Raw genomic sequence first — 92175 nt, forward strand, 5'->3', positions numbered from 1 at the left:
CGAACCAGTCGGGGCTTTTTGCATAGCGGTCACGCGGGCGGCTTATTGGAACAGCGACTCGCTCGACAGGCCGTTTTTCTCGAGAATTTCCCGAAGGCGTTTGAGGCCTTCCACCTGGATCTGTCTCACCCGTTCCCGGGTCAGGCCGATCTCCAGGCCTACATCTTCCAGCGTGCTGCTCTCGTGGCCGCGCAAGCCGAAGCGGCGCACGACCACCTCGCGTTGCTTGTCGGTCAGTTCCGAGAGCCATTGATCAATGCTCTGCGACAGGTCGTCATCCTGCAGCAGTTCACAAGGATCGGTCGGACGATCATCCGTCAGGGTGTCCAGCAGGGTTTTATCCGAATCCGGACCCAGCGAGACATCGACCGAAGAAACCCGCTCGTTCAGGCCCAGCATGCGCTTGACCTCGCCCACCGGTTTTTCCAGCAGGTTGGCGATTTCTTCGGGTGAGGGTTCGTGGTCGAGCTTTTGCGTCAGCTCCCGCGCGGCACGCAGGTACACGTTGAGCTCCTTGACCACATGGATCGGCAACCGGATGGTCCGGGTCTGATTCATGATCGCGCGTTCGATGGTCTGACGGATCCACCAGGTCGCGTAGGTCGAGAAGCGGAAGCCGCGCTCGGGATCGAACTTTTCCACCGCGCGGATCAGTCCGAGGTTGCCCTCTTCGATGAGATCCAGCAGCGACAGCCCCCGATTGACGTAACGCCGGGCGATTTTGACCACCAGCCGCAGGTTACTTTCAATCATGCGCTTGCGCCCGGCAGGGTCGCCACTTTGCGACAAGCGCGCAAAATGAACTTCTTCTTCCGGGGAGAGCAATGGGGAAAAGCCGATTTCGTTGAGGTACAGCTGCGTGGCATCGAGTGCCCGAGTGTAATCGATGTACTTGTGTTGTTTAAGTGAAGCGGAGTGTTTGGATTTGGCACGAACGGAAGGTGGAGCAGCCCCTTCATCATTCGACATCGAATCCGAATCGATGCCGGTCTCCATCAGGAGAACCTCATCGTCGATGTCAAACTCCGGCACTTCTTTACTGAGAGCCATTGTTATAGTCCTTTGGTGAGTTCGACCCCAAGCTCAAGCGGCGCCTTTATCCTTGGCAACGCTGGAGCCTGTCCCCTCTACGTGAAGAAACAGGCTGGTCTGCAAATCAACGTCTTGGCAGGAACTGCAGCGGATCTACAGGTTTACCTTGTCGGCGAATCTCAAAATGCAGTTTCACCCGGTCTGTACCCGTTGACCCCATTTCGGCAATTGTCTGTCCGACCTTGACCTGCTGCCCCTCCCGTACCAACAGCCGACGGTTGTGTCCGTAAGCACTGACGTAGGTTTCGCTGTGTTTGATGATGACTAATTCGCCGTAGCCCCTTAAGCCACTCCCGGCGTAAACCACCGTCCCATCAGACGCAGCTAAAACAGGCTGTCCCAAATCTCCGGCGATATCAATTCCTTTATTCAAACTACCGTTTGAAGAGAATTTACCAATCAGAATGCCATTAGATGGCCATCCCCAGCCGGTCGGGGCCGGGCCCGGTGGAGGCAGTGGAGCGGGCGCGGGCTTGCTGGCGACGGACGGTACAACCGCCGTGGAGGCGGCCCCGGAACCCGTGGTTGTGGTGGTCGTCGTGCCATTTGCCTGACGCCGGATAACCGTGGTTTTGCTGGACGAAGACGCTGAAGAACCGGAGTTGCTGACGACCGCCGTCGGCGTTGAACCGGTGCGACCGTCGAAGCGAATCGTCTGACCCGGATGTATCGTGTATGGCGTAGGAATATTGTTCCGGGCGGCGAGGGCTTTGTAGTCCCAGCCGTAGCGAAAAGCGATGGAAAACAACGTATCGCCCGGACGGACTACATACTGCCCGGTCGTTACGACCGGACGTTGGGCCACCGAATTGTTGCGATCGACGACCCGGACGTTGTTCGATTTTGTGCTGGAGCAACCGACCAGCAAGGTGCTCAAGACAAGGCCAGTCACCAGGCGCTGAAAGCTCGTGTTACCCATACGCTGCGCAATGACTGTGAGACTCACCCGCCGCTCCCTTTGTGGTGGCTGAAAAATGTGGAGTGCCGATTCCGGCATGAAACTTCGCAAGTATAACGGGCGCAACCGGCTTTACCTTTATAGAAGCGCTATCGCACGGCGCACACGTTTGCCTGTAGACGATCCATCCTGTTTAAACATTCACTGCCGCTGTAAGACAGGCACGTTCGACAGGAATTCAGCATCCTGGAACAAATGCTCAGGCCAGCGGACCGTTGAGCAATGGCACGAAACGTACCGCCCCCAAAACGTGCCGGGAGAAGCCGTTTTCTTCGCGCACGATCAGCATCAATTGCTGCACTTCACCCGAGCCGACCGGGATTACCATCCGCCCGCCCGGTGCCAGTTGATCCAGCAAAGCCTGAGGCACATCGGTCGCCACCGCAGTGACAATGATGCCGTTGTACGGCGCCAGCGCCGGCCAGCCTTCCCAGCCATCACCCCAACGAAACACTACGTTGCGCAGGTTGAGCTCGACCAGGCGTTCCTTGGCCCGATCCTGCAGCACCTTGATGCGCTCCACCGAGAACACCCGCTCGACCAGTTGCGACAGCACCGCCGTCTGATAACCGGAACCGGTGCCGATCTCCAGTACCTTATCCAGCGGCCCGGCCTCCAGCAGCAGTTCGCTCATGCGCGCCACCATATAAGGCTGGGAAATGGTCTGGTTGTTGCCGATCGGCAGTGCGGTGTCCTCGTAGGCACGGTGTGCCAGCGCTTCATCGACAAACAGGTGTCGCGGGGTCCGACGGATCACTTCCAGCACGCTGGCGTTGGAAACACCCTCTTCGTACAGACGCTGGATCAGGCGCTCTCGGGTTCGCTGGGACGTCATCCCGATGCCGCTGCGCAGTCTGTCGTCTTGTTCACGAGCCATTAATTGAGGCCCTCCAGCCAGCCGTCGAGACTTCTGAAGGCATCATTGAAGGTGCGATCGAGCTGCAACGGAGTGATGGATACGTAACCCTGCATCACCGCATGGAAATCGGTACCCGGCCCGCCGTCTTCCGCGTCACCTGCCGCCGCGATCCAGTAACCGGCCTTGCCGCGCGGGTCCACGACTTTCATCGGTGCCGCCGCACGGGCGCGATGGCCGAGACGGGTCAGTTGAATGCCGCGAATGCGATCGATCGGCAGATTAGGAATGTTCACGTTCAACACCGTGCGCGGTGGCAGATCGAGCCTGGCGTGGGCTTCGACCAGTTTGCGCGCAAAGTAGGCCGCCGTAGGCAGGTTGTCGACCAGCCGCGAAACCAGCGAGAAGGCAAACGACGGGCGCTCGAGAAAGCGGCCCTCGAGGGCGGCTGCCACCGTTCCGGAATACAGCACGTCATCACCCAGGTTGGCGCCGAGGTTGATGCCCGAAACCACCATGTCCGGCACGCGTTCCAGCAAACCGTTGAGCCCCAGGTGGACGCAGTCGGTCGGCGTGCCATTGAGGCTGATAAAACCGTTGTCCAGGTATTGCGGGTGCAACGGACGGTCGAGTGTCAGCGAACTGCTGGCACCGCTCTTGTCCTGTTCCGGGGCGATAGCCACGCACTCGGTGTAATCCGCCAGCGCAGCATAAAGCGCGGCAAGACCGGGCGCAGTCACCCCATCATCGTTAGAAATCAGAATACGCATGGGCTGTCCGTCTGCCCCACCGGCACCAGATCAACGAGTTCGCGCACCAATACGGTGGCGAAGCATCCGGCCGGGAGGACGAATTCCAGTTGCAGAATGTCAGGCTCGGGATAATGCCACGTCAACCCGCCAATGGGCAGCCGCAGGATGCGACGTTCGTGGCTCATACCGGCATTAATCAACCAATCACGCAGATCCGCCTCGCGTGCGGCAATCCCCTGCTCCAGATCATGGACAACCCCTGCAGCCGGCGAGTCACCTTCGCCCCACTGCGGGCCGGTCGGGTGCAGGTCGAGAATCGCCAGACGCGGGTCACTGCACTCGGCTTCACCTGCCGGAAAAAAGCTGCGGCTGTCGGTGAACGCCAGCAGATCGCCGACCTGGGCACGTTGCCAGGTGCCATCGGCCACCCGCGCCGCGAGTACCTGATTGAACAGAAAACTGCGCGCGGTCGACAGCAGGCGCGAACGCACGTTGCGCTGCTCCGGCAGTGCCTTGCGCGCCGCCCACGAACGGGCATCGACGACATTGCCGCCATCATGGCCGAAACGCTGAGCGCCGAAGTAGTTCGGGATACCTTGTTTGGCGATCAGTTGCAGACGCTCGTCGATGGCGGCTTTGTCGCCATTGAACTGGGTCAGGCGCAAGGTGAAACCGTTGGCCGAATGCGCACCGCGTTGCAGCTTGCGCTTGTGTCGAGTGGTCTTGAGGATTTTCAGCGTATCGTTTTCCGCCGCCGACAGATCCGGATCAGCCTTGCCCGGCAGTTGCACGCTGAACCACTGACGGGTCAGCGCCTGACGATCTTTCAGGCCGGCATAGCTGACCGTACGCAATGGCACGCCGGCAGCCTTGGCGATGCGTCGTGCCGCTTCCTCGGTGTTCAGACCGCGCTTTTCCACCCAGATCCACAGGTGCTCACCATCACCGCTGAAGGGAATGTCGAGCACTTCATCGACCTGGAAATCTTCGGCGATGGCTTTCAGTACCGCGGTGCCAAGGGCGTCACCATAGGCCCGCGGGCCAAGCAGTTGCAGTTCGTTCATGCGCGCAGCAACAAGGCAACGGAATGCACGGCAATGCCTTCTTCGCGACCGACGAAGCCGAGCTTCTCGGTGGTGGTGGCTTTCACGTTCACTTGATCCAGTTCTACTTGCAGATCCGCGGCAATCAGCGCGCGCATCGATTCGATATGGGGGGCCATTTTGGGGGCCTGAGCAACGATGGTGTTGTCGACGTTGCCGACCTTCCAGCCTTTGGCGTGGATCAGGCTGACCACATGCCGCAGCAGCACACGACTGTCGGCGCCCTTGAATTGCGGGTCGGTGTCCGGGAAATGCTTGCCGATATCACCCAGCGCAGCCGCGCCGAGCAAGGCATCGCTCAAGGCGTGCAGCAGGACGTCACCGTCGGAGTGAGCGAGCAGCCCGAAGCCGTGTGCGATTCGCACGCCGCCCAGAGTAATGAAATCGCCTTCAGCGAAACGGTGCACATCATAGCCGTGGCCAATACGCATAAAAAAACGCCCCGAATTTTGTCAGGGCGTGATTCTACCTGCATTAACCCTTCAGAGCGCGCGCGTGATGCTGCAAGTGGTCGTCAATGAAGCTCGCAATGAAGAAATAGCTGTGGTCGTAGCCCGGTTGCAGGCGCAACGTCAGCGGATGACCCGCTTGTTTTGCCGCTTGTTGCAAGGCTTCGGGTTTGAGCTGGGTGGCGAGGAAGTCGTCGCGGTCACCCTGATCAACCAGCAATGGCAGTTTCTCGTCCGCGTCGGCGATCAGTGCACAGGCATCCCATTCGCGCCATTTCGAACGGTCTTCGCCCAGATAGCGGCTGAACGCTTTCTGACCCCACGGGCAATCCATCGGATTGTTGATCGGCGAAAACGCTGACACCGACTGGTAACGTCCCGGATTGCGCAACGCACAGACCAGTGCACCGTGACCGCCCATGGAGTGGCCGCTGATGCTGCGCTTGTCCGAGGCCGGGAAATGCGCTTCAACCAGTGAAGGCAATTCCTGCACGACATAGTCATGCATCCGATAGTGACGCGACCATGGTTCCTGCGTGGCATTCAGATAGAACCCGGCACCGAGACCGAAATCCCAGGCCCCGTCAGGATCCCCCGGTACATCCGGGCCACGCGGGCTGGTGTCCGGCGCCACGATGATCAGGCCGAGTTCGGCCGCCATGCGCATCGCGCCGGCTTTCTGCATGAAGTTCTCGTCCGTGCAGGTCAGGCCCGACAGCCAGTACAGCACCGGCAACTTGCCGCCCTGCTCTGCCTGCGGCGGCAGGTACACGGCGAACACCATGTCGCAGCCCAGCACCTCGGATCGATGCCGATAGCGTTTGTGCCAGCCGCCGAAACTTTTCTGACAGGAGATGTTTTCCAGACTCATGTAGGACTCCTACGCAACCACGGCTGCACACTGGCAACCGTGGCATCGCGATTGATCAGAAATGAATGACGGTACGGATGCTCTTGCCTTCGTGCATCAGGTCGAAGGCCTTGTTGATGTCTTCCAGGCCCATGGTGTGGGTGATGAAGGTGTCCAGCGGGATTTCGCCGCTCTGTGCCATGTCGACATAGCTTGGCAATTCGGTACGGCCACGCACGCCGCCGAACGCCGAACCGCGCCAGACGCGACCGGTCACCAACTGGAATGGACGGGTGGCGATTTCCTGGCCAGCACCGGCCACGCCGATGATCACCGACTCGCCCCAGCCTTTATGGCAGCACTCGAGGGCTGCGCGCATCAGTTGCACGTTGCCGATGCATTCGAAGGAGAAGTCGACGCCGCCATCGGTCATGTCGACGATCACTTCCTGGATCGGACGATCGAAGTCTTTCGGGTTCACACAGTCGGTGGCACCCAGTTGCCTGGCGATTTCGAACTTGGCCGGGTTGATGTCGATGGCGATGATGCGCGAAGCCTTGGCCTTCACTGCACCAATCACCGCCGACAGACCGATACCGCCGAGACCGAAGATGGCCACGGTGTCGCCCGGTTTGACCTTGGCGGTGTTGATCACCGCACCGATCCCGGTGGTCACGCCGCAACCGAGCAGGCAGACCTTTTCCAGCGGCGCATCCTTGGAGATCTTGGCCACGGAGATTTCCGGCAGCACGGTGTACTCGGAGAACGTCGAGGTACCCATGTAGTGGAAAATCGTTTGGCCCTTGTAGGAAAAGCGCGAAGTGCCGTCCGGCATCAGGCCCTTGCCCTGGGTGGTGCGAATGGCCTGACACAGGTTGGTCTTGCCCGACTTGCAGAACTTGCACTGACCGCATTCCGGGGTGTACAGCGGAATGACGTGGTCGCCGACGGCCACGGAAGTCACGCCTTCGCCGATCGCTTCAACGATGGCGCCACCCTCGTGGCCGAGGATCGACGGGAAGATACCTTCCGGGTCAGCACCGGACAGGGTGTAAGCGTCAGTGTGGCAAACCCCGGAAGCCACCACGCGCAGCAACACTTCACCGGCCTTGGGCATGGCGACATCGACTTCTACGATTTCCAGCGGCTTCTTGGCCTCGAAGGCAACGGCGGCGCGCGACTTGATCATGCTGACTCTCCAGTGAATCCATTGAATAAAAACCAGACAAGGAGTGTAGTCCAGCGCCGCTTGATGAATAATCCGGGCAAAAGCAAAACATTATTGCCATACAGGGATAATCCCGATGTCTGAAAACCGCTGGGAAGGCATCGACGAGTTCGTCGCCGTTGCCGAATGCAGCCAGTTCACCGCGGCTGCCGAGCGCCTGGGCGTTTCTTCCTCGCACATCAGTCGACAAATCGTACGACTGGAAGAGCGTTTGCAGACGCGACTGCTGTACCGCAGCACCCGGCGCGTCACACTGACCGAAGCCGGCCAGACCTTCCTGCAACATTGTCAACGCCTGCAGGACGGTCGCGAAGAAGCGTTGCGCGCAGTCGGCGACCTGACCAGCGAACCCAAAGGCATGCTGCGTATGACCTGCGCCGTGGCGTATGGCGAACGCTTCATCGTGCCGCTGGTGACCCGGTTCATGGGGCATTACCCGCAATTGCGCATCGACATTGAACTGACCAACCGCCAACTCGATCTGGTGCACGAAGGCCTGGACCTGGCGATCCGCCTCGGTCGTCTTCAGGATTCCCGGCTGGTGGCGACCCGACTGGCACCGCGGCGCATGTATTTGTGTGCGTCGCCCTCCTACCTGGAACGGTACGGGCGCCCACACAGCCTGTCGGAACTAGGGCGACACAATTGCCTGATCGGCAGCTCGGACATCTGGCAGCTTGAACAAAACGGGCGGGAATTTTCCCAACGGGTGCAGGGAAACTGGCGCTGCAACAGTGGGCAAGCAGTGCTGGATGCAGCCTTACAAGGCGTCGGATTGTGTCAGCTGCCGGACTATTACGTGCTGGAACATCTGCACAGCGGTGCGTTGATTTCTTTGTTGGAGGCGCATCAACCGCCGAATACGGCAGTGTGGGCGTTGTATCCACAGCAGCGGCACTTGTCGCCCAAGGTGCGCAAGCTGGTGGATTTTCTCAAGGAAGGTTTGGCCGAGCGGCCGGAGTACCGGATTTAACGACGATTGGCCCAGCGCTGGCGCAACCATTCGAGATCTTCGGGGCGGGTGACTTTCAGATTATCCGCGCGGCCTTCGATCAGGCGCGGCGCCAACCCGGCCCACTCCATCGCCGAAGCTTCATCGGTGATGACTGCATTCGCCACCAGACTGTCAGCCAAAGCCCGGTGTAAGGCACCGAGTCGGAACATCTGCGGCGTATAGGCTTGCCAGATCACGCTGCGATCCACGGTTTCCAACACTCGACCGTGTTTGTCGACCCGTTTCAGGGTGTCCTTCGCCGGCACGGCCAGCAAACCGCCGACCGGATCGTTTGCCAGTTCAGCGAGCAGTTTGTCGAGATCGTCACGGCTCAGATTGGGCCGTGCCGCATCGTGCACCAGCACCCAATCCTCATCGTCGGCACCTTGGGCATGCAGATGAAGCAAAGCATTGAGTACCGAGCCGGAACGTTCGGCTCCACCGTCGACCCGCTGAATTCGCGGATCGCTGGCGCTGGCCAGGTTCGGCCAGTAAGGGTCATCGACGGCAAGACTGACCACCAGCCCCTTGAGGCTCGGGTGATCGAGGAAACAGCCGAGGCTGTGTTCGAGAATTGTGCGCCCGCCCAGTTGCAGATATTGCTTGGGACGGTCCGCGGCCATACGGGCACCGATGCCCGCGGCAGGAATCACGGCCCAGAAGGCCGGCAGGGAATCGATCATTGGGCCAACTGGTAAAGGGTTTCGCCGTCCTTGACCATGCCCAGTTCGTGACGAGCCCGCTCTTCAACGGTCTCCATGCCTTTCTTCAACTCGCTGACTTCAGCGTCCATCACCCGGTTGCGCTCCAGCAAGGCTTCGTTCTCGGCGTGCTGTTCAGCAATCTGCTGATTCAGTTCGGCGACTTGCGCCAGACTGCCATTGCCCACCCACAGGCGGTACTGCAGACCGGCCAGCAGCAAGAGCAAGACGAGAAACAACCAGTAAGGACTGCGCATCGAATATCAGGTATCCAGTGAAAAAAGACAGCCACGTCAAAACTTTGAAGCATCTGATAGCACGAAGCCTGGAATATCCAGGCTTGTGCATATAAGGCATCAGATTAGTGGCAAATCCATCGCTGTCACGACTTTTCCGACACAATCCGGTGTCTTTCTATCATTTACTGCTCAGCCGCGAAACTCGCTGCGACCGTTGTACTTGGCCTTGCCATTCAACTGCTCTTCGATACGCAGCAGTTGGTTGTACTTGGAAACGCGGTCGGAACGGCACAGAGAGCCGGTCTTGATCTGGCCAGCCGAAGTACCCACGGCCAGGTCGGCGATGGTCGAATCTTCGGTTTCGCCCGAACGGTGCGAGATCACGGCGGTGTAACCGGCAGCCTTGGCCATCTGGATGGCTTCCAGGGTTTCGGTCAGGGTGCCGATCTGGTTGAACTTGATCAGGATCGAGTTGGCGATCTTCTTGTCGATGCCTTCTTTCAGGATCTTGGTGTTGGTCACGAACAGGTCGTCGCCAACCAGTTGGGTCTTGGCGCCGATCTTGTCGGTGAGGATCTTCCAGCCAGCCCAATCGGACTCGTCCAGACCGTCTTCGATCGAGATGATCGGGTAACGTTCAGTCAGACCTTTGAGGTAGTCGGCGAAACCTTCAGCGGTGAACACCTGGCCTTCGCCGGACAGGTTGTACTTGCCGTCTTCGAAGAACTCGCTGGCCGCGCAGTCCAGAGCCAGTGTCACGTCGGTGCCCAGCTTGTAACCAGCGTTGGCAACGGCTTCGGAAATCACTTTCAGCGCGTCTTCGTTGGAAGCCAGGTTCGGCGCGAAACCGCCTTCGTCACCCACGGCAGTGCTCAGGCCACGGGCCTTCAGAACGGCTTTCAGGTGATGGAAAATCTCGGTGCCCATGCGCAGGCCTTCCGAGAAAGACTTGGCGCCGACCGGCTGAACCATGAATTCCTGGATGTCGACGTTGTTGTCGGCATGTTCGCCACCGTTGATGATGTTCATCATCGGAACCGGCATCGAGTAAACGCCCGGGGTGCCGTTCAGGTTGGCGATGTGAGCGTACAGCGGCAGGTCCTGATCCTGTGCAGCTGCCTTGGCCGCAGCCAGGGAGACGGCGAGGATGGCGTTGGCGCCCAAGGTCGCTTTGTTATCAGTACCGTCCAGCTTGATCATCGCGTGATCCAGGGCTTTCTGGTCGCTTGGGTCGGTGCCCAGCAGCAGATCGCGGATCGGACCGTTGATGTTGGCTACCGCCTTGAGCACGCCCTTGCCCAGATAACGGCTCTTGTCGCCATCACGCAGCTCGAGCGCTTCACGCGAGCCAGTGGATGCACCGGACGGCGCGCAGGCGCTGCCGATGATGCCGTTGTCGAGAAGCACGTCCGCTTCCACGGTGGGATTGCCACGGGAGTCGAGAACTTCACGACCTTTGATGTCGACGATTTTTGCCATTGTTGTAAACACTCCAAAGTTGACGAAAACGACGCAGCTAGAGGAAATCTTTTTACCGTCGGCAAGTGTTGTGCAACGGGCAGCTTGCAGACGACAACGCTCATACCCGAGGGCATGAGCGACAAATCGTGCGGTACTTTACCGGAGAATTGAGGTTTACGCGGTTTCTACCGTCGGAAAACTCTTCACCAGTTCGTCCAGGGCTTTGAGCTGGGCCAGGAATGGCTCCAGTTTGTCCAGACGCAAGGCGCAAGGGCCGTCGCATTTGGCGTTGTCCGGATCCGGGTGCGCCTCAAGGAACAGGCCCGCCAGCGACTGGCTCATGCCAGCCTTGGCCAGGTCGGTGACCTGGGCGCGGCGACCGCCGGCGGAGTCGGAACGACCGCCCGGCATCTGCAGCGAATGGGTCACGTCGAAGAATACCGGGTACTCGAACTGCTTCATGATGCCGAAGCCGAGCATGTCGACCACGAGGTTGTTGTAGCCGAAGCTCGAACCGCGCTCGCAGAGGATCAACTGATCGTTACCCGCTTCCACGCACTTGTTCAGGATGTGTTTCATTTCCTGAGGTGCGAGGAACTGGGCTTTCTTGATGTTGATGACGGCATTGGTCTTGGCCATCGCGACAACCAGATCGGTCTGGCGCGACAGAAAGGCCGGCAGCTGGATGATGTCGCAGACCTCGGCGACGACTGCGGCCTGGTCAGGCTCGTGGACGTCGGTGATGATCGGCACGCCGAAGGCTTGTTTGATGTCCTGGAAGATGCGCATACCCTCTTCCAGGCCAGGACCGCGATAGGAGGTCACAGAAGAACGGTTGGCCTTGTCGAAACTGGCCTTGAACACGTAAGGGATACCTAGTTTTTCGGTGACCCTCACATACTCTTCGCAAACCTGCATGGCCATGTCACGGCTTTCCAGCACGTTCATGCCACCGAACAGCACCATGGGCTTGTCGTTGGCAATCTCGATGTCGCCGACGCGGATGATCTTCTGTGCCATCGGGGTTACGCCTTCTTCTGGTGTTGAGCCAATGCTGCTTTGACGAAGCCGCTGAACAGCGGATGGCCATCGCGTGGCGTCGAGGTGAACTCTGGGTGGAACTGGCAAGCGACGAACCATGGATGATCCGGTGCTTCGACCACTTCAACCAGCGCGGCATCGGAAGAACGACCGGAAATCTTCAGGCCGGCCTCGATGATCTGCGGCAGCAGGTTGTTGTTCACTTCGTAACGGTGACGGTGACGCTCGACAATCACATCCTTGCCGTAGCAGTCGTGCACCTTGGAGCCGGGTTCGAGCAGGCATTCCTGAGCGCCGAGGCGCATGGTGCCGCCCAGGTCGGACGCTTCGGTACGCACTTCAACGGCGCCGGTGGCGTCTTCCCACTCGGTGATCAGACCGACAACCGGATGGCCGCTGGCGCGATCGAACTCGGTGGAGTTGGCATCTTTCCAGCCCAGCACGTTACGGGCGAACTCGATGACCGCCACTTGCATGCCAAGGCAGATACCCAGGTACGGAACCTTGTTTTCGCGAGCGTACTGAACGGCAGTGATCTTGCCTTCCACGCCACGCAGACCGAAGCCGCCCGGAACGAGAATCGCGTCGACGCCTTCCAGCAGCGCGGTGCCCTGGTTCTCGATGTCTTCGGAATCGATATAGCGCAGGTTGACCTTGGTACGGTTGGTGATGCCGGCGTGACTCATCGCTTCGATCAGCGATTTGTAGGCGTCCAGCAGCTCCATGTACTTGCCGACCATCGCGATGGTGACTTCGTGCTCTGGATTGAGCTTGGCATCGACGACCTTTTCCCACTCGGACAGGTCGGCGCCGTTGCATTGCAGGCCGAAACGCTCGACGACGAAATCGTCCAGACCCTGAGCGTGCAGCACGGCCGGGATCTTGTAGATGGTATCGACGTCTTCCAGGGAGATCACCGCACGTTCTTCAACGTTGGTGAACAACGCGATCTTGCGACGCGACGACACATCCACCGGATGGTCGGAACGGCAGATCAGCACGTCTGGCTGCAGACCGATCGAACGCAGCTCTTTCACCGAGTGCTGGGTTGGCTTGGTCTTGGTTTCGCCAGCGGTGGCGATGTACGGAACCAGGGTCAGGTGCATCAGCATCGCGCGCTTGGAACCGACTTCCACACGCAACTGGCGAATGGCTTCGAGGAATGGTTGCGATTCGATGTCGCCAACGGTACCGCCGATTTCCACCAGGGCCACGTCGGCATCGCCGGCACCCTTGATGATGCGACGCTTGATTTCGTCAGTGATGTGCGGAATCACCTGGATGGTTGCACCCAGGTAGTCACCACGGCGCTCTTTGCGCAGCACGTGCTCGTAGACACGGCCGGTGGTGAAGTTGTTGTTCTGGGTCATGGTCGTGCGGATGAACCGCTCGTAGTGGCCCAGGTCCAGGTCGGTCTCGGCGCCGTCGTGGGTGACGAACACTTCACCGTGCTGGAACGGGCTCATGGTGCCCGGGTCGACGTTGATGTACGGATCCAGCTTCAGCATGGTGACCTTAAGCCCCCGCGCCTCCAGGATGGCCGCCAATGAAGCCGATGCAATGCCTTTCCCCAAAGAAGAAACAACACCGCCCGTGACGAATATGTAGCGCGTCATGAAAAACCCTAGAAGTCTGCGTTAAAGCGGTCCGAGCCGCCGGGGAAAGCGAAGGAAGGCCGAAGCCCCCGATCACCTGCATTAATCACAGTGCACCTTTCAAAAAAACCGCCGCGTTGGGACAGACCGGAAGTGAAAACACCGGTACGTTGCTCGCTACACATTTTTTGGAATCGCCCAGCAAAGACTGCTTGGTAATCGGCAACTCCTGCAATTCAGGCGAATCCACAGAAGTTGTATCAAGAAGGGAGCGTAGTCTACCGGAATGCCCCCTTCATCTCAAACCTTGATCTTCGTCCGAAGGCTGCCAATGCAATCGCCAGCCTTGCAGCGCATTGCCGTCGAGCCCCGGCAGGTTCGCCACGGCGAGCAATTCTTCATCGCGAAACAGCAGCGGCAATCTGCCACGCACGAAACCCGGCACCGCGCGCTCATTGAGCAGGCGCTTGAGATCGCGATGACCGCGCCCTGCCAGATCCATCACCTCGCCGCCCTGACGGTAGCGGATTTGCAGCGGCCCCACGGGAGTCTGGCCGATGAACGTGACACGCCCGTTATGGGGCAAGCGTAGCGCTGACGACAGGTCGTGCCAGCTGCCGCTGACCACCGGCGTACGCAACCATTGCCCGCTGAGCCACCACAGACGACCGACGCTTCGATGCAGCTCGCCATCCGCCAGACGCCAGACCGGAGCGGCATCGTTACCGGCATCGCGCAGGTCGATCCAACCCGACCAATGGTCGGTATCCGGCAGTCGGGTCAGCGGCTCAAGCCAGTGACTGAGAGCGTTTCGCTGACGGGCATCGGACAAGCCCGCGATCGCCGCAAACTCCAGTGATGGCAATCCTGACCACTCGAAACCACCGGGCATGCTCGCTTGAGCCAGATCGATTTGCGCCAGCTCATCGAGCAAGCCTTGCGCCTCACGCAGATGCGCCGCACTGCGGGCCATGCTGGCGTGAGCCTGAGGCCAGCGACCAGCCAGCAGCGGCATGACCTGGTGGCGCAGGTAGTTGCGCGAAAACTGTCGATCCTGATTCGACGGATCCTCGACCCAGAGCAGGCCATGGTCCTGTGCGTAGGCTTGCAGCTCTGAACGCGTGACGTCGAGCAACGGCCGAACCAGACTGCCCTGCCCCAGCGCTCGCGTGGCCGGCATTCCGGACAGCCCGCGCACACCGGCGCCACGCAGCAGGCGGAACAACAGCGTTTCGGCCTGATCGTCGCGGTGCTGGCCCGTCATCAAGACATCATTGATCCGAGTCGCCGAAGTGAATGCCGCATAACGAGCATCCCGCGCCGCACGCTCAAGGCTGGCGCCCTTTTGCACAGTCACGTGAACAATCTGCAATGGAATGCCCAAGGCATCACAGACAGCCTGGCAATGCGCCGGCCACGCATCGGCCGCGGCCTGAAGACCGTGATGAACATGGATTGCGCTTAGCGGCGGAAGGGATTCGGATTTAGCGAGAGTTGCCAGAAGGTGCAGCAGGACGGTGGAGTCGAGGCCGCCCGAGAAAGCGATACGCCAATGAGCCGCATCGAGCCAGGGCGTGAGACTGCGCAGAAGCCTGGAAGGCAAATCAATCGAGGGCTGACCCATTTATCTACCTTTTCACAAACCAAATGTGGGAGCGGGCTTGCTCGCGAAAGCGGTGAAACAGCCAACACAGTTGTTGAATGTTACATCGCATTCGCGGGCAAGCCCGCTCCCACAGTGTTTTGCATTGTCAGCCAAAACGGCGTTCGATCAGAGGCCGTAGCTCATCAGACGATCGTAACGACGCTTGAGCAGCGCTTCGTTGTCGAACTTCTTCAGCATCGCCAGTTGCGAGCTCAGCTCTGCGCGGATCGATGCGGCGGCCGCAGCCGGATCGCGGTGAGCGCCGCCCAGAGGCTCGCTGATCACTTTGTCGACAATGCCCAGGCCTTTCAGACGCTCGGCGGTGATACCCATCGCTTCAGCAGCATCCGGCGCCTTCTCTGCGGTTTTCCACAGAATCGAAGCGCAACCTTCCGGCGAGATCACCGCGTAAGTCGAGTACTGCAGCATGTTCAACTGGTCGCACACGCCGATCGCCAGTGCGCCGCCCGAACCACCTTCACCAATCACGGTGGCGATGATCGGGGTTTTCAGACGAGCCATGACGCGCAGGTTCCAGGCGATCGCTTCGCTCTGGTTGCGCTCTTCGGCGTCGATCCCTGGGTAGGCGCCCGGGGTGTCGATGAAGGTCAGGATCGGCATCTTGAAACGCTCGGCCATTTCCATCAGGCGGCAAGCCTTGCGGTAGCCTTCCGGACGCGGCATGCCGAAGTTGCGGCGTACCTTTTCACGCACTTCACGGCCCTTCTGGTGACCGATCACCATCACTGGCTGGTCTTCCAGACGTGCCACGCCGCCCACAATGGCTGCGTCGTCGGAGAAGTGACGGTCACCGTGCAGTTCGTCGAACTCGGTGAAGATGTGGTCGATGTAGTCCAGGGTGTAAGGACGTTTCGGGTGACGCGCCAGACGTGCGATCTGCCAGCTGGTCAGCTTGCCGAAGATGTCTTCGGTCAGCGTCTTGCTCTTGTCCTGCAGGCGGGAGATCTCATCGCCGATATTCAGCGAATTGTCATTACCGACCAAGCGCAACTCTTCGATCTTGGCTTGCAGGTCGGCGATCGGCTGTTCGAAATCTAGAAAATTCGGGTTCATAGGCGTCCGTCTTGGGTCGTGTCCCAAATGAGCTTGGGCCGGCCGGTTGTCTATTCGCGCCCTACCTTAAGGGAGAGGCGCGCTGAGGTCGAGATTAAAAATTCAGGTCGTGGGCAGGCGCTTTGATGGCACCTGCCGGTCAACGGTATTGGAGGAAGACGTTGTCTCGCCCGAACTGGTCACGCAGGGCTTGAATCAAGGCATCCGCCGGGTCGATCCGCCAGGTCTCGCCAAACTGCAGCAAGGTCTTCGCATCGGGACTGGTGTATTCCATGGTGATCGGGCACGCTCCGCGATGACGCTTGAGCAAATCACCCAACCAGCGTAGCTGATCGCCTTTAAGATCCTGGGTCTGCAACTTCAGGCGCAGACTCTCGGCGAGGTTGGTGCGCGCATCTTCCATGCTCATCACCCGCTTGACCCGCAGCCGCAGGCCACCGGAGAAGTCATCGTTGCTGACCTCACCTTCGACCACCACCATCGCATCGGTCTGAAGCAACGATTGCGCGGAGTGAAACGCATCGGCGAACAGCGACGCCTCGATCCGCCCGGAGCGGTCGTCGAGGGTGATGAAGCCCATCTTGTCGCCCTTTTTGTTCTTCATCACTCGCAGGGCAATGATCATCCCCGCCACGGTCTGGGTGTCGCGGGCCGGTTTCAGGTCGATGATGCGCTGACGGGCAAACCGGCGGATTTCACCTTCGTATTCGTCGATCGGATGGCCGGTCAGGTACAGGCCAAGAGTGTCCTTTTCACCCTTGAGGCGTTCCTTGAGGGTCAACTCCTTGGCCTTGCGATGCAGCGCGTAAACGTCTGCGTCTTCCTCGACGAACAACCCGCCAAACAGGTCGGCATGACCACTGTCTCGGGTGCGCGCAGTCTGTTCGGCCGACTTGATGGCTTCTTCCATCGCCGCCAGCAAGACCGCGCGATTGCGGTCGATATTGGCCTGATAAGCCTTTTGCTCGTCATGGAAGAACGGACCGAGGCGATCCAGCGCGCCGCTGCGGATCAGACCGTCCAGCGTGCGCTTGTTGATGCGTTTGAGGTCGACCCGGGCGCAGAAGTCGAACAGATCCTTGAACGGACCGGCCTGACGGGCCTCGGTGATCGCCTCCACCGGGCCTTCGCCGACGCCTTTGATTGCGCCCAGACCATACACGATGCGGCCTTCGTCGTTCACCGTGAACTTGAACTCCGAAGTGTTCACGTCCGGCGCGTCGAGCCGCAGCTTCATCGTGCGCACTTCCTCGATCAAGGTCACGACCTTGTCGGTGTTGTGCATATCCGCCGACAGTACCGCAGCCATGAACGGCGCCGGGTAGTGAGCCTTCAACCAGGCAGTCTGGTACGACACAAGACCGTAGGCGGCGGAGTGGGATTTGTTGAAGCCGTAACCGGCGAATTTCTCTACCAGGTCGAAAATGTTACCGGCCAGATCCGCGTCGATGTTGTTCTTCGCGCAACCCTCGATGAAACCGCCGCGTTGCTTGGCCATTTCCTCAGGTTTCTTTTTACCCATCGCCCGACGCAGCATGTCCGCACCACCGAGGGTGTAACCGGCCATGACCTGGGCGATCTGCATCACCTGTTCCTGATACAGGATGATGCCGTACGTCGGCGCCAGCACCGGTTGCAGGCCTTCGTACTGGTAATCCGGGTGTGGGTACGCCAGTTCCGCGCGACCGTGCTTACGGTTGATGAAGTCATCCACCATGCCCGATTGCAGCGGGCCCGGACGGAACAGGGCCACCAGTGCGATCAGGTCTTCGAGGCAGTCGGGCTTGAGCTTTTTGATCAGCTCTTTCATGCCACGGGATTCAAGCTGGAACACCGCGGTGGTTTCAGCTTTTTGCAGCAGCTGATAAGTCGGCTTGTCATCCAGCGGGATGAACGCGATGTCCAGCGGCGGCTCGTTGACCTTGGCGCGGTCGCGGTTGATGGTCTTGAGCGCCCAGTCGATGATCGTCAGGGTCCGCAAGCCGAGGAAGTCGAACTTCACCAGACCCGCTGCCTCGACGTCGTCCTTGTCGAACTGGGTTACCAGACCGTCGCCGGCCTCGTCGCAATAGATCGGCGAGAAGTCGGTCAGTTTGGTCGGCGCGATCACCACACCACCGGCGTGCTTACCGACGTTACGCACCACACCTTCGAGCTTGCGTGCCATCTCCCAGATTTCCGCCGCTTCTTCATCGACCTTGATGAAGTCGCGCAGGATTTCTTCCTGCTCGTAGGCTTTTTCCAGGGTCATGCCGACTTCGAACGGAATCATCTTCGACAGGCGATCCGCCAGGCCGAACGACTTGCCCTGGGCCCGCGCAACGTCGCGGACCACAGCCTTCGCCGCCATGGAACCGAAAGTGATGATCTGGCTTACAGCGTTGCGACCGTATTTTTCGGCCACGTAATCGATCACCCGGTCGCGACCATCCATGCAGAAGTCGACGTCGAAGTCGGGCATCGATACCCGTTCCGGGTTGAGGAAACGTTCGAACAGCAGGTCATATTCCAACGGGTCGAGGTCGGTGATCTTCTGTACATAGGCCACCAGCGATCCGGCACCCGACCCCCGGCCCGGCCCCACCGGCACGCCGTTGTTCTTGGCCCACTGGATAAAGTCCATCACGATCAGGAAATAACCGGGGAACCCCATCTGGATGATGATATCCAGCTCGAAATTCAGCCGGTCGACGTAGACCTGACGCTTGGCCTCGTAATCTTCGGTGGTGTCCTTGGGCAGCAGCACGCTGAGGCGCTCTTCCAGACCATCGAACGACACCTTGCGGAAATACTCGTCGATGGTCATGCCATCGGGGATCGGGTAGTCAGGCAGGAAGTGCTTGCCCAGCTTCACGTCGATGTTGCAGCGCTTGGCGATCTCGACGGTGTTTTCCACCGCATCCGGCAGGTCGCTGAACAGCTCGGCCATTTCCTCGGCGCTTTTCAGATACTGCTGGTCGCTGTAGTTCTTTGAACGGCGCGGATCGTCGAGGGCCCGGCCTTCGCCGATGCAGACGCGGGTTTCGTGAGCCTCGAAATCCTCCTGCTTGATGAACCGCACATCGTTGGTGGCGACCAGCGGAGCACCGAGCTTGTCGGCCAGGGCGACGGCGCCGTGCAGCTGTTCTTCATCGTTCGGACGGTTGGTGCGCTGGACTTCCAGATAAAAACGATCCGGGAACACCGCCATCCATTCGCGCGTCAGGGTTTCGGCCTCGGCGGGATTGCCGCCGATCATGGCCATGCCGATCTCGCCCTCTTTGGCGGCGGACAGCATGATCAGGCCTTCGTTGGCCTCGGCGACCCATTCGCGCTCGATGATGATCATGCCGTTGCGCTGACCTTCGATGAAGCCACGGGAAATCAGCTCGGTCAGGTTGCGATAGCCCTGGGCATTCATGACCAGCAGGCTGATGCGGCTCAGCGGACCATCGGGGTCCTTGTTCGACAGCCACAGGTCGGCGCCGCAGATCGGCTTGATCCCGGCGCCCATGGTGTTTTTATAGAACTTGACCAGCGAACACATGTTGTTCTGATCGGTCACCGCAACGGCCGGCATGCCCATGCTGGTCAAGGCCTTGACCAGCGGCTTGATCCGCACCAGCCCGTCGACCAGGGAGTATTCAGTGTGCAGGCGTAGATGAACGAATGAAGCCGGCATAGTGATCCTGTCCAGTTACATAGAGACAACAAGGCCCGGATTGTACCGGGCCTCGAATAAAACATCAGCCTCGCCGCTAAACCGGCGTCAGGCCTTCCAGCGCTTCATAAGCCTGCCGAACCGGGGCAAAAGAACGCCGATGAATCGGCGTCGGCCCCAAACGCACCAGCGCTTCCAGATGAACGGGCGTCGGGTAACCTTTGTGGCCACCGATGCCGTAACCCGGATAGATCAATTCGAACGCCGTCATCTCGCGATCGCGGCTGACCTTGGCCAGAATCGAGGCCGCGGCGATGGCCGGGACCTTGCTGTCGCCCTTGACCACCGCTTCGGAACGCATCGGCAGTTTCGGGCAGCGATTGCCATCGATCATCGCCAGTTTCGGCTGGATGTGCAGGCCGGCGACCGCGCGCTGCATGGCCAGCATGGTGGCATGAAGGATGTTCAGTTCGTCGATCTCTTCGACTTCGGCGCGGGCGATGCACCAGCTCAAAGCCTTCTCGCAGATTTCGTCGTAGAGCTTTTCGCGCTTGGCTTCGGTGAGTTTTTTCGAGTCGTTGAGACCGAGAATCGGGCGGTTCGGGTCGAGGATCACCGCCGCCGTGACGACCGCGCCGCACAACGGGCCGCGACCGACTTCATCGACACCGGCCACCAGTTCTTCGACTTCGGCGACCAAGGTGAAATCCAGGCCCATCTGCATGCTTGTCTTGCTCATCGTGTTTGCCCGATCAGGTTCAGAACGGCGTCAGCCGCCTGATTGGAAGCGTCCAGGCGCAGAGTGCGGTGGATCTCGTCGAAGCCACGAGTCTGCTCTTCGCCACCGTCGATCAACGGCGACAGGGTCTGGGCAAGCGCTTCGACCGTCGCATCATCCTGCAACAATTCCGGGACCAGCAATCGCTGAGCCAGCAGGTTCGGCAGGGACACGTACGGACTCTTGACCATGCGTTTGAGAATCCAGAACGTCAGCGGCGCAAGCCGGTAGGCCACGACCATCGGACGCTTGTACAGCAGCGCTTCCAGGGTTGCCGTACCCGACGCGATCAGTACCGCATTGCAAGCTGCCAAGGCCAGATGGGATTTGCCATCGAGCAGGGTCACCGGCAGATCGCGACCGGCCAGCAGCTCTTCGAGTTGGGCACGACGCTCGGGGTTGGCGCACGGTATGACGAAACGCACGCCGGGACGCATGGCACGCAGACGTTGGGCGGTATCGAGGAACAGCGCACCCAGACGACTGACTTCGCCGCCCCGACTGCCGGGCATCAAAGCCACCAGCGGACCGTCCGGCAGACCGAGTTCGGCACGCGCCGCACTGCGATCGGCCTCCAGTGGAATGGTGTCGGCCAGCGTATGGCCGACGAACCGCACCGGTACGCCCTTCTCTTCGTAGAATCTGGCTTCGAATGGCAGCAGCGTGAGCATCAGGTCGCAGCCTTCGCGGATCTTCAGGACCCGCTTCTGCCGCCATGCCCACACCGAAGGGCTGACGTAGTGCACGGTCTTGATCCCGGCCTGACGCAGCTTGAGTTCGATATTGAGGTTGAAGTCCGGCGCATCGATGCCGATGAATACATCCGGTTTTTCAGTGATAAGCGTCGCGATCAGGTCCTTGCGGCGCTTGAGCAGTTCACGCAGCCGCCCCAGGACTTCCACCAGCCCCATGACCGACAAACGCTCCATCGGAAAATAGGAGGTCAGGCCCTCGGCCTGCATCAACGGACCGCCGACACCGATGAACTCCACCGCAGGATGCTGTGCCTTGAGGGCGCGCATCAGCCCGGCGCCCAGAATGTCACCGGAAGCCTCCCCCGCCACCAGCGCAATACGCAGATTGGCCATGGTCAGCGGGTGATGCCGCGAGTCGACGACTGGATGGAGTCACGGAACATCGCGACTTCCGGGAACTGGGCAGAGGGTTCGGCCAGTTCGGCCAGCGCCTGTTCGACTGTCAGACCCTGGCGATACACGGTTTTGTACGCGCGGCGCAGAGCGTGAATGGCGTCTTCGCTGAAACCGCGACGGCGCATGCCCTCGAAGTTCATGCTGCGCGCTTCGGCCGGGTTGCCAAATACGGTGACGAACGCTGGTACATCCTTGCCGATCGCAGTGCCCATGCCGGAAAAGCTGTGGGCGCCGATATGGCAATACTGATGCACCAGGGTGAAACCGGACAGAATCGCCCAGTCAGCGACGTGCACATGGCCGGCCAGCGCGGTGTTGTTGACCAGGATGCAGTGATTGCCGATGACGCTGTCATGGCCGATGTGGGCATAGGCCATGATCAGGTTGTGATCGCCCAGGGTCGTTTCGGACCGATCCTGAACGGTGCCACGGTGAATCGTCACGCCTTCGCGGATGACGTTGTGGTCACCAATCACCAGGCGGGTTTCTTCGCCCTTGTATTTCAGGTCCGGCGTGTCTTCGCCTACCGAGGAAAACTGGTAGATGCGGTTGTGCTTGCCGATACGGGTCGGACCTTTGAGGATCACGTGTGGCCCGATGACCGTTCCCTCGCCGATTTCCACACCTGCACCGATGATCGACCACGGGCCGACCTCGACGCCATCAGCCAGGACGGCCGACGGATCGATGATTGCGCGAGGGTCAATCAAACTCATAGCTTGCGTTCCGCACAGATGATTTCAGCCGAGCAGACCGGCTTGCCATCGACCGAAGCCTGGCATTCGAACTTCCAGATCTGACGCTTGCAACTGATGAACTTGGCTTCGAGGATCAACTGATCGCCCGGCAGCACTGGCTGGCGGAAGCGCAGTTTGTCGGAACCGACGAAGTAGTAGAGGGTGCCGTCGGCGGGTTTCACGTCAAGCATCTTGAAACCAAGGATCCCGGCAGCCTGAGCCATGGCTTCGATGATCAGCACGCCCGGCATGATCGGGTGCGCAGGGAAGTGACCATTGAAGAACGGTTCGTTGATGCTGACATTCTTGTAGGCGCGAATGCGCTTGCCTTCCGTATCCAGCTCCACTACCCGGTCCACCAGCAGGAACGGGTAACGGTGAGGCAGGTATTCGCGAATCTCGTTGATGTCCATCATTTCGGGGGGAAGCCTATGTAAAGATTGGGAGCGCGACTGACGCGCACTCCTCTAGCAAATCAAGGAGGCAGTCCAGAGGCTGTGCACACTTGATATGGAAATGGTATCAGCCTTCAGATGAAGCATTACCGTCAGGGGTCACTTCCCCGGACCGCTTTTCCAGCTGTTTCAAACGTCGCGCGATGTCATCGAGCTGACGAATACGGGCCGCGCTTTTGCGCCATTCGGCCGCAGGTTGCATAGCTGTGCCGGAAGAGTAGGCGCCCGGCTCGGTAATCGAGTGGGTCACCATGGTCATTCCGGTCAGGAATACGTTGTCGCAAATATCGATGTGCCCTACCAGGCCAACCCCCCCGGCGAGCATGCAGTGCTTGCCGATCTTGGTGCTGCCGGAAATCCCCACGCACGCGGCCATGGCGGTGTGGTCACCGACCTGCACGTTGTGGGCGATCTGAATCTGGTTGTCTAGCTTCACGCCATTGCCGATCACGGTATCGGCCAGTGCGCCGCGGTCGATGGCGGTATTCACGCCGATCTCCACATCGTCGCCGATGGTCACGCCACCGATCTGGGCGATTTTCTGCCAGATGCCCTTCTCGTTGGCAAAGCCGAAGCCTTCACCGCCGAGCACAGCACCGGACTGGATCACCACCCGCTTGCCGATCCGCACATCGTGATACAGCGTGACCCGCGGTGCCAGCCAGCCGCCCTCGCCGATTTCGCTGCGGGCACCGACGACGCAATGCGCACCGAGCGTTACGTCTGCGCCGATTCGCGCACCGGACTCGATCACCACGAAGGGACCGATACTGGCGCTCGGATCGACCACGGCATCCTCGGCAATCACCGCCGTCGAGTGAACGCCGGCAGTTGCCTTGGGCTTCGGATCGAACAAATGGGAAATGCGTGCGTAAGCCAGATAAGGATCCGGCACCACCAGCGCATCACCGGCATAACTTTCGGCGTCGGCAGCCTTGAGCAACAGGGCCGCGGCTTGCGAGTTAGCCAGGTATTTACGGTATTGGGGGTTTGCCAGGAAGCTCAACTGAGCTGGGCCAGCCTCCTGCAAGGTGGCTAGCCCAGTAATTTGCTTCTCGGGGTCGCCACTCAGGGTAGCGCCGAGGAGCTCGGCCAACTGGCCGAGCTTGATGGTCACGGTCATGGGTTACTTCAGCTGATTCATGCGCTCGATAACCTGGCGCGTGATGTCGTACTGAGGTTTGACATCGATGACTGCGCCACGCTCGAACACCAGGTCAAAACCACCTTTCTTGATAACTTCTTCCACTGCGCTATCCAGTTTCGGCTTCAGTTGCTTGAGCATTTCGCGGTCGGCAACAGCCTTGGCTTCGTTCAGTTCCTTGGATTGGAACTGGAAGTCACGGGCCTTTTGCTTGAACTCGAGCTCCAGACGCTCGCGCTCGCCTTGCTGCATCTTGTCGCCACCGGCCATCAGACGGTCCTGAATGCCCTTGGCGCTGCTCTCCAGGGTCTTGAGCTTGGTCAGTTGCGGGCCGAACTTCTTCTCGGCGTCCACGGCGTATTTCTTGGCCGCGTCAGATTCCAGCAGAGCCATCTGATAGTTCAGAACAGCGATTTTCATGTCGGCAAATGCCGGACCTGCCACCAGTACGGAGGCCAGAAGAACCAATTGAGTCAACTTACGCACGATGCACTCCTACAAAATCCATTGTCGTTGTCTTGGGTCAGACGCTTAGAACGTCTGGCCGAGGGAGAATTGGAACACTTGAGTTTCAGCGTCATCCGGTTTCTTGATCGGCATCGCCAGCGCAAAACTCAGCGGGCCCAGTGCGGTGACCCAGGTTACGCCGACACCGACGGAACTGGCCATGTTGCTCAGACTGATGTCGTTGCATTGGGTGTTCGATTTCGTACCGTTGGCGTTCGTAGTATCGGAACACTTGGAGTCGAATACGTTACCGACATCCCAGAATACCGAAGTACGCAGGGAACGCTGATCCTTGACGAACGGCAGCGGGAACAGAACTTCAACACCGCCCTGGATCAGGACGTTACCACCGAACGGCAGCGGATCCTGGTCCGGGTCTCTCAGGGTGCCTGGGTTACTACCCGTACTTGGCGTGCTTCGCGGGCCAAGGGTGCTGTCTTTGAAACCACGGACCGAGTTGAAACCACCAGCATAGTAGTTTTCATAGAACGGCAAGCCGTCGGTCGAACCGTAACCGTCGCCATAACCCAGTTCGGTGTGTAGACGCAGGGTGTAGTTTTCGCTGATCGGCTGGAACAGCTGGCCACGGTAATCAAGTTTGTAGAACGACAGATCGCTGCCTGGAATGGTGGTTTCCAGCGTCAGGCTCTGGGAACGACCGCGAGTCGGCAGTACACCCTTGTTCAAGGTGGATTCGGACCAGCCGGCCGAAGCCTTGAAGTTCAGGTACTTGTCGCCTTCCTTGTTAACGAAGTCGAAAATCTCGTCAACGGTGTAGGTACCCGTCTTGATCTCGTCCTGCTGAGCGGACAGACCGAAGGTCAGACGCGAAGTCTCGCTGATCGGGTAGCCCACGTTCACGCCGGCACCCAGGCTGTCTACCGCATAGCTCGCTACGTCGACGTCGAGGTCTTTGTAGTCGGTGGTGCGGTAGAACGCGTTGTAACCCAGGCTCACGCCATCAGCGGTCCAGTAGGGGTCAACGTAGCCGAAGTTGTAGCGGCTCTGGTATTCGCTGCGGGTCAGGCCCACGCTCACACGGTTACCAGTACCGAGGAAGTTGTTCTGGGTAATCGAACCACCGAGGATCAGACCGGCGCTCTGGGCGAAACCGACGCTGGCGGTGATCGAACCGGAAGCCTGTTCTTCAACGCTGTAGTTCACGTCAACCTGGTCGTCGACACCTGGCACGGCCGGGGTCTCAACGTTGACTTCTTTAAAGAAGCCCAGACGCTCCAGACGAGTCTTGGACTGGTCGATCAGGTAGGTCGAAGCCCAGCCACCTTCCATCTGACGCATTTCACGACGCAGCACCTCGTCCTCGGACTTGGTATTGCCACGGAAATTGATGCGGTTGACGTAGGCACGCTTGCCCGGATCGACAGCAAACAGGATATCGACGGTGTGATCTTCGTCGTGCGGTTGTGGCACGCCGTTGACGTTGGCGAAGGTGTAACCCTCGTTACCCAGACGACGGGTGATCAGTTCGGACGTGGTGGTCATCAGCTTGCGCGAGAACACCTGACCTTTCTGCACCAGCAAGAGCGACTTGACCTGGTCTTCAGGGACTTTCAGGTCACCGCTGAGTTTGACGTCACGAACGGTGTACTTTTCGCCTTCGTTAACGTTGACGGTGATGTAGACGTGCTTCTTGTCCGGGGTGATCGACACCTGGGTCGAAGCGATATCCATGTTGATATAGCCGCGGTCCAGGTAGTAGGAGCGCAGACGCTCCAGGTCACCGGACAGCTTTTCACGGGCGTACTTGTCGTCGTTCTTGAAGAACGACAGCCAGTTGGTGGTTTTCAGTTCGAACAGGTCGGTCAGGTCTTCCTCGGGGAAAACCGTGTTGCCTACCACGTTGATGTGCTGAATGGCTGCGACGGTGCCTTCGTTGATCTTCACTTTCAGACCGACACGGTTGCGCGGCTGCGAGACCACTTCTGTATCGACGGTAGCCGAGTAACGACCTTGCGCAACATATTGACGTTGCAGCTCGTTACGAACACCTTCGAGGGTCGCGCGCTGGAAGATTTCGCCTTCGGCCAGACCGGATTGTTTGAGGCCCTTCATCAGGTCTTCGGTGGAGATCGCCTTGTTGCCTTCGATCTCGATACTGGCGACCGAGGGACGCTCGACGACAGTGATCACCAGAACGTTGCCTTCGCGGCCCAGCTGGATATCTTGAAAGAAACCGGTTTTGAACAACGCACGAGTGGATTCCACCAGGCGACGATCATCCGCCTGCTCGCCGACGTTCAACGGCAAGGCACCAAAGACGCTACCCGCGGAGACCCGCTGGAGGCCATTGACGCGAATATCAGAGATAGTGAAGGACTCGGCGTGAACTTCGGCGATCATCAATACGGTGAGAACCGCAGTTAGCAGCAGACGTTTCATGAAGTCCTTTCTTATTCCAACTGGCAATAAACAAACTGCCGCAAAATGCGGCAGATTCGCAATTCAGCGAAGCGTTACAGTCGACCCAGATCGTTGACCAGAGCAAGCAACATCACTCCGACCACCAAGCTGATACCGATCTGTATCCCCCAACCTTGCACCCGATCCGACAAGGGACGACCACGCGCCCACTCGATCAGATAAAACAACAAATGCCCCCCATCCAGTACAGGAATGGGCAGCAAATTCAGAACCCCCAGGCTAATACTCAGATAAGCAAGGAAATTCAGGAAATCAGCGACGCCCGACTGGGCAGAAGCGCCCGCCACTTTAGCAATGGTTATCGGTCCACTCAAGTTTTTTACCGAGAGCTCGCCGAAGAGCATTTTCTTCAGTGAATCCAGCGTCAGGACGCTCATGGTCCAGGTACGACGGGCCCCCTCGCCAATCGCTGCCAAAGGCCCGTAACTGACCTCGCGGATCATCTCCGGCGGCCAGTCGACAGCCTTCACACCTGCCCCCAGGTAACCGCTTGGCGACTTTTTATCGCCACGCGCGGCCAGTGTCAGAGGGACGTCGATTTGAACACCGTCACGCTCTACGTGCAGCACGATTTTGGTATCAGGACGCGTACGAACGGTGTCGACCACCTGTTGCCAGTCATCCAGCGCCTTGCCATCGAGCGTCAGCAGACGATCACCGGTTTTCAGTCCGGCCGCCTGGGCCGGGCCTTTCGGATCGAGTTCGGCCAGCACCGGCGGCAGGGCCGGGCGCCAAGGGCGAATACCGAGGGAGCGAATAGGATCCGGCTCATCAGCCCCCTTGAGCCATTTATCAAGTGCCAGCACCCGAGGCGAATCCGCCGTGGAACCCTGATCGCGCACCAGCAATTGCAGAGAACCGCTCTCCCCCAGTCGGCGCACCAATTGCAGGTTGACTGCAGCCCAGCCCGAGGTTGGTTCACCGTCGATCGCGACGATTTCCTGTCCCGCGCTCAGCCCGGCCGTTGCGGCGATGCTGCCCGGCTCCACCGAACCAATGACCGGGCGAATCTGTTCGCTGCCGAGCATGGCCAGCACCCAGAAGAACACCAGTGCGAGGAGAAAGTTGGCCACCGGGCCGGCCGCAACAATGGCGATGCGCTGACGAACAGACTTGCGATTGAATGACTGATGAAGCTGATCGGCCGGCACTTCGCCTTCGCGCTCGTCGAGCATCTTGACGTAGCCACCCAGCGGAATGGCCGCAACCACAAATTCGGTGCCCTGCTTGTCATGCCAGCGCAACAGCGGCATGCCGAAGCCCACGGAAAAACGCAGAACCTTGACGCCACAGCGACGCGCGACCCAGAAATGGCCGAATTCGTGAAAGGTGACCAGCACACCCAGAGCGATCAGGGTGCCGGCAATCATATAGAGCGCGCTCATCTACTTTCTCCGCAATCCTGTCCAGTGCCGCGTGAAGCCATGTGTTGCAAGACCTATCGGTCGTGACGCTTCAACCACTGCCCGGCCAATGCCCTGGCAGTCGCGTCCGCGGTAAACACCGCATCGAGATCGTTCAACGCCACTACCGGCTCGAGATTCAAGACTTCCTCGATGATACTCGCGATTTCCAGATAGCGAACCCGTCCGTCGAGAAACGCGGCAACCGCCACTTCATTCGCCGCATTGAGCATGGCCGGGGCGCTGTTTCCGGCCTCGGCAGCCTGGCGCGCCAGACGCAGGCACGGAAAGCGCTCTTCGTCGGGAGCTTCGAAATCCAGGCGCGCAACGGCGAACAGATCCAGCGGCGCCACGCCCGAATCAATGCGCTCAGGCCAGGCCAGGGCGTTGGCAATCGGAGTGCGCATATCGGGGTTACCCAACTGCGCCAACACCGAGCCGTCCACATAATCGACCAGCGAATGAATCACGCTCTGCGGATGAATCACCACCTCGACTTGCGAAGGCTTGGCATCGAACAACCAGCAGGCCTCGATCAACTCGAGCCCTTTGTTCATCATGCTGGCCGAATCCACCGAGATCTTGCGCCCCATCGACCAGTTCGGGTGCGCACACGCCTGATCGGGTGAAACATGCGCCAGCTCGGCCATCGGCGTCTGCCGGAAAGGGCCACCAGAGGCCGTCAGCAAAATCCGACGGACTCCAACGTTACTCAGCCCGCGAGCAAAGTCCTGCGGCATGCACTGAAAAATCGCGTTGTGCTCGCTGTCGATCGGCAACAGAACCGAACCGCTTTTGCGCACCGCCTGCATGAACAAGGCGCCGGACATGACCAGCGCTTCCTTGTTGGCCAGAAGAACTTTCTTGCCTGCCTCGACAGCCGCCAGAGTCGGGCGCAAACCGGCAGCACCGACGATGGCGGCCATGACGGCATCCACTTCCGGCGCGGCAGCGACCTGACACAGGCCTTCCTCACCGACCAGCACCTGCGTCGACAGGCCCGCCGCATGCAAATCGTCCTGAAGATTACGAGCAGCGACGACTTCCGGCACTACTGCATATTTCGGGAGATGGCGAACACACAGGGCAAACAGTTCGCTCAGGCGGGTAAAACCGCTCAGGGCGAAAGCCTGATAGCGCTCCGGATGCCGGGCAATGACATCCAGGGTACTCAGACCGATCGAGCCAGTCGCACCCAGGACGGTAATCTGCTGCGGGCGACTCACGACGCCGCCATCCACAACAGCACCGCGAACACCGGTATCGCCGCCGTCAGACTGTCGATGCGGTCCAGCACGCCACCATGGCCAGGCAGCAGATTGCTGCTGTCCTTGATGCCGGACTGACGCTTGAACATGCTTTCGGTGAGGTCGCCCACCACCGAGATGAAGACAATCACCGCAGCACCGATCAAGCCCTTGAACAGTTGCGCTACCGTCCAGTCACGGAACAGCGCGACCAAGGTGGTGATGACCAGACTCAGCGCCAGACCGCCATACACGCCCTCCCAGCTTTTGCCGGGACTGACTTGTGGCGCCAGCTTGCGCCTGCCGAACGCGCGACCGGAAAAATACGCCCCGATGTCAGCGCCCCAGACCAGTACCATCACGGCCATGATCAGCCAGTTGCCGAGCGGGTATTGCTTGATCTGCACCAGCCCTTGCCAGGCGGGCAACAGAATCAGCAATCCGATCACCAGTTTGCTGGCGGCACTGGACCAGCGCTCGCTGGAACGCGGGTACGTCAGCACCAGCCATGTTGCCAGTGCCCACCAGATCACCGAAGCGCCCAGCACCCAGGGCGCCAGCCCCGGCAGGATGTACATGACGAACAGCATCAGCGCGACCACCGCGGCGTAGCCGACACGAAATGCCTGCGCAGTGAAGCCGGCCAGGCGCGCCCATTCCCAGGCGCCCAGGCTCACGACCAGACCGATGAACAGGGCAAAACCGGAGCCTTCGAGCAGGAAAAATCCGCCCAGAGCGATCGGCAGCAGAATCAGTGCAGTGATGATGCGTTGTTTAAGCATTAAACCCGGGCTCCAGCTTCGACCTGCTCGCTCGTTTTACCGAAACGACGCTGGCGCGAAGCGAAATCGGCCAGCGCATTGCGCATGGCTTCGTGTTTGAAGTCCGGCCAGAACAGGTCGGAGAAATACAACTCGGCGTATGCCAGCTGCCACAAGAGGAAGTTGCTGATGCGGTGCTCGCCGCCAGTGCGAATGCACAAGTCTGGCAACGGCAGATCACCGGTGACCAGACAGGTCTGCAGCAGATCCGGCGTGATGTCTTCCGGCCGCAGATGACCGGCCTGAACCTCACGCGCCAGACGCTGCGCCGCTTGCGCGATATCCCACTGACCGCCGTAGTTGGCGGCGATCTGCAGAATGAATCGGTTGGCACCGGCAGTCATCGCTTCCGCTTCACGCATGGCGGCCTGAAGCTCCGGATGGAATCGCGTTCGGTCACCGATAATGCGCAGGCTGATGTTGTTGTCGTTCAGGCGCTTGGCCTCACGACGCAGCGCCTTGAAGAACAGATCCATCAAGGCGCTGACCTCATCGGCCGGGCGCTGCCAGTTTTCACTGGAAAAGGCGAACAGGGTGAGCACCTCGACCTTGGCCTCGGCACACACCTCGATCACCGCCCGCACAGCATCCACGCCCGCTTTATGCCCGGCAACACCCGGCATAAAGCGTTTTTTTGCCCAGCGATTATTGCCATCCATGATGATCGCGACATGGCGCGGCACCGCGGACGGCGCAGTCTGCTTGGTCTTATCCATTAAAAACTCGACCCTTAAACGGCCATCAGGTCTTTTTCTTTTTCGTCAGTCGCCTTGGTGATCTGAGCTTCGAAGTCCTTGATCAGCTTGTCGATCTCGGCACTTGCACGACGCTCTTCGTCCTCGCTGATCTCCTTGTCCTTGGACAGTTTTTTCAGCTCTCCCATGGCGTCGCGACGAATGTTGCGTACCGCAACGCGAGCATCTTCGGCAGCGGCACGCGCCTGCTTGGTGAAGCCCTTGCGGGTTTCCTCGGTCAGTGGCGCCATCTTGATCAGCAGCAGCTCACCCAGGTTGGTCGGATTCAGGTTCAGACCGGCGCTGCCAATGGCCTTGTCGATTGCGCCGAGCATGTTGCGCTCGAACGGCACGACCTGCAGGGTCTGGTTGTCTTTCACGGTGACACTCGCAACACCGCTCAACGGGGTATCCGAACCGTAATAAGGCACCATCACGCTTCCCAGGATGCTTGGGTGGGCCTTGCCGGTACGGATCTGACCGAATGCGTGGTTCAGCGACTCCAGCGACTTGTGCATGCGCGCCTGGGCGTCTTTCTTGATTTCGTTGATCATTGTTGGACTTCCTCGATCAGAGTGCCTTCAGCGCCACCATGCACGATGTTCAGCAGGGCGCCCGGCTTGTTCATGTTGAATACCCGCAGCGGCATCTTGTGATCGCGGCACAGGCAGATAGCCGTCAGATCCATTACACCCAGCTTGCGATCCAGTACTTCATCGTATGTCAGATGATCGAACTTCTCGGCATGCGGGTCTTTGAACGGATCAGCGGTGTACACGCCATCGACCTTGGTCGCCTTTAGCACGACGTCTGCGTCGATTTCAATGGCGCGCAGGCAGGCTGCCGAATCCGTGGTAAAGAACGGATTGCCGGTACCGGCCGCGAAAATCACCACGTCTTTTGAGTTCAGGTGGCGCATGGCCTTGCGACGGTCATAGTGATCGGTCACACCGACCATGGAGATGGCCGACATCACGATGGCCGAGATATTGGCACGTTCCAGCGCGTCGCGCATGGCCAGAGCGTTCATCACAGTGGCCAGCATGCCCATGTGGTCGCCCGTGACCCGGTCCATGCCGGCCTTGCTCAGCGCTTCACCGCGGAACAGGTTGCCACCGCCGATCACCAGACCGACCTGAACGCCGATGCCGACCAGTTGGCCGACCTCCAGTGCCATGCGATCCAGCACTTTCGGATCGATCCCGAACTCTTCCGAGCCCATCAGGGCCTCGCCGCTAAGCTTGAGTAGAATGCGTTTATAGCGAGCCTGATAACCACTGCCCTGCTGAGCCATTGCGAATCTCTCCTGCGGCGTATTTTAAAAATTCTTTGCGAGCTGTTTACAGCTGGCGTTCACTCTAGCTTGGCGCTGCTTCAGCGCCATCGGAACATGGCTTTGTAAGTCAGTTCCAAGGGGAAACCAATAAAAATTGGTAACCCTATCTGAAAAGAGGCTGCGCGCGTGAGCGGGCAGCCTCTTTCGGGCGACAGTTGAAAAACCGTCTTACTGCTTGGCGGCAGCCACTTGAGCGGCAACTTCGGCAGCGAAGTCATCAACCGGCTTCTCGATGCCTTCGCCTACTTTGAAGTAAGTGAAGGAAACGATTTCAGCACCGGCTTTCTTGGCCAGCTCACCAACCTTGACTTCCGGGTTCATGACGAAAGCTTGCTCTTTCAGCGAGGCTTCGGCTTTGAACTTGGTAATACGACCGTTGATCATGTTCTCAACGATGTTTTCCGGCTTGCCAGCGATCTTGTCGGCATTCAGTTGCAGGAATACGTTCTTCTCGCGCTCGATGGCCTCGGCGGAGATTTCCGACGCGTCCAGGAACTCTGGGTTCGAAGCTGCAACGTGCATGGCGATATTCTTGGCCAGGTCGACGTCGCCGCCGCTCAGAACAACCACTGCACCAATCTTGTTGCCGTGCAGGTAAGCACCTACAACGTCACCCTCAACACGCGCCAGACGACGGATGTTGACGTTTTCGCCACACTTGGCGACCAGGGCTTCACGAGCAGCTTCACGCGAAGCGATCAGCGGAGCCGCGTCAGTCAGCTTCTGAGCGAACGCTTCTTCAAGGCTTTCGCTGACGAAGTTCTTGAAGTCGTCCTGCAGGGCCAGGAAGTCGGTCTGCGAGTTCACTTCCAGCAGAACGGCGGACTTGCCGTCAGCCTTGACGGCGATAGCGCCTTCAGCGGCAACGTTGCCGGCTTTCTTGGCAGCCTTGATGGCGCCCGAAGCACGCATGTCATCAATGGCTTTTTCGATGTCGCCGCCAGCCTTTTCCAGGGCTTTCTTGCAATCCATCATGCCTTCGCCGGTACGCTCGCGCAGTTCTTTGACCAACGCTGCAGTAATTGCTGCCATTTTCAAATTCCTCTTGGATAGGTTTTCAACCATTCCACCCGATCGAACGGGCGTTCAATTCTTCCCGAACCACCTTGTAGCCGCTGCACGTTACAGATGCTGTAGCTGCGCTGCCGATAAATGGTTTTCGAGGTGGCAAAAAGGGGGCCAAGCCCCCTTTTTGCTTACTGAGTCAACGCCAGGGCGTCAATTACTCAGCTGCAGCCTGAGTTTCTTCAGCTGCGAATTCTACAGTACCGCCAGCAACGTTGTTGCGACCGCGGATTACTGCGTCAGCCATCGAACCCATGTACAGCTGGATAGCGCGGATTGCGTCATCGTTGCCTGGGATGATGTAGTCAACGCCTTCAGGGCTGCTGTTGGTATCGACAACGCCGATGACCGGGATGCCCAGCTTGTTGGCTTCGGTGATCGCGATGCGCTCGTGGTCAACGTCGATCACGAACAGTGCGTCTGGCAGACCGCCCATGTCCTTGATGCCGCCCAGGGAGCGGTCCAGCTTCTCAAGATCGCGAGTGCGCATCAGCGCTTCTTTCTTGGTCAGCTTGGCGAAAGTACCGTCTTCGGCTTGTACTTCAAGGTCACGCAGACGCTTGATGGAAGCACGGATGGTCTTGAAGTTGGTCAGCATGCCGCCCAACCAGCGGTGATCGACGTACGGCGAGCCGCAACGTGCTGCTTCTTCAGCAACGATCTTGCCAGCGGAACGCTTGGTGCCGACGAACAGAATCTTGTTTTTGCCCTGGGCCAGACGCTCTACGAAAGTCAGAGCTTCGTTGAACATTGGCAGGGTTTTTTCAAGGTTGATGATGTGAATCTTGTTACGCGCGCCGAAAATGTACTTGCCCATTTTCGGATTCCAGTAACGGGTTTGGTGACCGAAGTGCACACCGGCCTTCAGCATATCGCGCATGTTGACTTGGGACATGATAGTTCCTTGATAAGTCGGGTTGGGCCTCCACGTATCCCAATGACCAACCATTGATCCGAGGATCAAAGGCACCCAGGCCATCGTGTCGACACGTGTGTGGGTTAATGCTCTCGGGGCTATCCCCGGAAAGCGGCGCATTTTATACCACAGGGACGGCGCAAACGGAACCCGGAATCTGCAATCCCGTCAGCGACATGCACGCCAGCCCCTTGGAATCGGGACAATGCGCCACATTGTATAGAGAGAAGCGATGCACGCAGGCGCAGATTTGCGCCTTCGGTCTGTTAGAATCGCGTTTTTCGGGGCCGCAATATCAGCAGTCGCGCCCCTGTTCGTATCAGCAAGCGCCGCCGAGCGCAGAGAGAGCCTGTATGACCGTCACCCTCAAAACCCCCGAGGACATCGCTGGCATGCGTGTCGCCGGCAAACTGGCCGCCGATGTGCTGGAAATGATTGCCGAGCACGTCAAGCCGGGCGTGACCACCGATGAACTGAACCAGATCTGCCACGACTATATCGTCAACGTGCAGCAGGCCATCCCTGCCCCGCTCAACTACAAGGGCTACCCGAAGTCGATCTGCACCTCGATCAACCACGTGGTCTGCCACGGCATCCCGAACGACAAACCGCTGAAAAACGGCGACACCCTGAACATCGACGTCACCGTGATTAAAGACGGTTACCACGGCGACACCAGCCGCATGTTTCACGTCGGCACCGTGCCGGTCTGGGCCGAGCGTCTGTCCCAGGTCACCCAGGAATGCATGTACAAGGCGATCGAAATCGTCAAACCCGGCTGCCGCCTCGGCGACATCGGCGAAATCATCCAGAAGCACGCGGAAAAGAACGGCTTCTCGGTGGTGCGTGAATTCTGTGGTCACGGCATCGGCAAGGTGTTCCATGAAGAACCGCAGATCCTGCACTACGGCCGTGCCGGCACCGGCATGGAACTGAAGGCCGGCATGACTTTCACCATCGAGCCGATGATCAACCAGGGCAAGGCCGACACCAAAGTACTGGGCGACGGCTGGACCGCGATCACCAAGGATCGCAAGCTGTCGGCGCAGTGGGAACACACTTTGCTTGTTACCGACACCGGCTATGAGATCTTCACCCTGCGCAGCGACGACACCATCCCGCGCATCTCGGCCTGATCCAGACACCGTTCCCAGCCTATAGAAGGAAAGCCAATCGATGCCGCAGGTGGATCCCGAACTCTTCGACCGCGGTCAGTTCCAGGCTGAACTGGCCCTGAAAGCGAGTCCCATCGCGGCATTCAAGAAGGCGATCCGCCAGGCCCGCGAAGTGCTCGATGCACGTTTTCGCGCCGGCCGCGATATCCGGCGACTGATCGAAGATCGGGCGTGGTTCGTCGACAACATTCTGCAAAAGGCCTGGGACCAGTTCGACTGGAGCGAAGACGCCGACATCGCGCTGGTCGCGGTCGGCGGCTATGGTCGCGGTGAGTTGCACCCGTACTCCGACATCGATCTGCTGATCCTGCTGGACAGCGCCGACCACGAAATCTTCCGCGATTCCATCGAGCGCTTTCTGACGCTGCTGTGGGACATCGGCCTGGAAGTCGGTCAGAGCGTTCGCTCGGTCGACGAGTGCGCCGAAGAGGCCCGCGCCGACCTGACGGTGGTCACCAACCTGATGGAAAGCCGCACCATCTGCGGCCCCGAGCGCCTGCGCCAGCGCATGCTCGATGTCACCAGCACTGCGCACATGTGGCCGAGCAAGGATTTCTTCCTGGCCAAACGCGCCGAGCAGAAGGCTCGCCACCACAAGTACAACGACACCGAATACAACCTGGAACCCAACGTCAAAGGCTCGCCCGGTGGACTACGGGATATTCAGACGATTCTGTGGGTGGCCCGCCGTCAGTACGGCACCCTGAACCTGCGCGCCCTGGCCGGTGAAGGGTTTCTGGTCGAAAGTGAAAACGCCTTGCTCGCGTCCTCTCAGGAATTCCTCTGGAAGGTGCGTTACGCCCTGCACATGCTCGCCGGTCGCGCCGAAGACCGCCTGCTGTTCGATCACCAGCGCACCATTGCCGGACTGCTGGGTTTTGAAGGCGACGACGCCAAACAGGCCGTCGAAAACTTCATGCAGCAGTACTTCCGCGTCGTGATGAGCATCGCCCAGCTCAGCGACCTGATCATCCAGCACTTCGAGGAAGTCATCCTCGCGCCGGAAGACGAAGCGCCGCCGCAGCCGATCAACTCGCGCTTCCAGCTGCACGACGGCTACATCGAGGCACGCAACGACAACGTATTCCGCCGCACGCCGTTCGCCATGCTCGAGATCTTCGTGCTGATGGCCCAGCAGCCGGAGATCAAAGGCGTACGCGCCGACACCATTCGCCTGTTGCGGGAAAACCGTCACCTGATCGACGACAACTTCCGCAACGACATCCGCAACACCAGCCTGTTCATCGAGCTGTTCAAATGCAAGATCGGCATCCACCGCAACCTGCGGCGGATGAACCGTTACGGCATTCTCGGGCGTTATCTGCCGGAGTTCGGCTTTATCGTCGGGCAGATGCAGCACGACCTGTTCCACATCTATACGGTCGATGCGCACACGCTGAACCTGATCAAACACCTGCGCAAATTGCAGTACTCACAGGTGTCGGAAAAATTCCCGCTGGCCGCCAAGCTCATGGCCAAATTGCCGAAACCCGAACTGATCTACATGGCGGGTCTGTATCACGACATCGGCAAGGGCCGGCACGGCGACCATTCGGATATCGGCGCAGTGGATGCCGAGGCGTTCTGCCAGCGCCACCAACTGCCGGTGTGGGACAGCCGCCTGATCGTGTGGCTGGTGCAGAACCATCTGGTGATGTCGACCACCGCCCAGCGCAAGGACTTGTCCGACCCGCAGGTGATCCATGACTTCGCGCTGGCGGTCGGTGACGAAACTCGCCTGGACTACCTGTACGTGCTGACCGTGGCCGACATCAACGCGACCAACCCGACCCTGTGGAATTCCTGGCGTGCCAGCCTGTTGCGCCAGCTCTACACCGAAACCAAGCGTGCCCTGCGCCGCGGGCTGGAGAATCCGGTGGATCGCGAAGAGCAGATCCGCCAGACCCAGAGCGCAGCGCTGGACATCCTGGTACGCGGCGGCACCGACCCCGACGACGTCGAGCAGTTATGGGCGCAACTGGGCGACGACTACTTCCTGCGTCACACCGCCGGCGATGTGGCCTGGCACACCGACGCCATCCTCCAGCAACCGGCCGACGGCGGTCCGCTGGTGCTGATCAAGGAAACGACCCAGCGCGAATTCGAGGGCGGCACGCAGATCTTTATCTATGCGCCGGATCAGCACGACTTCTTCGCCGTGACCGTGGCCGCGATGGACCAGCTCAACCTGAACATTCACGACGCCCGGGTCATCACGTCCAGCAGTCAGTTCACCCTCGACACCTACATCGTGCTCGATACCGATGGCGACTCGATCGGCGACAATCCGGTCCGGGTCAAACAGATTCGCGAAGGCCTGACCGAAGCCCTGCGCAACCCGGCCGACTACCCGACGATCATCCAGCGTCGGGTGCCGCGCCAGCTCAAGCATTTCGCGTTCGCCCCGCAGGTGACGATCCACAACGACGCCCAGCGCCCGGTAACGGTACTGGAACTCACTGCACCGGATCGCCCGGGTCTGCTGGCACGGGTCGGCGGGATTTTCCTCGAGTTCGACCTGTCGCTGCAGAACGCCAAGATCGCCACCCTGGGCGAGCGGGTGGAAGACGTGTTCTTCATCACCGACGCCCACAATCAACCGCTGTCCGACCCGCTGCTGTGCAGCCGCCTGCAGGATGCCATCGTCGAACAGCTGAGCGTCAATCAGGAACCCGATATCAAACTGTCGCGCATCAGCATTTGATTGCGCGCCCGGCTTCAATCGCTTTGCACGAGATCCCGCACCGATGAACAACGCTCTGTCCCAGCTTCAGCCCTACCCGTTCGAAAAGCTCCGCGCCCTGCTCGGCAGCGTCACGCCAAACCCGGACAAGCGCCCGATCGCACTGTCCATCGGCGAACCGAAGCACCGCTCGCCAAGCTTTGTCGCCGAGGCGCTGGCGAACAATCTGGATCAGATGGCGGTGTACCCGACCACTCTCGGTATCCCGGCCCTGCGCGAAGCCATCGCCGCCTGGTGCGAGCGTCGTTTCAACGTGCCGGGCGGCTGGATCGACCCGGCGCGCAACGTGCTGCCGGTCAACGGCACCCGTGAAGCACTGTTCGCCTTTACCCAGACCGTGGTCAACCGTGGCGACGACGCGCTGGTGGTCAGCCCGAATCCGTTCTATCAGATCTACGAAGGCGCGGCGTTCCTCGCCGGCGCCAAGCCGCACTACCTGCCGTGCCTGGACGAGAACGGCTTCAACCCGGACTTCGACGCGGTTTCGCCGGACATCTGGAAGCGCTGCCAGATCCTGTTCCTGTGCTCGCCGGGCAACCCGACCGGTGCGCTGATCCCGGTCGACGTGCTGAAAAAACTGATCGCCCTGGCCGACGAATACGACTTCGTGATCGCCGCCGACGAGTGCTACAGCGAACTGTACTTCGACGAGCAGACGCCACCGCCGGGCCTGCTCAGTGCCTGCGCCGAACTGGGTCGCAAGGACTTCAAGCGTTGCGTGGTGTTCCACAGCCTGTCCAAGCGCTCGAACCTGCCGGGCCTGCGCTCGGGCTTTGTTGCCGGTGATGCCGACATCCTCAAGGGTTTCCTGCTGTATCGCACCTACCACGGTTGCGCGATGCCGGTTCAGACCCAGCTGGCCAGCGTCGCCGCGTGGAACGATGAAGTGCATGTCCGCGCCAACCGTGCGTTGTATCGCGAGAAGTTCGATGCGGTGCTGGCGATCCTCAGCCCGGTGATGGACGTGCAACGCCCCGATGGCAGCTTTTACCTGTGGCCGAATGTGCAGGGCGACGATGCCGCATTCTGCCGCGATCTGTTTGCCGAAGAGCACGTGACTGTGGTGCCGGGTTCGTACCTGTCCCGTGACGTCGATGGCGTCAATCCGGGTGCCGGGCGCGTACGCATGGCGCTGGTTGCGCCGCTGGCGGAATGCGTCGAGGCTGCCGAGCGCATCCGCGACTTCGTCCTGCGCCACAAGTAATGTGTTTCGCCCGTGCCGGGCAATCCGGCACGGGCGGTCAAATATCACGCAACACTTCCTCCGTTTTTCATACCTCGCTTTTGCGCAGCCAGACGTTAGTCTTGAGCCGCGCCCTTTTGCGCATCACCTGAAATCGATCTTCAACTTCAAGGAAGAAGTGAACAATGAAAGAACTTCTGGATTGCCGACTGATTCAGTGGCCTGACGATCAGGCTGCTTACACAGCCGCCATCAACGAGAACCCGGCGAATGCCGGCACCCCAACCACACCCGGCACTCGCCGCAAACGCTCCGTGGTCGATTACTCGAAACTCTGGGCCAATGGTCGCACGTTGAAAATCGAGTTCATGGATGCACCCGATGCCGCTCGTAAAACAGGGATTATCAATGCAGCCAGCAAATGGCTGCCTTATATCAATCTCAAGTTTGAATTCGTCGACGATCTGAAGGGTGATATCCGCATCGCCACCCGAAACAATGACAACAGTTCGATGCTGGGCACCGATGCACTTCTGATTCATCCCGACCATCCGACAATGAACCTGGGCGTCACGCCGGACCATGCCGACTTCGAGGTCACCGTAATGCACGAGTTCGGCCATGCACTGGGCGCCATGCATGAGCATCAGCACCCACAAGCCAATATTCCATGGGATAAACCCAAGGTGTACGCGTTTTATCAGAATCGGGAAATGAATCCACTGACCCGCGAACAGGTCGACTACAACCTGTTCGCGTCCTTTGATACGCGGGATGCGCTTTATCTTGCCTACGACAAGCGTTCGATCATGCATCACCCCGTATCGAACGACCTGACGATCGGCGACTGGGAAGTTCCGATAAACCGCAAGATCAGCAAAAAGGACAAACAGTTGATGAAGCTGCTTTATCCAAAATAAACCGGCCCCTTGAAACGCAAAAGTTCGCCAGGCGCAACGCCTGGCGAACTTGAACTGAACCGCACCCACTGACATCGAACATCGCTCGACTGATATCCAAGGGGCGTCAGTGGCTTATTTGACCTGCCCCAGATTCGCCTCACTCAAGTCCAGCTCGCCCAGCACCTCACGCAACACGTCGTCACCAATCTGGTGCTGACGGCTGAGGCTGTACAACTCGAGGCGTTGCGCACGCAGTGCCTTGAGTCGCAGACGACGCTCCAGCAGATCCATCTGGAACGCCAGAGCCTGGGCTTCGGCCGAGTCATTGAAGACTTCCAGTTGATGGCGGTATTCGGACATGATCCGCGCCTTGAGCTCCGCTGCCAGCGCGGCTTGCGCGGCGTCCTGCGGGTTGACCTCCTCGGTCTCCAGCGCATGGATCGCCGCTTCCGCCGTCTTGCGCCAGGCGTCGCGCACTTCCTGGCGGCGCTTGTCGTCCGGGCTCTTTTCGATGCCGCGCAACAGCAAAGGCAGCGCAATACAGGCCGCCACCAGCGACAACAGGATCACCCCGGCGGCGATGAAGATCAGCAGATCGCGCTCGGGGAACGCCTCGCCACCCATCAGCATCGGTACCGACATCACACCTGCCAGGGTCACCGCCCCGCGCACGCCACCGACGGTCAGCAGCCAGCAGGACCGGGCCGTCGGCACTTGCGTCAGATCACCCTTGCCGCGCACGCGGCGCAGCAACACCGACAGCCGCCAGATGCTCTGCACCCAGATGAAGCGCAACAACACCAGCGCCAGGAAAATCGCCACCACATCGAGACAGCGATAGAACAGGGTCGGCCACAATGACGTCTCGTGGCTGACCACCGCTTTAATGATGTCCGGCAGTTGCAGGCCGAGCAGCAGAAAGATCAAACCGTTGAAGGCGAACTCCAGCAACGACCAGACGCTGCGGTTGAGCAACCGGGTGCTGGTCTGGCGCGGCAGCAGATCGAGCCAGCTCTGCATCATCCCCGCCGCCACCGCCGAAAGAATGCCTGACGCGCCAAGCCGTTCGGCCAGCACGTAAGCGGCGAATGGCAGCAGCAACATGAACACCACGTGGGTCGCCGGATCGTCCCAGCCCCGGGCGATCATCCAGGCGCGCAACCGGCCGACCAGCCAGCTCAGCGCCACGCCGACCGCCAGCCCGCCGACCGCGACCAGCACGAAGGTCAGGCTGGCATTGGCCAGGGAAAACGCACCGGTGACCGCCGCTACCAGCGCGAATTTGAACGTCACCAGACCCGACGCATCGTTCATCAACGCCTCGCCCTGCAGCATGTGCATCAGCGGCGTGGGCAAGCGGTTCTGGGAAATCGCCGAGACCGCCACGGCGTCGGTCGGGGACAGCACCGCCGCCAGCGCGAAGGCCACCGGCAGCGGAATCGTCGGCAGCAACCAGTGAATGAAGTAACCGGCCCCGACCACGGTAAACAGCACCAACCCGACCGCCAGCGTGAGTACCGGGCCGCGCAAGCGCCACAGTTCACGCTTGGGCATGCGCCAGCCATCGGAAAACAGCAGCGGCGGCAAGAACAGAAACAGGAACAGTTCGGGATCAAGGGCCACGTGCAGACCGAGGGTCGGCCAGGCCAGCAAGGCACCGGCGGCGATCTGTACCAGTGGCAGCGGCAGCGGAATCACCCGTCCAACCAGGCGCGAGACACTGACCAGCATCAGCAGGATCAGGACGGTATAAGCGGTTTGCATAAAGCGGAAATCCCGGACAATCGACAGCGTTGAACTGCCATATTAGCCGCTCAGGCTGTGAATGACCGTTGCACCTATGTCGCAGGCACCCTCAGCAGAAGCAACCTGGGCGCCGCGAAACCGTCTGGTCATGGCATAATCCGACACCATTTTTTTCCAGCACCTGTAAAGGGGGCGATTCCTTGACCGTTTCAAGCAAAACGTTGCACCTTTTCGGCATCAAAGCCTGCGACACCATGAAAAAGGCGCGCACCTGGCTCGATGAACACGCTGTCAGCTATGACTTCCACGATTACAAGACCGCCGGCATTGACCGTGAGCACCTGACCCAATGGTGCGACGAGCATGGCTGGCAAACGGTGTTGAACCGCGCAGGCACGACCTTTCGCAAACTCGACGACGAACGCAAAGCCGATCTCGACCAGTCGAAAGCCATCGAGCTGATGCTCGCTCAACCCTCGATGATCAAGCGTCCGGTGCTCGATCTCGGTGACCGAACCCTGATTGGCTTCAAGCCAGATATCTACGCGGCCGCGCTCAAGTAAGCAGCCCGTCACTTTTTGTAGAGGTATTCACATGTCCAACTCCCTGTTCAGTATCGCCTTCGGCGTCGGCACCCAGAACCGTCAAGGCGCGTGGCTGGAAGTGTTCTACGCTCAGCCACTGTTGAACCCTTCGGCCGAACTGGTTGCCGCTGTTGCACCGATCCTCGGCTACACCGAAGGCAACCAGGCCATCACCTTCACCACCGCCCAGGCTGCGCAACTGGCTGAAGCCGTGAAAGGCATCGACGCGGTACAAGGCAAGCTGCTGACCCGTCTGGCTGAAAGCCACAAGCCGCTGGTCGCGACCCTGCTGGCCGAAGACACTCAGCTGACTTCCACCCCTGAGGCTTACCTGAAGCTGCACCTGCTGTCCCATCGTCTGGTCAAGCCGCACGGCGTAAGCCTGGCCGGGATCTTCCCGCTGCTGCCAAACGTGGCCTGGACCAGCCAGGGCGCCATCGACCTGAGCGAACTGGCCGAGCTGCAACTCGAAGCCCGTCTGCGTGGCGAACTGCTGGAAGTGTTCTCGGTGGACAAGTTCCCGAAAATGACCGACTACGTGGTACCGGCCGGCGTGCGTATCGCTGACGCCGCACGTCTGCGCCTGGGCGCTTATGTGGGCGAAGGCACTACCGTGATGCACGAAGGTTTCATCAACTTCAACGCCGGCACCGAAGGCCCGGGCATGATCGAAGGCCGCGTCTCCGCTGGCGTGTTCGTCGGCAAGGGTTCGGACCTGGGCGGCGGCTGCTCGACCATGGGCACCCTGTCGGGCGGCGGCAACATTGTGATCAAGGTCGGCGAAGGCTGCCTGATCGGCGCCAACGCCGGTATCGGTATCCCGTTGGGCGACCGCAACACCGTGGAGTCGGGCCTGTACGTGACCGCCGGCACCAAGGTTGCACTGCTGGACGAGCACAACAACCTGGTCAAAGTGGTCAAGGCCCGTGAACTGGCCGGTCAGACCGACCTGCTGTTCCGTCGCAATTCGGAAACCGGCGCCGTGGAGTGCAAGACCCACAAATCGGCGATCGAACTGAACGAAGCGCTGCACGCTCACAACTAAGCGCCAGAGCTCACCTGAGGAAGCCGGCCTGTTTGCCATGGCGGTCGAACGATCGCCATCGCAGGCAAGCCCGCTGCCACAGGGTTCGGCGTTAACCCGCCCATCTTCACCAGGGCTTGAAACCGTGATGATTCCCTCCCCCTGGCGCGCCGATTTCCCGGCCATCGCCGCCCTGCAACGGCAAGACCAGACTTACCTGGACAACGCCGCCACCACGCAAAAACCCCAGGCCCTGCTCGATGCGCTGGCTCATTACTACGCCAATGGCGCAGCCAACGTGCACCGTGCCCAGCACCTGCCCGGCGCCCACGCCACGCAGGCGTTCGAGGACAGTCGCCTGAAGGTTGCCCAGTGGCTGAATGCCGGTGACAGCGGGCAGATCATCTTCACCCACGGCGCCACCAGTGCGCTGAACCTCCTGGCGTATGGCCTGGAACATCTTTTCCATCCGGGCGATGAAATTGTCATCAGCGCCCTGGAGCATCACGCCAACCTGCTCCCATGGCAGCAACTGGCCCAACGTCGCGACCTGAAGCTGGTAATCCTGCCGCTGGACGATGACGGCGTGATCGACCTCGCTGCCGCCGTTCACCTGATCGGCCCGCGCACTCGTTTGCTGGCGGTCAGCCAGTTGTCCAACGTGCTTGGCGCGTGGCAACCGCTGCCGGCGCTGCTGGCGATGGCCAAGGCGCATAACGCGCTGACCGTGGTCGATGGCGCTCAAGGCGTGGTCCATGGCCGGCATGACGTGCAGGCGCTGGGTTGCGACTTTTATGTGTTTTCCAGCCACAAGCTGTACGGCCCCGATGGCCTCGGCGTGCTGTTCGGACGCAACCCGGCGCTGGAGCAACTTCGCCCGTGGCAGTTCGGTGGCGAAATGGTGCTGGAAGCCAATTACCACGACGCACGTTACCGCCCGGCGCCACTGGGCTTCGAGGCCGGAACGCCGCCGATTGCCAGCGTGATCGGCCTCGGTGCGACCCTCGACTATCTGGCCGGCCTTGATCAGGACGCGGTGTCCGCCCACGAAGCCGCACTGCACGATTACCTGTTGCGTGGCCTCGCCGCTCGCAATGGCATTCGTCTGCTGGGCAAACCGCAGCTGGCGCTGGCCAGTTTTGTCGTCGAAGGCGTGCACAACGCCGATCTCGCGCACTTGCTGACCGAACAAGGCATCGCCGTGCGTGCCGGGCATCACTGCGCGATGCCGCTGCTCAAACGTTTCGAGCTGGTCGGGGCGATTCGTGTGTCGCTGGCGCTGTACAACGATTCCGAAGATCTGGAGCGGTTTTTTGAAGCGCTGGATCAGGCGCTGGAGTTGTTGCGATGAGCCTGCCGGTCGAAGCCGCCGAAGCGCTGCAAACGTTTCAGAACGCCGCTGGATGGGAACAGCGTGCGCGGCTGTTGATGCAGTTTGGTGATCGCCTGCCGCTGCTGAGCGACGCAGACAAATGCGAGGCCAATCGGGTGCACGGCTGTGAAAGTCAGGTGTGGCTGGTTGGCGAGTTGCGCGACGGCCGCTGGCAGTTTGCGGCCAGCAGCGATGCGCGGATGATTCGCGGGTTGGTCGCGTTGTTGCTGTTGCGGGTCAACGGCTTGACCGCTGGCGAATTGCAGCAGGTGGATCTGCCGGACTGGTTCAATCAATTGGGACTGTCGCGGCAGTTGTCGCCGTCGCGCAGCAATGGCTTGAATGCCGTGTTGCAGCGGATGCGTGAACTCGCTCTTGACTGATCGTTAACACGTCGAGGCGTCGAACCGTCTGCGTGGGAATGCCTCAACGGACGCTCCGCGCTCGGCTCTTGATTTGGGACGCGGAGCGTCCCGGGCTGCATTCCCACGCGGAGCGTGGGAACGATCGGTCACTGGTCAGGCCTGAGGCTTGACTCGATCCGCCGGGCGCCGGACACCCGCCACAATCTTGTCCACCGCCTTGGTCGCCGCGACCATGCCGAATGTCGCCGTCACCATCATCACCGCACCAAACCCGCCGGCGCAGTCCAGCTTCACGCCGTCACCGACAAAACTCTTCTGCAGGCAAATGCTGCCGTCCGGTTTCGGATAGCGCAGTTGTTCGGTGGAGAACACACACGGCACGCTGTAGTGACGGGTCACGGTACGCGAGAAGCCGTAGTCGCGGCGCAACGTCGAGCGCACTTTCGAGGCCAGCGGATCGTTGAAGGTCCGGTTGAGGTCGCAGACCTGAATCAGCGTCGGATCGATCTGCCCGCCAGCGCCGCCGGTGGTAATGATCTGGATCTTGCGGCGCTTGCACCAGGCGATCAGCGCAGCCTTGGCGTTGACGGCGTCGATGCAGTCGATCACGCAGTCGATGTTCGGCGTGATGTATTCGGCCATGGTGTCGCGGGTGACGAAGTCCGCCACCGCGTGCACCTTGCAGTCCGGGTTGATTCCGCGCAGACGCTCGGCCATCACTTCGACCTTGGGCTTGCCGACGGTGCTGTCCAGCGCGTGCAACTGACGGTTGGCGTTGCTGACGCAGACGTCGTCGAGGTCGAACAGCGAAATCTCGCCCACCCCACAACGGGCCATCGCTTCCGCCGCCCAGGAACCGACGCCGCCAACGCCGACAATCGCCACATGGGCTGCACGCAGGCGCTCAAGACCCTCGATGCCATACAAACGGGCGATGCCTGCAAACCGCGGATCTTCTGTACTCATGACCGTTACCCTGAAAACCGGCGCGCATTATAGAGCCGTCGGCGGCCAAGAGCATCTTTGCGCTATGAACGGCGAACACGCCTGCTTTAATTAAGGCTGCACGTAACAAAGATTTGTCTTACACGCTGAAACGAAAGAACTTAAGTCGGGTTGGATTGCCCAACATCCGGCATTTCCCTGTCTCTTGTAGGACTCGGCGAACTGCCGGTGTAGGATGCGCGCCCTCTTGGCGTCAACCAGCCGACCCTTCGTTCCACAGCCTTTGGAACCCGACACAGCTATGTCATCGCGTAAATTTGGACTCAACCTGGTGGTGGTTCTGGCAATCGCCGCCCTGTTCACCGGTTTCTGGGCGCTGATCAATCGCCCCGTCTCCGCGCCGAACTGGCCGGAGCAGATCTCCGGTTTCTCCTATTCACCGTTCCAGCAGGGACAGTTCCCACAGAAAGATCAGTATCCGTCCGACGATGAAATGCGCCGCGACCTGGAGATCATGAGCAAGCTGACGGACAACATCCGTATCTACTCGGTCGACGGTTCCCTGCAGGACATCCCGAAACTGGCGGAAGAATTCGGTCTGCGCGTGACCCTGGGGATCTGGATCAGCCCCGACCAGGAACGCAACGAGCGGGAAATCACCCGCGCCATCGAACTGGCCAATACCTCGCGCAGCGTGGTTCGCGTAGTGGTCGGCAACGAGGCGATCTTCCGCAAGGAAATCACCGCCAAAGAACTCAGCGTACTGCTCGACCGGGTGCGCGCGGCCGTGAAAGTGCCGGTGACCACCTCCGAACAGTGGCACGTCTGGGAAGAACACCCGGAGCTGGCCAAGCACGTCGACCTGATCGCCGCGCACGTTCTGCCCTACTGGGAGTTCATCCCGGTGGACAAGGCCGGGCAGTTCGTTTTCGACCGCGCCCGCGACCTGAAAAAGATGTTCCCGAAAAAACCGCTGCTGCTGTCCGAGGTGGGCTGGCCGAGCAACGGCCGCATGCGCGGTGGCGCCGATGCGTCGCCGGCGGATCAGGCGATCTACTTGCGCACGCTGGTCAACAAGCTCAACCGCCAGGGCTTCAACTACTTCGTGATCGAAGCGTTTGACCAACCCTGGAAGGCCAGCGACGAAGGTTCGGTCGGCGCTTACTGGGGCGTGTTCAACGCCGCGCGTCAGCAGAAATTCAACTTCGAAGGCCCGGTGGTGGCGATCCCGCAATGGCGCGTGCTGGCCATCGGTTCGGTGGTGCTGGCGCTGTTGTCGCTGACCCTGCTGATGATCGACGGCTCGGCCCTGCGCCAGCGCGGCCGCACCTTCCTGACCTTTATCGCGTTCCTCTGCGGTTCGGTGCTGGTGTGGATCGGTTACGACTACAGCCAGCAATACAGCACGTGGTTCAGCCTGACGGTGGGCTTCCTGCTGGCGCTCGGTGCGCTCGGGGTGTTCATCGTGCTGTTGACCGAGGCCCACGAACTGGCCGAGGCGGTGTGGATTCACAAGCGTCGCCGTGAATTCCTGCCGGTGCTCGGCGATTCGGACTACCGCCCGAAAGTCTCGATCCATGTGCCCTGCTACAACGAGCCGCCGGAGATGGTCAAACAGACCCTCGACGCCCTGGCCAACCTCGACTATCCGGACTTTGAAGTCCTGATCATCGACAACAACACCAAGGACCCGGCGGTCTGGGAACCGGTGCGCGACTACTGCGAAACCCTCGGCCCGCGCTTCAAGTTCTTCCACGTCTCGCCCCTGGCCGGTTTCAAGGGCGGCGCGCTGAACTACCTGATTCCGCACACTGCCAAGGACGCCGAAGTGATCGCGGTGATCGACTCCGACTACTGCGTGCACCCGAACTGGCTCAAGCACATGGTGCCGCACTTCGCCGACCCGAAAATCGCCGTGGTGCAGTCGCCGCAGGATTACCGCGACCAGAACGAAAGCACCTTCAAGAAGCTCTGCTATGCCGAATACAAAGGCTTCTTCCACATCGGCATGGTCACTCGCAACGATCGCGACGCGATCATCCAGCACGGCACCATGACCATGACCCGTCGTTCGGTTCTGGAAGAACTGGGCTGGGCCGACTGGTGCATCTGCGAAGACGCCGAACTCGGTCTGCGGGTATTCGAAAAAGGCCTGTCGGCGGCGTACTACCACGACAGTTACGGCAAGGGTCTGATGCCGGACACCTTCATTGACTTCAAGAAGCAGCGTTTCCGCTGGGCCTATGGTGCGATCCAGATCATCAAGCGTCACACCCGCAGCCTGCTGCGCGGCAAGGACACCGAACTGACTCGCGGCCAGCGCTACCACTTCCTCGCGGGCTGGCTGCCATGGGTCGCGGACGGCATGAACATCTTCTTCACCGTCGGCGCACTGTTGTGGTCGGCGGCGATGATCATCGTGCCGCAACGGGTCGACCCGCCGCTGCTGATCTTCGCGATTCCGCCGCTGGCGCTGTTCGTGTTCAAGGTCGGCAAGATCATCTTCCTCTACCGTCGCGCCGTGGGCGTGAACCTGAAGGATGCGTTCTGCGCGGCACTGGCAGGTCTGGCGTTGTCGCACACCATCGCCAAAGCGGTGCTGTATGGCTTCTTCACCAGCAGCATTCCGTTCTTCCGCACCCCGAAAAACGCTGACAACCATGGCTTCTGGGTGGCGATTTCCGAGGCCCGGGAAGAGCTGTTCATCATGCTGCTGTTGTGGGGCGCGGCGCTGGGGATCTTCCTGGTGCAGGGCATTCCGAGCAACGACATGCGCTTCTGGGTGGCCATGCTGCTGGTGCAGTCGCTGCCGTACGTGGCGGCGCTGATCATGGCGTTCCTGTCGTCGCTGCCAAAACCTGCGGCTGCGCCTGAACCGGCACCGGTGGTCTAAATCCTTGCGGATGCACTAAACGGCGGCCAATGGTCGCCGTTTTGCTTTAAGATAACCGCCATTTTGCAGGGCCAAGGCCCCGATGGCCTGCCACTAGACCTGTGGGAGCGAGCTTGCTCGCGATGAGTCCGTCACATTCAACACTTATGTTGAACAGGACATCGTCATCGCGAGCAAGCTCGCTCCCACATTTACAGCATCCGGAGTTTTCCATGACGGCCCACGCCGACCTTTCGCCGACCCTCCAACTCGCCATCGACCTGATCCGCCGTCCGTCCGTGACGCCGGTCGACGCCGATTGCCAGAAGCAGATGATGCAGCGCCTGGGCGATGCCGGTTTCCAATTGGAACCGATGCGCATCGAAGATGTGGATAACTTCTGGGCGACTCACGGCACAGGCGACGGCCCGGTGCTGTGCTTCGCCGGTCACACCGACGTGGTGCCGACCGGCCCGGTGACCGCCTGGCAGATCGACCCGTTCAACGCGGTGATCGACGAGCACGGCATGCTCTGCGGCCGTGGCGCGGCGGACATGAAAGGCAGCCTGGCCTCGATGACTGTGGCAGCCGAGCGTTTTGTCGCCGACTACCCGGATCACAAGGGCAAGGTCGCGTTCCTGATCACTAGCGACGAAGAAGGCCCGGCGCATCACGGCACCAAGGCCGTGGTCGAGCGTCTGGCAGCCCGTAACGAGCGACTGGACTGGTGCATCGTCGGCGAGCCATCGAGCACCACGCTGGTGGGCGACGTGGTGAAGAACGGTCGTCGCGGCTCCCTCGGCGCCAAACTGACCGTGCGCGGCGAGCAGGGCCACGTGGCCTATCCGCACCTGGCGAAGAACCCGATCCACCTCGCTGCCCCGGCCCTGGCCGAACTGGCCGCCGAGCATTGGGATCACGGCAACGATTTCTTCCCGCCGACCAGTTTCCAGATTTCCAACGTCAATTCCGGCACCGGCGCGACCAACGTGATCCCGGGTGATCTGGTGGCGTTGTTCAACTTCCGTTTCTCCACCGAATCGACCGTCGAAGGCCTGCAGAAACGCGTTGCCGGCATCCTCGACAAGCACGGTCTGGACTGGCATATCGACTGGGCGCTGTCCGGTCTGCCGTTCCTCACCGAGCCGGGCGCACTGCTCGACGCGGTGTCGTCGAGCATCAAACAGATCACCGGCCGCGAGACCAAGCCGTCCACCAGTGGCGGAACCTCGGACGGTCGTTTCATCGCGACCATGGGCACGCAGGTTGTCGAACTGGGCCCGGTCAACGCGACCATCCACCAGGTCAACGAGCGCGTGCTGGCGGCCGATCTCGATGTGCTGACCGAAATCTACTACCAGACCCTGATCAAGTTGCTCGCCTGATGCTCGCGTGCCCGATCTGCAGTGAACCGCTGAACGCGGTGGACAACGGCGTGGCCTGCCCCGCCGGCCACCGCTTTGACCGTGCGCGTCAGGGTTACCTGAATCTGCTGCCGGTGCAGCACAAGAACAGCCGCGATCCCGGCGACAATCAGGCGATGGTCGAGGCCCGCCGCGATTTCCTGAACGCAGGCCATTACGCGCCGGTGGCCAAACGTCTGGCGGAACTGGCGGCGAGTTATGCGCCGGCCCGTTGGGTCGACATCGGTTGTGGCGAGGGTTACTACACCGCGCAGATCGCCGAGGCCTTGCCGGACGCTGATGGCTATGCGCTGGATATCTCGAAGGAAGCCGTCAAACGCGCCTGCAAACGCAATCCGGAGCTGACCTGGTTGATTGCGAGCATGGCCCGCGTGCCCTTGGCTTCCGGCAGTTGCCAGTTTCTGGCCAGCGTTTTCAGTCCGCTGGACTGGGAAGAAGCCAAGCGCCTGCTCAGCGTTGGCGGCGGTCTGATGAAAGTCGGCCCGACCAGCGGCCATCTGATGGAACTGCGCGAACGCTTGTACGACGAAGTACGCGAGTACACCGACGACAAGCACCTGGCCCTGGTGCCGGAAGGCATGGCGCTGGCGCACAGTGAAACCCTGGAATTCAAACTGACGCTGGACAAGCCCGAGGATCGCGCCAACCTGCTGGCGATGACGCCCCACGGCTGGCGTGCCAGTGCCGAGCGCCGTGCGGCGGTGATCGAGCAGGCCGAGCCGTTCGTGACCACCGTATCGATGCGCTACGATTATTTCGTTCTTCAATAACTTTTGGACTCGGGCAAGTAGCCCGGGGCCGGCTAAATCCGCGAATGGATTTTTCAGACCCGCAGTGAGGACATCCATGCGCCAACCGGACATCGAGATTTACCTGAAAGACGCCGACGTCGACCACAAGGCCATTTCCGCCTGGCTGGGCGCCGCCCTTGGCCCGTGCAGCGAATGGGTACAGAAAGGCCAGACGTACAAGTGCAAGGCCGGCAACATCCCCGTGACCTGGCTGCCGAAAGCCGTGGGCAAGTGGAACAGCCTGTACCTGGAAAGCGATGCGACCCCATGGGACGACGACATTGCCTGCGCCCGCGCCGCGTTCGCCGCGCTGAACGTCGAAGTACGCTGCGCGCCGGGGACGTGGGTTGAAGAAGAAGGTGAAGAGACGGCGGATCGCTGGATCCGGATCAGCGCCGATGGTGAAGAAGAGATCACCTGGAAGACTGCGTAACAGACAATGCACAAAACCTGTGGGAGCGAGCTTGCTCGCGATGGGGCCCTTTCAGTCAACAATGATGCTGAATGTCAGCCTGCTATCGCGAGCAAGCTCGCTCCCACAGTGTTTTTGGTGTTCTGAAGATTTGCGTTACAGACCTACAACGTCTTCAGCCTGCAACCCCTTCTGCCCTTCCACCACCGCGTATTCAACCTGCTGCCCCTCGGTCAGCGAACGGTGGCCTTCGCCGCGAATCGCGCGGTAGTGCACAAACACGTCCACCCCGTCTTCGCGCTGAATGAAGCCGTAGCCCTTGGCGTCGTTGAACCACTTCACGTTGCCGGTTTCACGTGTTGCCATCTGTTCATACTCCTTTTTTATTATTGAACAGGCTTTTCGCAGGAAAGCCTTTGCGGAACGTCAGCCTGCGTCCGACGTCCATAAGAGGGCCCCGGCGACAGATCGCCGAGTATATGACAGGCGGCAAAACTCTCAACAGAAGATTACTTCGCCGCTTTTTTGCCGATTTTCCATGAATCCGGCACACTATCGACCGCCCGAGCAAACGCTCGGTTTATTCACTCACGCAGAAGCCGTATGACCCGTTCCCCGTTCCGCCGTCTTGTGTTTGGCACCTTGCGCCGACTGTTGTATCTCTGGGTTCGCTCCGAGACGATCAACCAGTCGTCGTTCACCCTCAACCTCGACCGCAGTCGTCCGGTGTTCTACGTCCTGCAAAATCCATCGCTGACTGATCTGGCGGTGGTCGACACCGAGTGCACCAAGGCCGGCCTGCCGCGCCCGGTGCTGCCGGTGTCCGTGGGTTCGCTGATCGAGCCGGCGGCGTTCTTCTACCTGACGCCGGACCCGGACTGGCTCGGCCGCCAGGACAAGCGCGGCGCACCGCCGACCCTGACCCGACTGGTCAGCGCCCTCAGCCAGAACGCTGCCGAAGACGCGCAGATCATTCCGGTCAGCGTGTTCTGGGGCCAGTCGCCGGACAGCGAAAACAGCCCGTGGAAACTGCTGTTCGCCGACAGCTGGGCCGTCACCGGGCGCCTGCGTCGGCTGCTGAGCATCATGATTCTGGGGCGCAAGACCCGCGTGCAGTTCTCGGCGCCGATCCACCTGCGCGAACTGATCGAACACAACAAGGGCCACGAACGCACCGTGCGCATGGCCCAGCGGATCCTGCGGGTACACTTCCGCAACCTGAAAGCTGCGGTGATCGGCCCGGACATTTCCCACCGCCGTAACCTGGTCAAAGGCCTGCTCAACCAGCCGTTGGTCAGGCAGGCGATCCTCGACGAAGCCGAGCGCGAAAACATCTCGCCGGAAAAAGCCAAGGCCCAGGCCCTGCGCTACGGCAACGAGATTGCCTCGGACTACACCTACACTGCGATCCGTTTTCTGGAAGTGGTGCTGAGCTGGTTCTGGAACAAGATCTACGACGGGATCAAGGTCAACCACATCGAAGGCGTGCAGGCGGTCGCCCAGGGCCACGAAGTGATCTACGTGCCGTGCCACCGCAGCCACATCGACTACCTGCTGCTGTCGTACTTGCTGTTTCGCAACGGCCTGACCCCGCCGCACATCGCCGCCGGGATCAACCTCAACATGCCGGTGATCGGCAGCCTGCTGCGCCGTGGCGGGGCATTCTTCATGCGCCGCACGTTCAAGGGCAATCCGCTGTATACCTCGGTGTTCAACGAATACCTGCACACCCTGTTCACCAAAGGTTTCCCGGTCGAGTATTTCGTCGAGGGCGGTCGCTCGCGCACCGGACGCATGCTGCAACCGAAAACCGGGATGCTCGCGATCACGATGCGCAGCTTCCTGCGTTCGTCGCGGATGCCGATCGTGTTCGTGCCGGTGTACATCGGTTATGAGCGGGTGCTCGAAGGCCGGACCTACCTCGGCGAACTGCGCGGCGCGAGCAAGAAGAAAGAATCGATCTTCGACATCTTCAAAGTCATTGGCGCGCTCAAGCAGCGTTTCGGCCAGGTGGCGGTGAACTTCGGCGAGCCGATCAAACTCGCGGAATTCCTCGACAGTGAACAGCCGGGCTGGCGCCAGCAGGAACTCGGCCCGCAGTTCAAACCGGCATGGCTCAACGAAACCACCAATCGTCTCGGCGAGAAAGTCGCGCAGCACTTGAACGAAGCAGCAGCGATCAACCCGGTCAACCTGGTGGCGCTGGCGCTGCTGTCGACCACTCGTCTGGCGCTGGATGATCGGGCCATGGCGCGGGTGCTGGATCTGTATCTGGCGCTGTTGCGCAAGGTCCCGTACTCGCCGCACACCACCCTGCCGGAGGGTGATGGCCGGGCATTGATCGAACACGTCAAAGACATGGATCTGCTGTCCGAGCAAAACGATGCGCTGGGCAAGATTCTCTATCTGGACGAGCAGAACGCCGTCCTGATGACCTACTACCGCAACAACGTGCTGCATATCTTCGCCCTGCCGGCGCTGCTGGCGAGCTTCTTCCAGAGCACTTCGCGCATGAGCCGCGAGCAGATCCTGCGTTACACCCGCGCGCTGTATCCGTATCTGCAAGCGGAGCTGTTCATCCGCTGGAGCCTGGACGAACTGGATGCGGTGATCGATCAGTGGCTGGAGGCTTTCGTCGAACAAGGCCTGCTGCGCTTCGAGAAAGACGTGTACCTGCGCCCGGCGCCGAGCTCGCGGCATTTCGTGCTGCTGACGTTGCTGTCGAAGAGCATTGCCCAGACCCTGCAACGCTTTTACATGACGGTTTCACTGCTGCTCAACAGCGGCCAGAACAGCATCAGCGCCGAAGAACTGGAAGACCTGTGCACAGTCATGGCCCAACGCCTGTCGATCCTGCATGGCCTGAACGCGCCGGAGTTTTTCGACAAGAGCCTGTTCCGTCACTTTATCCAGACGATGCTCGATCTTGATGTGCTGCGTCGCGACGAAGCAGGCAAATTGAGTTATCACGAACTGCTAGGCGAACTGGCCGAGGGCGCGGCCAAACGGGTGTTGCCGGCGGAGATTCGATTGTCGATCCGCCAGGTGGCGCTACATCGCAGTGAGGATGCGGCGGAAACTGCAACCTCGCCGACGTCCTGAAACTTGAGGACAACTAACCGGAAGACCGGATCGTTTTCCAGTTAGTTGTTTTATGAATTAATGGGCTCTTTTTAATCGATAAGGAAATCGATATGAGCCTGATTAATGAATCCTTGCAGACCATCAATATAACGTTCAGCCTTCCACCTGACTTCAATGCCCCTCTCGACGGAAATAATGAAACCGTTGTCGATGTTCAACGGGTCAACCCCCGGCAAACAACAAACATCAAACACTGGCGACATCCCTCCATTGTCGGCGGCCAGTGGAACTTCCGGTTCCCGCACCGACACAGTGAAGTCAGCGTCAAATACCGCATCACCATCCAGTTGTTTCACAATCGACAACCCTTGCTGCTGGAGCAGGCACATTTCGTCATTGTTCATCAGGCGCCCCATCGCCAGACGCTGCATCTGAGTCCGATCGGTTACTTGTACGTTGAAGTGCAGGAACCCAAAATGATTCCCCCCGAACAGGCAATCACCATCAGCCTGCATGAAAACGAAAGTCCCGATATCGAACTGGCGCGCGTTTCTCACGATGAGGAAACTGCCACTTCGTTTTATCTTAAATATGATCCGGAGCATGTGGTGCCGGGCAAACGGTATGCACTGACGGGAATAGAAAACAGGTATCACCAACGGCTGTCCGTATTTCCTGAAGATATTGAACTTGTACCTGCGACACGTGCGCCCCGATCGCGCCTGTCGGGGATGATCAATCAGTGGCTGAATGAACCGTTACGTTTGCTCACTGACTCATTATCCAAAATCCGCTAGATTTCTCTGGGCGCCCCTCTGGCGCTCAAGTCTTTTGAGGTCCCCATGAAAAAACTTTCTCTTCTCGCCGCCGCCACCTTGTTGAGCGCTTGCCAATCCATCACACCGAGCGGCAAAGCGAGCCTCGACGGCGAAGTGTTCTACCTGCAGCGCATCGCCCTGCCGCCAAGTGCGACCTTGAGCGTGAGCCTGCAGGACGTTTCGCTGGCCGATGCGCCGGCCGTCGTGCTCGATGAACAGAAAGGCCCGATCAAGGGACAAGTGCCGCTGCCGTTCCATTTGAGCTACGATCCGACCCAGGTCAAACCCGGCCACCGCTACTCGGTCAGCGCACGCATCGAAGTCAACGGCGAGCTGATGTTCATCACCACCGAAAACCATGCCGTGCAGCTCGATGGCAAGGATCCCCAGCCGCTGAAGATCCGCGTCGACGCTGCCCGCTAACGCACCTATCAATAAGGAAGCCTTCATGCTCCGCCCTACCCTTCGCTTCGCCGGCCTGTGCGCGGGCCTGATGATCTCCGCCAGCGCCATGGCCCTGTCCCTCAGCGACCTGTCGCAAGGCGACGCCACCGGCGGTCTCAAGGATGCCCTGACCCAAGGCGCGCAACTGGCCGTCAAACAACTCGGCACTCCGGGCGGCTTCAGCAACAATCCGGACGTGAAGATCGAACTGCCGGGCAAACTCGGCAAAGTCGCCGGCAAGATGAAAGCCTTCGGCATGGGCGCCCAGGTCGAGGAACTGGAAACCGCCATGAACAAGGCTGCGGAAACCGCCGTCACCCAGGCCCAGCCGATCCTCGTCGACGCCGTGAAGAAAATGAGCGTGGAAGACGCCAAAGGCATCCTCAGCGGCGGCAACGATTCCGCCACCCGATACCTGGACAAATCCAGCCGCGAACAGATCCGCACCAAGTTCCTGCCCATCGTCAAACAGGCGACCGACAAAGTCGGCGTAGCCCAGAAATACAACGCCTTCGCCGGCCAGGCCGCAACCTTCGGGGTGGTCGATGCGAAGAGCGCCAACATCGAAAGCTACGTGACCGAACAAGCGCTGAACGGCCTGTTCGAGATGATTGGCAAACAGGAAGAAACCATCCGCAAGAACCCGGCTGCTGCGGCGACGAGTCTGGCGAAAAAAGTGTTCGGTACCCTCTAAACCGGCACCACACGGGAGTGAGCTTTTTCACTCCCGTTGTTCAATCCGTCGCCAGCAGACACACGTAAAAAGTACACCCACTCGCGTCCCATTTTTTTCTTCTCGAAAACCTGCAGTTCAACCAACCCGCTCAACGTCAACACCGCTGTGTTGTAGGCACAACCAAGATGCTCCTTGACTTTCCCCGCCGTAAATTCCTTCGCCACCCCGCTCCTGGCCACCTGATAAATCGACCGCTGTCGCTCTGTCAGCCGATCAAAAAAGCCCGAACAGGTCAGCCAGCGTTCGAAGCCTTCGCTGTACGCCACACTCTTGCGGTACACATCGGTAAAACCCTCCACCGCCCGCAAAATCACCGAACACTGAAACTCGATGAAGTACGTCAGGTCGAGCTCATCAGCCTCGCTGTGCAAATACGACCGCCCGTACTTTACCGGCGCATTGCGCAGTAAAAGACTGATCGCGATATAGCGAAACGCCGAAAACTCGTGCTTGAACATGAACCAGTAAAACAGCGCCCTGGCGACCCGCCCGTTGCCATCGCGAAAGGGATGTTCATAGCCCAGGGCAAAGTGCAGCGTGATCGCCTTGATCAGCGGATGCAGGTAGTTTTTTTGTCGAGGTGAGCCCTGTGGTTGATTGATCCACTGCGAGAGCAAATCCAGTCGCCTCACCAATCCGACCGCAGGCGGTGGCGAGTGCACGGTATTCCCTTCGCCGTCCTGCACCACCACTTCATCGTTCGTCCTGAAAAGCCCGGGGTCGTACTGCTCGTCATCAATACCCTCGACACCGACCCGATGCATCGACGCAATCAACTCCACGCTCAAAGGTTCGTAACGTTTTTCCCAGGCGAAATTCATCATCCGGTAATTACCCATGACCATCCGCTCATCCGGCGTACGCGGCTGACGCCGTTGCTTGAGCATGTCCTTGGCGACACGAGTGGTGGTCGCGGCGCCCTCCAGCTGACTGCTACTGATCGCCTCATCCTCGATCAAATCGTTGAGCAGATAACTGAAATGCGCCCGCTCGCCTATCTGGCTGGTCATGTATTCCAGCGATGCCGTCGTGGTTTGCCGATCAACTACTGAAAGGGCCTTCTGCGCGGTTGGCGTCGGCACAAACTTCCCCCACTGCGCCGGCTCCCCCAGAGGCAGAAGATGAATGTACTGAGCGGCCCGCGCCTTCTTGACCAGCGCCCAACACAAACGCGAATCCAGCCCGCTGGCCCAGCGATACCGCAAATCCTCAAAAGGCAGATACCGTCCCTGATCATCCAGCGGCTTGAGCAGCGCAAGATAATCCGCCAGACGCTGCTTGTGAGGCGGTCGCATCAATAACTCAAAGACCGGATCGGCCCGACCCTTCAATACTGGCGGTTTCTTCATCAACGCTGCTCAACCAAGGCTGAAAAACAGCATCGAGTACAGCACCGCCCACACAGCGACTCAATATCGGAGGCTTCTGGAAAACTTGTAGGAGGCGTCGCAGAGTCCTACACCATTGTTTTGCTCAGCTGTCAGGCTGACATCGCCAGCAGGCCTGCTCCGACAGGATTGAGTCCAACCGATAGATCATGGTCGGCAGACAGGCCGCCACGCTCAAAAGGTTTCAGGACTCCTTACGCACCCTGAACCAAGCCGCATACAACGCCGGCAAAAACAAAAGCGTCAGAGCAGTAGCAACAATCAACCCGCCCATGATCGCCACCGCCATCGGCCCGAAGAACACACTGCGTGAAAGCGGAATCATCGCCAGCACCGCCGCCAGCGCCGTCAACACAATCGGCCGGAACCGCCGCACGGTCGCCTCAATGATCGCCTGCCAGGGCTTGAGACCCGCCGCAATATCCTGCTCGATCTGATCCACCAGAATCACCGAGTTACGCATGATCATCCCCGACAACGCGATCGTCCCGAGCATCGCCACAAACCCGAACGGCTGACGGAACACCAGCAGAAACAGCGTCACCCCGATCAACCCCAAAGGCGCGGTCAGAAACACCATCGCCGTGCGTGAGAAACTGCGCAGCTGCACCATCAGCAACGTCAACACCACGACAATGAACATCGGCACACCGGCGTTCACCGACTTCTGCCCCCGTTCCGAATCTTCCACCGTACCGCCGACATCCAGCAGATAGCCGTCCGGCAATTGGGCACGGATCGGATCAAGCGTCGGCATGATCTGCTTCACCAGCGTCGCCGGCTGCTCCTTGCCATAGATGTCCGCGCGCACGGTCACGTTCGGCAAGCGATTGCGGTGCCAGATGATGCCTTCCTCGAAGCCATATTCCAGCGTGGCGATCTGCGACAGCGCGACGCTGCGACCGTTGTCGGTCGGCACCGCCAGACTGGGCAGCAACGACAGCTCGGTGCGCTCGTGCACGGTGCCGCGCAGGAGGATTTCGATCAGTTCGTTGTCCTCGCGATACTGGCTGACGCTGGAACCGGTCAGCGAACTCTGGAGGAACTTCGCCAGATTTGCCGTGCTCACGCCCAGCGCCCGGGCGCGATCCTGATCGATGTTCAGATACACGACCTTGCTCGGTTCTTCCCAGTCCAGATGCACATTCACCACATGCGGATTCTCACGCACCTTGGCCGCGACTTTCCGGGCCAGCGCACGAACTTCTTCGATGTGCTCGCCAGTGACGCGGAACTGCACCGGATAGCCAACCGGAGGACCGTTTTCCAGGCGCGTGACCCGCGAGCGCAGGGCCGGGAACTGCTCGTTCAAGGTGTCGATCAGCCACGTGCGCAGCGCTTCGCGCTCCTCGATGGTTTTCGCCAACACGACGAACTGAGCAAAACTCGCCGCCGGCAGTTGTTGATCCAGCGGCAGGTAGAAACGCGGCGAACCGGTGCCGACGTAAGCGACATAGTTGTCGATGCCGGCGTGATCCTTGAGCATCGCTTCCAGGCGTTTGACCTCGCCCGTGGTATTGGCCAGCGAGGCGCCCTCGGCAAGTTTCAAATCGACCATCAACTCCAGTCGCCCGGAAGCCGGGAAGAACTGCTGCGGCACGAACCGGAACAACGCCACCGACGCCACGAACAGCAACACGGTGAGCACGATCACGGTTTTGCGCCGACGCACGCACCACTCCACCAGACGCCGCACCCGTTGGTAGAACGGAGTGCCGTAGGGGTCAGCATGGCCGTCAGCGGCCCCGTGTTTGGCCGCATGAATTTTCGCCAGATCCGGCAGGAGCTTTTCTCCCAGATATGGCACGAACACCACAGCCGCCACCCACGATGCGAGCAAAGCGATGGTCACCACCTGGAAGATCGAGCGAGTGTATTCGCCGGTGCCGGACTGCGCCGTGGCAATCGGCAGAAATCCTGCGGCGGTGATCAGCGTACCGGTGAGCATCGGGAACGCGGTGCTGGTCCAGGCATAACTGGCAGCCTTGATCCGGTCGAAACCCTGCTCCATTTTGATCGCCATCATTTCCACGGCGATGATCGCGTCGTCCACCAGCAAACCCAGCGCCAGCACCAGCGCGCCGAGGGAAATCTTGTGCAGGCCGATGCCGAGGTAATACATGCAGGCGAACGTCATCGCCAGCACCAGCGGAATCGTCAGCGCCACCACCATGCCGGTGCGCACGCCGAGGGAGAAGAAGCTCACCAGCAATACGATGGCCAACGCCTCGACCAGCACCTGGACGAACTCGCCGACACCGGTTTTCACGGCTGCGGGCTGATCGGAGACCTTGCGCAACTGCATTCCGGCCGGGAGGTTTTTCTGGATTCGGGAGAACTCGATTTCCAGGGCCTTGCCCAGCACCAGAATGTCGCCGCCGTCCTTCATCGCCACCGCAAGACCGATGGCGTCTTCGCCCATGAAGCGCATGCGCGGCGCCGGAGGATCATTGAAACCGCGCCGCACATCGGCGACATCGGAAATGCGGAACGTACGATCACCGACCCGGATCGGGAAGTTCCTGATCTCCTCGACTGTCTGAAAATTCCCTGAAACCCGCAGCTGCAATCGCTCGCTGCCGGTTTCGAAGAAGCCGGCGGTGGACACCGCATTCTGTTCTTCCAGCGCCTGCTGCACGGCTGCCAGCGGCAAGCCGAGGGTGGCGAGTTTGACGTTGGACAGCTCGACCCAGATCTTCTCGTCCTGCAAACCGAGCAGATCGACCTTGCCCACATCCTTGACCCGTTGCAGCTGGATCTGGATGCGATCGGCGTAATCCTTTAACACCGCGTAGTCGAAACCGTCACCGGTCAGCGCATAGATATTGCCGAAGGTGGTGCCGAACTCATCGTTGAAAAACGGTCCCTGAATGCCCGGCGGCAAGGTCTGGCGAATATCGCTGACCTTCTTGCGCACCTGATACCAAAGATCGGGAATCTCCACCGAATGCATCGAGTCACGGGCGATGAACGTGACCTGGGATTCACCGGGGCGCGAGAACGAAACAATTCGCTCGTACTCACCGGTTTCCATCAGTTTCTTTTCGATGCGCTCGGTGACCTGACGCGAGACCTCCTGGGCCGTGGCGCCCGGCCAACGGGTCTGGATCACCATGGCCTTGAAGGTGAACGGCGGATCTTCACTCTGGCCGAGCTTGGTGTAGGACAAGGCGCCGACGATCGCCAGCAAAAGCATCAGGAACAGTACGATCTGACGATTGCGCAACGCCCAGGCGGAAAGATTGAAACCCATCGGGGATTACTCCTTGTCCGCCAGATTGACCACGCGGTTGGAGCGATCCACCGGACGCACCTGCTGACCTTCCAGCAGCACATGGACGCCAGCGGCGACCACCCAGTCGCTGGCGTTCAGGCCTTCGAGCACGGGCACGGTTTTCTCACCGAACGGGCCGGTGCGCACCGGAGTCTTTTTCAAAGTGTTGTTGGCGCTGACGACCCAGACGTAGGTCGCGCCGTTTTCGGCGGTCAGCGCCGAGAGCGGCACCGACAGCGGGATGACATCGGCGGTCTGCACGAAAACCCGGGCGCTCTGGCCCAGTTCTGCCGGGACTTTGCCGGAGGTGAATGAAATGCGTGCAGCGAAGGTGCGGGATTTCGGATCGGCGGCCGGCGACAGTTCGCGGATCTGCCCGGCGAAGCGCTGGTTCTGTTGTGTCCACAGTTCCACCGAGACTGGCTGGCCGACCTTGAAGCGACCGAAGCTCTGCTCCGGCAGGCTGATCAGCACTTCACGCTCGCCGTCAGTGGCGAGGGTGAAAACGGTCTGTCCGGCGGCGACCACTTGCCCGACTTCCACCGAGCGTTTGGCCACCACGCCATCCTGAGGCGCGCGCAGCACGGCGTAACTGGCCTGATTGGTCGAGACGTTGAATTCGGCCTTGATCTGTTTGAGGCGGGCTTCACCGGAACGGTAGAGGTTCTCGGCATTGTCGTAGGCCGAGCGACTGACCATCTGCCGCTCCATCAGGGTCTTGTAGCGGTCACGCTCGGCGCGCACCAGGTTCAGATTGGCTTCGGCGGCCGCGACCTGGGCCCGGGTGGCTTCCAGTTGCAGGCGTACATCCTGCGGATCAAGTTCGGCGAGCGGTTGATCGGCCTTCACGCGCTGCCCCTCGTCGACCAGTCGTCGGCTGACTTTGCCGCCGATGCGGAACGCAAGATCGGGTTCGTAGCGGGCGCGAACCTCGCCCGGATAACTTTCCATCGCCTGCGCCGAAGGCTCTGGCTGCACCACCATGGCCGGTCGCACGCTGACTTGCGTCACCTCTTCCTTGCCACACGCCGACAATAAAAACGCCAGACTGACTGGCACCGCAAAGGACAACGCATGGCGGAACATGGTGAAGGACCTTTCGCTAAGGAGGCTTGGAATAATTATACTGGCCGGTATGTTATTAATAGCAAACTCACCAGTCCAGTATTAAAAGCGAAGAATGTCGAACAATCTTTCCACTCCAAACGGCCCTGGCCGACCGAAGGATCCGGCCAAGCGCCAGGCGATTCTGGAGGCGGCGAAAATCCTGTTTCTGAGTCATGGCTATGCCAACACCAGCATGGACGCGGTTGCCGCCGAGGCGGGCGTATCGAAACTGACGGTCTACAGCCATTTCAACGACAAGGAGACGCTGTTCTCTGCCGCCGTGGTGGCCAAATGCGAGGAGCAATTGCCGCCACTGTTCTTCGAATTGCCGGAAGGCATCGCGGTGGAAAATGTGTTGCTGAACATTGCGAGAGGCTTTCACCACCTCATCAACAGCGATGAATCGGTGAACCTGCATCGCCTGATCATGGCGCTGGGAAGTCAGGATCCGAAGCTGTCGCTGATCTTCTTCGAGGCCGGTCCCCAGCGCATGGTGCAAGGCATGGAACGTTTGCTGCGACGGATTCACGAAACCGGTGTGCTGAGCATCGACAACCCGCACAACGCCGCCGAGCACTTCTTTTGCCTGATCAAGGGCGCGGGGAATTTCCGGCTGTTATACGGCTGCGGAGAACCGCTGACCGGTGAGGCGGCGGAAAGTCATGTGCAGGAGGTGGTCGGGCTGTTCATGCGGGCCTATCGACCCTGATTTCCGCGGCGTCTGCACTGACGCTTTCGCTGGCAAGCCAGCGATTGGGGACGACTCGGTCTCAGGCCTTGAGCGCTTTCTTCGGGTAGATGTCGTAACGGCTGGATTTGCCATCCAGCGCATGACTCGGCTTCGGCCCTTCGATGCACGGTGCCTTGCGCGGGCGCTTGACCACTACCCGATGCGTGGCCAGTGCCAACGCCGCTTCCAGCAAGGCCGGAGCATCCGGATCATCGCCTACCAGCGGACGGAACAGACGCATTTCCTTCTTCACCAGCGCAGTTTTCTCACGATGCGGGAACATCGGGTCGAGGTAGATCACCTGCGGCGGCTCGCCCTCCCAATTGCGCATCACCTCGATGGAATTGCCCTTGAGCAGCTTCATCCGCGCTACGATCGGCGCCACGTCGAAGTCTTCTGCCGCGCGGGCCAGACCATCCTCCAGCAAGGCGCCGATCAATGGCTGACGCTCGATCAGGCTCATCTCGCAGCCAAGACTGGCCAGTACGAACGCATCCTTGCCCAGCCCCGCCGTGGCGTCCAGCACCCGTGGACGTACGCCCTGAGCGATGCCGACCGCCTTGGCGATCATCTGTCCGCTGCCACCGCCGTACAACCGGCGATGGGCCGCGCCACCCTCGACGAAGTCGACCCGCACCGGCCCCGGCGCATCCGGTCCCAGTTGTTGCAGCTGCAAACCCTGCTCACCGACCTGCAGGGCAAACTCGCCGTCTGCCACCTGCAACGGCAGGCCCAGGCGTTGCGCCCACTGCTCGGCCTGCGCTTCGAACGTCGGGCCGAGGGCCTCGACATGGATGCGGCAGGCCGCGGGTTGCTCAATCATGGAAAACACGCTCAAAAAAGTTAAGGATCGGCAAAAACCGCCGATAACCCAATCAACGCGCATTTTGCCAGAGCTGAGCGTCAACCGAAAAAAATGTCAGGCATTCTTCCCACATCGATTGGCTACATTTCGCCCACAGGTGATTTCAGCCGTCATAACACTCAAGCATTGGGCGGCGTCAGCCACCTGTGGCAGGATTTCTTTGCCCAGGCACTGGCCGAACAATCGAGTGATGTGGTGCCGGCCTGCGGCACTTTCCCGCCGGTTGATCTGGAAAGTCCTGAAGAACCAACCGTCGGCAGCGAACTGCACGCGCACATCATCAGCCAGCGCGAATGCGATGTGGTCGAAACCCAGGTGCGTCCTCCGGAGCCGCTGTTCCTGCCGATCGCCGAGCTCGAACTGGATCTGGCCGAGCCGTACCCTCCGTTCCCGCCAGAAGCAATCAAGACTCAGCAAAAGCAGCAGGATTTCGACAGCAGTTGGGTGCGTCCGATCGTGATCAACAACGGCCAGCCGATTCCGGAACCGGGCCCTGCCCCGCAGAAAAAGCCGCTCTACCTGCCGATTGCCGAGTTCGACCTGGATCTGCTGCAGCCTTACCCGCCGTTCCCGCCGGAAGAAATCGTCGAGCAGCAGAAAGCCCTGGACTTCGATAACGGCTGGGTACGCCCGATCGTTCAGCAGAACCTGCGCATCGCCGCCTGATCCCTCAGCGACACACGCTCCAGCGCCCGACATCGACATGAAAGTGATTGCGATGGGCTGCGTTGTAGTCCGGACTCAACACCACACTGAACGCCTCGCAGGCACCGTCGCGCACCTGACGTAGAAACTGCGCGTCCTGGTTTTGCTTCGGCCAGTCCTTGAGCACGCTGATCACGCGACCATCCGCGAGGCGCAAGCCGGCGATGTCCAGCGCATCGGCGCTGGCATGGCGGCTGAGTGCACCGCTCTCGCGGTTGTAGATATTGCGACAAGCGAAGCTGCCGAGGTGATCGACTCGAGCCACAGATTGACCGTAGGCCTGCTGCGCCGCCGGTTGCAGCGTATGGCGCTCGAACAGCGCAAACGCCACCGCCAAGGGACAACTGGCGAGAAAGCTGCTGCTGAGCGCCACCCCGCCGCCCTGCACGCGCAAAGCACCGATCAGCGGACATTTGGCGTCGGGACTGTCGGCCTGTGGTGAAACCCGCAGGCCGGAGCTGACCAGCGCCTGCTCGCACAAGGCCGGATCGCTGCGCAGGCGCATCAACTTGTAGCCCGTGAGCCAGTTGGGCGTCGCCTGCACGTCCAGTGGCGCCCACGGGTTCCACTGCGGCGGCACATCAAGCCAACCGCGCCAGACGCCGATCAGGCTGCCACCGATGATCAGCAGCACGGTCAACAGCGTCCAGCGCCCCATGCTCACCCCTTGAACAATTGATTGGCTTTGGCGTACGGCATCGAACGGGAGGTGAAGGTGAACGTGCCGGACTGCTGGATTTCTTCCGCCGCGCGGTAAAACTCACCCAACGCCGCCAGGGCCAGCGCCGATCCGGTGCTGATCCGCTTCACGCCCATTTCTTCGAGCTGCTGCACCGTCAGTTTCAAGCCGCCGGACATCAGCACGTTGACCGGTTTCGGCGCCACCGCGCGCACCACCGCCAGAACTTCTTCGGCGGTGCGCAGGCCCGGCGCGTACAGCACGTCGGCGCCGGCTTCGGCGAAGGCCTGCAAGCGGCGGATGGTGTCGTTGATATCGGGATTGCCATGCAGATAGTTTTCCGCACGGGCGGTCAGCATGAAGGGAAACGGCAAGGTGCGCACGGCCGCGACGGCCGCTTCGATCCGCGCCACCGCGTGTTCGAAGCAGTAGATCGGCGAGTCTTCCCGGCCGGTGGCATCCTCGATCGAGCCGCCCACGGCGCCCGCCTCGGCGGCTCGGATCAGACTTTGCGCCGATTGCGCTGGAGCGTCGGCGAAACCGTTTTCCAGATCCACCGCCACCGGCAGATCGGTGGCCGCGACAATCGCCCGAACATTGGCCAGCGTATCGTCGAGGCTAAGACCGCCATCGGGTTTGGCCTGAGAAAACGCATAACCGGCGCTCGTGGTCGCCAGCGCCTGATAGCCGAGACTGGCGAGCATCTTCGCGGAACCGGCGTCCCACGGATTAGGGATCACGAAAATCCCCGGGCGTTCGTGCAGGGCTTTGAAGGATTCGGCTTTACGGGCTTGTTGTTGACGGGCTTGGACGTCCATCGGCAGGCTCCTGAGCAGAAAATGAATCCGCCTCAGAGCAGGCCGAGTTGCTCGGCGGCGGGTTCTCTGTATAGCTCAGGCAAGGGGCGCAGGCCAGGCAAACGTTGCATCAGTTGTGCGTGAAAACGTTGCGCCAGCTTCGCCGCGAGGAGGTTATCGGCGGTGTGCAGGAAGATGTAGGGCGTGCGGCCCTCTTCGATCCACTCGGCGATTTTCGCCACCCACGGCACCAGAAACGGATCGTTGGCCTCAAGCTCCGGGTGGCCGATGAAGCGCACCTGCGGGAATTGAGTGAATGCTGCCGGCCGCGTGGGCACGCGGGGCTTTTTCGATTGGGCGTGGATCACCGACGACTCGGTCGACAGGCAACTGAACAACGCGCGCGGGTCGAGACAGATACGCTCCACGCCACGATCCAGCAATAGCCGGTTCAGCAGTCGCTCACTCTCGCCCTTGGCGAAAAACTGTTCGTGGCGCACTTCCACCGCCAGCGGGCAATCCAGTGCATCGATAAACGCAGCAAGCTCCGGCAAGCGATGCGGAGTGAAGCTTTTCGACAGTTGCAGCCACATTGGCGAGACGCGCTCACCGAGCGGCTTGAGTAACTGGAGGAAGGTTTCAGCGGCGGTCAGTTGATCGCGCAAGTCGCCGCTGTGGCTGATGTCACCGGGAAACTTGGCGGTGAAGCGAAAATGCTCCGGCATCACCTCGGCCCAACGCTGCACGGTGGCCGGCGAGGGGCTGGCGTAGAAGGTCGTGTTGCCTTCCACCGCGTTGAAGACTTGTGAATAGAGTCCGAGGAAATCGGAGGTCTTGGCGTCTGCCGGATACAGATACTCGCGCCAGGCGTTTTCGCTCCAGGACGGGCAACCGAGGTAGTAAGGCAGATCCATCAGATGTACAGATCGAGGCCCAGCACGTCTGCATCCCAATCGACAAAACCGGCGGTGCTCAGGTAGCTGGCCAGGGCCATGGCCACGCTTTTCTTCATCGCGCGGTGATATATCATGTCTTGTTGGCGGGCGGGCAGATTGCTCAGGCGTTGCGCGGTGGCTTTGGCGGCACGGGCGGCCAGTTGCTCTTCGGTCGGGAATTCCAGCTCGCCGTCGATATCGTCGACGGACTCATCCAGCGCCGGATTGCCTTTGCGAGGCTTGCGCTTGATAGGGTAGGAATGAGTGGAAACGCCGTCTATACGCATAAAGTCATGCTCGGTATCGATGATGGCAATTTAGCGGCACCTGACCGACTTAGCAAATCGCCGAGTGATAACTAGAACACATAAAAGACAAAAGGTTTAAAGCGCGGGGTTAGAAACGGACGATTGGCAGGAGCGGGAGAACCCTGCGGCGAATGTCACAGGGTGAATGGCCTTAGCGGGCTTTCGGGGTGGCTACCTTGTCGCGCAGGTAAACCGGCTGGGCGTCGTCAGCCGGAATCGCTTCACCGCGCTCCCAGGCAAATCGTGCCAGAGTCAGCAGGTCTTCAGCGTGGGGCAGCATGCCGGCATCGGAACCGCTCAGGTTTACCGCGATGCGTTCGCCATAACCCCAGCCGGTGCCGGCACCGAACCATTCACCCGAGGCATCCTCCGGCAGCGCGGCGACTTCCGGCGGCAGCACCGCCTCGGCGCCGGCCAAGCGCATCTCCCCGGCCGACTCGCGGTAGCAGCCCCAATACACCTCATCCATGCGCGCATCGATAGCCGCCGCCACCTGGCTCACGCCGTGTTCGCGATACGCCCGTTGCGCCAGCACGGCCAGGTTCGACACCGGCAACACCGGACGATCCAGGGCAAACGCCAGGCCTTGCACCACGCCGATGGCAATTCGCACGCCAGTGAAAGCGCCCGGGCCACGGCCGAAGGCGATGGCATCCACCGCTTGCAGGGTGGTGCCGGCGTCGGCCAGCAGTTGCTGGATCATCGGCAGCAGTTTCTGCGCATGCAGGCGCGGGATCACCTCGTAATGGCTCGTGACCTTGCCGTCATGCAGCAAGGCAACGGAGCAAGCTTCAGTCGCGGTGTCCAGGGCCAGCAAGGTGCTCATCGATGTGTCCGTAAATCAGGTGGGGAAAAGTGCGCCAGTATAAACAACTACGGCCCGCAAGCGGGCCGTGGATGATGCAGCGGATCAGGTTTTTCAGCTCAGCGCTTCAAGCACCTTGGCGGTGATCGCTTCAACCGAACCGACGCCAGGGATGTGGCTGTACTTCGGCTTGCCACCGTTACTGGCGGACAGCTTCTGGTAGAAGTCCACCAGCGGCTTGGTCTGCGAGTGGTAGACCGACAGGCGATGACGCACGGTTTCTTCGGTGTCGTCCTTGCGCTGTACCAGCTCTTCGCCGGTGATGTCGTCTTTACCGGCAATTTTCGGCGGGTTGTAGACGATGTGGTAAACGCGGCCGCTGGCCTCGTGAACGCGACGACCGGCGATACGCTGAACGATTTCTTCGTCTTCAACGGCGATTTCGACCACGGCGTCCAGCTCGACACCGGCAGTCACCAGCGCTTCAGCCTGAGGAATGGTGCGCGGGAAGCCATCGAACAGGAAACCCTTGGCGCAATCGGCTTGAGCGATACGGTCCTTGACCAGCGCGATGATCAGGTCATCCGACACCAGGCCACCGGCATCCATGATGCTCTTGGCCTTGATGCCCAGCTCGGTGCCGGCCTTGACCGCAGCACGCAGCATGTCGCCGGTGGAGATTTGCGGAATGCCGAATTTCTCGGTGATGAACTTAGCCTGAGTACCTTTACCGGCCCCGGGAGCTCCCAGCAGAATGACGCGCATCGATGTGCTCCTCAATTTTTTATATAAAAAACAATGGATTCGCCTCGTGGGGCCAATCTCATAAAACGGGTCGTGGCCGCCCAAACGGCCAAAGGCTGATCAAGATACACAGCAGGCTGCGCCCACACAAGACGCCAAAAGTCGGAGAAACCGGCGCCCGCCGCGACCTTGCGACGCGGTTCCCCAAGTCGCAACCCCATCATTAACTGTCGCCTGACCGCATTTTTCCCACGGTCGTCAAACGGCACCCAAGGGTTCGCCCCGGGTGCCCCGCCCCACGCAGAAAACCTTAGCCGGTATTTCGCAAACCGGCGGCAATCCCCGCCACAGACACCAGCAGCGCCTGTTCCACCGGGCTGCCCTGCTCGACATCCTGTTGCCGCGAGCGCGCCAGCAACTCGGCCTGCAATAGATGCAGCGGGTCAAGGTAGGTGTTGCGCAGACGGATGAATTCCAGGGTATCCGGGCTATGTGCCAGCAGCTGCGACTGACCGGTCAGGCCGAGGACCACGGAACACGCCTGCGACAATAGGTCGCGTAAGTGCGCACCCAAAGGCAACAGGTCCGACTGCACCAGACGCTGGTCGTAGGACAGCGCAATGTCGGCATCGGCCTTGGCCAGCACCATCTCCAGCATGTCGATACGCGTGCGGAAAAACGGCCACTGTTCGCGCATCTGCCCCAGCAACTTGCCTTCGCCGCGCTCCAGCGCCTTGCTCAAGGCGGTTTCCCAGCCGAGCCAGGCCGGCAGCATCAGACGGGTCTGGGTCCAGCCGAAGATCCACGGAATCGCCCGCAGACTTTCGATGCCACCGGCGCGGCGCTTGGCCGGACGGCTGCCCAATGGCAGGCGACCAAGCTCCTGCTCCGGGGTCGACTGGCGGAAATACTCGACGAATTGCGGATTTTCCCGAACCACCGCACGGTAGGCGGCGACGCCGTCAGCGGCCAGTTCGTCCATCAGATGCCGCCATTCAGGTGTCGGTGGCGGCGGTGGCAACAGGGTCGCTTCGAGCACTGCCGCCAGATACAGATTGAGGTTTTGTTCGGCGATGTCCGGCAGGCCGAATTTGAATCGAATCATTTCCCCCTGCTCGGTGGTGCGGAAACGTCCGGCCACCGACCCCGGCGGCTGCGACAGAATCGCCGCGTGTGCCGGACCACCGCCACGCCCCACGGTGCCACCGCGGCCGTGGAACAGCAGCAGTTCGACTTGCTGCTCGCGGCAGATTTCCACCAGCCGTTCCTGCGCCCGGTACTGCGCCCACGCCGCCGCGGTGGTGCCAGCGTCCTTGGCCGAGTCGGAATAGCCGATCATCACCTCCTGCGGACCTTGCAGCCGTGCGCGATAACCCGGCAGCAGCAACAGGCGTTCGATCACCGGGCCGGCGTTGTCGAGGTCGGCGAGGGTTTCGAACAGCGGCACCACACGCATCGGCCGCAAAACGCCCGACTCTTTCAGCAGCAGTTGCACCGCCAGCACATCAGAGGCGGCGCCGGCCATGGAGATCACGTAGGAGCCCAGCGAAGCCGCCGGCGCGGCGGCAATTTCCTTGCAGGTGGCGAGCACTTCGGCGGTGTCGGCCGAGGGTTTGAAATGCGCCGGCAGCAATGGCCGACGGTTTTGCAGTTCGCGGGTCAGGAAGCTGATGCGCTGTTCTTCGTCCCACTCTTCGTATTTGCCGAGGCCGAGGTAATCGGTGATTTCGGTCATCGCTGCGCTGTGGCGCGACGAATCCTGACGCACATCGAGGCGCACCAGGAACAGGCCGAAGGTCACGGCCCGACGCAGGCAATCGAGCAACGGCCCATCGGCGATCACGCCCATGCCGCACTCGTGCAGCGAGTTGAAACACAGTTCCAGCGGATCGAGCAGGTCGCGATTGTTGTGCAGCACATCGGCCGGGGCCGGCGTGGTGGCGGTCAGCGATGCATGGGCCCAGTTACGGGTGGCGCGCAGCCGTTCACGCAATTGTTTGAGCACCGCCCGATAGGGCTCGGCGCTGTCGCCGGCCCGGGCCTTGAGCGCATCGCTGGCCTGCTGCATCGACAGTTCGGCCGCCAGGTGATCGACATCCCGCAGGTACAGATCGGCCGCCATCCAGCGCGCCAGCAACAGCACTTCGCGGGTGACGGCAGCCGTCACGTTCGGGTTACCGTCACGGTCGCCGCCCATCCACGAAGCGAAGCGGATCGGCGCGGCTTCCAGTGGCAAACGCAAACCGGTGGCCGCAAACAGCGCCTGATCGGCCTTGCGCATATGGTTGGGAATCGCCTGCCACAGCGAGTGCTCGATCACCGCAAAACCCCACTTGGCTTCGTCCACCGGGGTCGGCCGGGTGCGGCGGATTTCTTCGGTGTGCCAGGCTTCAGCGATCAGGCGTTGCAAGGTGTTGTGGATGTGCTCGCGTTCGGCCGTGGTCAGGTCGCGGTGATCCTGGGCCGCCAGTTGCGCGGCAATCGCGTCGTACTTCTGGATCAGCGTGCGGCGGGCCACTTCGGTCGGGTGCGCGGTGAGCACCAGTTCGATCTCCAGCCGCGCCAGTTGCCGGGCCAGGGATTCGGCGCTGTGCCCTTCGTTGCGCAGGCGGGCGAGCAGTTCCGGCAGGACGCGGGATTCGAACGGTGCGGCCTGGGTCTCTTCGCGGCGATGGATGAGCTGGTACTGCTCGGCAATGTTCGCCAGGTTGAGAAACTGGTTGAAGGCCCGCGCCACGGGCAGCAGTTCGTCTTCGCTCAATTGATTGAGGCTGGCGCTGAGTTCGGCGTCCATCGAGCCGCGCCGGTCGGCCTTGGCGCCCTTGCGGATCTGCTCGATCTTGTCGAGAAACGCCTCGCCGTACTGGTCACGAATAGTGTTGCCCAACAGCTCACCGAGCAGGTGAACGTCTTCGCGCAAGCGTGCATCAATATCGGTCATCAGCATCTCTCCAGCAGTAATCGGTGACGGATCGCAAGTGAGTGGATGAACAGAGAGTGCCGCTCTGGAACGCTTCTTACAAGCAGACGACGAAGGGACTTTAAACCTTGAGGCTTGAAGCTAGTCTCAACAGTAAGCCCCACAACGGCTTGCCGCCGGCTGACGGCGGACACTCACCAAGACCTGCCATGAGCAGGTGCGACATGAGGTCTATATGAAAATCCGTGAACTCGCCCAGCATTGGGAAGAAACCGCCAAGGGTCGCCTGACCGATACCGGCTACACGATTCATCTGGATGTGGAAGCCGCCGCCCGGCTGGCGGCAATCGCCGAAATGTACCCCAAACGCCACGCCGAAGAACTGCTCGGCGAGCTGATCGGCGCCGCCCTCGAAGAGTTCGAGGCGAGCCTGCCGTATGTGAAAGGTTCGACCGTGGTCGCCACCGACGAGGAAGGCGATCCGCTGTATGAAGATGTCGGCCCGACGCCGCGTTTTCTCGCGCTGTCGCGGCGGCATTTGCATGACTTGTCGACCGCAGCCGGCAAGCAGAAACACTGACACAACATAAATCGAAACGTGGGAGCGAGCTTGCGCGCGAAAGCGGTTTGTCAGGCACTTTAGTGGTGACTGATCCGACGCTATCGCGAGCAAGCTCGCTCCCACATTGACTGTATTCAAACTCATAAATCACACGCCTTATTACTCCCGCGCGTACCACTCTCCCCCGCCAAAGTTCCCGGTTTAGGACCCTGTCCACCTGGTCAGCATTTTTTTTGGCGATGAGCCATCTTTTCTGAACTTTTGAAAAATGCCTTCGGTCGGAACAGGTAACCACGCCTGGAACGAGCGTTTCAAAACGCACTTGCACATGACGGTTGCGGCTCCGCTACCAGGATGGATTTCGAAGCTTCCAAGGAGTTAACCAATGGAGTTGAAGACCATGAAGACCCAAACCTCGTTTTCCCACCTGCGCGGTCTGAAACTGGCCGCCCTGGCGATCGGCACCAGCTTCGTACTGGCCGGTTGCGCCGGCAATCCTCCGACCGAGCAATACGCCGTGACTCAATCGGCGGTCAACAGCGCGGTCAGCGCCGGCGGTACCGAATTCGCCGCCGTGGAAATGAAGCAGGCACAGGACAAGCTCAAACAAGCCGAAATCGCCATGCACGATAAAAAGTATGACGAAGCCCGCACCCTGGCCGAACAGGCCGAGTGGGACGCCCGCGTCGCTGAACGCAAGGCTCAGGCGATGAAAGCCGAACAAGCGGTGAAGGATTCCCAGAAAGGTGTTCAGGAACTGCGTCAGGAAAGTCAGCGCACTGTGCAGTAAGCGCGCATCCCGACCGCAAGGCTGAAACTCTTATCGATAGAAAGGACGAACGATTATGCGTAAACAACTGATGATCCCCGCTCTTCTGGCCGCAAGCGTTGCCCTGGCTGCCTGCTCGACACCGCCGAACCCGAATCTGGAACAGGCGCGCACCAACTACGCCGGCCTGCAGGCCAACCCGCAGGCCAGCAAGGTCGCGGCGCTGGAAACCAAGGACGCCAGTGATTATCTGGACAAGGCCGACAAGGCTTATCTGGACAAGGAAGATCAGCGCAAGGTCGACCAACTGGCCTACCTGACCAACCAGCGCGTGGAAGTGGCCAAGCAGACTATCGCCCTGCGTACTGCTGAGAACAATCTGAAGAACGCCGCCGCCCAACGCGCCCAGGCCCGTCTGGATGCTCGCGATCAGCAGATCAAACAGCTGCAGGAAAGCCTCAACGCCAAGCAGACCGATCGCGGTACGCTGGTGACCTTCGGTGACGTGCTGTTCGCCACCAACAAGGCCGATCTGAAATCCAGCGGTCTGGTGAACATCAATAAACTGGCGCAGTTCCTCCAGGAAAACCCTGATCGCAAAGTGATCGTCGAGGGTTATACCGACAGCACCGGTTCGGCGAACTACAACCAGTCGTTGTCCGAGCGTCGTGCCACTTCCGTACAGGTCGCACTGATCAAGATGGGCGTCGATCCGTCGCGCATCGTAACTCAGGGCTATGGCAAGGAATACCCGGTGGCGGATAACGGCAGCGTTTCGGGCCGTGCAATGAACCGTCGGGTGGAAGTGACCATTTCCAACGACAACCAGCCAGTGATGCCGCGTTCGGCGGTTAGCGCCAAATAATTCGCGAAGCAACATGAAAGCCCCGCCGGATCTGCTCCGACGGGGCTTTTTTTTGCAGCGGAGATTGACTACCACTTGTCTTGACCTGTCATTTATAACAGTAGGCGAAACAAATGAGTGCGCGTAACACTTTAGCTCCAAACCAAATGCTGGAAATCAAGGAGCGTTACCATGCGAACTCGGGCCTTTCTGACAACACTGTGTGCAGCCATGCTCGTTGCAGGCTGCGTAGCACCACCATCGAACGCCTCAACTGCAAATGATTTTGGGTATGACGAACGAGATTCCATCCCAAATGAGGTTCCATTGCCTGAACCGGAAGTCAATCAGCGTCCGGTAGTGGGAACCAAAACACTACTGGTCACCGTAACCCATTGGCAGGATGGCGACGCTCTGGATTTTCCATTGATCAGGCAACATACAGTTTCTACGGATCCCAACGCACTGCCGGCTTACATTCACGCAGCCTCGAACGGAAAGCTCACACTCACCGGACAGATCATTGAGCATACATCCGGCCCTCGCCCTGAACTATGCACATTCAAACCCGGAGACTCGGCACCAATGCCGATTAACCTGGCAGATTCAGAGGGGATAAAAGCCGCGCAGGCGCATGGACTGGACGCTAATAACTACGATTACCGCATCAGCGTAATTGACTGTGGCGGGTCAGCTTCAGCCTGGACACCCGGGAAATTCATTGGTGTATATGGACAATCGGGAGGCCCTCACGTTTACAAGCATGAATTCGGGCACAATCTTGGATACAGCCATGGAAGCACCTACATCAAGTGCCCAAAACACGGCGATACCGTATTAGCCCCACTGGAAATGGCCCCCATTGAGTGTGCGGTGATTGGCTATGGCGACAGTGGTGACTCTGTCTCTGGGGGTGGAACCCTCTATCCCGCCAACAATCGGTGGTACTCGGGATGGCTGGACAGCTCACAGGTGGCAGTCATCGAACGCAGCGGCCTTTATCGCTTGGCAAAACTGGGCGATGCCGGACCTCAGCTTTATCTCATCAATCGACCTGAAACCACTCCGGCACAATTGGCGTTGGAGTACCGAAAACCCACTCCATTCGATAATTTTCCTGCAACCGATAACCGGGTAAACGGCGTTTGGGTGAGATACACCACGATGGGGGGCACAGTTTTAAACACCCAGCTCGATGGCACACCGGAAACAGCCACGACGGATGATCCGACATTACTCCCCGGCAAGACTCTAAGAGATCCAGGGGTAGGTATCACCGTTACAACATGTAGTGCAGATTCGCAGGGTGCGACAATTGCCGTCGCTGTAAATCATGAGACGGCGCCTAAATGCACATCACCACTTCCGTTACCCAAAATTACATCCCCGGCCTTAGAGGGGCCAGCTGCTCCAAATCCGATTAATTTCTCAGGGAAGGGTATTCCTGGCGCAACAACCAAGATTTCCTACCAAAAAAGCGGAGAAAATATCTCTCATGAACTAACAGTCATCGCTGATGCGCTGGGTAACTGGAAAACTAACTTCCCTCATTTATCAGCAGGGAAATATATTGCAGTTATATATCATCAGGTAAGCAGCACCTCTGCACCGCCAAGAATAGGATCTTTTGACGTAGCCCCTTGAGCTTCCAATTCGCCAACCGTTCTTCGTAAGCAGCATTGTAAAAACACGGGCGCCTCCTGATTTTTCATCTGAAAAAGGGAAGGCGCCCGTACAGACCCTGTTTTACTGCGCCAGCTTCTGCGGCGTCTCCTGCCCCATGCACCGCACGGCTTTCTTGCGGTCGTTGACCAGCACGCCAGTCAGCCCCTTTTGCTCGGTATCAAACAACACCAACACCCCATCAATGCACTGCGCCACTTGCGCCGCTGGCTCCAGGGAAACTTTGTAGTCTTCGCCGGGAATGGTCTTGAGCATGGTGAATTCGTTGAGCAGCAACGCATCCTCGGGTTTGGCGAAGTGCAGGTAGCCATACCACCACAGGGCACCGACGGTGCCGAGGATGCTGCAGATACCGGTGATGATCAGCGGGATGGCGTTGCGTTCTTCAGTCATTGCGGACTCTCTGGTGGTTCGTCTTCAGAATTCGGAGGTGTCGGATAATTCGGGATCTCGCCGAGGCGACGCAAGCCGTTGAAATGCTCGGGGTCGTCGAGGTAGCGCAGCATCACCTGGCGCCACACCGGGTCGCCGAAGGTCTGCACATGCCCGCCCCGGGTCAGCTGCAGCACGCGCGGTGGCGGCGCAGCTTGATACAGACGGATGCCGTTGGAAAGGGGCACCAGCGGGTCGTCGAGGCTGTGAAAGATCAGTTTCGGCACGCCGTTGAGCTGCGGCATGGCGTTGATCGCGCTGTCGCCATCCGGCACCAGCCACGACAGCGGCACCTGAAATGGCCAGGTCAGCCACGACGTGCTGAGGGCGTACTGGCCGACGCTGCGGTAACTGGCGGGCACACCGTCGAGCACCAAGGCCTTGAGCTGTTTTTGTCTTTCCGGATGTTGCACCAGCCAATGCACGGCCATCGCCCCGCCGAGGCTTTGGCCCAGCAGCACCAGCGGTTTGCCTTTGACTTCCGGCGCCTTGTCCAGCCAGGCGAAGGCGGCATCGATGTCCTGATAGATCGCCGGCAGGCTCGGCTCGCCTTCGGACAGGCCGTAACCGCGATAGTCCACCAGCAACACTTGATAGCCGTTTTTCGGCAGCCACCAACTCCCGCCCAAGTGCATCGGCAGGTTGCCGCCGTTGCCGTGCAGGTGCAGGACCGTGCCCTTGATCTCGACACCGGGTTTGGCCGGCAGCCACCAGGCATTCAGCTTGAGGCCGTCGGCGGTGGTCAGAGTGACGGTGCGGTATTCGAGTTTGGCCTTTTCCGGCGTGAATATCTGGCCCGGCTCTGGATAGAACAGCAAGGAGCTGCAACCGCCGAGGGTCAAAAGCAGGCAAAGGATGCCGAGGATTCTCATCCGGTGAAACCTCGCAAAAACAGGGTGGGAATGCATTCCAATGTGGGAGCGAGCTTGCTCGCGAATGCTATCTAACATTCAACTCACGCGTTACCTGACACACCGCCTTCGCGAGCAAGCTCGCTCCCACAAAGAACATCATCGAGTTCAGAGGATATTCGAGTAGTCCGCCTCGATCCGGTCCAGGCTCAAGTGATTGAGGAAGTTGGAGAAGCACATCCACGCCGACAACGCGTTCATGTCGCGGAACTGGTCCGGCAGGTACTTGGGCGGCACCACCAGGCCTTCGTCCACCAGCTGACGCAGGGTTCGCATGTCCTCCAGCGTGGTTTTGCCGCAGAACAACAGCGGGATCTGCTCGAGCTTGCCCTTGCGCACGGCCAACTGAATGTAGTTGTAAACCATGATGAAGCCCTTGAGGTAGGACAAGTCTTTGGTGAATGGCAGACCTGTCGGCGTCGATCCACGGAAAACCCGACTGGCGTTGCCATAGCTTTCCGCCATTTCGAAGCCCTGCTCGCGGAAGAACTCGAAAATCTGCAGGAAGTCCGCGCCCTCCTCGACCATGTGGATGGCGCGGGTGCGGTTGGTCAGTTTACGCAGGCGGCTCGGGTAGGAGGCGAAGGTGATGATTTCCATCAGGATCGCCAGGCCTTCCTGAGTCACTGTCGACGAGGGCGGGCCCTTGGACAGGAAGGTGCAGATCGGCTGGTTCAAGCCGTTGAGCGTGGTGCCGACGTGCACCAGGCCTTCGTGGACTTCCAGCGCGCGCACGTCGCGGTCGTTGAACATCGCGTCGGTGCGGATCTTGATGTAGTCGGCGCCCGCCGCCGCATCGGCGACGATCCCGTCGGACTCGAACACGCGGATGGTTTCCTCGGCCTCACCGAACACCTTGTTCAGCCGGGTTTGCAGCAGGTGCACGGCGTCCTTGGCGGTGAGGACCTTCGGTTCGTCCTTCAGGTCGCCACGACCATCGATGTTGTTCAGGTAGTCGGACATCATCAGGCCGAGGTCGGCCAGCGTGGGGTCACCGGCGTGGAACGCATCCGACGCGGCGCCGTACAGTTCCTGGGAAATCAGGCCGAAGTCCTCGGTGCCGCGCGCTTCGAGCATGCGCACCACCATCCGGTATTCCTTGCACATGCGGCGCATGATCTGGCCGACCGGGTTGAACTGACCGAGCTGACGGGTGATGTCGCGCTCGATGTTCTGGAATTCCAGCTTGACCCTGCTTGAGTCGAAGGACAGCGGCCGGTTGAGGTAGTAGTCGCGATCCACCGCCGGCAATTCCTTGCCCTTGGCCTTGAGGAAACCCTTGCGAATGTTCTCGTCCCACTTGACCGCGTCGAGCACGCGGATCGGCGTCTGCGCCAGCACAATGCGATCGGACAACGTGCGTATCGTCTGCTGGTAATCGTCCACCCGAAACTCCTGTAGAAAACGTGACGTACTGGATTATTTGGCTTTGGCCTGATGCTGATAGCGCGCCGCTTCGACGAAAACGTCGGAATTGGCCGGGTCGTCGAGGTAAGCAAAGACCTTTTCAAGCGGACTGTCGACCTGCACGCCCTCGCCGTCATCGGTCTGGAAGCCTTGGCCGTCGAGGGTTTTCTGGGCGATGGCCTGGTTGATCTGCTCAAGGTCGAGGTTGTAGATCACCAGCTCGCGCTTGTCGGTGATCTCGAAACCGGCAATGGTGAAGTGCCCGCCGTATTGCGCCGGCACCTTAGCCGACAGGTACCAGCGGTTGCCATGGCGCGACACCGTGAACGGATAGGCTTCACGCTCGCGGGGTTTGGCCTTGAAGTACGCAACCGCCTGATAGCGATCGTTGCCCAGGCGCGTCAGCTCCAGATTCATCGGCTCGCCCCAGGCATTGGTGCTCGACCATTGGCCGAGCAGGCCCTTGGGCGCCGGTTCACTGGCGGGCAGCGGATCCTTGAAGGTCACCAGACATCCACTGAGCAACAGGAACGACAAGGCGATCAGCACGCCACGCCAGGCTTTCATTCGACACTCCCTAGACCCGAACTCACCAGCGAACCTGTGGGAGCGAGCTTGCTCCCACAGGGGATTGCGTTACACCGACGCGAGTACCAGGTGCATATAGCGCGTCAGAATGCCGAGCATGTCCTCTTCGGCCAAAGGCTCGGCGTCGTTGAGCAGGCCCTGATATTCCATCCGTCCGATAATCGCCGTCAACACCTTGGCATCCTGCTGCGGCTCGCGCGAGCCCAATACCTGGAACAACTGGCAGGTGCCCTGCAGCAGAATCTGCTGATGGGAACGCACAAGCTCCGCCAGACGCGGGTTCAGCAATGCTTCCTGGCGGAACGCCTGTTCCGCCATCAAATGCTCGCGACGGTTGACCAGTTGCCGATGCACGTAGTCGGCCATCAACCGGGCGATATCGTCAGCCAGTTGCGAGCGCGACTCCGGGCTGCCGTCACCGCTGACCACCATTTCGCGCAGCAGGCCTTCGTTGTTGATCCACAGCTTGGCCATGTAGGCCGCGCTGCGTTCGACGTATTGGGCGAAGGTATCGGTGAGCAGGTCATCGATGTCCTTGAAGTAATACGTGGTGGCCGACAGCGGCACTCCGGCCTCGGCCGCCACCGCCCGGTGACGCACAGCGCGCACGCCGTCGCGCACGACGATGCGCATCGCCGCATCGAGAATGTCCTGTCGACGCTGTTCACTGCCCTGCCGGCTGGCCTTGCGGCCCTGGTACTGAACACTTTCAGCGACCGCAGTGGCGATTCCCGCTGCACCCTCTTGAGCCATTGCACCGATCACGACAGGCATACCTCTGTTGTTTTCTTCAAAATTAACCATTTGATACGTTTGTACCAGACAGGCAATAAAAAGCCGCCCATTTCAGGCGGCTTTTTTATTGAAACAATTACGCTTGCGGCCGCATGTGCGGGAACAGGATCACGTCGCGGATCGACGGGGAGTTGGTCAGCAGCATCACCAGACGGTCGATGCCGATACCTTCACCGGCCGTTGGCGGCATGCCGTACTCCAGCGCGCGAACGAAGTCGGCGTCGTAGTGCATGGCTTCGTCGTCGCCGGCGTCCTTGTCGGCCACCTGCGCCATGAAACGCTCGGCCTGGTCTTCCGCATCGTTGAGCTCGGAGTAGGCGTTGGCGATTTCACGGCCACCGATGAACAGCTCGAAGCGGTCGGTGACGTTCGGGTTCTCGTCGTTGCGACGGGCCAGCGGCGACACTTCGAACGGGTACTGGGTGATGAAGTGCGGCTGCTCCAGCTTGTGCTCGACCAGCTCTTCGAAAATCATCACCTGCAGCTTGCCCAGACCTTCGAAGCCCAGCACCTTGGCGCCGGCCTTCTTGGCGATGGCGCGAGCCTTGTCGATGTCGTTCAGGTCATCGGCGGTCAGCTCGGGGTTGTACTTGAGGATCGAGTCGAACACCGACAGGCGTACGAACGGCTCGCCGAAGTGGAACACCTTGTCGCCGTATGGCACATCGGTGCTGCCCAGAACCAGCTGCGCCAGCTCGCGGAACAGTTCTTCGGTCAGGTCCATGTTGTCTTCGTAGTCGGCGTAAGCCTGGTAGAACTCCAACATGGTGAATTCAGGGTTGTGACGAGTCGAAACGCCTTCGTTACGGAAGTTGCGGTTGATCTCGAACACTTTCTCGAAACCGCCAACCACTAGACGCTTGAGGTACAGCTCTGGCGCGATACGCAGGAACATTTCCATGTCCAGCGCGTTGTGGTGGGTTTCGAACGGCTTGGCCGCGGCGCCGCCAGGAATGGTCTGCAGCATCGGCGTTTCGACTTCGAGGAAGTCGCGCTTCATCAGGAAGCTGCGGATGTGCGCGATCACTTGCGAACGGACGCGGAAGGTCTGACGCACGTCTTCGTTGACGATCAGGTCAACGTAGCGCTGACGGTAGCGCTGTTCGGTGTCGGTCAGGCCGTGGTGCTTGTCCGGCAGCGGGCGCAGGGATTTGGTCAGCAGGCGCACGCTGGTCATCTCGACGTACAGGTCGCCCTTGCCGGAACGGGCCAGGGTGCCTTCGGCGGCGATGATGTCGCCCATGTCCCAGGTTTTCACCGCGGCCAGGGTTTCTTCAGACAAGGTTTTGCGGTTGACGTAGACCTGGATGCGACCGGTCATGTCCTGGATCACCATGAACGAGCCACGGTTGAGCATGATGCGACCTGCAACCTTGACCGGGATCGCAGCCTCTGCCAGCTCTTCCTTGGTCTTGTCCGCGTACTGCTTTTGCAACGCATCGCAGTAGTTGTCGCGGCGGAAGTCGTTCGGGAAGGCATTGCCCTTGGCGCGCTCGGCAGCAAGCTTTTCCTTGCGCAGGGCGATCAGGGAGTTTTCTTCCTGTTGCAGGGCCTGGTCGAGTTGTTGGTCGCTCATGTCTTTAAATATTCCATCACAGGTTCGTTGCCCCCGCCGGTGACGGGGGACTTGAGGTCGGGTGAAAGCTTACAGGCCCGATTTCAGGCTGGCTTCCAGGTATTCGTCGATGTCGCCGTCGAGCACCTTGTCGCAGTCGCTGCGTTCGATGTTGGTACGCAGATCCTTGATCCGCGAGGCATCGAGCACGTACGAACGGATCTGGTGACCCCAGCCGATGTCCGACTTGGTGTCTTCCAGCGCCTGGGACGCGGCGGTGCGCTTCTGCATTTCCTGCTCGTACAACTTGGCCCGCAGCATTTTCATGGCGGTGTCCTTGTTGGCGTGCTGGGAACGTTCGTTCTGGCAGCTCACCACGGTGTTGGTCGGTACGTGGGTGATACGTACGGCCGAGTCGGTGGTGTTTACGTGCTGACCACCGGCACCGGAGGAACGATAGGTGTCGATCCGCAGGTCTGCCGGGTTGATTTCGATTTCCACCTTGTCGTCGATCTCTGGCGAGACGAAAACCGCGGAAAACGAGGTGTGGCGACGGTTGCCGGAGTCGAACGGGCTCTTGCGCACCAGACGGTGCACGCCGATCTCGGTTCGCAGCCAGCCGAAGGCGTATTCGCCCTTGATGTGCACGGTGGCGCCTTTGATCCCGGCGACTTCACCGGCCGACAGCTCCATGATGGTCGCGTCGAAACCGCGTTTGTCGGCCCAGCGCAGGTACATGCGCAGCAGGATGTTGGCCCAGTCCTGGGCTTCGGTGCCGCCGGAACCGGCCTGGATGTCCAGGTAGGCGTTGTTCGGGTCCATCTCGCCGCTGAACATGCGACGGAATTCCAGTTTGGCCAGGGACTCTTCGAGACCCTGGAGGACTTCGACGACGTCATTCACGGCGCCTTCGTCGTTCTCTTCAACGGCCATGTCGAGCAGCTCGCGGGAATCGGCCAGGCCGGTGGCCAGCTCGTCCAGGGTGTCGACGATCTGCGCCAGCGTCGAGCGCTCGCGGCCCAGTTCCTGGGCGTATTCAGGTTTGTTCCAGACTGCAGGATCTTCAAGCTCGCGATTGACTTCGATCAGACGCTCATGCTTTTGATCGTAGTCAAAGATACCCCCGAATAGATTCGGAGCGCTCGGACAGGTCCTTGATGGTGTTCAGGATCGGGTTGATTTCCATGACGGGCAGCACTCGTTGGCGAACTTTTGAAAGCCGGCGAGTATAACGTAATCACGCTGTCACGGCAGCCCGTCTGGCGGCTCTTGAGGCGAATGAACTCAATGGTTCATTCGATCCCCACCTGATTGCGCCCGTTGTTCTTGGCCAGGTACAGGCCGCGATCCGCCGCCGAGATCAGCAACCGGCAGTCGCTGCCCGACTCCGGCACCATGGTCGCCAGACCGATGCTGATGGTCAGGCTCGAGCCTTCGGCCGGGGCATTGTGCGGAATTTTCAGCGCCGCAACCGTCTGGCGCAGCTTCTCCGCCACCAGTCGCGCCCCGCCCGGCGAGGTGTTGGGCAGCACCAGCGCAAATTCTTCGCCGCCATAACGCGCCGGCAGATCGGACGGCCGGGCACTGGCCTCGCGAATCGCCGTGGCGACCTTGCGCAGCGCTTCGTCGCCCTCGACATGGCCGAAGGTGTCGTTGTAGGACTTGAAGTAATCGACGTCGATCATCAGCAGCGACAGCTGGCTCTGGTCACGCAGCGAGCGGCGCCATTCCAGTTCCAGGTATTCGTCGAAGTGCCGACGGTTGGACAGCCCGGTCAGGCCGTCGGAGTTCATCAGGCGCTGCAACACCAGGTTGGTGTCGAGCAATTGCTGCTGACTGACCCGCAATGCGCGGTAGGCCGCGTCCCGTTGCAGCAATGTCATGTAGGAGCGCGAGTGATAGCGGATACGCGCCACCAGCTCGATGTTGTCCGGCAGTTTCACCAGGTAATCGTTGGCCCCGGCGGAGAACGCCGCACTTTTGATCAGCGGGTCTTCCTTGGTCGACAGGACGATGATCGGAATGTCCTTGGTCGCCGGGTGATTGCGGTATTCGCGCACCAGACTCAGGCCGTCGAGGCCGGGCATCACCAGATCCTGGAGGATCACGGTCGGCTTGATTCGCACCGCGTGGGCCACAGCAAGATGCGGGTCGGAGCAGAAGTGGAAGTCGATGTTCTCTTCGTTCGACAGCCCACGGCGCACGGCTTCGCCGATCATCGCCTGATCGTCCACCAACAACACCATGGCGGCGTTCTCGTCGGTTTTGATGTCATCGATCTGTAAGTCATTCATGGGCGGTCACCTGAGTGCTGCGGGGGCCAGGATTGCGGACGAACATGTTCATTTGGGGAAAATCTCCAGCAATCGTGGCGCTATCTTTTCCAGTGGACGGATTTCTACGGCCGCGTCGATGGCTGCGGCAGCCTTGGGCATGCCGTACACCGCACTACTTTGCTGATCCTGCGCGATGGTCAGATAACCCTGTTGGCGCATGAGCTTAAGCCCTTGAGCCCCGTCGCGTCCCATCCCTGTCAATAAAACCCCTACTGCGTCACCGTTCCAGTAGTTGGCGACGCTTTCGAAAAACACGTCGATCGAGGGGCGATAGATCTCGTTGACCGGCTCGGCGGTGTAGGCCAGCGTGCCGTTCTTGAGCAAACGAATATGGTGGTTGGTGCCGGCCAGCAGCACTGCGCCGGCCTGCGGCGGTTCGCCTTCGCGGGCCAGACGCACGTCCAGGCCGCTGGCGCCGGCCAGCCATTCGGCCATGCCGGCGGCGAACACCTGATCGACATGCTGCACCAGCACGATGGCCGCCGAAAAGTGGCGCGGCAGGCCTTTGAGCAGGACTTCCAGCGCCGCCGGGCCACCGGCCGAGGAGCCGATCGCCACCAGTCGCTGGCGCGAGGCGGTACTGCGTGGGGTCGCAGGTGCGGGACGCGCGCGGGCGGTTTTCTCGCCGATCAGCCAGCCGATGTTGAGGATCTTGCGCAGCAGCGGCGCCGCCGCTTCCTGAGGGTTGCCGCCGCCGATGGCCGGGGTGTCGACCACGTCCAGCGCGCCGTGGCCCATGGCTTCAAACACCCGGTGCACGTTCTGCTGGCGGTCCACGGTGACGATAACGATCGCGCAAGGGCTCTCGGCCATGATCCGGCGGGTGGCCTCGACCCCATCCATCACCGGCATGATCAGGTCCATCAGGATCAGGTCGGGAGTGTTTTGCGCGCACAGGCGCACCGCTTCGGCGCCGTTGCCGGCGACCCACACCACCTGATGCGCCGGTTCGAAGGCCAGTGCGCGGCGCAGGGCCTCCACCGCCAAAGGCATGTCGTTGACAATTGCGATCTTCATGCCCGCGCTCCTCCGATGAGCTCAACCACCGCGTCGAGCAAGGCGTCGTCATGAAAACTGGCCTTGGCCAGATAATAGTCGGCGCCGGCGTCCAGTCCACGGCGGCGGTCTTCCTCGCGATCCTTGTAGGAAACAACCATCACCGGCAGCGATTGCAGACGGTTGTCCCGGCGCAGCAGCGACACCAGTTCGATGCCGTCCATGCGCGGCATGTCGATGTCGGTGATCAGCAGATCGAAATCCTCTGAGCGCAGAGCGTTCCAGCCGTCCATGCCGTCCACCGCAACGGCCACTTCGTAGCCGCGATTGAGCAGCAGCTTGCGTTGCAGTTCGCGCACGGTCAGCGAGTCATCGACCACCAGAATCCGCTTGCGCGCGGCTTCTGCGGCCTGATTGCCGTGGCGTGCGATGCGCTCCAGACGCCCGGTGTTGAGCAGTTTGTCCACCGAACGCAGCATGTCTTCGACGTCGACAATCAGCACCACCGAGCCATCGTCGAGCAAGGCCCCGGCGGAAATGTCCTGCACCTTGCCCAGCCGCTCGTCCAGCGGCAGCACCACCAGCGTGCGCTCGCCGATGAAGCGTTCGACCGCCACGCCGTAGATCGCATCGCGCTCGCGGATCACCACGACTTTCAAGGTGTCGCCGCTGTTCTGGCTGGCCGGACGCTGCAATAACTGACTGGCCGCAACCAGCCCGACATGTCGACCTTCGTGCCAGAAATGCTGGCGGCCTTCGACCTGCACAATGTCGTCCGGCGCCAGATCGCACATGCGTTCGATGTGCGCCAGCGGGAAGGCGTAGGCCTCGTCGCCGACTTCCACCACCAGGCTGCGCACCACCGACAGGGTCAGCGGCACTTCCAGATGGAAGCGACTGCCCTCGCCCGCCGTCTGCTCCAGCACCACCGCGCCGCGCAACTGGCGGACCATGTGCTGAACGGCATCGAGGCCGACGCCGCGACCGGACACTTCGGTGACCTTGTCTCGCAGGCTGAAACCCGGCAGAAACAGGAAGGTCAGCAGTTCTTCTTCACTCAACTGGGCGGCGGTTTCCGCTGGAGACAACTGGCGCTCGACGATGCTGCGGCGGACCTTTTCCAGATCCACGCCGTTGCCGTCGTCGCTCAATTCCAGCACCAGCAGACCGGCCTGATGCGAGGCGCGCAGACGAATCAGCCCTTCCTCGGACTTGCCTTTGAGCAGGCGCTCTTGCGGAGTTTCAATGCCGTGATCGACTGCATTGCGCAGCAGGTGCGTCAGCGGTGCTTCGAGTTTTTCCAGTACATCGCGATCGACCTGAGTCTTCTCACCCTCGATTTCCAACCGCACCTGTTTACCGAGGCTGCGACCGAGGTCGCGGACCATCCGCACCTGCCCCGACAACACATCGGCGAATGGCCGCATGCGGCAGGCCAGGGCGGTGTCGTACAGCACTTGTGCGCGCTGACTGGCTTGCCAGGCAAACTCGTCGAGCTCGGCGTTTTTCTCTGCCAGCAACTGCTGGGATTCGGCGAGCAAACGGCGCGCGTCTTCCAGTGCCTCTTGAGCTTCAAGGCTCAGGGCATGTTCCTTGAGATGAACGTTGAGACTTTCCAGCGCCCGCAGGCCGTTGTTCTGCATGCGCTTGAGGCGCTGCATGGTGGCCAGGTGCGGTTTGAGGCGCTGGGTTTCCACCAGGGACTTGCTCGACAGATCGAGCAGGCTGTTCAAGCGTTCGGCGGTGACCCGCAGCACCCGCTCGCCGCCCTCAGTGGTGCGTTTGCTCTTGCGCGGCGCGGGCGCAGGCTCCGGCTCGGCCACCTCGGCGGGGGTTTCAACGGGCGCGGGCTCAGCCACCGGCGGTGGCTGAATCTGCAACTCGGCCATCGGTGGCGCACTTGGAACCGCAGGGACCACTGCCGGCGCCGTCGGATCGAGCAACCCGCCCATCAACGCCACGTAAGCCTCGATGTCCGCCGGTTGCGGGCCGTTGGCCGGTGTAGCAATGCGCATCAGCAAATCGGTGCCCTGCAACAGCGCGTCGATATGTTCCGGGCGCAGGAACAACCGTCCTTCCTGGGCGCTGACCAGACAATCTTCCATCACGTGGGCGACGCTGACGCCGCTGTCGATGCCGACGATCCGCGCCGCGCCTTTCAACGAGTGCGCCGCGCGCATGCACGATTCGAGCTGATCGGCCTGAGTAGGGTTGCGCTCCAGCGCCAGTAGCCCGGCGCTGAGCACCTGGGTCTGGGCTTCGGCTTCGAGGCTGAACAGCTCGAGCAGGGAGGCGTCGCGCATTTGCTCGGGGGTCATGTGAGGCTCCGGGAGACGGCGGACAACAGCTGTTCTTCATCCAGCCAACGCAGACTGCGACCTTTGAAAGGCAGCACGCCTCGGGTGTATTTGGCGCTGGCCTGTGCGCCGGACCGCGACGCGGCGTCGAGGATGCGCTCGTCGATGGCGTGAATCCCGTCGACTTCGTCCACCGGCACCACCACCGGCCCGCCCTGGGCCGCGATGATCAGCATGCGCGGCATGATCCGCGCGCCGGTCGCCGGGGCCGCATTGCTGTCGAGGTCGAGCAGTTCGACCAGCGACAGGCACGCCACCAGCGCACCGCGCACGTTCGCCACGCCGAGCAAGGCCCGGGAGCGCTGGTGCGGCAGCGAGTGAATCGCCTGCAACGGCGCGACCTCCACCAGACTGCGGGTGGCCAGGCCGAGCCATTCTTCGCCAAGGCGGAACATCAGCAGCGAACGGGTCTTCAGCTCGGTTTCAACCTGGGTCGCCACCGGATCGCGCTCGTCCTGCTGCAACGCATAGCGGTCGAGCAGGCGCGTGGCGGCGGCGGAATACACCGAGCAATTGCGGCAATGGATGTGCTCGTCCAGCAGCGGACAGGACTTGTCGCCGTGAATGCCGATGCGGTTCCAGCAATCGTCGATGGCCCGGGCGTCTTCGTGGGTGACATTCAAGGTGTCGGACGGGATCATCGTTTACGCTCACTGTCGGCGGTGCGGTCGCTGCGGGCGGCGCGCTCCTGCAATCGTCTGGCGCCGGCCGTGTCGCCCTGGGCCTGCAGCAGCGCGGCCAGGTGCATCAGGGCTTCAGGGTGTTGCGGTTCGAGGTAAAGCGCCTTGCGGTAAAAACCCTGGGCTTCGAGGGCGCTGCCGGCGACATCGCTCAGCAGGCCGAGCCAGTAAAACACCTGGGCCACCGGCTCGTGGCTGCGCAAATACTGTTCGCATGCGGCACGGGCCTCGGCGCTTTTGCCTTCGTTGGCCAGGGCGGCGATGTTGGCCAGCAGCGTTGCGGCATCGGGATTGTTGCTTTTAGCCGTCGCGGGCAAAGGCGTCACGCCCGCAAACGGGCGGTTACGCACCGGCGGCGGTGGCGTGCTGCGTACCGGTTGGCGCACAGGCAACGGCACGGGAATCGCGGTCGGCATCGACAACGGTTCGGGTTGTGGATCGCTGTGACGGCTGAAGGCAAACGACTGCGGGATCCCGATCGATCGCATGCCCAACCGCCCGAGCAGACTGCCCTCGGCCGGGCCGATAAACAGCACGCCATCAACATGGGTCAGGCGTTTGAGCACCGCGAATACCTGCTGCTGGGTCGGCTGATCGAAATAGATCAGCAGGTTGCGGCAGAACACGAAATCGAACGGCGGCTCGTTGACCAGCAATGACGGATCGAGCACGTTGCCGACATGCAGGCGTACCTGCTCGCGGACGATTTCATTCACCCGATAGCCCTCGTTCTCGGCAAAAAAATGCCGCTCGCGAAAGTCCAGTTCCTGACCGCGAAACGAGTTCTTGCCGTACAGCGCCCGCCGCGCCTTGTCCACCGACAAGGGGCTGACGTCCATGCCATCGACCTTGAACTGATGGGGCTTGAGGCCGGCATCGAGCAAAGCCATGGCAATCGAATAGGGTTCTTCACCGGTGGAACACGGCAGGCTGAGGATGCGCAGCGCGCGCATGTTGTTCAGTTCACCCAGGCGTTTGCGCGCCAGTTTGCCCAGTGTGGCGAAAGATTCCGGGTAACGGAAAAACCAGGTTTCGGGGACGATTACCGCTTCGATCAACGCCTGCTGTTCATCCCGAGAGCCTAGCAAGGTCTGCCAGTACTCATTGGCATTCACCGTTTGCGACAGGGTGATGCGCTGGCGTACAGCCCGCTCGATGATCGCCGGGCCGACCGAGGCGACGTCAAGGCCGATGCGTTCCTTGAGGAAATCGAAGAAGCGCTGGTCACTGCTCATGGCTGCTCCTCAAGCTGCGCCGGATCCAGCGGCGGCGACGGGAACAGCAGCGTGCGCACCGACTCGTCCAGCAAGTCGTTGACCCGCACCCACTGCACCAGCCCTTGCGCGTCTTCACGCACCGGGCCCAGGTACGGCGCCTGACGATTGTCGAGGCCGTACGGCTGAAAATCATCCGGGTTGCAACGCAAGGTGTCGGTGGCCTGTTCGAGGATCAGGCCCAGCCAGTGCGACGGCTGCGATTCATCCGCGCGGTAATGCACCAGCACCAGCCGTGTGCTGGTGCGCGCTTGCGCAGGATGGCCGAACGTCAGGGCACTGAGGTCGATCACCGGCACCACCGTGCCGCGATAGGCGAACACCCCTGCCACCCAGTGCGGGGCCCGGGCAATCGGCTTCAACGGCAGGCGCGGCAGCACTTCGGCTACTTCCGTGGCGCGCAAGGCGTAGCGTTCGCTGCCGATGCGAAACAGCAGGAACAGCGCCTGCTTCGCCACCGGTGCAGCGCTGCGTTTGGCGGTGATTTCGCTCATCAGACTTTGAATCGCGAAACGCCGCTGCGCAGGCCCACGGCCACCTGGCTCAGTTCGTCGATGGCGAAACTGGCCTGACGCAACGACTCGACCGTCTGGCTGCTGGCATCACCCAGCTGCACCAGCGCATGGTTGATCTGTTCGGCGCCGGTGGCCTGGGCCTGCATGCCTTCGTTGACCATCAACACCCGCGGCGCCAGCGCCTGCACCTGATGGATGATCTGCGACAGCTGCTCGCCGACCTGCTGCACTTCGGCCATGCCGCGACGCACTTCCTCGGAGAACTTGTCCATGCCCATCACCCCGGCGGACACCGCCGACTGGATCTCGCGGACCATCTGTTCGATGTCGTAAGTCGCGACAGCGGTCTGGTCCGCCAGACGCCGCACTTCGGTGGCGACCACGGCAAAACCACGACCGTATTCGCCGGCCTTCTCCGCTTCGATTGCAGCGTTCAGGGACAGCAGGTTGGTCTGGTCGGCGACCTTGACGATGGTCACCACCACCTGATTGATGTTGCCGGCCTTCTCGTTGAGGATCGCCAGTTTGGCGTTCACCAGATCCGCCGCACCCATCACCGAGTGCATGGTGTCTTCCATGCGTGCCAGGCCTTGCTGCCCGGAGCCGGCCAGCACCGAGGCCTGATCGGCGGCGGTGGAGACTTCGGTCATGGTGCGCACCAGGTCGCGGGAGGTCGCCGCGATCTCGCGCGACGTTGCGCCGATTTCAGTGGTGGTCGCGGCGGTTTCGGTGGCAGTGGCCTGCTGTTGTTTGGAGGTGGCGGCAATTTCGGTCACCGACGTGGTGACCTGCACCGACGAGCGCTGGGCCTGGGACACCAGCGAAGTGAGCTCGGTCATCATGTCGTTGAAGCCGGTTTCCACTGCGCCGAACTCGTCCTTGCGCTCGAGATTCAAGCGGCTGCTCAGGTCGCCGGTGCGCATGATGTCGAGGATCTGCACGATGCGGTTCATCGGCGCCATGATTGCGCGCATCAGCAACAGACCGCAGAGGCCGGCAGCCAGCACAGCCACCAGCAGCGAGACGAACATGCTGACTTTGGCCGCTGCCACAGCCTCGTCGATGTTGGCCATGGCCTGGTCGGCGACTCGCTTGTTCTCGCCGATGATGTCGTTGAGTTTCATCCGGCCCGAGTACCAGGTCGGTGTCAGTTGCTCGTTGAACAGTTTGACGGCTTCGGCTTCAAGATTGCGTTTGTGCAGATCAAGCACGGCGTCCTGAATCTTCATGTAGGAGTCGTGATACTTCTCGAACGCTGCGAATTCGAGCTTGTCCTCGTCCGTAACGACCGTGTTGCGGTAATTGGCCATCTGCTCCTGAAGTCGGGATTCGAAAGCCTTGTAATCGGCCGCATCTTCACTGCTGATGCCCTGCCCTTCCTTGAGCCCCAACAGTTCCTGGGTCTGCAGATAACTGTCGACCCACGCGCCACGAATCATCGAGCTGTAATAGACGCCGGGAATCGCGTCGTCACGGACGCTGTTTTCACTGGCTTCGATCTTCAACAACCGTGAATACGAGACGACCACCATCAACAGCATGATGGCGATAATCACCGCAAAGCTCGCCAAAATGCGTTGGCGCAACGTCCAGTTCTTCACAGTCAGTCCTCAGGGCCAGATCGAAATTGCGGGGGAGTATAGCTGAGGGCGGTGGTTCATTTATAAGACGGTTTGCCGCGCTCAGGCCTTCCGGTAGTCAACGGGGTGGGCTCTGGACAGGGACTTTCAAGGAATCGGAGGGTGGCGTGCCAGTGACGCAATGGCAAAAAGGGGCGATGGATTGGTCATTTCTGCAACGGAGAGGTCTGGCATCGACATAGCCATGTGCCATGGTGCGCAACTTCTTGCGCACTTGTTTCGCAAAATCGCCGCCTGATTCCGCTACAGCCCCCGGGTTCCGTCGCCTGTAGCCAAGTGCGCAACTTCTTGCACACCACTGCGCAAGAAGTTGCGCACTTTTGGCCTTAAATTGGCATGAAACATCTTGAAACATGCACTAAACAGCAGTTTCACCCCCGTATCACGGAGACTTCGGAAAACCTGGCACGCTCCTTGATATAGCTTTGGCACCCACCGGGCGATTTCGCCTCCCGGGCACCCTAACTTTATCCGCAAGGAGCACCTCCCATGGCAACACCAGCGTACATGTCGGTTACCGGCGAAAAACAAGGCCTGATT

82 protein-coding genes are annotated in these 92175 nt (G+C 60.4%); 23 read left to right on the forward strand and 59 right to left on the reverse strand.

The features are described 5' to 3' along the window. Window positions 1–42 precede the first annotated feature (42 nt). The 8 genes from rpoS to AC1MDC_RS24770 all read right to left on the reverse strand — a co-directional run bounded on the left by rpoS (window position 43) and on the right by AC1MDC_RS24770 (window position 7249). Window positions 43–1050, reverse strand: a complete 1008-nt coding sequence (gene rpoS, locus AC1MDC_RS24735; protein ID WP_007954831.1) for an RNA polymerase sigma factor RpoS — start codon at window positions 1048–1050, stop codon at window positions 43–45. Window positions 1051–1156: 106 nt separating this feature from the next. After that, the gene (locus tag AC1MDC_RS24740; protein ID WP_085702595.1) at window positions 1157–2038 is read right to left on the reverse strand and encodes a peptidoglycan DD-metalloendopeptidase family protein; all 882 of its coding nucleotides are present in this window, start codon (window positions 2036–2038) and stop codon (window positions 1157–1159) included. 211 nt (window positions 2039–2249) lie between these two features. Continuing rightward, a complete protein-coding gene (locus tag AC1MDC_RS24745) occupies window positions 2250–2885 on the reverse strand; it encodes a protein-L-isoaspartate(D-aspartate) O-methyltransferase (protein ID WP_170844894.1) in 636 nt (211 codons plus the stop codon). Window positions 2886–2926: 41 nt separating this feature from the next. Further along, window positions 2927–3676, reverse strand: a complete 750-nt coding sequence (gene surE / locus AC1MDC_RS24750) for a 5'/3'-nucleotidase SurE (RefSeq protein ID WP_085697345.1) — start codon at window positions 3674–3676, stop codon at window positions 2927–2929. After that, on the reverse strand, window positions 3664–4722 hold the full coding sequence (truD, locus tag AC1MDC_RS24755) for a tRNA pseudouridine(13) synthase TruD (protein ID WP_011332702.1): 1059 nt from the start codon (window positions 4720–4722) through the stop codon (window positions 3664–3666). Before truD ends, surE begins: the two co-directional genes overlap by 13 nt. Then, window positions 4719–5192: a 2-C-methyl-D-erythritol 2,4-cyclodiphosphate synthase gene (gene ispF, locus AC1MDC_RS24760; RefSeq protein WP_007954821.1), complete on the reverse strand. Its 474-nt coding sequence runs from the start codon at window positions 5190–5192 to the stop codon at window positions 4719–4721. The genes truD and ispF overlap by 4 nt, the downstream gene beginning before the upstream one ends. 43 nt (window positions 5193–5235) lie before the next feature. Beyond that, window positions 5236–6081 (reverse strand): S-formylglutathione hydrolase, encoded by an 846-nt coding sequence (fghA, locus tag AC1MDC_RS24765; RefSeq protein ID WP_085697344.1) that lies wholly within the window; start codon window positions 6079–6081, stop codon window positions 5236–5238. 55 nt (window positions 6082–6136) lie between these two features. Next, the gene (locus AC1MDC_RS24770; protein ID WP_480393866.1) at window positions 6137–7249 is read right to left on the reverse strand and encodes an S-(hydroxymethyl)glutathione dehydrogenase/class III alcohol dehydrogenase; all 1113 of its coding nucleotides are present in this window, start codon (window positions 7247–7249) and stop codon (window positions 6137–6139) included. A gap of 115 nt (window positions 7250–7364) precedes the next feature. Here AC1MDC_RS24770 and AC1MDC_RS24775 point away from each other — a divergent pair, with 115 nt between their 5' ends. Next, on the forward strand, window positions 7365–8261 hold the full coding sequence (locus tag AC1MDC_RS24775; protein WP_007954817.1) for a LysR family transcriptional regulator: 897 nt from the start codon (window positions 7365–7367) through the stop codon (window positions 8259–8261). Here AC1MDC_RS24775 and ispD read toward each other — a convergent pair. The 23 genes from ispD to rpsB form a co-directional block, all read right to left on the reverse strand. Then, window positions 8258–8965, reverse strand: a complete 708-nt coding sequence (ispD, locus tag AC1MDC_RS24780) for a 2-C-methyl-D-erythritol 4-phosphate cytidylyltransferase (protein WP_085702591.1) — start codon at window positions 8963–8965, stop codon at window positions 8258–8260. The two genes, AC1MDC_RS24775 and ispD, sit on opposite strands and share 4 nt — an antisense overlap. Continuing rightward, window positions 8962–9240, reverse strand: coding sequence for a cell division protein FtsB (gene ftsB, locus AC1MDC_RS24785; protein ID WP_085697341.1), 279 nt, complete (start codon window positions 9238–9240; stop codon window positions 8962–8964). Before ftsB ends, ispD begins: the two co-directional genes overlap by 4 nt. A 171-nt stretch (window positions 9241–9411) precedes the next feature. Further along, a complete protein-coding gene (eno, locus tag AC1MDC_RS24790) occupies window positions 9412–10701 on the reverse strand; it encodes a phosphopyruvate hydratase (RefSeq protein ID WP_085702590.1) in 1290 nt (429 codons plus the stop codon). Window positions 10702–10857: 156 nt separating this feature from the next. Beyond that, window positions 10858–11703 carry a 3-deoxy-8-phosphooctulonate synthase gene (gene kdsA / locus AC1MDC_RS24795; protein WP_085697339.1) on the reverse strand — a complete coding sequence of 282 codons (846 nt, stop codon included), beginning with the start codon at window positions 11701–11703 and terminating at the stop codon, window positions 10858–10860. Window positions 11704–11708: 5 nt separating this feature from the next. Continuing rightward, window positions 11709–13340: a CTP synthase gene (locus AC1MDC_RS24800; protein WP_085697338.1), complete on the reverse strand. Its 1632-nt coding sequence runs from the start codon at window positions 13338–13340 to the stop codon at window positions 11709–11711. A 274-nt stretch (window positions 13341–13614) separates the two neighbouring features. Further along, on the reverse strand, window positions 13615–14943 hold the full coding sequence (gene tilS / locus AC1MDC_RS24805; protein WP_480393867.1) for a tRNA lysidine(34) synthetase TilS: 1329 nt from the start codon (window positions 14941–14943) through the stop codon (window positions 13615–13617). A gap of 147 nt (window positions 14944–15090) precedes the next feature. Further along, window positions 15091–16038: an acetyl-CoA carboxylase carboxyltransferase subunit alpha gene (locus AC1MDC_RS24810; RefSeq protein ID WP_064379018.1), complete on the reverse strand. Its 948-nt coding sequence runs from the start codon at window positions 16036–16038 to the stop codon at window positions 15091–15093. Between the two features lie 139 nt (window positions 16039–16177). Then, window positions 16178–19699, reverse strand: coding sequence for a DNA polymerase III subunit alpha (gene dnaE, locus AC1MDC_RS24815; RefSeq protein ID WP_085702588.1), 3522 nt, complete (start codon window positions 19697–19699; stop codon window positions 16178–16180). Between the two features lie 76 nt (window positions 19700–19775). Continuing rightward, window positions 19776–20402: a ribonuclease HII gene (rnhB, locus tag AC1MDC_RS24820; RefSeq protein ID WP_139832574.1), complete on the reverse strand. Its 627-nt coding sequence runs from the start codon at window positions 20400–20402 to the stop codon at window positions 19776–19778. Window positions 20403–20413: 11 nt separating this feature from the next. Continuing rightward, complete coding sequence (gene lpxB / locus AC1MDC_RS24825; RefSeq protein ID WP_480393868.1) at window positions 20414–21544, reverse strand: lipid-A-disaccharide synthase; 1131 nt, start codon at window positions 21542–21544, stop codon at window positions 20414–20416. A 2-nt stretch (window positions 21545–21546) separates the two neighbouring features. Then, window positions 21547–22323, reverse strand: a complete 777-nt coding sequence (gene lpxA / locus AC1MDC_RS24830; RefSeq protein ID WP_085697333.1) for an acyl-ACP--UDP-N-acetylglucosamine O-acyltransferase — start codon at window positions 22321–22323, stop codon at window positions 21547–21549. Continuing rightward, complete coding sequence (gene fabZ, locus AC1MDC_RS24835; protein WP_003222142.1) at window positions 22320–22760, reverse strand: 3-hydroxyacyl-ACP dehydratase FabZ; 441 nt, start codon at window positions 22758–22760, stop codon at window positions 22320–22322. Before fabZ ends, lpxA begins: the two co-directional genes overlap by 4 nt. 106 nt (window positions 22761–22866) lie before the next feature. Beyond that, window positions 22867–23922: a UDP-3-O-(3-hydroxymyristoyl)glucosamine N-acyltransferase gene (gene lpxD / locus AC1MDC_RS24840; RefSeq protein ID WP_085697332.1), complete on the reverse strand. Its 1056-nt coding sequence runs from the start codon at window positions 23920–23922 to the stop codon at window positions 22867–22869. A gap of 3 nt (window positions 23923–23925) precedes the next feature. Continuing rightward, the gene (locus tag AC1MDC_RS24845; RefSeq protein ID WP_003222140.1) at window positions 23926–24429 is read right to left on the reverse strand and encodes an OmpH/Skp family outer membrane protein; all 504 of its coding nucleotides are present in this window, start codon (window positions 24427–24429) and stop codon (window positions 23926–23928) included. A gap of 45 nt (window positions 24430–24474) precedes the next feature. Next, window positions 24475–26850, reverse strand: coding sequence for an outer membrane protein assembly factor BamA (gene bamA / locus AC1MDC_RS24850; protein WP_085702585.1), 2376 nt, complete (start codon window positions 26848–26850; stop codon window positions 24475–24477). 74 nt (window positions 26851–26924) lie between these two features. Next, window positions 26925–28277, reverse strand: coding sequence for a sigma E protease regulator RseP (rseP, locus tag AC1MDC_RS24855; protein WP_266200833.1), 1353 nt, complete (start codon window positions 28275–28277; stop codon window positions 26925–26927). Window positions 28278–28330: 53 nt separating this feature from the next. Further along, window positions 28331–29521 (reverse strand): 1-deoxy-D-xylulose-5-phosphate reductoisomerase, encoded by a 1191-nt coding sequence (ispC, locus tag AC1MDC_RS24860; protein WP_480393869.1) that lies wholly within the window; start codon window positions 29519–29521, stop codon window positions 28331–28333. Continuing rightward, window positions 29518–30324 carry a phosphatidate cytidylyltransferase gene (locus AC1MDC_RS24865; protein WP_480393870.1) on the reverse strand — a complete coding sequence of 269 codons (807 nt, stop codon included), beginning with the start codon at window positions 30322–30324 and terminating at the stop codon, window positions 29518–29520. The genes ispC and AC1MDC_RS24865 overlap by 4 nt, the downstream gene beginning before the upstream one ends. Next, the gene (gene uppS, locus AC1MDC_RS24870) at window positions 30324–31079 is read right to left on the reverse strand and encodes a polyprenyl diphosphate synthase (RefSeq protein ID WP_085697328.1); all 756 of its coding nucleotides are present in this window, start codon (window positions 31077–31079) and stop codon (window positions 30324–30326) included. Before uppS ends, AC1MDC_RS24865 begins: the two co-directional genes overlap by 1 nt. A 14-nt stretch (window positions 31080–31093) precedes the next feature. Next, on the reverse strand, window positions 31094–31651 hold the full coding sequence (gene frr, locus AC1MDC_RS24875; RefSeq protein ID WP_065259188.1) for a ribosome recycling factor: 558 nt from the start codon (window positions 31649–31651) through the stop codon (window positions 31094–31096). After that, complete coding sequence (gene pyrH / locus AC1MDC_RS24880) at window positions 31648–32391, reverse strand: UMP kinase (RefSeq protein WP_011332683.1); 744 nt, start codon at window positions 32389–32391, stop codon at window positions 31648–31650. Before pyrH ends, frr begins: the two co-directional genes overlap by 4 nt. Window positions 32392–32601: 210 nt before the next feature. Continuing rightward, on the reverse strand, window positions 32602–33465 hold the full coding sequence (gene tsf, locus AC1MDC_RS24885) for a translation elongation factor Ts (protein ID WP_480393871.1): 864 nt from the start codon (window positions 33463–33465) through the stop codon (window positions 32602–32604). A gap of 190 nt (window positions 33466–33655) precedes the next feature. Continuing rightward, window positions 33656–34393, reverse strand: coding sequence for a 30S ribosomal protein S2 (rpsB, locus tag AC1MDC_RS24890; protein WP_008052780.1), 738 nt, complete (start codon window positions 34391–34393; stop codon window positions 33656–33658). 374 nt (window positions 34394–34767) lie between these two features. Here rpsB and map point away from each other — a divergent pair, with 374 nt between their 5' ends. From map to AC1MDC_RS24910, 4 genes are all read left to right on the forward strand, one after another. After that, window positions 34768–35550, forward strand: a complete 783-nt coding sequence (map, locus tag AC1MDC_RS24895; RefSeq protein WP_039769663.1) for a type I methionyl aminopeptidase — start codon at window positions 34768–34770, stop codon at window positions 35548–35550. A gap of 40 nt (window positions 35551–35590) precedes the next feature. Further along, window positions 35591–38293 (forward strand): [protein-PII] uridylyltransferase, encoded by a 2703-nt coding sequence (locus tag AC1MDC_RS24900; protein WP_085697327.1) that lies wholly within the window; start codon window positions 35591–35593, stop codon window positions 38291–38293. A gap of 43 nt (window positions 38294–38336) precedes the next feature. Then, window positions 38337–39536: a succinyldiaminopimelate transaminase gene (dapC, locus tag AC1MDC_RS24905; protein WP_085688736.1), complete on the forward strand. Its 1200-nt coding sequence runs from the start codon at window positions 38337–38339 to the stop codon at window positions 39534–39536. 164 nt (window positions 39537–39700) lie between these two features. Beyond that, window positions 39701–40435 (forward strand): M12 family metallopeptidase, encoded by a 735-nt coding sequence (locus AC1MDC_RS24910; protein ID WP_480393872.1) that lies wholly within the window; start codon window positions 39701–39703, stop codon window positions 40433–40435. Window positions 40436–40549: 114 nt separating this feature from the next. Here the strand turns inward: AC1MDC_RS24910 and AC1MDC_RS24915 are convergent, their stop codons facing one another. Further along, the gene (locus tag AC1MDC_RS24915) at window positions 40550–42181 is read right to left on the reverse strand and encodes a Na+/H+ antiporter (RefSeq protein ID WP_266200841.1); all 1632 of its coding nucleotides are present in this window, start codon (window positions 42179–42181) and stop codon (window positions 40550–40552) included. 182 nt (window positions 42182–42363) lie between these two features. Here AC1MDC_RS24915 and AC1MDC_RS24920 point away from each other — a divergent pair, with 182 nt between their 5' ends. The 4 genes from AC1MDC_RS24920 (at window position 42364) to AC1MDC_RS24935 (ending at window position 45526) form a co-directional block, all read left to right on the forward strand. Continuing rightward, window positions 42364–42726, forward strand: coding sequence for an ArsC family reductase (locus tag AC1MDC_RS24920; RefSeq protein ID WP_003222107.1), 363 nt, complete (start codon window positions 42364–42366; stop codon window positions 42724–42726). A gap of 31 nt (window positions 42727–42757) precedes the next feature. Continuing rightward, window positions 42758–43792, forward strand: coding sequence for a 2,3,4,5-tetrahydropyridine-2,6-dicarboxylate N-succinyltransferase (dapD, locus tag AC1MDC_RS24925; protein ID WP_085697324.1), 1035 nt, complete (start codon window positions 42758–42760; stop codon window positions 43790–43792). 124 nt (window positions 43793–43916) lie between these two features. Next, a complete protein-coding gene (locus AC1MDC_RS24930) occupies window positions 43917–45122 on the forward strand; it encodes an aminotransferase class V-fold PLP-dependent enzyme (protein WP_480393873.1) in 1206 nt (401 codons plus the stop codon). Continuing rightward, entirely contained in the window at window positions 45119–45526 is a 408-nt protein-coding gene (locus AC1MDC_RS24935) for a SufE family protein (RefSeq protein ID WP_227234579.1), read from the forward strand. Before AC1MDC_RS24930 ends, AC1MDC_RS24935 begins: the two co-directional genes overlap by 4 nt. Window positions 45527–45661: 135 nt before the next feature. Here the strand turns inward: AC1MDC_RS24935 and tcdA are convergent, their stop codons facing one another. Next, window positions 45662–46474: a tRNA cyclic N6-threonylcarbamoyladenosine(37) synthase TcdA gene (gene tcdA / locus AC1MDC_RS24940; RefSeq protein ID WP_007954759.1), complete on the reverse strand. Its 813-nt coding sequence runs from the start codon at window positions 46472–46474 to the stop codon at window positions 45662–45664. A gap of 280 nt (window positions 46475–46754) precedes the next feature. Between tcdA and AC1MDC_RS24945 the strand changes: the two genes are divergently transcribed. From AC1MDC_RS24945 to AC1MDC_RS24960, 4 genes are all read left to right on the forward strand, one after another. Then, window positions 46755–49346 (forward strand): glycosyltransferase, encoded by a 2592-nt coding sequence (locus AC1MDC_RS24945; protein WP_480393874.1) that lies wholly within the window; start codon window positions 46755–46757, stop codon window positions 49344–49346. 212 nt (window positions 49347–49558) lie between these two features. Further along, window positions 49559–50710 (forward strand): succinyl-diaminopimelate desuccinylase, encoded by a 1152-nt coding sequence (dapE, locus tag AC1MDC_RS24950; RefSeq protein WP_480393875.1) that lies wholly within the window; start codon window positions 49559–49561, stop codon window positions 50708–50710. Further along, complete coding sequence (locus tag AC1MDC_RS24955; protein ID WP_480393876.1) at window positions 50710–51519, forward strand: putative RNA methyltransferase; 810 nt, start codon at window positions 50710–50712, stop codon at window positions 51517–51519. Before dapE ends, AC1MDC_RS24955 begins: the two co-directional genes overlap by 1 nt. A 76-nt stretch (window positions 51520–51595) precedes the next feature. Then, window positions 51596–51973: a hypothetical protein gene (locus tag AC1MDC_RS24960; RefSeq protein WP_085697319.1), complete on the forward strand. Its 378-nt coding sequence runs from the start codon at window positions 51596–51598 to the stop codon at window positions 51971–51973. Between the two features lie 135 nt (window positions 51974–52108). On the opposite strand, the gene AC1MDC_RS24965 is transcribed toward AC1MDC_RS24960, so the two are convergent. Next, on the reverse strand, window positions 52109–52318 hold the full coding sequence (locus AC1MDC_RS24965; RefSeq protein ID WP_007954750.1) for a cold shock domain-containing protein: 210 nt from the start codon (window positions 52316–52318) through the stop codon (window positions 52109–52111). A 237-nt stretch (window positions 52319–52555) separates the two neighbouring features. On the opposite strand from AC1MDC_RS24965, the gene plsB reads away from it, so the two are divergent. The 4 genes from plsB to AC1MDC_RS24985 all read left to right on the forward strand — a co-directional run bounded on the left by plsB (window position 52556) and on the right by AC1MDC_RS24985 (window position 56992). Further along, window positions 52556–55054 carry a glycerol-3-phosphate 1-O-acyltransferase PlsB gene (gene plsB / locus AC1MDC_RS24970; protein ID WP_085697318.1) on the forward strand — a complete coding sequence of 833 codons (2499 nt, stop codon included), beginning with the start codon at window positions 52556–52558 and terminating at the stop codon, window positions 55052–55054. A gap of 92 nt (window positions 55055–55146) precedes the next feature. After that, the gene (locus AC1MDC_RS24975) at window positions 55147–55833 is read left to right on the forward strand and encodes a hypothetical protein (RefSeq protein ID WP_480393877.1); all 687 of its coding nucleotides are present in this window, start codon (window positions 55147–55149) and stop codon (window positions 55831–55833) included. A 45-nt stretch (window positions 55834–55878) separates the two neighbouring features. After that, the gene (locus AC1MDC_RS24980) at window positions 55879–56277 is read left to right on the forward strand and encodes a YbaY family lipoprotein (RefSeq protein ID WP_266200851.1); all 399 of its coding nucleotides are present in this window, start codon (window positions 55879–55881) and stop codon (window positions 56275–56277) included. 25 nt (window positions 56278–56302) lie between these two features. Beyond that, window positions 56303–56992, forward strand: a complete 690-nt coding sequence (locus AC1MDC_RS24985; protein WP_085697315.1) for a DUF4197 domain-containing protein — start codon at window positions 56303–56305, stop codon at window positions 56990–56992. Here AC1MDC_RS24985 and AC1MDC_RS24990 read toward each other — a convergent pair. The 3 genes from AC1MDC_RS24990 to AC1MDC_RS25000 all read right to left on the reverse strand — a co-directional run bounded on the left by AC1MDC_RS24990 (window position 56989) and on the right by AC1MDC_RS25000 (window position 62782). Beyond that, a complete protein-coding gene (locus AC1MDC_RS24990) occupies window positions 56989–58383 on the reverse strand; it encodes a Fic family protein (protein ID WP_480393878.1) in 1395 nt (464 codons plus the stop codon). The genes AC1MDC_RS24985 and AC1MDC_RS24990 overlap by 4 nt on opposite strands. Window positions 58384–58606: 223 nt before the next feature. Continuing rightward, window positions 58607–61675 (reverse strand): efflux RND transporter permease subunit, encoded by a 3069-nt coding sequence (locus AC1MDC_RS24995; RefSeq protein ID WP_480393879.1) that lies wholly within the window; start codon window positions 61673–61675, stop codon window positions 58607–58609. A 6-nt stretch (window positions 61676–61681) separates the two neighbouring features. After that, window positions 61682–62782 (reverse strand): efflux RND transporter periplasmic adaptor subunit, encoded by a 1101-nt coding sequence (locus AC1MDC_RS25000; RefSeq protein ID WP_480393880.1) that lies wholly within the window; start codon window positions 62780–62782, stop codon window positions 61682–61684. 94 nt (window positions 62783–62876) lie between these two features. Between AC1MDC_RS25000 and AC1MDC_RS25005 the strand changes: the two genes are divergently transcribed. Next, on the forward strand, window positions 62877–63512 hold the full coding sequence (locus tag AC1MDC_RS25005) for a TetR/AcrR family transcriptional regulator (protein ID WP_085697311.1): 636 nt from the start codon (window positions 62877–62879) through the stop codon (window positions 63510–63512). A gap of 61 nt (window positions 63513–63573) precedes the next feature. On the opposite strand, the gene AC1MDC_RS25010 is transcribed toward AC1MDC_RS25005, so the two are convergent. After that, window positions 63574–64356 (reverse strand): class I SAM-dependent methyltransferase, encoded by a 783-nt coding sequence (locus AC1MDC_RS25010; RefSeq protein WP_480393881.1) that lies wholly within the window; start codon window positions 64354–64356, stop codon window positions 63574–63576. Window positions 64357–64449: 93 nt separating this feature from the next. On the opposite strand from AC1MDC_RS25010, the gene AC1MDC_RS25015 reads away from it, so the two are divergent. Then, window positions 64450–65064: an energy transducer TonB gene (locus tag AC1MDC_RS25015; RefSeq protein WP_085697309.1), complete on the forward strand. Its 615-nt coding sequence runs from the start codon at window positions 64450–64452 to the stop codon at window positions 65062–65064. Window positions 65065–65068: 4 nt separating this feature from the next. Here AC1MDC_RS25015 and AC1MDC_RS25020 read toward each other — a convergent pair whose 3' ends face one another. The 7 genes from AC1MDC_RS25020 to ppc form a co-directional block, all read right to left on the reverse strand. Then, on the reverse strand, window positions 65069–65761 hold the full coding sequence (locus AC1MDC_RS25020) for an extensin-like domain-containing protein (protein WP_085702566.1): 693 nt from the start codon (window positions 65759–65761) through the stop codon (window positions 65069–65071). A gap of 2 nt (window positions 65762–65763) precedes the next feature. Next, window positions 65764–66600 carry an isocitrate lyase/PEP mutase family protein gene (locus tag AC1MDC_RS25025; RefSeq protein WP_085697307.1) on the reverse strand — a complete coding sequence of 279 codons (837 nt, stop codon included), beginning with the start codon at window positions 66598–66600 and terminating at the stop codon, window positions 65764–65766. 32 nt (window positions 66601–66632) lie between these two features. Further along, window positions 66633–67493 carry a DUF72 domain-containing protein gene (locus AC1MDC_RS25030; protein ID WP_085702564.1) on the reverse strand — a complete coding sequence of 287 codons (861 nt, stop codon included), beginning with the start codon at window positions 67491–67493 and terminating at the stop codon, window positions 66633–66635. Next, window positions 67493–67801: a hypothetical protein gene (locus AC1MDC_RS25035; RefSeq protein ID WP_007954720.1), complete on the reverse strand. Its 309-nt coding sequence runs from the start codon at window positions 67799–67801 to the stop codon at window positions 67493–67495. The genes AC1MDC_RS25030 and AC1MDC_RS25035 overlap by 1 nt, the downstream gene beginning before the upstream one ends. A 172-nt stretch (window positions 67802–67973) precedes the next feature. Further along, on the reverse strand, window positions 67974–68648 hold the full coding sequence (gene tsaB / locus AC1MDC_RS25040; RefSeq protein WP_480393882.1) for a tRNA (adenosine(37)-N6)-threonylcarbamoyltransferase complex dimerization subunit type 1 TsaB: 675 nt from the start codon (window positions 68646–68648) through the stop codon (window positions 67974–67976). Window positions 68649–68741: 93 nt separating this feature from the next. Then, window positions 68742–69392 carry an adenylate kinase gene (gene adk / locus AC1MDC_RS25045; protein WP_085697304.1) on the reverse strand — a complete coding sequence of 217 codons (651 nt, stop codon included), beginning with the start codon at window positions 69390–69392 and terminating at the stop codon, window positions 68742–68744. Window positions 69393–69681: 289 nt separating this feature from the next. Continuing rightward, the gene (ppc, locus tag AC1MDC_RS25050) at window positions 69682–72312 is read right to left on the reverse strand and encodes a phosphoenolpyruvate carboxylase (RefSeq protein ID WP_480393883.1); all 2631 of its coding nucleotides are present in this window, start codon (window positions 72310–72312) and stop codon (window positions 69682–69684) included. Between the two features lie 214 nt (window positions 72313–72526). Here ppc and AC1MDC_RS25055 point away from each other — a divergent pair, with 214 nt between their 5' ends. From AC1MDC_RS25055 to AC1MDC_RS25070, 4 genes are all read left to right on the forward strand, one after another. Next, window positions 72527–72871, forward strand: a complete 345-nt coding sequence (locus AC1MDC_RS25055; protein ID WP_085688799.1) for a pilin assembly protein — start codon at window positions 72527–72529, stop codon at window positions 72869–72871. A gap of 367 nt (window positions 72872–73238) precedes the next feature. Then, window positions 73239–73643 carry a DUF4398 domain-containing protein gene (locus tag AC1MDC_RS25060; RefSeq protein ID WP_085697302.1) on the forward strand — a complete coding sequence of 135 codons (405 nt, stop codon included), beginning with the start codon at window positions 73239–73241 and terminating at the stop codon, window positions 73641–73643. 55 nt (window positions 73644–73698) lie between these two features. After that, window positions 73699–74487 carry a lipotoxin F family OmpA-related lipoprotein LptF gene (lptF, locus tag AC1MDC_RS25065; protein ID WP_085697301.1) on the forward strand — a complete coding sequence of 263 codons (789 nt, stop codon included), beginning with the start codon at window positions 73699–73701 and terminating at the stop codon, window positions 74485–74487. Window positions 74488–74658: 171 nt separating this feature from the next. Continuing rightward, window positions 74659–76110: a transposase gene (locus AC1MDC_RS25070; RefSeq protein ID WP_480393884.1), complete on the forward strand. Its 1452-nt coding sequence runs from the start codon at window positions 74659–74661 to the stop codon at window positions 76108–76110. Between the two features lie 102 nt (window positions 76111–76212). Here the strand turns inward: AC1MDC_RS25070 and AC1MDC_RS25075 are convergent, their stop codons facing one another. The 14 genes from AC1MDC_RS25075 to AC1MDC_RS25140 all read right to left on the reverse strand — a co-directional run bounded on the left by AC1MDC_RS25075 (window position 76213) and on the right by AC1MDC_RS25140 (window position 91596). Beyond that, the gene (locus AC1MDC_RS25075; protein ID WP_085697300.1) at window positions 76213–76542 is read right to left on the reverse strand and encodes a PA3694 family proteiin; all 330 of its coding nucleotides are present in this window, start codon (window positions 76540–76542) and stop codon (window positions 76213–76215) included. Then, window positions 76539–77453 carry an alpha/beta hydrolase gene (locus AC1MDC_RS25080; protein ID WP_480393885.1) on the reverse strand — a complete coding sequence of 305 codons (915 nt, stop codon included), beginning with the start codon at window positions 77451–77453 and terminating at the stop codon, window positions 76539–76541. Before AC1MDC_RS25080 ends, AC1MDC_RS25075 begins: the two co-directional genes overlap by 4 nt. A 147-nt stretch (window positions 77454–77600) precedes the next feature. Further along, window positions 77601–78878: a flavohemoglobin expression-modulating QEGLA motif protein gene (locus AC1MDC_RS25085; RefSeq protein WP_085688808.1), complete on the reverse strand. Its 1278-nt coding sequence runs from the start codon at window positions 78876–78878 to the stop codon at window positions 77601–77603. Window positions 78879–78911: 33 nt separating this feature from the next. Further along, window positions 78912–79466 (reverse strand): hypothetical protein, encoded by a 555-nt coding sequence (locus AC1MDC_RS25090; protein WP_085688811.1) that lies wholly within the window; start codon window positions 79464–79466, stop codon window positions 78912–78914. A gap of 69 nt (window positions 79467–79535) precedes the next feature. Then, a complete protein-coding gene (locus AC1MDC_RS25095; RefSeq protein ID WP_011332647.1) occupies window positions 79536–80240 on the reverse strand; it encodes a TetR/AcrR family transcriptional regulator in 705 nt (234 codons plus the stop codon). 118 nt (window positions 80241–80358) lie between these two features. Further along, complete coding sequence (gene lysS, locus AC1MDC_RS25100) at window positions 80359–81858, reverse strand: lysine--tRNA ligase (RefSeq protein ID WP_234204560.1); 1500 nt, start codon at window positions 81856–81858, stop codon at window positions 80359–80361. 69 nt (window positions 81859–81927) lie between these two features. After that, a protein-coding gene (gene prfB, locus AC1MDC_RS25105) for a peptide chain release factor 2 (RefSeq protein WP_139832565.1) occupies window positions 81928–83023 on the reverse strand; the annotation gives its coding sequence in 2 pieces (ribosomal slippage) (window positions 81928–82950 and window positions 82952–83023; 1095 coding nt in all). Window positions 83024–83129: 106 nt separating this feature from the next. Continuing rightward, complete coding sequence (locus AC1MDC_RS25110; protein WP_011332645.1) at window positions 83130–84131, reverse strand: response regulator; 1002 nt, start codon at window positions 84129–84131, stop codon at window positions 83130–83132. A gap of 48 nt (window positions 84132–84179) precedes the next feature. Then, window positions 84180–85190 (reverse strand): chemotaxis-specific protein-glutamate methyltransferase CheB, encoded by a 1011-nt coding sequence (cheB, locus tag AC1MDC_RS25115; RefSeq protein ID WP_480393886.1) that lies wholly within the window; start codon window positions 85188–85190, stop codon window positions 84180–84182. Next, on the reverse strand, window positions 85187–87487 hold the full coding sequence (locus AC1MDC_RS25120) for a response regulator (protein ID WP_480393887.1): 2301 nt from the start codon (window positions 87485–87487) through the stop codon (window positions 85187–85189). The genes cheB and AC1MDC_RS25120 overlap by 4 nt, the downstream gene beginning before the upstream one ends. Continuing rightward, a complete protein-coding gene (locus tag AC1MDC_RS25125) occupies window positions 87484–88167 on the reverse strand; it encodes a chemotaxis protein CheW (protein ID WP_085697295.1) in 684 nt (227 codons plus the stop codon). The genes AC1MDC_RS25120 and AC1MDC_RS25125 overlap by 4 nt, the downstream gene beginning before the upstream one ends. Continuing rightward, on the reverse strand, window positions 88164–89441 hold the full coding sequence (locus tag AC1MDC_RS25130) for a CheR family methyltransferase (protein WP_480393888.1): 1278 nt from the start codon (window positions 89439–89441) through the stop codon (window positions 88164–88166). Before AC1MDC_RS25130 ends, AC1MDC_RS25125 begins: the two co-directional genes overlap by 4 nt. Further along, complete coding sequence (locus AC1MDC_RS25135; RefSeq protein ID WP_085697293.1) at window positions 89438–89974, reverse strand: chemotaxis protein CheW; 537 nt, start codon at window positions 89972–89974, stop codon at window positions 89438–89440. Before AC1MDC_RS25135 ends, AC1MDC_RS25130 begins: the two co-directional genes overlap by 4 nt. Beyond that, window positions 89974–91596, reverse strand: coding sequence for a methyl-accepting chemotaxis protein (locus AC1MDC_RS25140; protein ID WP_085697292.1), 1623 nt, complete (start codon window positions 91594–91596; stop codon window positions 89974–89976). Before AC1MDC_RS25140 ends, AC1MDC_RS25135 begins: the two co-directional genes overlap by 1 nt. Between the last annotated feature and the right edge of the window lie 579 nt (window positions 91597–92175).

The organism is Pseudomonas sp. 1 (assembly GCF_056626735.1).

Bases quoted from the DNA above. Each gene is read 5' to 3' on its own strand.
- rpoS (WP_007954831.1), bottom strand. From the start codon at position 1,050: ATGGCTCTCAGTAAAGAAGTGCCGGAGTTTGACATCGACGATGAGGTT.
- AC1MDC_RS24745 (WP_170844894.1), bottom strand. From the start codon at position 2,885: ATGACGTCCCAGCGAACCCGAGAGCGCCTGATCCAGCGTCTGTACGAA.
- surE (WP_085697345.1), bottom strand. From the start codon at position 3,676: ATGCGTATTCTGATTTCTAACGATGATGGGGTGACTGCGCCCGGTCTT.
- truD (WP_011332702.1), bottom strand. From the start codon at position 4,722: ATGAACGAACTGCAACTGCTTGGCCCGCGGGCCTATGGTGACGCCCTT.
- ispF (WP_007954821.1), bottom strand. From the start codon at position 5,192: ATGCGTATTGGCCACGGCTATGATGTGCACCGTTTCGCTGAAGGCGAT.
- fghA (WP_085697344.1), bottom strand. From the start codon at position 6,081: ATGAGTCTGGAAAACATCTCCTGTCAGAAAAGTTTCGGCGGCTGGCAC.
- AC1MDC_RS24770 (WP_480393866.1), bottom strand. From the start codon at position 7,249: ATGATCAAGTCGCGCGCCGCCGTTGCCTTCGAGGCCAAGAAGCCGCTG.
- AC1MDC_RS24775 (WP_007954817.1), top strand. From the start codon at position 7,365: ATGTCTGAAAACCGCTGGGAAGGCATCGACGAGTTCGTCGCCGTTGCC.
- ispD (WP_085702591.1), bottom strand. From the start codon at position 8,965: ATGATCGATTCCCTGCCGGCCTTCTGGGCCGTGATTCCTGCCGCGGGC.
- ftsB (WP_085697341.1), bottom strand. From the start codon at position 9,240: ATGCGCAGTCCTTACTGGTTGTTTCTCGTCTTGCTCTTGCTGCTGGCC.
- eno (WP_085702590.1), bottom strand. From the start codon at position 10,701: ATGGCAAAAATCGTCGACATCAAAGGTCGTGAAGTTCTCGACTCCCGT.
- kdsA (WP_085697339.1), bottom strand. From the start codon at position 11,703: ATGGCACAGAAGATCATCCGCGTCGGCGACATCGAGATTGCCAACGAC.
- AC1MDC_RS24800 (WP_085697338.1), bottom strand. From the start codon at position 13,340: ATGACGCGCTACATATTCGTCACGGGCGGTGTTGTTTCTTCTTTGGGG.
- tilS (WP_480393867.1), bottom strand. From the start codon at position 14,943: ATGGGTCAGCCCTCGATTGATTTGCCTTCCAGGCTTCTGCGCAGTCTC.
- AC1MDC_RS24810 (WP_064379018.1), bottom strand. From the start codon at position 16,038: ATGAACCCGAATTTTCTAGATTTCGAACAGCCGATCGCCGACCTGCAA.
- dnaE (WP_085702588.1), bottom strand. From the start codon at position 19,699: ATGCCGGCTTCATTCGTTCATCTACGCCTGCACACTGAATACTCCCTG.
- rnhB (WP_139832574.1), bottom strand. From the start codon at position 20,402: ATGCAGATGGGCCTGGATTTCACCTTGGTCGCCGAAGTCGAAGAACTG.
- lpxB (WP_480393868.1), bottom strand. From the start codon at position 21,544: ATGGCCAATCTGCGTATTGCGCTGGTGGCGGGGGAGGCTTCCGGTGAC.
- lpxA (WP_085697333.1), bottom strand. From the start codon at position 22,323: ATGAGTTTGATTGACCCTCGCGCAATCATCGATCCGTCGGCCGTCCTG.
- fabZ (WP_003222142.1), bottom strand. From the start codon at position 22,760: ATGATGGACATCAACGAGATTCGCGAATACCTGCCTCACCGTTACCCG.
- lpxD (WP_085697332.1), bottom strand. From the start codon at position 23,922: ATGACCGTGACCATCAAGCTCGGCCAGTTGGCCGAGCTCCTCGGCGCT.
- bamA (WP_085702585.1), bottom strand. From the start codon at position 26,850: ATGAAACGTCTGCTGCTAACTGCGGTTCTCACCGTATTGATGATCGCC.
- rseP (WP_266200833.1), bottom strand. From the start codon at position 28,277: ATGAGCGCGCTCTATATGATTGCCGGCACCCTGATCGCTCTGGGTGTG.
- AC1MDC_RS24865 (WP_480393870.1), bottom strand. From the start codon at position 30,324: ATGCTTAAACAACGCATCATCACTGCACTGATTCTGCTGCCGATCGCT.
- uppS (WP_085697328.1), bottom strand. From the start codon at position 31,079: ATGGATAAGACCAAGCAGACTGCGCCGTCCGCGGTGCCGCGCCATGTC.
- frr (WP_065259188.1), bottom strand. From the start codon at position 31,651: ATGATCAACGAAATCAAGAAAGACGCCCAGGCGCGCATGCACAAGTCG.
- pyrH (WP_011332683.1), bottom strand. From the start codon at position 32,391: ATGGCTCAGCAGGGCAGTGGTTATCAGGCTCGCTATAAACGCATTCTA.
- tsf (WP_480393871.1), bottom strand. From the start codon at position 33,465: ATGGCAGCAATTACTGCAGCGTTGGTCAAAGAACTGCGCGAGCGTACC.
- rpsB (WP_008052780.1), bottom strand. From the start codon at position 34,393: ATGTCCCAAGTCAACATGCGCGATATGCTGAAGGCCGGTGTGCACTTC.
- map (WP_039769663.1), top strand. From the start codon at position 34,768: ATGACCGTCACCCTCAAAACCCCCGAGGACATCGCTGGCATGCGTGTC.
- AC1MDC_RS24900 (WP_085697327.1), top strand. From the start codon at position 35,591: ATGCCGCAGGTGGATCCCGAACTCTTCGACCGCGGTCAGTTCCAGGCT.
- dapC (WP_085688736.1), top strand. From the start codon at position 38,337: ATGAACAACGCTCTGTCCCAGCTTCAGCCCTACCCGTTCGAAAAGCTC.
- AC1MDC_RS24910 (WP_480393872.1), top strand. From the start codon at position 39,701: ATGAAAGAACTTCTGGATTGCCGACTGATTCAGTGGCCTGACGATCAG.
- AC1MDC_RS24915 (WP_266200841.1), bottom strand. From the start codon at position 42,181: ATGCAAACCGCTTATACCGTCCTGATCCTGCTGATGCTGGTCAGTGTC.
- dapD (WP_085697324.1), top strand. From the start codon at position 42,758: ATGTCCAACTCCCTGTTCAGTATCGCCTTCGGCGTCGGCACCCAGAAC.
- AC1MDC_RS24935 (WP_227234579.1), top strand. From the start codon at position 45,119: ATGAGCCTGCCGGTCGAAGCCGCCGAAGCGCTGCAAACGTTTCAGAAC.
- tcdA (WP_007954759.1), bottom strand. From the start codon at position 46,474: ATGAGTACAGAAGATCCGCGGTTTGCAGGCATCGCCCGTTTGTATGGC.
- AC1MDC_RS24945 (WP_480393874.1), top strand. From the start codon at position 46,755: ATGTCATCGCGTAAATTTGGACTCAACCTGGTGGTGGTTCTGGCAATC.
- dapE (WP_480393875.1), top strand. From the start codon at position 49,559: ATGACGGCCCACGCCGACCTTTCGCCGACCCTCCAACTCGCCATCGAC.
- AC1MDC_RS24955 (WP_480393876.1), top strand. From the start codon at position 50,710: ATGCTCGCGTGCCCGATCTGCAGTGAACCGCTGAACGCGGTGGACAAC.
- AC1MDC_RS24960 (WP_085697319.1), top strand. From the start codon at position 51,596: ATGCGCCAACCGGACATCGAGATTTACCTGAAAGACGCCGACGTCGAC.
- AC1MDC_RS24965 (WP_007954750.1), bottom strand. From the start codon at position 52,318: ATGGCAACACGTGAAACCGGCAACGTGAAGTGGTTCAACGACGCCAAG.
- plsB (WP_085697318.1), top strand. From the start codon at position 52,556: ATGACCCGTTCCCCGTTCCGCCGTCTTGTGTTTGGCACCTTGCGCCGA.
- AC1MDC_RS24975 (WP_480393877.1), top strand. From the start codon at position 55,147: ATGAGCCTGATTAATGAATCCTTGCAGACCATCAATATAACGTTCAGC.
- AC1MDC_RS24980 (WP_266200851.1), top strand. From the start codon at position 55,879: ATGAAAAAACTTTCTCTTCTCGCCGCCGCCACCTTGTTGAGCGCTTGC.
- AC1MDC_RS24985 (WP_085697315.1), top strand. From the start codon at position 56,303: ATGCTCCGCCCTACCCTTCGCTTCGCCGGCCTGTGCGCGGGCCTGATG.
- AC1MDC_RS24990 (WP_480393878.1), bottom strand. From the start codon at position 58,383: ATGAAGAAACCGCCAGTATTGAAGGGTCGGGCCGATCCGGTCTTTGAG.
- AC1MDC_RS24995 (WP_480393879.1), bottom strand. From the start codon at position 61,675: ATGGGTTTCAATCTTTCCGCCTGGGCGTTGCGCAATCGTCAGATCGTA.
- AC1MDC_RS25000 (WP_480393880.1), bottom strand. From the start codon at position 62,782: ATGTTCCGCCATGCGTTGTCCTTTGCGGTGCCAGTCAGTCTGGCGTTT.
- AC1MDC_RS25005 (WP_085697311.1), top strand. From the start codon at position 62,877: ATGTCGAACAATCTTTCCACTCCAAACGGCCCTGGCCGACCGAAGGAT.
- AC1MDC_RS25010 (WP_480393881.1), bottom strand. From the start codon at position 64,356: ATGATTGAGCAACCCGCGGCCTGCCGCATCCATGTCGAGGCCCTCGGC.
- AC1MDC_RS25015 (WP_085697309.1), top strand. From the start codon at position 64,450: ATGTCAGGCATTCTTCCCACATCGATTGGCTACATTTCGCCCACAGGT.
- AC1MDC_RS25020 (WP_085702566.1), bottom strand. From the start codon at position 65,761: ATGGGGCGCTGGACGCTGTTGACCGTGCTGCTGATCATCGGTGGCAGC.
- AC1MDC_RS25025 (WP_085697307.1), bottom strand. From the start codon at position 66,600: ATGGACGTCCAAGCCCGTCAACAACAAGCCCGTAAAGCCGAATCCTTC.
- AC1MDC_RS25030 (WP_085702564.1), bottom strand. From the start codon at position 67,493: ATGGATCTGCCTTACTACCTCGGTTGCCCGTCCTGGAGCGAAAACGCC.
- AC1MDC_RS25035 (WP_007954720.1), bottom strand. From the start codon at position 67,801: ATGCGTATAGACGGCGTTTCCACTCATTCCTACCCTATCAAGCGCAAG.
- tsaB (WP_480393882.1), bottom strand. From the start codon at position 68,648: ATGAGCACCTTGCTGGCCCTGGACACCGCGACTGAAGCTTGCTCCGTT.
- adk (WP_085697304.1), bottom strand. From the start codon at position 69,392: ATGCGCGTCATTCTGCTGGGAGCTCCCGGGGCCGGTAAAGGTACTCAG.
- ppc (WP_480393883.1), bottom strand. From the start codon at position 72,312: ATGACCGATATTGATGCACGCTTGCGCGAAGACGTTCACCTGCTCGGT.
- AC1MDC_RS25055 (WP_085688799.1), top strand. From the start codon at position 72,527: ATGAAAATCCGTGAACTCGCCCAGCATTGGGAAGAAACCGCCAAGGGT.
- AC1MDC_RS25060 (WP_085697302.1), top strand. From the start codon at position 73,239: ATGGAGTTGAAGACCATGAAGACCCAAACCTCGTTTTCCCACCTGCGC.
- lptF (WP_085697301.1), top strand. From the start codon at position 73,699: ATGCGTAAACAACTGATGATCCCCGCTCTTCTGGCCGCAAGCGTTGCC.
- AC1MDC_RS25070 (WP_480393884.1), top strand. From the start codon at position 74,659: ATGCGAACTCGGGCCTTTCTGACAACACTGTGTGCAGCCATGCTCGTT.
- AC1MDC_RS25075 (WP_085697300.1), bottom strand. From the start codon at position 76,542: ATGACTGAAGAACGCAACGCCATCCCGCTGATCATCACCGGTATCTGC.
- AC1MDC_RS25080 (WP_480393885.1), bottom strand. From the start codon at position 77,453: ATGAGAATCCTCGGCATCCTTTGCCTGCTTTTGACCCTCGGCGGTTGC.
- AC1MDC_RS25090 (WP_085688811.1), bottom strand. From the start codon at position 79,466: ATGAAAGCCTGGCGTGGCGTGCTGATCGCCTTGTCGTTCCTGTTGCTC.
- AC1MDC_RS25095 (WP_011332647.1), bottom strand. From the start codon at position 80,240: ATGGCTCAAGAGGGTGCAGCGGGAATCGCCACTGCGGTCGCTGAAAGT.
- lysS (WP_234204560.1), bottom strand. From the start codon at position 81,858: ATGAGCGACCAACAACTCGACCAGGCCCTGCAACAGGAAGAAAACTCC.
- AC1MDC_RS25110 (WP_011332645.1), bottom strand. From the start codon at position 84,131: ATGAATGACTTACAGATCGATGACATCAAAACCGACGAGAACGCCGCC.
- cheB (WP_480393886.1), bottom strand. From the start codon at position 85,190: ATGAAGATCGCAATTGTCAACGACATGCCTTTGGCGGTGGAGGCCCTG.
- AC1MDC_RS25120 (WP_480393887.1), bottom strand. From the start codon at position 87,487: ATGACCCCCGAGCAAATGCGCGACGCCTCCCTGCTCGAGCTGTTCAGC.
- AC1MDC_RS25125 (WP_085697295.1), bottom strand. From the start codon at position 88,167: ATGATCCCGTCCGACACCTTGAATGTCACCCACGAAGACGCCCGGGCC.
- AC1MDC_RS25130 (WP_480393888.1), bottom strand. From the start codon at position 89,441: ATGAGCAGTGACCAGCGCTTCTTCGATTTCCTCAAGGAACGCATCGGC.
- AC1MDC_RS25135 (WP_085697293.1), bottom strand. From the start codon at position 89,974: ATGAGCGAAATCACCGCCAAACGCAGCGCTGCACCGGTGGCGAAGCAG.